This is a genomic window from Labrys sp. Lb11 (assembly GCF_057554225.1).
In genome coordinates this window covers 1-114159 of the sequence record NZ_BAAJOT010000006.1, presented here as the reverse complement: position 1 = coordinate 114159, position 114159 = coordinate 1, and the positions used below count along the sequence as shown (strand labels likewise).

The 114159-nt window shown below is 69.1% G+C and carries 99 protein-coding genes, 1 tRNA gene and 1 pseudogene (1 of these 101 only partly in view); 42 read left to right on the top strand and 59 right to left on the bottom strand.

Annotated elements, in window-relative coordinates:
* A pseudogene (locus tag AC27L4_RS22460) lies at positions 1 to 881 on the top strand (porin); its annotated part reaches 310 nt to the left of the window's first position; the annotation flags it as partial.
* Positions 882 to 945: 64 nt separating this feature from the next.
* Here the strand turns inward: AC27L4_RS22460 and AC27L4_RS22455 are convergent.
* The 7 genes from AC27L4_RS22455 to AC27L4_RS22425 form a co-directional block, all read right to left on the bottom strand.
* Entirely contained in the window at positions 946 to 2181 is a 1236-nt protein-coding gene (locus AC27L4_RS22455; protein ID WP_487144603.1) for a tyrosine-type recombinase/integrase, read from the bottom strand.
* A gap of 483 nt (positions 2182 to 2664) precedes the next feature.
* The gene (locus AC27L4_RS22450) at positions 2665 to 3618 is read right to left on the bottom strand and encodes a phosphotransferase (protein ID WP_487144602.1); all 954 of its coding nucleotides are present in this window, start codon (positions 3616 to 3618) and stop codon (positions 2665 to 2667) included.
* 323 nt (positions 3619 to 3941) lie between these two features.
* Complete coding sequence (locus AC27L4_RS22445; protein ID WP_487144601.1) at positions 3942 to 5111, bottom strand: iron-containing alcohol dehydrogenase; 1170 nt, start codon at positions 5109 to 5111, stop codon at positions 3942 to 3944.
* 110 nt (positions 5112 to 5221) lie between these two features.
* A complete protein-coding gene (locus AC27L4_RS22440) occupies positions 5222 to 6607 on the bottom strand; it encodes an aldehyde dehydrogenase family protein (protein WP_487144600.1) in 1386 nt (461 codons plus the stop codon).
* Between the two features lie 108 nt (positions 6608 to 6715).
* Positions 6716 to 8089 carry a glutamine synthetase family protein gene (locus tag AC27L4_RS22435; RefSeq protein ID WP_487144599.1) on the bottom strand — a complete coding sequence of 458 codons (1374 nt, stop codon included), beginning with the start codon at positions 8087 to 8089 and terminating at the stop codon, positions 6716 to 6718.
* 98 nt (positions 8090 to 8187) lie between these two features.
* Complete coding sequence (locus tag AC27L4_RS22430) at positions 8188 to 9708, bottom strand: amino acid permease (protein ID WP_487144598.1); 1521 nt, start codon at positions 9706 to 9708, stop codon at positions 8188 to 8190.
* A gap of 135 nt (positions 9709 to 9843) precedes the next feature.
* Positions 9844 to 10674, bottom strand: coding sequence for an N-formylglutamate amidohydrolase (locus tag AC27L4_RS22425; RefSeq protein WP_487144597.1), 831 nt, complete (start codon positions 10672 to 10674; stop codon positions 9844 to 9846).
* Positions 10675 to 10874: 200 nt separating this feature from the next.
* On the opposite strand from AC27L4_RS22425, the gene AC27L4_RS22420 reads away from it, so the two are divergent.
* Positions 10875 to 11741: a MurR/RpiR family transcriptional regulator gene (locus AC27L4_RS22420; protein WP_487144596.1), complete on the top strand. Its 867-nt coding sequence runs from the start codon at positions 10875 to 10877 to the stop codon at positions 11739 to 11741.
* A gap of 9 nt (positions 11742 to 11750) precedes the next feature.
* Here the strand turns inward: AC27L4_RS22420 and pbpC are convergent, their stop codons facing one another.
* From pbpC to rtcR, 5 genes are all read right to left on the bottom strand, one after another.
* Entirely contained in the window at positions 11751 to 13841 is a 2091-nt protein-coding gene (gene pbpC, locus AC27L4_RS22415; RefSeq protein WP_487144595.1) for a penicillin-binding protein 1C, read from the bottom strand.
* Positions 13842 to 14295: 454 nt separating this feature from the next.
* Positions 14296 to 19476 carry an alpha-2-macroglobulin family protein gene (locus tag AC27L4_RS22410; protein WP_487144594.1) on the bottom strand — a complete coding sequence of 1727 codons (5181 nt, stop codon included), beginning with the start codon at positions 19474 to 19476 and terminating at the stop codon, positions 14296 to 14298.
* Between the two features lie 353 nt (positions 19477 to 19829).
* On the bottom strand, positions 19830 to 21275 hold the full coding sequence (locus tag AC27L4_RS22405; protein ID WP_487144593.1) for a flagellin N-terminal helical domain-containing protein: 1446 nt from the start codon (positions 21273 to 21275) through the stop codon (positions 19830 to 19832).
* A 104-nt stretch (positions 21276 to 21379) separates the two neighbouring features.
* Positions 21380 to 22591 (bottom strand): trans-sulfuration enzyme family protein, encoded by a 1212-nt coding sequence (locus AC27L4_RS22400; RefSeq protein ID WP_487144592.1) that lies wholly within the window; start codon positions 22589 to 22591, stop codon positions 21380 to 21382.
* 262 nt (positions 22592 to 22853) lie between these two features.
* Entirely contained in the window at positions 22854 to 24446 is a 1593-nt protein-coding gene (gene rtcR, locus AC27L4_RS22395; protein WP_487144591.1) for an RNA repair transcriptional activator RtcR, read from the bottom strand.
* Between the two features lie 201 nt (positions 24447 to 24647).
* Here rtcR and AC27L4_RS22390 point away from each other — a divergent pair, with 201 nt between their 5' ends.
* From AC27L4_RS22390 to AC27L4_RS22360, 7 genes are all read left to right on the top strand, one after another.
* Entirely contained in the window at positions 24648 to 26204 is a 1557-nt protein-coding gene (locus tag AC27L4_RS22390) for an RNA-binding protein (protein ID WP_487144590.1), read from the top strand.
* A 358-nt stretch (positions 26205 to 26562) separates the two neighbouring features.
* Positions 26563 to 27060, top strand: a complete 498-nt coding sequence (locus AC27L4_RS22385) for a hypothetical protein (RefSeq protein WP_487144589.1) — start codon at positions 26563 to 26565, stop codon at positions 27058 to 27060.
* A gap of 1465 nt (positions 27061 to 28525) precedes the next feature.
* The gene (locus AC27L4_RS22380) at positions 28526 to 29089 is read left to right on the top strand and encodes an RNA 2'-phosphotransferase (RefSeq protein WP_487144588.1); all 564 of its coding nucleotides are present in this window, start codon (positions 28526 to 28528) and stop codon (positions 29087 to 29089) included.
* Positions 29086 to 30342: an RtcB family protein gene (locus AC27L4_RS22375; protein WP_487144587.1), complete on the top strand. Its 1257-nt coding sequence runs from the start codon at positions 29086 to 29088 to the stop codon at positions 30340 to 30342. Before AC27L4_RS22380 ends, AC27L4_RS22375 begins: the two co-directional genes overlap by 4 nt.
* A gap of 36 nt (positions 30343 to 30378) precedes the next feature.
* Positions 30379 to 31410, top strand: a complete 1032-nt coding sequence (gene rtcA, locus AC27L4_RS22370) for an RNA 3'-terminal phosphate cyclase (protein ID WP_487144586.1) — start codon at positions 30379 to 30381, stop codon at positions 31408 to 31410.
* A 93-nt stretch (positions 31411 to 31503) separates the two neighbouring features.
* Positions 31504 to 32769, top strand: coding sequence for a COG3904 family protein (locus tag AC27L4_RS22365; protein ID WP_487144585.1), 1266 nt, complete (start codon positions 31504 to 31506; stop codon positions 32767 to 32769).
* A gap of 110 nt (positions 32770 to 32879) precedes the next feature.
* Positions 32880 to 34094 (top strand): UPF0149 family protein, encoded by a 1215-nt coding sequence (locus AC27L4_RS22360; protein WP_487144584.1) that lies wholly within the window; start codon positions 32880 to 32882, stop codon positions 34092 to 34094.
* Between the two features lie 54 nt (positions 34095 to 34148).
* On the opposite strand, the gene AC27L4_RS22355 is transcribed toward AC27L4_RS22360, so the two are convergent.
* Positions 34149 to 35048 carry an NAD(P)-dependent oxidoreductase gene (locus AC27L4_RS22355; RefSeq protein WP_487144583.1) on the bottom strand — a complete coding sequence of 300 codons (900 nt, stop codon included), beginning with the start codon at positions 35046 to 35048 and terminating at the stop codon, positions 34149 to 34151.
* A gap of 29 nt (positions 35049 to 35077) precedes the next feature.
* Positions 35078 to 35791 (bottom strand): enoyl-CoA hydratase/isomerase family protein, encoded by a 714-nt coding sequence (locus AC27L4_RS22350; protein WP_487144582.1) that lies wholly within the window; start codon positions 35789 to 35791, stop codon positions 35078 to 35080.
* Between the two features lie 106 nt (positions 35792 to 35897).
* Between AC27L4_RS22350 and AC27L4_RS22345 the strand changes: the two genes are divergently transcribed.
* Genes AC27L4_RS22345 through pcaC form a run of 3 tightly spaced genes read left to right on the top strand, consistent with a single transcriptional unit; the run spans position 35898 to position 37781 of the window.
* Positions 35898 to 36680: an alpha/beta fold hydrolase gene (locus AC27L4_RS22345; protein WP_487144581.1), complete on the top strand. Its 783-nt coding sequence runs from the start codon at positions 35898 to 35900 to the stop codon at positions 36678 to 36680.
* Between the two features lie 3 nt (positions 36681 to 36683).
* On the top strand, positions 36684 to 37379 hold the full coding sequence (locus AC27L4_RS22340; RefSeq protein WP_487144580.1) for a GntR family transcriptional regulator: 696 nt from the start codon (positions 36684 to 36686) through the stop codon (positions 37377 to 37379).
* 18 nt (positions 37380 to 37397) lie between these two features.
* A complete protein-coding gene (gene pcaC / locus AC27L4_RS22335; RefSeq protein WP_487144579.1) occupies positions 37398 to 37781 on the top strand; it encodes a 4-carboxymuconolactone decarboxylase in 384 nt (127 codons plus the stop codon).
* A 136-nt stretch (positions 37782 to 37917) separates the two neighbouring features.
* Here the strand turns inward: pcaC and AC27L4_RS22330 are convergent, their stop codons facing one another.
* From AC27L4_RS22330 to AC27L4_RS22315, 4 genes are all read right to left on the bottom strand, one after another.
* Positions 37918 to 38850: a putative B6 ABC transporter permease subunit 1 gene (locus tag AC27L4_RS22330; protein ID WP_487144578.1), complete on the bottom strand. Its 933-nt coding sequence runs from the start codon at positions 38848 to 38850 to the stop codon at positions 37918 to 37920.
* 10 nt (positions 38851 to 38860) lie between these two features.
* Entirely contained in the window at positions 38861 to 39952 is a 1092-nt protein-coding gene (locus tag AC27L4_RS22325) for a putative B6 ABC transporter permease subunit 2 (RefSeq protein WP_487144577.1), read from the bottom strand.
* Positions 39949 to 41532, bottom strand: coding sequence for a putative B6 ABC transporter ATP-binding protein (locus AC27L4_RS22320; RefSeq protein WP_487144576.1), 1584 nt, complete (start codon positions 41530 to 41532; stop codon positions 39949 to 39951). Before AC27L4_RS22320 ends, AC27L4_RS22325 begins: the two co-directional genes overlap by 4 nt.
* Positions 41533 to 41871: 339 nt before the next feature.
* Positions 41872 to 42909 (bottom strand): putative B6 ABC transporter substrate-binding protein, encoded by a 1038-nt coding sequence (locus AC27L4_RS22315; RefSeq protein WP_487144575.1) that lies wholly within the window; start codon positions 42907 to 42909, stop codon positions 41872 to 41874.
* Positions 42910 to 43017: 108 nt separating this feature from the next.
* On the opposite strand from AC27L4_RS22315, the gene AC27L4_RS22310 reads away from it, so the two are divergent.
* The 6 genes from AC27L4_RS22310 (at position 43018) to AC27L4_RS22285 (ending at position 50005) form a co-directional block, all read left to right on the top strand.
* Entirely contained in the window at positions 43018 to 43455 is a 438-nt protein-coding gene (locus AC27L4_RS22310; RefSeq protein ID WP_487144574.1) for a hypothetical protein, read from the top strand.
* Between the two features lie 722 nt (positions 43456 to 44177).
* Positions 44178 to 45665 carry a 4-hydroxyphenylacetate 3-hydroxylase N-terminal domain-containing protein gene (locus AC27L4_RS22305; RefSeq protein WP_487144573.1) on the top strand — a complete coding sequence of 496 codons (1488 nt, stop codon included), beginning with the start codon at positions 44178 to 44180 and terminating at the stop codon, positions 45663 to 45665.
* A gap of 117 nt (positions 45666 to 45782) precedes the next feature.
* A complete protein-coding gene (locus AC27L4_RS22300; RefSeq protein ID WP_487144572.1) occupies positions 45783 to 46205 on the top strand; it encodes a nuclear transport factor 2 family protein in 423 nt (140 codons plus the stop codon).
* Complete coding sequence (locus tag AC27L4_RS22295) at positions 46202 to 47650, top strand: amidase (protein WP_487144571.1); 1449 nt, start codon at positions 46202 to 46204, stop codon at positions 47648 to 47650. Before AC27L4_RS22300 ends, AC27L4_RS22295 begins: the two co-directional genes overlap by 4 nt.
* On the top strand, positions 47647 to 48936 hold the full coding sequence (locus tag AC27L4_RS22290; RefSeq protein WP_487144570.1) for an amidase: 1290 nt from the start codon (positions 47647 to 47649) through the stop codon (positions 48934 to 48936). Before AC27L4_RS22295 ends, AC27L4_RS22290 begins: the two co-directional genes overlap by 4 nt.
* A gap of 25 nt (positions 48937 to 48961) precedes the next feature.
* Entirely contained in the window at positions 48962 to 50005 is a 1044-nt protein-coding gene (locus AC27L4_RS22285) for a 2,5-dihydroxypyridine 5,6-dioxygenase NicX family protein (protein WP_487144569.1), read from the top strand.
* A 229-nt stretch (positions 50006 to 50234) separates the two neighbouring features.
* On the opposite strand, the gene ppaT is transcribed toward AC27L4_RS22285, so the two are convergent.
* Positions 50235 to 51419, bottom strand: coding sequence for a pyridoxamine--pyruvate transaminase (ppaT, locus tag AC27L4_RS22280; protein WP_487144568.1), 1185 nt, complete (start codon positions 51417 to 51419; stop codon positions 50235 to 50237).
* Positions 51420 to 51974: 555 nt separating this feature from the next.
* Here ppaT and AC27L4_RS22275 point away from each other — a divergent pair.
* From AC27L4_RS22275 to AC27L4_RS22265, 3 genes are all read left to right on the top strand, one after another.
* The gene (locus AC27L4_RS22275) at positions 51975 to 52706 is read left to right on the top strand and encodes a FadR/GntR family transcriptional regulator (protein ID WP_487144567.1); all 732 of its coding nucleotides are present in this window, start codon (positions 51975 to 51977) and stop codon (positions 52704 to 52706) included.
* Between the two features lie 13 nt (positions 52707 to 52719).
* The gene (locus AC27L4_RS22270) at positions 52720 to 54264 is read left to right on the top strand and encodes a GMC family oxidoreductase (RefSeq protein WP_487144566.1); all 1545 of its coding nucleotides are present in this window, start codon (positions 52720 to 52722) and stop codon (positions 54262 to 54264) included.
* A gap of 220 nt (positions 54265 to 54484) precedes the next feature.
* On the top strand, positions 54485 to 55753 hold the full coding sequence (locus AC27L4_RS22265; RefSeq protein ID WP_487144565.1) for a calcium-binding protein: 1269 nt from the start codon (positions 54485 to 54487) through the stop codon (positions 55751 to 55753).
* A 54-nt stretch (positions 55754 to 55807) separates the two neighbouring features.
* On the opposite strand, the gene AC27L4_RS22260 is transcribed toward AC27L4_RS22265, so the two are convergent.
* The 6 genes from AC27L4_RS22260 to AC27L4_RS22235 all read right to left on the bottom strand — a co-directional run bounded on the left by AC27L4_RS22260 (position 55808) and on the right by AC27L4_RS22235 (position 65824).
* On the bottom strand, positions 55808 to 59671 hold the full coding sequence (locus AC27L4_RS22260; protein ID WP_487144564.1) for a hypothetical protein: 3864 nt from the start codon (positions 59669 to 59671) through the stop codon (positions 55808 to 55810).
* A gap of 240 nt (positions 59672 to 59911) precedes the next feature.
* Entirely contained in the window at positions 59912 to 61144 is a 1233-nt protein-coding gene (locus tag AC27L4_RS22255; protein ID WP_487144563.1) for a calcium-binding protein, read from the bottom strand.
* A gap of 195 nt (positions 61145 to 61339) precedes the next feature.
* The gene (locus tag AC27L4_RS22250; RefSeq protein ID WP_487144562.1) at positions 61340 to 62764 is read right to left on the bottom strand and encodes an aldehyde dehydrogenase family protein; all 1425 of its coding nucleotides are present in this window, start codon (positions 62762 to 62764) and stop codon (positions 61340 to 61342) included.
* A 62-nt stretch (positions 62765 to 62826) separates the two neighbouring features.
* Positions 62827 to 63018 carry a hypothetical protein gene (locus tag AC27L4_RS22245; RefSeq protein WP_487144561.1) on the bottom strand — a complete coding sequence of 64 codons (192 nt, stop codon included), beginning with the start codon at positions 63016 to 63018 and terminating at the stop codon, positions 62827 to 62829.
* Positions 63019 to 63024: 6 nt separating this feature from the next.
* A complete protein-coding gene (locus AC27L4_RS22240) occupies positions 63025 to 64353 on the bottom strand; it encodes an NAD(P)/FAD-dependent oxidoreductase (protein WP_487144560.1) in 1329 nt (442 codons plus the stop codon).
* Positions 64354 to 64459: 106 nt separating this feature from the next.
* The gene (locus AC27L4_RS22235; RefSeq protein ID WP_487144559.1) at positions 64460 to 65824 is read right to left on the bottom strand and encodes a glutamine synthetase family protein; all 1365 of its coding nucleotides are present in this window, start codon (positions 65822 to 65824) and stop codon (positions 64460 to 64462) included.
* Between the two features lie 116 nt (positions 65825 to 65940).
* Here AC27L4_RS22235 and AC27L4_RS22230 point away from each other — a divergent pair, with 116 nt between their 5' ends.
* The 8 genes from AC27L4_RS22230 to AC27L4_RS22195 all read left to right on the top strand — a co-directional run bounded on the left by AC27L4_RS22230 (position 65941) and on the right by AC27L4_RS22195 (position 72681).
* Positions 65941 to 66678 carry a GntR family transcriptional regulator gene (locus tag AC27L4_RS22230; RefSeq protein ID WP_487145232.1) on the top strand — a complete coding sequence of 246 codons (738 nt, stop codon included), beginning with the start codon at positions 65941 to 65943 and terminating at the stop codon, positions 66676 to 66678.
* Between the two features lie 610 nt (positions 66679 to 67288).
* The gene (locus AC27L4_RS22225) at positions 67289 to 68230 is read left to right on the top strand and encodes a 4-hydroxy-tetrahydrodipicolinate synthase family protein (protein ID WP_487144558.1); all 942 of its coding nucleotides are present in this window, start codon (positions 67289 to 67291) and stop codon (positions 68228 to 68230) included.
* 163 nt (positions 68231 to 68393) lie between these two features.
* Positions 68394 to 69101, top strand: a complete 708-nt coding sequence (locus tag AC27L4_RS22220) for an aspartate/glutamate racemase family protein (protein ID WP_487144557.1) — start codon at positions 68394 to 68396, stop codon at positions 69099 to 69101.
* A gap of 3 nt (positions 69102 to 69104) precedes the next feature.
* Positions 69105 to 70214, top strand: a complete 1110-nt coding sequence (locus AC27L4_RS22215; protein WP_487144556.1) for an NAD(P)/FAD-dependent oxidoreductase — start codon at positions 69105 to 69107, stop codon at positions 70212 to 70214.
* Positions 70195 to 70470 (top strand): (2Fe-2S)-binding protein, encoded by a 276-nt coding sequence (locus tag AC27L4_RS22210; RefSeq protein WP_487144555.1) that lies wholly within the window; start codon positions 70195 to 70197, stop codon positions 70468 to 70470. Before AC27L4_RS22215 ends, AC27L4_RS22210 begins: the two co-directional genes overlap by 20 nt.
* Positions 70467 to 71852: an FAD-dependent oxidoreductase gene (locus tag AC27L4_RS22205; RefSeq protein WP_487144554.1), complete on the top strand. Its 1386-nt coding sequence runs from the start codon at positions 70467 to 70469 to the stop codon at positions 71850 to 71852. The genes AC27L4_RS22210 and AC27L4_RS22205 overlap by 4 nt, the downstream gene beginning before the upstream one ends.
* Before the next feature lie 125 nt (positions 71853 to 71977).
* Positions 71978 to 72082, top strand: coding sequence for a type II toxin-antitoxin system Phd/YefM family antitoxin (locus AC27L4_RS22200; RefSeq protein ID WP_487144553.1), 105 nt, complete (start codon positions 71978 to 71980; stop codon positions 72080 to 72082).
* 131 nt (positions 72083 to 72213) lie between these two features.
* Complete coding sequence (locus AC27L4_RS22195; protein WP_487144552.1) at positions 72214 to 72681, top strand: PIN domain-containing protein; 468 nt, start codon at positions 72214 to 72216, stop codon at positions 72679 to 72681.
* 13 nt (positions 72682 to 72694) lie between these two features.
* Here AC27L4_RS22195 and AC27L4_RS22190 read toward each other — a convergent pair whose 3' ends face one another.
* The 6 genes from AC27L4_RS22190 to AC27L4_RS22165 all read right to left on the bottom strand — a co-directional run bounded on the left by AC27L4_RS22190 (position 72695) and on the right by AC27L4_RS22165 (position 80747).
* Positions 72695 to 75022, bottom strand: coding sequence for a molybdopterin-dependent oxidoreductase (locus tag AC27L4_RS22190; RefSeq protein ID WP_487144551.1), 2328 nt, complete (start codon positions 75020 to 75022; stop codon positions 72695 to 72697).
* Between the two features lie 16 nt (positions 75023 to 75038).
* Positions 75039 to 75998: an ABC transporter ATP-binding protein gene (locus tag AC27L4_RS22185; RefSeq protein WP_487144550.1), complete on the bottom strand. Its 960-nt coding sequence runs from the start codon at positions 75996 to 75998 to the stop codon at positions 75039 to 75041.
* The gene (locus tag AC27L4_RS22180) at positions 75995 to 77008 is read right to left on the bottom strand and encodes an ABC transporter ATP-binding protein (RefSeq protein WP_487144549.1); all 1014 of its coding nucleotides are present in this window, start codon (positions 77006 to 77008) and stop codon (positions 75995 to 75997) included. The genes AC27L4_RS22185 and AC27L4_RS22180 overlap by 4 nt, the downstream gene beginning before the upstream one ends.
* Positions 77009 to 77011: 3 nt before the next feature.
* Entirely contained in the window at positions 77012 to 77836 is an 825-nt protein-coding gene (locus AC27L4_RS22175) for an ABC transporter permease (RefSeq protein ID WP_487144548.1), read from the bottom strand.
* Positions 77837 to 77848: 12 nt separating this feature from the next.
* On the bottom strand, positions 77849 to 78832 hold the full coding sequence (locus AC27L4_RS22170; protein ID WP_487144547.1) for an ABC transporter permease: 984 nt from the start codon (positions 78830 to 78832) through the stop codon (positions 77849 to 77851).
* A 313-nt stretch (positions 78833 to 79145) separates the two neighbouring features.
* Entirely contained in the window at positions 79146 to 80747 is a 1602-nt protein-coding gene (locus AC27L4_RS22165) for an ABC transporter substrate-binding protein (RefSeq protein ID WP_487144546.1), read from the bottom strand.
* A gap of 448 nt (positions 80748 to 81195) precedes the next feature.
* On the opposite strand from AC27L4_RS22165, the gene AC27L4_RS22160 reads away from it, so the two are divergent.
* The 3 genes from AC27L4_RS22160 (at position 81196) to AC27L4_RS22150 (ending at position 85234) form a co-directional block, all read left to right on the top strand.
* Positions 81196 to 82620 carry an NAD-dependent succinate-semialdehyde dehydrogenase gene (locus AC27L4_RS22160; RefSeq protein ID WP_487144545.1) on the top strand — a complete coding sequence of 475 codons (1425 nt, stop codon included), beginning with the start codon at positions 81196 to 81198 and terminating at the stop codon, positions 82618 to 82620.
* 3 nt (positions 82621 to 82623) lie between these two features.
* Complete coding sequence (locus AC27L4_RS22155) at positions 82624 to 84345, top strand: GMC family oxidoreductase (RefSeq protein ID WP_487144544.1); 1722 nt, start codon at positions 82624 to 82626, stop codon at positions 84343 to 84345.
* A gap of 214 nt (positions 84346 to 84559) precedes the next feature.
* Positions 84560 to 85234, top strand: a complete 675-nt coding sequence (locus tag AC27L4_RS22150) for a TetR/AcrR family transcriptional regulator (RefSeq protein WP_487144543.1) — start codon at positions 84560 to 84562, stop codon at positions 85232 to 85234.
* A gap of 363 nt (positions 85235 to 85597) precedes the next feature.
* Here AC27L4_RS22150 and AC27L4_RS22145 read toward each other — a convergent pair whose 3' ends face one another.
* The 4 genes from AC27L4_RS22145 to AC27L4_RS22130 all read right to left on the bottom strand — a co-directional run bounded on the left by AC27L4_RS22145 (position 85598) and on the right by AC27L4_RS22130 (position 89106).
* Positions 85598 to 85744, bottom strand: coding sequence for a hypothetical protein (locus AC27L4_RS22145; protein ID WP_487144542.1), 147 nt, complete (start codon positions 85742 to 85744; stop codon positions 85598 to 85600).
* A 138-nt stretch (positions 85745 to 85882) separates the two neighbouring features.
* Positions 85883 to 86653 carry a sulfite exporter TauE/SafE family protein gene (locus tag AC27L4_RS22140; RefSeq protein WP_487144541.1) on the bottom strand — a complete coding sequence of 257 codons (771 nt, stop codon included), beginning with the start codon at positions 86651 to 86653 and terminating at the stop codon, positions 85883 to 85885.
* A gap of 80 nt (positions 86654 to 86733) precedes the next feature.
* On the bottom strand, positions 86734 to 87612 hold the full coding sequence (locus AC27L4_RS22135) for an MBL fold metallo-hydrolase (protein ID WP_487144540.1): 879 nt from the start codon (positions 87610 to 87612) through the stop codon (positions 86734 to 86736).
* Positions 87613 to 87615: 3 nt separating this feature from the next.
* A complete protein-coding gene (locus AC27L4_RS22130; protein ID WP_487144539.1) occupies positions 87616 to 89106 on the bottom strand; it encodes an aminotransferase class V-fold PLP-dependent enzyme in 1491 nt (496 codons plus the stop codon).
* Positions 89107 to 89200: 94 nt separating this feature from the next.
* On the opposite strand from AC27L4_RS22130, the gene AC27L4_RS22125 reads away from it, so the two are divergent.
* Positions 89201 to 89683: an Lrp/AsnC family transcriptional regulator gene (locus AC27L4_RS22125; RefSeq protein WP_487145231.1), complete on the top strand. Its 483-nt coding sequence runs from the start codon at positions 89201 to 89203 to the stop codon at positions 89681 to 89683.
* A gap of 260 nt (positions 89684 to 89943) precedes the next feature.
* Here the strand turns inward: AC27L4_RS22125 and AC27L4_RS22120 are convergent, their stop codons facing one another.
* From AC27L4_RS22120 to AC27L4_RS22105, 4 genes are all read right to left on the bottom strand, one after another.
* Positions 89944 to 90444 carry a hypothetical protein gene (locus AC27L4_RS22120; RefSeq protein WP_487144538.1) on the bottom strand — a complete coding sequence of 167 codons (501 nt, stop codon included), beginning with the start codon at positions 90442 to 90444 and terminating at the stop codon, positions 89944 to 89946.
* 344 nt (positions 90445 to 90788) lie between these two features.
* A complete protein-coding gene (locus AC27L4_RS22115; protein ID WP_487144537.1) occupies positions 90789 to 90950 on the bottom strand; it encodes a hypothetical protein in 162 nt (53 codons plus the stop codon).
* 629 nt (positions 90951 to 91579) lie between these two features.
* Positions 91580 to 93058, bottom strand: a complete 1479-nt coding sequence (locus AC27L4_RS22110) for a calcium-binding protein (RefSeq protein ID WP_487144536.1) — start codon at positions 93056 to 93058, stop codon at positions 91580 to 91582.
* Positions 93059 to 93230: 172 nt separating this feature from the next.
* Positions 93231 to 94439, bottom strand: coding sequence for a PAS domain-containing protein (locus AC27L4_RS22105; RefSeq protein ID WP_487144535.1), 1209 nt, complete (start codon positions 94437 to 94439; stop codon positions 93231 to 93233).
* Positions 94440 to 94838: 399 nt separating this feature from the next.
* Here AC27L4_RS22105 and AC27L4_RS22100 point away from each other — a divergent pair, with 399 nt between their 5' ends.
* On the top strand, positions 94839 to 95714 hold the full coding sequence (locus AC27L4_RS22100) for an AraC family transcriptional regulator (RefSeq protein WP_487144534.1): 876 nt from the start codon (positions 94839 to 94841) through the stop codon (positions 95712 to 95714).
* Between the two features lie 96 nt (positions 95715 to 95810).
* On the opposite strand, the gene AC27L4_RS22095 is transcribed toward AC27L4_RS22100, so the two are convergent.
* Together AC27L4_RS22095 and AC27L4_RS22090 are read right to left on the bottom strand one after the other, a co-directional pair.
* On the bottom strand, positions 95811 to 96917 hold the full coding sequence (locus AC27L4_RS22095) for a DUF1176 domain-containing protein (RefSeq protein ID WP_487144533.1): 1107 nt from the start codon (positions 96915 to 96917) through the stop codon (positions 95811 to 95813).
* Between the two features lie 1048 nt (positions 96918 to 97965).
* Positions 97966 to 98409 carry a M10 family metallopeptidase C-terminal domain-containing protein gene (locus AC27L4_RS22090; protein WP_487145229.1) on the bottom strand — a complete coding sequence of 148 codons (444 nt, stop codon included), beginning with the start codon at positions 98407 to 98409 and terminating at the stop codon, positions 97966 to 97968.
* On the opposite strand from AC27L4_RS22090, the gene AC27L4_RS22085 reads away from it, so the two are divergent.
* Positions 98299 to 98547, top strand: coding sequence for a hypothetical protein (locus tag AC27L4_RS22085; protein ID WP_487144532.1), 249 nt, complete (start codon positions 98299 to 98301; stop codon positions 98545 to 98547). The two genes, AC27L4_RS22090 and AC27L4_RS22085, sit on opposite strands and share 111 nt — an antisense overlap.
* 277 nt (positions 98548 to 98824) lie before the next feature.
* Here AC27L4_RS22085 and AC27L4_RS22080 read toward each other — a convergent pair whose 3' ends face one another.
* The 4 genes from AC27L4_RS22080 to AC27L4_RS22065 form a co-directional block, all read right to left on the bottom strand.
* On the bottom strand, positions 98825 to 99871 hold the full coding sequence (locus AC27L4_RS22080; protein ID WP_487144531.1) for an IS110 family RNA-guided transposase: 1047 nt from the start codon (positions 99869 to 99871) through the stop codon (positions 98825 to 98827).
* Positions 99872 to 99944: 73 nt separating this feature from the next.
* Complete coding sequence (locus AC27L4_RS22075; protein WP_487144530.1) at positions 99945 to 101459, bottom strand: beta strand repeat-containing protein; 1515 nt, start codon at positions 101457 to 101459, stop codon at positions 99945 to 99947.
* Positions 101460 to 101723: 264 nt separating this feature from the next.
* Complete coding sequence (locus AC27L4_RS22070) at positions 101724 to 101948, bottom strand: hypothetical protein (RefSeq protein WP_487144529.1); 225 nt, start codon at positions 101946 to 101948, stop codon at positions 101724 to 101726.
* Between the two features lie 80 nt (positions 101949 to 102028).
* Positions 102029 to 102094 (bottom strand) — tRNA-OTHER (locus tag AC27L4_RS22065).
* Between the two features lie 170 nt (positions 102095 to 102264).
* Here AC27L4_RS22065 and AC27L4_RS22060 point away from each other — a divergent pair.
* Genes AC27L4_RS22060 through AC27L4_RS22045 form a run of 4 tightly spaced genes read left to right on the top strand, consistent with a single transcriptional unit; the run spans position 102265 to position 103494 of the window.
* Positions 102265 to 102522, top strand: coding sequence for a hypothetical protein (locus AC27L4_RS22060; protein WP_487144528.1), 258 nt, complete (start codon positions 102265 to 102267; stop codon positions 102520 to 102522).
* A 9-nt stretch (positions 102523 to 102531) separates the two neighbouring features.
* Positions 102532 to 102849: a hypothetical protein gene (locus tag AC27L4_RS22055; protein ID WP_487144527.1), complete on the top strand. Its 318-nt coding sequence runs from the start codon at positions 102532 to 102534 to the stop codon at positions 102847 to 102849.
* Positions 102833 to 103252, top strand: coding sequence for a hypothetical protein (locus tag AC27L4_RS22050; protein WP_487144526.1), 420 nt, complete (start codon positions 102833 to 102835; stop codon positions 103250 to 103252). The genes AC27L4_RS22055 and AC27L4_RS22050 overlap by 17 nt, the downstream gene beginning before the upstream one ends.
* A 2-nt stretch (positions 103253 to 103254) precedes the next feature.
* Complete coding sequence (locus AC27L4_RS22045) at positions 103255 to 103494, top strand: helix-turn-helix domain-containing protein (protein ID WP_487144525.1); 240 nt, start codon at positions 103255 to 103257, stop codon at positions 103492 to 103494.
* On the opposite strand, the gene AC27L4_RS22040 is transcribed toward AC27L4_RS22045, so the two are convergent.
* The 3 genes from AC27L4_RS22040 to AC27L4_RS22030 are packed head-to-tail and all read right to left on the bottom strand — an operon-like array spanning position 103484 to position 104699.
* Positions 103484 to 103714: a hypothetical protein gene (locus AC27L4_RS22040; protein ID WP_487144524.1), complete on the bottom strand. Its 231-nt coding sequence runs from the start codon at positions 103712 to 103714 to the stop codon at positions 103484 to 103486. The genes AC27L4_RS22045 and AC27L4_RS22040 overlap by 11 nt on opposite strands.
* A gap of 12 nt (positions 103715 to 103726) precedes the next feature.
* Positions 103727 to 104377 carry an SOS response-associated peptidase gene (locus AC27L4_RS22035; RefSeq protein WP_487144523.1) on the bottom strand — a complete coding sequence of 217 codons (651 nt, stop codon included), beginning with the start codon at positions 104375 to 104377 and terminating at the stop codon, positions 103727 to 103729.
* Positions 104378 to 104435: 58 nt separating this feature from the next.
* Positions 104436 to 104699 (bottom strand): hypothetical protein, encoded by a 264-nt coding sequence (locus AC27L4_RS22030; protein ID WP_487144522.1) that lies wholly within the window; start codon positions 104697 to 104699, stop codon positions 104436 to 104438.
* A gap of 117 nt (positions 104700 to 104816) precedes the next feature.
* Between AC27L4_RS22030 and AC27L4_RS22025 the strand changes: the two genes are divergently transcribed.
* The 3 genes from AC27L4_RS22025 (at position 104817) to AC27L4_RS22015 (ending at position 105799) form a co-directional block, all read left to right on the top strand.
* Positions 104817 to 105071 (top strand): hypothetical protein, encoded by a 255-nt coding sequence (locus AC27L4_RS22025; RefSeq protein WP_487144521.1) that lies wholly within the window; start codon positions 104817 to 104819, stop codon positions 105069 to 105071.
* Positions 105068 to 105385, top strand: coding sequence for a hypothetical protein (locus AC27L4_RS22020; RefSeq protein ID WP_487144520.1), 318 nt, complete (start codon positions 105068 to 105070; stop codon positions 105383 to 105385). Before AC27L4_RS22025 ends, AC27L4_RS22020 begins: the two co-directional genes overlap by 4 nt.
* A 90-nt stretch (positions 105386 to 105475) precedes the next feature.
* A complete protein-coding gene (locus tag AC27L4_RS22015; RefSeq protein WP_487144519.1) occupies positions 105476 to 105799 on the top strand; it encodes a hypothetical protein in 324 nt (107 codons plus the stop codon).
* Positions 105800 to 105820: 21 nt separating this feature from the next.
* On the opposite strand, the gene AC27L4_RS22010 is transcribed toward AC27L4_RS22015, so the two are convergent.
* The 11 genes from AC27L4_RS22010 to AC27L4_RS21960 all read right to left on the bottom strand — a co-directional run.
* On the bottom strand, positions 105821 to 106318 hold the full coding sequence (locus AC27L4_RS22010) for a hypothetical protein (protein ID WP_487144518.1): 498 nt from the start codon (positions 106316 to 106318) through the stop codon (positions 105821 to 105823).
* 59 nt (positions 106319 to 106377) lie between these two features.
* Positions 106378 to 106560, bottom strand: coding sequence for a hypothetical protein (locus AC27L4_RS22005; RefSeq protein ID WP_487144517.1), 183 nt, complete (start codon positions 106558 to 106560; stop codon positions 106378 to 106380).
* Positions 106561 to 106634: 74 nt separating this feature from the next.
* Entirely contained in the window at positions 106635 to 107051 is a 417-nt protein-coding gene (locus AC27L4_RS22000) for a hypothetical protein (RefSeq protein ID WP_487144516.1), read from the bottom strand.
* A gap of 49 nt (positions 107052 to 107100) precedes the next feature.
* Positions 107101 to 107832, bottom strand: coding sequence for a peptidoglycan-binding protein (locus AC27L4_RS21995; protein ID WP_487144515.1), 732 nt, complete (start codon positions 107830 to 107832; stop codon positions 107101 to 107103).
* Positions 107833 to 108022: 190 nt separating this feature from the next.
* Entirely contained in the window at positions 108023 to 108565 is a 543-nt protein-coding gene (locus AC27L4_RS21990; protein ID WP_487144514.1) for a hypothetical protein, read from the bottom strand.
* Positions 108566 to 108579: 14 nt separating this feature from the next.
* On the bottom strand, positions 108580 to 109128 hold the full coding sequence (locus tag AC27L4_RS21985) for a hypothetical protein (protein WP_487144513.1): 549 nt from the start codon (positions 109126 to 109128) through the stop codon (positions 108580 to 108582).
* A 10-nt stretch (positions 109129 to 109138) separates the two neighbouring features.
* Positions 109139 to 110797 (bottom strand): FAD-dependent oxidoreductase, encoded by a 1659-nt coding sequence (locus AC27L4_RS21980; protein ID WP_487144512.1) that lies wholly within the window; start codon positions 110795 to 110797, stop codon positions 109139 to 109141.
* A gap of 2 nt (positions 110798 to 110799) precedes the next feature.
* Entirely contained in the window at positions 110800 to 112686 is a 1887-nt protein-coding gene (locus tag AC27L4_RS21975; RefSeq protein ID WP_487144511.1) for an aldose epimerase family protein, read from the bottom strand.
* A gap of 59 nt (positions 112687 to 112745) precedes the next feature.
* Positions 112746 to 113090, bottom strand: a complete 345-nt coding sequence (locus AC27L4_RS21970) for a hypothetical protein (RefSeq protein WP_487144510.1) — start codon at positions 113088 to 113090, stop codon at positions 112746 to 112748.
* A 331-nt stretch (positions 113091 to 113421) separates the two neighbouring features.
* Positions 113422 to 113670: a hypothetical protein gene (locus tag AC27L4_RS21965; RefSeq protein ID WP_487144509.1), complete on the bottom strand. Its 249-nt coding sequence runs from the start codon at positions 113668 to 113670 to the stop codon at positions 113422 to 113424.
* On the bottom strand, positions 113667 to 114159 hold a 493-nt coding region (locus AC27L4_RS21960), incomplete at its 5' end, for a glycine-rich domain-containing protein (protein WP_487144508.1). The genes AC27L4_RS21965 and AC27L4_RS21960, both read right to left, overlap by 4 nt.

Sequence of the window (114159 nt, the reverse complement as noted above, 5' to 3'; positions counted from 1 at the left end):
TCCAGTTCGGCGGTCTGACCGCCGGCTTTGCCCACTCGTTCTTCGGCTTCTACGACAACGAGTACGGCGACACGATCTTCGCCGGCTATTATGCGCCCCAGGATACGGTGAACCTGATCGCATACACCGCGACCTTCGGCGGCGGCTTCTCGGCGACGCTGTCGATCGAGGACGGCGGCGAGCACAACTACCAGTTTGCCCAGGGCGTCCCCATCATCGACCCCGTCACAGGGGCAATCATCGGTCAGGAGCCGGTCAACGGCACCTATGGCGGCAAGCGCATTCCGGACGTCGTCGCTCAGTTGCGCCTCGACCAGGAGTGGGGCAAAGTGGCGCTCTCCGGCGCGCTGCATGACACGCGCTTCTCGGAGGAGCAGACCACGAAGGATCAGAAGTTCGGCTGGGCGGTCGGCGGCTCGGTCGCAGTCAACCTGCCCTTCGCGGCCGGCGCCTATGTCGTCCTGGAAGGCGTCTACGCCGATGGCGCATCCGACTATCTCGGCCGCCCGGGAGCGGCCTATGACTACGGGGTGAATTCGTTCGGCGGCACCGACAGCGGCAAGGGCTGGTCGATCACCGGTGAAGCCGGCGTGAACGTCACCCCGGCCCTGCAGCTGATCGCCTTCGGCAGCTATGTCGACTACGAGAACGGCAACATCCCCGGCTTCACGGCCGACGGCAACAACATCTCCAGCATCATCGTGCGGGACTTCAAGGCCTGGGTCGCTGGCGCGAACGCGACCTACACCGTCGTTCCCGGCCTGACGATCGCGGGCGAAGTGTCGTACCAGTCGACCGAGTACGACAACAACGAAGGCCTGATCAACTTCAAGGACGACAACTACTGGCAGGGCGGCGTCCGCATCAAGCGGACCTTCTGATCCCGTCCAGCTTCCATCGTCGCAGGAAGGGCCCGGCTCACGCCGGGCCCTTTCGCTTGTCCGGTCAGGCGCCGGCGGTGACGCGGTCGCCTGCCCCGGTCCGGCTCGGCCGCGCGGCCACAATGCGGCTCGTCCCGTGGCTGCTCAGGCAATAGTCAGCCCAGGCGTCCATCAGCTTCCGTCGCTTTTCCAGCGCGTCACCCCGGCGATAGGCCCGCTCGGTCTGGTCGCCGACGGTATGGGCGAGGGCGGCCTCGGCGATCTCCCGCGGGAAATGCGTGGCCTCGCCGCACCAGTCGCGAAAAGTGGAGCGGAACCCATGCACGGTCACGTCGGCTTCGAGGCGCTTGGGCAGCGTGCTCAGCGTGGTGTCCGACAGCGGCCGCGCACCTCTCGAACTCACGAACACGAAGTCGGCCGTTTCGCGCAGGCTCGCCATGTGGCGCAGGATCGCGAGCGCCCGGTCCGACAGAGGCACGCGATGCTCACGCCCGGCCTTCATCCGCCGGGCCGGCACCGTCCATAGCCTGGCCTCGAAGTCGATCTCGCTCCAGCAGGCGCCGCGCACCTCGCCCGACCGGGCCGCGGTGAGGATGGCAAACTCGAGGGCCAGGGCCGGCACGCTGGACGTCTCCTGCAACCGACTGACGAAGCTGGGCAATTCCGGATAGGCCAGGGCGCGGTGGTGGCCGCGCGACAATTTTTGCGGTGCCGGCAGCAGGTTGCGCAGGTGCCCCTTCCACAGCGCCGGGTTCTCGCCGGCGCGATGGCCGAGCGCCTTGGCGGCATCGAGAACCTGCTCGATCCGGCCCCGCAGCCGAGCGGCAGTCGCCGGCTTGGTCGTCCAGATCGGCTTCAGCACCGCCAGCACATGCTGGGTGGTGATCCGGTTGACCGGTACCGGCCGCAACGCCGCAGCTTCCTCGGTCAGCGTCGTCGTCCACTGCCCGACATGCTTGCGGCTGCGCCAGCTTGCCGACATCGACTCGATGAATTCGTCCGCCACCTCGCCGAAGCTGGGCACGCTGCGCTGGTCGCGTCGCGCCTCGATCGGGTTGACGCCGCCGGCCACCAGTTCGCGAGCGCCCCTCGCCAGCTCACGGGCTCGGGCAAGGGAAACGTCACGCAGGCCGCCGAGGCCCATCTCGTTCAATTTTCCGTTCTGGCGGAACAGGAACACCCAACGCTTGGCACCCGATCTGTCAACAACCAAGTAAAGATTGCCACCGTCGGCGTGCCGCCCAGGTCTTGTCAGCGTTAAAATTCCGCGAGCGTTCAATCTATTTGTTTGAATGGCCATGTATTCACCCTAACGAATACCCTAACAGATCACAGACACCACGCAATGGTGCCGCCGATTTTCATGCAGAAAATCGGCCTATACATATCAAGACACAACGTCTCGTATTTTATTTTTTTATAATACGCAACGACTCGTATTGAAATTTTTTGCGAGCATCCGTGCAGGCGGCCGCGACCAGATCCACGCCGGACCCACACCGGCGCCAATCCGTTCGCCCGCTGCCGCAGTCAGACCTCCATACCTGTCATGTCGGGGCGCACGAACGGCGTGTTTCGGGCTGAGGCGGCGTCGCAGTCGCCTGCTCCGGCCACGCCACAGCCTCGAATAAGACCGCCCTCTTCGGGAAAAGCATCGCCGAGAACGACCGGGAGTCGCCCTTCGCCCCCGCTCGGCGCGAATTTCTCCGTGCGGAATTGGTGCGAAACTATGACAATTTCGCGTCGAAAAAGTGCAACCGCGCCCCATCGTCCCCCGGACGGCCTAGCCGGCGGCGACCTCGGACTGCATGGCGGCAGTTTCGATCCTGACTCGCCGCTCGTTGATGGCGATATAGCCTTCCGCATCCGGGAACCCACCGCCGAACGCGTCCTGCGCATAGCCCCAGAACAGATCGCGCAACGCTGCGGCGAGGCGGGCAGCAGAGAAATCGATACACAACCCTCGATTGAAGAAGCCGTCCCCGGCCAGGGTCAGCAGGTCCCGGTCGTCGGCAGGGCCGAAACCGCCGTTGACGGCCAGGCTGGCCAGGTCGGCGATGGGCAGGCCGAAGCCGGCATATTCCCAATCGATCAGCCAGAGGCGGCTGCCGTCATCGATGAAATTGCCGGCATGGACATCGTTGTGGGCGAAGCCGCCGGGCTGGCGGGCCAGCAGCGCCAGGGAGCGCCGGATCCGCCCGGCCTGGCCGCGGATCCTCGCCCGCCAGCGGTTCGGTCGTGCGGTCAGCAGGCGCCGATAGTGCGCCAGGATCGCCGCCGGCGTGCGGTCGAGGCGCGGACCGTCATAGAAGCCCGGCAGGACGGTGCGGCAGGCCGCAAGCACGAAGGCGACCCGGCGGAGCATATCCGGTCGCACGAGATCGGCGGCCTCCAGAGTGCGCCCGGCGACATGGCGCAGCACCAGCGCCCCCGCCTCGGCATGGACGAGCTCGGGGCAGAGGCCGGCGCGGGCGGCCGCTCGCGTCGCGGCGATCTCGGCCTGCCGATCGACCGGATGGGGCGACGCCGATCGGCCGATGCGGACGACGAAGCGCTCGCCGGCGCAATGCACGATAAAATTGCAATTGCTGAGGCCACCCGGCAGCGGCGCGATGTCGACCGGAGCCCGCCAGCACGGCAGGGATGCGATGCGGCTCTCCAGCAGAGCGATGTCGCCCCTTGCCGACGGCGCGGGGCCGGGCCGGGGCGGCGAGGCTTCGGAGCACTGCTTGGACATGTCGAATGATCCGTCGCCGCTTGCGGTGCAACGGGACCCGGTTCGGCGGATCCGGCTGCAGTCCCGCAGGGGGCGGGCCTTCGATATCACCAGATCGTGATGGTTGTCGCGGGCAGAAAACCCCGCCGGTTACGGCAACCGGCGGCGGGATGGGCGTTCGATTGCCGGCGAATCAGTCCCCCGACACCGGCTCCCGCCCCAGGCAGATGCCGCCGGCGCCCCGGCGGGGCAGCACCACGAATGCTCGCATCGGCCTTTCGGGGGGTGGCGGCGCCTGCGGGGAAAGCAGCACGGCCGCCTCCCCCGCTCTCGGGACGGGCCCGTCAGACCTTGCCTTCCAGCGCCTTGCGATAGAGCCTCAAAGCACCGGCCCGGGTCAGCTTCACCGGATTGCCGCCGGCCGTCGGGTCCTTCGGCGCCATCTTCGACATCAGGTCGAACTTGCCGTCGTCGACCTTGAGGCCGGCGAGGGTGTGCGGCACGCCGAGTTCCTCGCGCAGCGCCAGCGTCCAGTCCAGGAAGGCGGAGAAGCGGGGCTTGAGGCCGGCAAAGGCGGCGAGGCGCTCGATCTTCTCCTTCACCGCCCTCTTGTTGAAGGCCAGGACGTAGGGCATGAACACGGCGTTGGTCAGGCCGTGATGGGTGTCATACAGCGCGCCCACCGGATGCGACAGAGCGTGGATGGCGCCGAGCCCCTTCTGGAAGGCGGTGGCGCCGATCACCGCGGCCGACATCATCTGGGCGCGAGCCTCGATGTCGGTGCCGTCCTTGTAGGCGCGCGGCAGATATTCCCTCACCAGGCGCACGCCCTCCACCGCCATGCCCTCGGCCATCGGATGGTAGAAAGGCGAGCAATAGGCTTCCAGGCAATGGGCCAGGGCGTCGAGGCCGGTGCCGGCGGTGATGTGCCTGGGCATGCCGACGGTGAGCTCCGGATCGCAGATCGTCACCTTCGGCATCATCAGCGGATGGAAGATCACCTTCTTGGTGTGGGTCTTCTCCTGGGTGATCACCGAGGCTCGGCCGACCTCCGAGCCGGTGCCGGCGGTGGTCGGCACGGCAACGGTCGGGGCGATGCCCTTGGGGTCGGCCCTTGTCCACCAGTCGCCGATGTCCTCGAAATCCCACATCGGCCGCTTCTGGCCGGCCATGAAGGCGATGGCCTTGCCGGCATCGAGGCCGGAACCGCCGCCAAAGGCGACCACGCCGTCATGCCCGCCCTTCCGCAACACCTCGATACCGGCATAGACGTTGGACTCGACCGGGTTCGGCTTGACGTCGGAGAAGATGTCGGCCTTGAGGCCCGCCGCCTTCAGGCTGTCGAGCGCCGCCCGGGTCATGGGCTGCGTCGCCAGGAAAGGATCGGTGACCAGCAGCGGCGCCTTCATGCCCGCGGCTTCGCAGGCATTGGCGAGCTCGGAGATGCGGCCGGCGCCGAAGCGCAGGGCGGTGGGATAGCTCCAGTTGGCTCTGGGGGAGTTTGCTGAGGACATGGCCGTTTCCGATTCGCCGGCGCCGCGCCGGCCTGTTTGCCAGGGGATGCCGGCCCGACGGGCCGGCGGCACGCGGGAAGGCCGGTCCCGGGAGAGGACCGGCACAGGGATCAAAGGGTACGCAGGTGGTAGCTCTTGGGCTGAGTCAGCGCGTCGAAGCCGAGCTTCGAGAGGCCGGCCCCTCGCCCGGTATCCTTGACCCCCGTCCAGGTCAGGCCCGGATCGAGATAGTCGCAGCGGTTCATGAATACCGTGCCGGTCTCGATCTCGGCACCGATGCGCTCGGCCGCATCGATGTCCTGGGTCCAGATCGCCGCGGTGAGGCCGTAGGGCGAATCGTTCATCAGGCCGATCGCTTCCTCGTCCGACTTGACCTTCATGATGCCGACGACGGGCCCGAAGCTCTCCTCGCGCATCACCGACATGGAATGGTCGACCTCGGTGAGGACCTGGGGGGCGAGATAGGCGGTGTTGCCGACATCGGCCTTCTGGGTCGACACGTCGATATGGGCCTTGGCGCCCTTGGCCAGCGCCTCGGCGGTCTGCTTCCTCACCCAGTCGGCGAAGCGGACATTGGCCATGGGGCCGAGGGTCGTCGCCTCGTCCAGCGGGTTGCCCAGCACATAGCCGCGCGTCAGGTCGACGAAGCCGTCGACGAAACGATCGTAGAGGCTCTCGTGGACATAGACCCGCTCGATGCCGCAGCAGCATTGGCCGGAATTGTAGAAGGCACCGTCGACCAGGTTTTCGACAGCGTGCGTCAGGTTGGCGTCGGCGCGGACATAGGCCGGATCCTTGCCGCCGAGCTCGAGCCCGAGCGTGGTGAAGGTGCCGGCCGCCGCCTTCTCAATGGCGCGCCCGCCGGCGACCGAGCCGGTGAAGTTGCAATGGTCGACCCGGCCGCCCTCCAGCAGCTTCGAGGTCTGCTCATGGGTGAGGACGAGGTTCTGGAAGACGCCCTTGGGCAGGCCGGCAGCGTCCATCGCCTTCTGGAAGCGCTCGCCGACCAGGATGGTCTGAGAGGCATGCTTGAGGATCACCGCATTGCCGGCGATCAGGGCCGGGGCGACGGTGTTCACCGCGGTCATGAAGGGGTAGTTCCAGGGCGCGACCACCAGCACCAGCCCGAGCGGCTCGCGCTTGATGGCGCGGCGGAAGCCCGGCCGGTCGTCATCGGGGACCGTCGGCGCCAGGCTCGCCTCGGCGATGCGGACCATGTAGCGCACGCGTTCCTCGAAGCCGCGGAACTCGCCGCCATAGCGCACCGGCCGGCCCATCTGCTGGGCGAGCTCGGGCACGACCTCCTGGTTCATCGCCAGCATGGCGTCCAGGAACTTCAGCACGTAGTCCGAACGCTCCTGGACGGAGAGCCTGCGCCAGGCCTTCTGGGCGAACCGGGCGGCGACGAGCGCGGCCTCGATCTCGCTGTCGCTCACGGCAGGCCGGCGGACCAGCTCCTTGCCGTCGATGGGGGAGATGCAGACGATGTCGGTCATGATGCTTCTCTCATGCGCCGCCGGGGCTCCCCCGACCTGTCGCGCCGATTTCGAACCGAGGGCGCCCGCGCCGGGGCGCGCGGCGGCGAGGCGGACGCCGAAACAATCTTAGATGATCTCGAAATACCGCTCCATCTCCCAATCGGTGATGGCCTTGCGGAATTCCCGCTCTTCCCATTCGCGGGTGGCTGCATAGTGATCGACGAAGGCATCGCCGAACAGGGCCCGCGCCGGCTTCGACACTTTCAGCCTGCCGGCAGCCTCGATCAGGCTGCGCGGCAATTGCCGCTTCTTCGGGAACCTGACGTCGTAGGACGATCCCATGACCGCCGCATCCGGCTCGATCCTGTTCTCGATGCCCCACAGGCCCGAACCGATGGCGGCGGCGAGCGCGATATAGGGATTGATGTCGGCGGCGGCGACGCGGTACTCGACCCGCTGCGATTTCTCCGAGCCGGGAATGACACGCAGCGCCGTGGTGCGGTTCTCCACCCCCCAGCTGGCGTCGGTCGGCGCCCAGAACCCTGGAATCAGCCGGGTGTAGGAGTTGACGGTGCAGGCGACCATCGCCAGCAGTTCGGGCATCAGCGCCTGCTGGCCGCCGACGAACCAGCGCATCTCGTCCGACATCGCATGGGGCTTGGTCTTGTCGTGGAAGACGCCCTTGCCGGTCTTGAGGCTTTGCAGCGAGGCGTGGAGATGACCGGACTGGCCCGGCCAGTCGCGCGACCACTTGGCCATGAAGGTCGCCATCCAGCCGCGCCGCTGCGCCAGGATCTTGGTGTAGGTCTTGAACAGGGCCGCCTTGTCGGCCATCGTCAGGGCGTCGTCGACGCGCAACGCCGCCTCCAGCACGCCCGGACCGGTCTCGGTGTGCAAGCCCTCGATCTCCATGTCCATGGCGCGGCAGGTATCGAGCAGCTCCTGGTAGAAATCGGCATGGACGCCGGCCCGCAGCATGGAATAGCCGTAGAAGCCGGGCGTGATGTTCTTGAGGTTGCGATAGCGCTTCTCGCGCACCGAATGCGGCGTCTCCTCGAAGACGAAGAATTCGAATTCCGCTGCGGCCGAGACGGCGTAGCCCATGTCCCTGGCGCGGGCGAGGACGCGGCGAAGCGTGCCGCGGGGGCAGATCGCCTCCGCGTCGTCGGCGAACTCGGCGATGAACAGCGGAATGTCATCCTCGAAGGGGATGGTGCGCATCGTCTCGGGCAGGATGCGGGCATTGGCGTCACGATAGCCGTTGTGCCAGCCGGCGAAGGTGGTGTTGTCGTAGAGCTGGTCGTTGCTGTCCCAGCCGAGCACGACATTGCAGAAACCGAACCCCTTCTCCAGCGCGCTCTCGAATTTTTCGCGCGCCATGTACTTGCCGCGGAAGATGCCGTCGATGTCGAAGGCACCGACCTTCACCTCGGGAACGCCGCGCTCGCGAACATAGGCAAGGGCGTCGGCAACAGTCTTCGGCTTGGCGGGCTTCGTCATGGTCCGCTCAACTCCCAACATTCGTTTTCAGAGGAACAAGATGGCTGGCATCGGGGAGGACGAGCCGCGGGTGGGGCCCGCGGCCCTTTGGAACCGGATCAGGCCCGTTCGCCCACGGCCGCTTCCGCGGCGGCGATCTCGGCCTGGCGCCTGGCGATGTCGGCCCCGATCGGCGGCCCCTTGAAGCGGCGGGACTCGCTGGCGAACCAGCCGACGATCAGCGCGACGGCGATGAAGACCAACGGGTTGGTGAGCCAGTTCAAGGGCACGGGCAGGTCGGGGAACAGAGGCAGGATGATCGGATTGAAGGGCGGCTGCGTGCCGGCATAGGCCAGCACGACGGCGCCGATGATGGTGATGACCGCGAAGGGCTTGGACAGGGCGCCGAGACGGAACGGGCCGAACTCGGTCCAGGTCTTGCCCTCGGCCATCATGCCGGCCGCGATCGGGATGGCGTAGGAGATATAGAGGAACAGGGCGCAGCCCGCCGCCAGCGCCAGCATGAACGGCGCATAATAGGTCGCGCCCGCCGCCAGCGCCGCCGTCACCCAGATGGCGACCACGGGCGTGCGGTAGACCGGGCTGACATAGGCGACCGCCCTGGACGCCGGCAGGCCGCCGTCGCGGGCGAAGGCGAACAGCATGCGCGAGGTGGAGGTCATGCCGGCCAGGGCGCACAGATAGTTCGACAGGACGATGGCGATGGCCAGGAAGTCGCGCAGGACCTTCGGCATCGGCAGGTTGGCGAACAGGTTGAAGAAGGCGTTGGCGCCGTCCTTCGCGCCGGCCGTGATGTCGGGCATGGCGACGATGAACGAGGCGGCCATGAAGAAGCCGAACAGCAGCGACCAGAACACCGAGTGAATCATGCCGCGCGGCACGGCCCGCCGGGCATCGACGGTCTCCTCGGAGGTGTGGGCCGAGGCGTCGAAGCCGGTGATGGTGTAGATCGGATAGAGCAGGCCGATGAGCACCGCGATCAGGGCGCTGCGAGGCTCCGGAACGACGCCGCCGCCAGGATCGCCGGTGTTGTTGACAAAGGTGAACAGCTTCGACAGATCCCAGGACGGCGCATAGGAGAACATCGCCAGCATCAGGATGACCGACACCACGAAGATGAGGTAGCCGGAGAAGTCGGTCAGGATCGTGGTGACGCGGATGCCGAAATGGTTGAACAGGGCCTGGCTGGCGCAGATCAGCGTGATGACGATCGCCTGGACCCACCAGCCATGGTCGAGCGGGACGGTGCTGGTCCAGCCGGAAATGTCCATGCCGAAGACGCCGGCGAGCACGAGGTCGCGGAACAGCAGGTAGACGCCGAAGTTCACCGAGGCGACCACGAAGATCAGGCCGATCATGTTGATCCAGGCCGTGACCCAACCGAGCCCCCTCCCCCCCAGGATCGAGGCCCAGTGATAAAGGCCGCCCGCGGTCGGGTAGGCCGACGCGATCTGTGCGAGGCCGCAGGCGACGACGAGTGCGAACAGGCCGCCGATGATCCAGCCCACGGTCACCGAGAACGGGCCGCCGGAGGACAGCGCCACGTTGAAGGTCGTGATGCCGCCCGCCAGGATGCAGATGATCGAGAACGAAATGGCGAAGTTGGAGAAACCGCGCATGCGGCGCGACAACTCCTGCGCATAACCCATCGAATGGAGGACTTTCGTGTCCTCGTCCTGATGTTCAGTCACTGGACCAACCCCCGCTGTTGTGACCTCACGGTCGCGTCTAGATGATGCTCCCGTCGGCGCGCTCTATCCGGCCGGCTGACCCGGCCCTTCTTCGAGCGCGCCCGGAAGCGCTTCGGCAATCACTCCTGCTAGTCGATCGCCCCAGGCTTCCTCGGCCTCGGGCGTGGCGATGAGATCGTTGCGGATCTCGATCATGACGCTCGGCAGCCCGCGCGACTGCGCGTGCCGGTCGAGCGTGTGGTAGACCCGATCATCGGGACTGTAAGGCTGGTTTTCACCGACGACGAGCCCGTTTTCGCGACGCAGAGCCTGAAGAATGGGCTCGGACAGGCTGCGGTCCCGGTCGAAAAGGACGCCGATATGCCAGGGCCGCGAAATGCCGCGATAGACCGGCGTGAAACTGTGCACGCTGACCACCGCGACCGGGCCGTCCGCGCTCTGCCCGGCGACGGTGGCGGCCAGGGCCTGATGGAACGGCTCGTATACCTCGCGTACCCGCCAGGCACGGTCCGCCTCCGTCAACCCGAGATTGCCGGGAATGGGCGTATCCTCGCTCGATTCCGGCACCGAATCGAACACGCTCGGCTCGCGGTTGCAGTCGAGCACCAGCCGCGAGACGCAGCTTCGCACCAGCGGCGCGTCGAGGCGGCGCATGAGGCTGCGCGACACGCCCAGTGCGCCGGGGTCCCAGGCGATGTGGCGCTGAAGATCGGCCTGCGACAGACCGAGATCGGTGAAGCGGGCGGGGACATGGTTGGAGGCATGGTCGCAGGCGATGACGAGGCGCGCGCGTCCCGCCGCATTCTCGACCGCAGCCGCCTCGTGGCCCGGCCAGACGGCGGCGTTGACGTTACCGGCGCTGGGGGCGGCCGGCTTGCCCTGCGTCTTGAACATTCGTTACGCCCACCGCCGATTGAGCTGGATGCGTTATTTTGAGTACACGGCGGCATGGCTTGTCAATTGCGAATGTGACGTTCAGTCTGCTGAGATCGCCGGCCCGGCTACGCCCGGGGTAGCGAGACAAGCGGGCTTCGGAGCTCGTCCGGATCGAACGTGCCTTGAGACCCGGGCAAGGCTATCTGGGGAATCGCAGCATGACGGCGTCCACATTCGCCCCGACCATCGCCGGCGGCACCTTGGCAACCGACATCCGTGCCCGGGTCGGCGAGCTGACGCCGACGGAACGGCGTGCGGCGCATGTGCTCCTTTCGAACTATCCCTTCGCCGGGCTGGAGACGGTGGCGCAGTTTGCGGCCCGGGCCGGGGTCTCGGCCCCCTCGATCCTGCGCTTCATCTCACGGCTGGGCTTCACAGCTTATGCCGATTTCCAGCGCCGCCTGAAGGAGGAGCTGGAAGCGCAGCTGCAATCGCCGCTGATGAAGCAGTCCTCGCCGGCCAAGTCGCCTTCGCCTCTCACGGATTTCGCCAATGCGGTGATCGCCAACGTCACGCAGACCTTCGATGCGATCGCCCCGGCCGAGTTCGACGCCATCCTGTCACTGCTCTGCGACACGAAGCGGCGCATCCATGTGGTCGGCGGGAGGCTGACCGAGGCGATCGCACTTTATGCGGTGCGGCACCTGCGCGTCATCCGTCCGGACGTCGTGCTGATCGAGGGCCAGGCAGCGACCTGGCACGATCAGGTCATCGACTTCGGCAAGCGCGACGTGCTGGTCGTCTTCGACATCCGTCGCTACCAGGAGGACGTCGTGCTGCTGGCGGAGGAGGCGGCGGCCCGCGGCTCCACCATCGTGCTCCTGACCGACCAGTGGCTGTCGCCGATCGCGCGGCAGGCCAAGCACGTGATCTCGGCGCGGATCGTGGTGCCGTCGAACTGGGATTCGAACGCGGCGATCTTCGCGGTGATCGAGGCGCTCGTCGCCGGCGCGACCAAGACATTGTGGGACGTGGCGCAGGCCCGGATGGAAACGCTGGAGGAGTTGCGCAAGCGGACGCGATAGCGCCCCCGCTCAGTCCACCCGGATCAGCGACCGCGCCGTGCGCCCCTTGGCATCGATCACGGACAGGCGGGCGAACCCCTTGGCCGGTGTCTCCCACGCCGCAAGCCGGCGGATCTCGCCGGTGACGATCGGCGCGCCGTCGACCAGCCAGGTGAAGGGCGGCGCCCCGCCCATGGCCTTCAGGGCCAGCGGCGCGCCCGGCCCGTTGGCGCCCAGGTCGACCCGCGCTCCGTTGGGTGGGAAGGCGATGGTCAGCGGCGCGTCGCCAGGGCCGGCCGCTGCGGTCTCGGGCAGGCCGTCCGGGCGGAAGCGCTGCAGCGCCGCCGGCAATTGCTCCGTGCGGGCGAAGACGACGCCGGGCGGCGGCCCGGCGAGCGGCACGCGACGTTCCGCGACGCGCTGGAAGGCGTCGAACAGCACCGGCGCGGCGCTCAGGCGCCCCACCAGCCCGGGCACCGGCGCGCCATCCGGCCGTCCGACCCAGACGGCGATGGTATTGGCGCCATCGAAGCCGACGGCCCAGGCGTCGCGATAGCCATAGGAGGTGCCGGTCTTGTAGGCGATGCGGCCGCCGAGCGCGTTCTCAGGCGGCGGTGCCCCGATCAGCACGTCGGCGACCTGCCAGGCGGCGGCGGGTTCGAAGAGGCGGCGGGTGGCCCTCTCCTCCCCGACCCGGCCGGGTTGCCATGCCAGCGCGACGGCGTCGCCGCCGCGGGCCAGCGCCAGATACAGCGTGGCGAGGTCGGTGAGACGTATGCCGGCTCCACCCAGGCCGACGGCGAGGCCCGGCGCGGCATCGGGCGGCAATGCCGCCGTGACCCCGGCATTCTTCAGCCGCGCGATCAGCCTGGCCGGCCCGACCGCCTTCAGGAGCAGCACCGCCGGAACGTTGAGCGACTGCTGCAGCGCCCGGCGCATGGTCACCGTGCCCTGGAAACGGTCGTCGAAATTTTCGGGCTGATAGGCGCCGAACCGGGCCGGCCTGTCGTCGACCAGCGTCTCGGGATGGGCGAGGCCGTCCTCGAAGGCGAGGCCGTAGATGAAGGGCTTCAGGGTGGAGCCGGGCGAACGCAGGGCCTGCGCCAGATCCATCTGCCCGGCCCGGCCGCGGTCGAAATAGCCGACGCCGCCGACATGGGCGCGCACCTCGCCGCTGGCATTGTCGATGGCCAGGATGGCGACGGAGACGCCGCCGCCGAGCGAGCCCGCCCGCTCGCGCGCCAGGGCCTCGAGTTGCTCCTGCAATGGCCGCGACAGGGTGGTGCGCTCCACCGTGCCGTCGGCATCGCCCCGCGCCAGCCGCTCGGCCACATGGGCGGCGAGAATCGGAAACGCCTTGCGTCCCGTCGGCGTCGGCTCCAACCGGGCTGCCTCGGCCTGGTCGTGGCCGACGGCGCCGCTGCCGACGAGGCGCGCCAGCACCCGGGTCCTGGCGGCGTCGGCCGCCCGGGCGTCGCGATCGGGCCGGCGCACCTCCGGCGATTGCGGCAGGGCGACCAGCAGCGCCGACTCGGCCGTCGAGAGCCGCCGCGGCTCCTTGCCGAAATAGGCCAGCGATGCGGCGCGCACGCCTTCCAGATTGCCGCCATAGGGGGCAAGCGCGAGATAGAGGGCCAGGATCTGCTCCTTGCCGAGCGCCTGCTCGATCTGCACGGCGCGCACCATCTCGATCAGCTTGGCTCCGATCGTCCGCTCCGGCCGCGGCTCCATCAGGCGCGCCACCTGCATGGTCAGCGTCGAGCCGCCGGAGATCACGCGGCCGTGCCGCACCGCCTGCCAGGCGGCACGCAGCAGGGCCCGGGCGTCGACACCGGGATGCTCGTAGAAGCGCTTGTCCTCATAGGCCACCAGCATGGCGAGGAAGCGCTTGTCCACATCGGCCGGCGCCGCGGGCAGGCGCCAGAAGCCGTCGGCGGTGGTGAAGGGCCTGAGCAGGCGGCCGTCGCGGTCGACCACCAGCGGCGAATAGGTGATCGGCCGGTCGAGCGGCGGCGGACCGAGGCGACGCAGCACCTCGGACAGCCCGAAGCCGGCGGCGTTGACGAGGACGATGCCGGTCAGCAGCGTCGCGCACAGGACAGGAAAGCGCCGGCCGCTCATGGCAGCCCCCGGCGCCGGGCGGAAGGGAGGAGCAGAGGTGAGTCACCGCTCGCGCATAACAGCTTGAGGCGCGACGCCGACCGCTCCCCTCCCCCTTGCGGGGAGAGGTAAGGGGCTGGGGGCCGTTGGCGTAGGGCTCGTCCTATCCTGTACACTCCCCACCCTTTATCCCTCCCCGCAAGGGGGAGGGAAGGCCCACGCGTCGCGTTGAGGTCGGAATCGGGGTGTCTCGCACCACCGCAAGACAAGACCTCGGCCCTGCTTGCACCACCGTCATGCCATGCCGGCGAAGCCGGAGCCCTGCCCGCCGCACCCCATCCGACCCGACTTCGTCGGGCCACCTTCCCCAACTTCGTTGGAGAAGGCTTGTCTGCGCCCGCTCCTGCTCCGAACCAGCCGCCCCAGCCCCATTCCCTGCCGGAAGGGGGCACGCGCGCCCTGTTCGCCAGCCCGCTCACTTCTCGACCACCGTCACGGTGCCGGTCGCGCCGCGGGCGGAGCGGTCGGGCCGGTACATGTCCTCGACGCTGGCGCCGGGATGGACATAGCGGCCGGGCGCCACCGCCCGGACCATGTAGGCCACCTTGGCCGCATCGTCGCTGAAGGCCGCGACGAAACGGTCGTCGCGGAACTCGGCATGGCCGATATCGGTGAGGTCGGAAAGCCAGGGCAGCTTGCCGGCGTTGCCCGAGCCGACCAGGTTCGGGTTCTCGATCTCGAAGCCGGCGGGCAGCGGGTCGACCAGCAGGAAGTTGCCGGTCTTGTCCTCGCCCGTCGGCCCGGCCGTCAGCACCACGACCAGGCGGGTGTTCTGCTTCACCGTCGCCGGATCGACGGGCTGGCCGCCCTGGGTGAAGTATTGCCGGGTCAGCGTCATGCCGTTCGCGGCCGCCGGCTCCGGCACCTTGGGCGAACCGGACGCGGCGACCACGGCGCGCAGCGGCTCCTCGCCGTCATTGGCGACGGTGAAGGGCTTGGCCAGCGCGGTCTCGCGGAACACCCGATAGAAGGCGCCCTGCTGCGGCTCGCCGTCGGCGGTGACGCGGATGGCACGCGCCTGCGCCACCAGCGAGCGGGCGGCCAGCACCATCCAGGTCATCTCCTGGGTGGAGGCGTGGCGGCTCTTGGCCCGCTCGTCGGCGATCACGGTCGCGGCCGCCTTGATCACCGGCACGCCGGCCCCGCTGTCGCCGGCGAGCGCCACGATGGCGGCGGCATCCCGCAGCACCGAACCGTAGTCGGAGCGGCTGGCGCGCTCGGTCTCGCCGGCCTGGGAGGCCAGCGCCTCGCCGGCCGAGGCGAAGGCCTCCTCGGCCCGGGTCTTGTCGCCGAGCATGCCGAGCGCCGCGGCGATCTGGGCCCGGGCGAGCGCGGTGCCGAAGGCGCCGATCTTGGTGTCGGCGAAATATTTGAGGTCGCCGGCCGGGGCGCGTCCGGCCCGGGCCAGCGTGTAGAGCGCATAGGCGATGTCCTCGCCCTTGCCGTCCTCGACCTCCGGCGCGTTGCCGACCCGGTTGCGCAGATAGTCGACCGCATTGGTCAGGGCCTGCTCCGGCACGGCGAAGCTCTTCTCGCGAGCCCGGAGCAGGAAGTCCGTGACATAGGCGGAGAGCCAGAGGTCGCCGCCGTTCGCGTCCCACAGGCCGAAGGCGCCGGAGGCATCCTGACGGGCGAGCAGGCGCTGCACCGTGTCGGCGAGACGCTGGTTGACGTCACCGTCGATATCGATGCCGGCGCCGCCGAGCTCGCTGAGATAGAGCAGCGGCAGGGCGCGGCTGACCAATTGCTCGGAGCAGCCATAGGGATAGCGGTCGAGATCCTTGAGCAGGCCCGGCACGTCGAGATCGGTCAGCGGGCCGACCGAGAGCGACACGGCGCCGGTCCCGGGCACCATCTCGGCAAGGAGATCGGTGCTGAGCGCGATCGAGCCGCCCCTGGCCGCCAGTTCGCGCACCGTACGGCGCGTCACCGGCGGATTGGGCGGCAGCACGCCGAGCACATAGGTCTGGTCGATCGAGACTCCGCCGGGGCCAGCGAGCGTGGCGACGAGGCGCGCCGTGCCGATGCCGGAGGCGGTGATCGGGATGTTGACCGGCGTGCGCGCACCGGCCTCGCCGATGGTGACGGTCTGGTAGAGCGCCGCGGGCTCCGCGGCGATCGGTCCCTCGACGGTAACGGCGAGGGTGTAGTCTCCGGGCGGCGCCTCGGCATTGAGCAGGTCGAGGCGGAAGCGCGACTGGTCGCCGTCCGAGAGGAACCGCGGCAGCGTGCCGGCGATGACGACGGGATCGCGCACGATGACGTCGGCCGAGGCATGGCCGACCTTCGTCGGCGTCCAGGCCACCGCCATCACGCGCACGGTGCCATTGAAGGCGGGGATGTCGAAGGACACCTGCGCCGTGCCGTCAGGGCCGACCTCGACGATGCCGGAGAACTGCGCCAGCGGCGCCTGCGCCGGCGGCGAGCCCTGCAGCGTGTCGGCGCCGCCGTCGCCGCCCGAGCGGATGCGGCCGCGCGCGCCCTGCATGCCATCGATGAGCTGGCCGTAGAGGTCGCGCAGCTCGGCCGAGAGCCGCTTCTGGTCGAAATAATATTTTTCCGGCTCCGGCGGCTTGTACCCGGTCAGGTTGAGGATGCCGACGTCGACGGCGGCAACCGTGACATAGGCCTTGTCGCCGGCGGCGAGGCCGTCGACCTTCACCGGCACGGTCAGCGCCTGGCGAGGCTTCATCACGCCCGGCGGCGACAGGGCCACCTTGAGCGTGCGCTCGCTGCGGTCGATGCCGAACCAGGCCAGGCCGATCAAGCGCGTCGGCATGCGCTTGGCTTCGACGTCCATCGGCCGGAACTGCGTCACCACGACATAGGCGCCCGTGCCCCAGTCGCGGCCGACCGTGACCGGCACGGTGGTGCCGCCTTCGGGCACGTCGACGAGGCTGGCGGAGAACAGCCGGTCGCCGACCACCTCGACGCTGGCCTTGCCGGCGAAGCGCGCATCGATCTTGACGTTGAGCGTGTCGCCGGATCTGACGCTGGTCTTGTCCAGCGCCACCGGCAGCGTGTCGGGCGTGTCGGCCTTGGCAGCGGTATAGTAGCCCGCCGAGAAGGTCCTGCTGGCTGGTTGCTGTCCGTCGGCGACGATCTCGAGCCGATACTGGCCCCAGTCCACCGGAGAGGACAGCGCGGCCGGCTTGTCGGCGGCGATGTCGAGGGTGCCGCCGGCGATCTTGCGCGCCGAGGTCACGGCCTCGTAGGTCCAGGAGCCGTCGGTGGAGAACCATTGATAGGTCGTGGTCAGCTTCTTCAGCGACCAGGTCACGCCCTTGGCGGCGATGCGCCCGCCGGTTGGATCGATCGCGATCAGATCGAAGGTCGCCGGTTCCCCCTCGCGCACGCCCTCGCTGCCGAAGCTCGCCCTGATGCCGAGCAGCGGCTTGGCCGAAGCGACCGGCAGGGTCAGGCTGCGCTCGACGCCGCGCCCGCCGGGCTCGCGCATGCGAATGGCGAAATCCGCCTTCAGGGGCCGCGTCGTCGTCGGCAGTTCGGGCAGCGGCACGGTCAGGTCCGCATGTCCCTTCGCATCGGTCTGGGCAAGGTTGTCGATGGTGTTCTGCACCGCATCGACGCTCTCGTCGGTCAGGCCGAAGGCATAGTCCTTCCACTGGGGGAAGGGGGCGTCGTCGACCGAGACCGACACGTCGCCTTCGAGGTCGAGATTGGCGGCGGGGGCACCGAACAGATAGCGGCCGTCGACCACGAGCCGGGCGCCGGCGTCGGGCGAGACCCGCTCGACGCTCGCCTTGAGGTCGAACTCGATCCGGTCTGGCACATAGTCCTCGACCAGGAACGAGGTCTCGCCGACGGGCGAGCCCTTGGGATCGGTGAAGGCCCGCACCCGCCAGGTGCCGCCGGCGGCCGACTTGAGCAGCGGGATGTCGAGCACCCGCCCGCCGCCGCCCTGGTCGCTCAGCACGTTGCGCGAATATTCGACGCCGTCGGGGCGCTCGACCACCAGCGTCACCGGCGCATCGGCCACCGCGTTCGCCTTCTCGTCGCGCAGCAGCACGGCGGCATGCACGGTCTCGCCGCGCCGATAGACGCCGCGCTCGACATAGACGAAGGCGTCGATCGCGCCCGGCGGGTCGCGGCCCGAGACGCCGCGGTCGGTCAGGTCGAAGGCGGGCTGGGTGATGTCGATGAACCCGTAGTCACCCTTGGCGCCGGAGGCGACGACCAGCGCCGGCTCCAGGCCGTCGCTGCCCTTGGTCAGGCCGGCATCGAAGGCGGCGACGCCGTCGGCGTCGGTCTTCGCCGTGCCCAGCACCTCGTTGTTGCGGGCGAGCAGGCGTACCTCGACATCGGCCAGAGGCGCGGCCGAGGCGAGCGAGCGCACGCCGACATGCAGGCCGTCCTTGCCCTTCAGCGTCGACAGGCCGAGGTCGGACACCACGAACCATTGCGTCGCCCGCTCGGCATAGTCGTCCGCGGGCTTCTCGGCCGGCTGGGCGGTCATGACATAGAGGCCCGGCTCGATCTTGCCGAGCGCCTCGTCCACCGGGAAGGCGGTGGTGACGTCCTCGTTGAGCGGCGCGGCCGTCTCCAGCGTGCCTTCCCAGACCTTCTCGCCCTTGGTGCGGGCGATGTCGGAGGCCTGCTCGCCATAGAGCTGCTGCAGGAAATTGGCATCGATCACCGCCGCCGTCAGGCTGCGGTCGCCGATGCGGTAGAGCGCCAGCTTGGCCTGCTTCGAATTGACCGAGACCACCGGCACACCGTTCTGGCCGGTACGCGGCAGGACATAGCTCTTGCCGGCGAAATGCACGGCCGGCGAACGGTCGCGCACATAGATCTGGTACTCGGCATCCTTGGCGAGCGGCTCGTCCACGGCCGAGGGCAGGCCCTGGCGGGCGGTGATGGTGTAGCGCGCGCCGTGCTTCAGGCCCTCGACGCACAGCTTGGTGCCCTGGACGGTGACGGCCGTGACCGGGCCGGGGTCCTGGGTGAAGTAGGGCGCGAAGTCCGTCACCGTGTTGTCGGGCGGATCGGAGAGGTCGAAGCAGATGCGCGGCTGGGCCGCGTCGCTCTCCACGGTGTAGTCGCTGATGCGGAAGCCGTGCTCGTCGCGCAGGTCCTCATAGGCCTTCTGCACCGACTCGTCCGGCACCAGCGCGAGGCTGGCCTTGTAGGCGTTGAGGGCCGGGCGCCAGTCCTCCTTCTTGGCCAGGGCCTGAGCGACGAGGTCGAGGCTTGCCGCCTTGTCTGCCGGATCGCTCGACAGGCGATAGGCCAGCAGCGCTGCGCCGAGCGCCTTGTTCGGCAGTTCGTAACCGTCCTGGTCGTTCAGCGGCTCGGCCTCCAGCAACTGGCCGGCGAGCTTGGACCAGAGGCCGCGGTCCTGGGGCGAACGGGTCAGGACCTGCTCGATCACCACAGCGGTGTTGCGGGCATTGCCGGCCGCCTCGGTGGCGGCGAGATCCTTCTGCAGCTGAGGCAGCGTCTTGGTGACCGACTTGGCCAGGGTGGCGAGGCCGCGCTGATAGTCGCTCACCACCCAGTCATAGCGGTCACTCTGGAACCCCTTTGCCGCCAAAGCATTGGCGGAAGACATCAAGACGACGAGCAGCGCGGCCAGCACCGCCTGCATCCAGCCGGAGGGGGAGAACGCGAATCGGGATCTGGGATTGGCGCGCCGGGTTGCGCCGACGATTCGAGAATCGGCCCGATGAGCTTGACCGGAAAGGCGTTTCTGGCGAAGCGCGGCCCCCGCCAGCCCGGGACAAGCTTGCGCGGCGATCATGGCAGTCTCCTTGCCGAATGCATATGCGCGCGCCGTTGCGGCGCGCGGCGCGGTTCGGGGGGAGACTAAGGGGAGGCTTGGCCGGCCGCAATCGACGGCGGCAAGAATCCTGGCGCCCCGTTACCTCGGGAACAGGCGCCGGCGTGCCGGCGCCGAAGCGCGGCCGGGCCAGCGCCGAAGCGCGGCCGGGCTCAGCGCAGGAACTGCAGCACGGCCTGGTCGGCCTGCGAGGCGAAGGAGAGCGAGGTGGTCTGCAACTGCTGGCGGGTGTTGAGCGCCAGCAGGTTGGCGCCCTCCTCGTTGGTGTCGGCCAGGGTGAGCTTGTCGGCGCCGACCTGCAGGGTGTTGGTCAGCGCCTTGGTGAAATCCTCGCGGTTCTGGACGATCGACAGCTTGGAGCCGAAGGCGGCCGCCTGCGAGCGCAGCTTGGTCAGGGCGTCGGTGAGCTGGTTGAGGCGGGTATCGAGCGCGTCGTCCGAGCCGAACTCGTCGACGGTCGCCGAGGTGATGCCGAGCGTGTCTGTGCTGACGCCCTTGGGATCCTTGGACTGGATCGTCAGGCTGGAAGTCGAGCTCTCGTTGAAGTTGAGCTTCAGCGTGTCGCCGCGCAGCAGGTTGACGCCGTTGATCGAGGCGTCGTCGGCGAACTTGTTGAGCTGGTCGCGGACTTCGTTGAACTGGGCCACCAGGTTCTGACGCACCTCGTTGCCGCCGACCGTCCGGACACCGGCGGAGCCGTCCCACTGGCCGGAGCCGGCATTGAAGCCGGCGACGGTCAGATCCTTGGTGTAGTCGTTCTCGATGCGCAGCTTGCCGCTGTCGTTGGAAGCGCGGACCTGGCCCTTCAGCTTGACGTTGGAATTGATGGCGTCGACGATCTCGTCGACCGATTTCACGGCGCTGTTCACCGTCGGAACGATGGTCCCCGAGCTCAGGCCGGTGGCGGCCTGTATCGCGGCGCCGGCGGTAACGGTGAGGTTGTTGCCCGCCGCATCGGTCAGCACCAGCCTGGTACCGCCGGCATCCTTGGAGGCGACGACACCGCCGCCGGCGGCGGCGTTGATCTTGGCGATCGTGGTGTCCAGCGTATCGGCGGGGGTGATGGAGACGCTGACGTTGGCGCCGCCGTTCATGTCGTCGGCGCGGATCGTCAGGTTGCCGGCCGAGGCCGGCGCGGCGAAGGCCGTCGTGCCGGTGACCGAGGTCGAGGCGTTGAGCGCGATCTTGACGGGAGTCGTGCCGACGCCGCCGCCGGCGATGGAGAGCGACTTGACCGCGGCCGTGCCGATGCCGGCCGGATCGAGAGCGTAGGAGGCGTTCTTGTAGGACTTGTCCTGGCGGGCCTGGCGGACGGTGGCCTGCAGCGACTCGATCGAGGTGGTGATGGAGCTGATGCCGTTGTCGGCCGCCTTCAGCGTCTGGATGCCGTTGGAAATGCCGTCGAGCAGGCTCTTGAGGTCGTTGGAGCGGGCCGTCAGCGCCGCCGCGGTGAAGAAATTGGTCGGGTTGTCGAGGGCGGAGTTGACCTTCTTGCCGGTCGAGAGCCGTCCCTGCACCAGATCCTTCAGCGCGGCCGTCTGCTGCAGGTTGAGGAGGTTTGCGCGGACGCCTGCCGAAAGAGTGATGTTCGAAGCCATGATCGTCTCGCCGGGGTGACCGTCCTTCTCCGTCCAGGTCTTGATGAGGGACGACCCGTAAAGATGTAGTTAACCATGACGGCGCCGGTGTCGAAATCCCGCGATCAGCCGACGGACTCGCCGGCCGCATCGAGGGCGGCCTCGATGTCGTCGAGCAGATCCTCGGTGTTCTCCAGCCCGACGGACAGCCGCACCAGGCCGTCGGAAATGCCGTGCCGGGCTCGCTCCTCCGCCCCGTAGGTGGCATGGGTCATGCTGGCGGGATGCTGGACCAGGCTTTCGGCATCGCCGAGGCTGACGGCGCGGCTCACCAGCCGGAGCGCGTTCATGAAGGCGATGCCGGCGGGAACGCCGCCCCTCAGCTCGAGGGCGACGAGGCCGCCGCCGGCCGACATCTGGCGCCGGGCGATATCATGGCCGGGCGAGGCCGGAAGGCCGGGGTAGGCGAGCGATTCGACCGCCGGATGGGCTGCCATCATTTCGGCGATCGTCCGCGCCGAGGCCGAATGCTGGCGCATGCGCAGCTCCAGCGTCTTGAGGCCGCGCAGCACCAGGAAGGCGGTCAGCGGCGACAGGGTGGCGCCGGTGAGATAGCGCAGGCCGTGCGCCCGGATCTCCTTCACCGCGGCGGCCGGTCCGACGAGGATGCCGGCCAGCAGGTCGCCGTGGCCGCCGAGGTACTTGGTGGCGGAATGGATGACGAAATCGGCGCCGTGCTCCAGCGGCCGCTGCAGGATCGGCGTTGCGAAGGTGTTGTCGACGACGGTGAGCGCCCCTGCCCGCCGGGCGATCCGGCTGACCGCGGCGATGTCGATGATGCGCAGGTTCGGGTTGGCCGGCGTCTCGAAATAGACGGCCCGGGTGCCCGGCGTGACCGCCCTTGCCACCGCGTCGAGGTCGGTGAAGTCGACGAGCTCGACCGTGACGCCGAACTTGCCGACGCCGCGGGTCAGGAAGGCGAAGGAGTTGCCATAGAGGATCTTGTCGGCGACGACCCGGTCGCCGGCCTTGAGCAGCGTCCAGAACAGGCAGCCGATCGCGGCCATGCCCGAGGCCACGGCCAGGGCGGCCTCCCCGCCTTCGAGGTCGGCGATCCGCTCCTCCAGCAGGCCCTGCGTCGGGTTCCTGGTGCGGCCATAGACATAGCCCTCGCGCTGGCCGCCGAAGATCTCGGCCCCCTGCTCCGCCGTCTCGAAGGCATAGGTCGAGGTCATGTAGATCGGCGGCGTCAGCGCCCCCTGCGCCGTCGCCGGGTCGTAGCCCAGGTGGATCGCCCGCGTCGACGGCCCGTGCCGCCGGTTCCGCCTGGTCGCCATCACGCACTCCTTGCTTCTCGGGGATCGCAGCCGCCGCGCGGGCAGTCCGGCGTTCCGCCCCCGACGGTTCATGCCGAGCCGCCGGCCCGGCCCCCTTCGTCGATCCAGTATTCCGCGTCGTGCCGCCGACACGGCGATCGGAATCGCGTCGGAACGACGACAGTAGAGCAAAGCGTGTTTCGGAGGAAACGCGCTTTGCTCCAACTCCTTGTTTCGACGCGTCTTTGCGACTTGACACGATTCCGTCAAATCGCAAAGCGCTTCAGCCGCCGCCCACCTGCCGCCAGTCCAGCCCGAAGCGGGCGAGATATTTGCGCAGCCGGTCGGCATCGTTGGCGCTGGTCTTCTGGGCGCGGGAGGCCGCGAAGAGCGCGCGTCCGGCGGCGCTCAGCGAGCCGTGCCGGCGGCAGACGCGCACGACCTCGGCGAGCTGGACTCGGTCGAACAGGTCGAGCGCCGGGCGCCCGGGGCCGAGCAGGCCGTCGAGCAGCGCCCCGTCGTCGTCGCCCGCCGGCCTGGCCCACAGGCGGCGCAGGCGCTCGATCTCCTCGTCGACGATGGCCTCGTTGATGCGCCCTGACGGGGCGAGCGTCGCCATGCGGGTGATCGAGGCGCCGAGGTCGCGGAAATTGGCGCGCCATTCGGCCTCCGGCGCCATGGCGAAAGCGAGGTAGCGGTCGCGGGCCTCGCGGTTGAAGGCGACCTGGACGCCCTCGGCCTTGGCGTGGCGGCGCAGCTCGAACTCGATGTTCGGCTCGATGTCCTCGCGCCGCTCGCGCAGGCTCGGCAGGTCGAAGGTCCACAGGTTGAGCCGGGCGAGCAGGTCCTCGCGGAACCGCCCTGCCGCCACGTCCCCGGCGAGATCGCGGTTGGTGCCGGCGATCAGTTGGAAGTCGCTGGCGACGTCCCGGTCGGCGCCGACCGGCGGAAAGCGCTTGTCCTCGATGGCGCGCAGGATCATCGCCTGCTCGTCGGCGCCGAGCTCGCCGATCTCGTCGAGGAACAGGATGCCGCGGTCGGCCGAGCGCAGCAGGCCGGCCCGCTCCTGCAGCGCGCCGGTGAAGGCGCCCTTGACGTGGCCGAACAGGGCGGACATGGCGCCGTCGCCGCGCAGCGTGGCGCAATTGACCTCGACGAACAAACCTTCGACCTGATGCCGCGATTTCTTCAGGTCGTAGATGCGCCGCGCCAGCTGCGACTTGCCGGCGCCGGTCGGCCCGCACAGCAGCAGCGGCGCGCGCGAGCGGATCGCCACCTGCTCGATGCGCTCGATCATCCGGTTGAAGACCTCGCTGCGGGTGGCGATGCCCGACTTGAGGAAGGAGGTCGCCTCCTCCGTCTCGACCCGGAAGCGGGTGGCGATGCGGTCGTAGCGAGACAGGTCGATGTCGATGGTGCCGTAGCCGCCGACGCCGCCGTCCTGCCAGCGCTTGGGCGGCGTCAGCTGCAGGATGCGCGCCGGGATGTAGTGCGCCTCGATCAGCAGGAACCAGCAGATCTGGGCGACATGGGTGCCGGTGGTGATGTTGACGAAATAGTCCTCGCGCTCGCGCTCGAAGGGATAGGCGCGGGCGAAGTCGTGCAGGGCGCCGTAGACCTCCTCGAAATCCCAGGGATCCTTCAGGTTCATCAGGTGCAGCCGGACCTGCGTCTCCGGCGAGACCTGGGCGATGTCGCGGGCGATCCGGCCCGCCAGGGTCTCGGCATGGGCGTCGTGCAGAAGCTCCAGCCTGTCGACCAGGAAATCCTCGTGCTGGCAGAGCGCCACGGTCGGCCGCCAGCGCTGCCAGCGGCTCTCCCATTTGCCCGCATCCATGGTGGTGCCGAGAAAGCCGATGACGACGCGGCGCGGCATTCGCTCTGATCCTATTGTATACACTCCTATATCAGTATCTCGATTTTCTGGATCTGTCGATGGAGGGTAAACAGCGGCGGAAATCGCCATGAAAAAATTTATCGATAAAATTCAATGTCTTATGAAAAAATTGAAGCACGCCTGCGGCACTTGGCACGATCCTCGCTGATATCGCCTCGTACGACAGTCGAGGAGGCCGCCATGGCCAACAAGTCCATCTTCGCGTCCTTCGTGGGGCGCATGCTGCCGGGCGCGACCGCCCGCAACCATGAGCGGGCGCCGGCCTATGCGTTCACGCCGAAGCACCGGCTGGCGCAGCTGGCGATGACGGGCGCCATGAACGGCACCTTCTATGCCGACGCGCAGGCCCAGCTCGCCGACGTGCTCGCCGCGGCCGCCGAAGTCGAGCCGGCCTTCATCGCCCGGCTGGCGGTCTATGCCCGCCGGAAGGGCCACATGAAGGACATGCCGGCCGTGTTGACCGCCCTCCTGTCGACGCTGGCTTCGCCGGAGTTTCCGGCCGTCTTCGCCCGCGTGGTCGACAATGGCCGCATGCTGCGCAACTTCGTGCAGGTGATGCGGTCGGGGACCGTGGGACGCAAGTCGCTCGGGACGCGCCCGAAGAAGCTGGTGCAGGCCTGGCTGGAGACTGCCTCGGTCGCCGAGATCCTGCGCGCCTCGGTCGGGCAGGATCCCTCGCTCGCCGACGTGATCCGGATGGTGCACCCGAAGCCGGCGGACGCCGCGCGTCGGGCGCTCTACGCCTGGCTGATCGGGCGGCCCTACGACGCCGGCGCCCTGCCGGAGCCGGTGGGCGCGTTCGAGGCGTTCAAGCGCGATCCGCGCCTGGCGGTGCCGGACGTGCCGTTCCAGATGCTGACCGCGCTGCCCCTCACCGGGCAGCACTGGGCGGCGATCGGGCGGCAGGCCGGCTGGCACATGCTGCGCATGAACCTCAACACCTTCGCGCGCCACGGCGCGTTCGAGGTCGAGGGATTCGCGGAGCATGTCGCCGCGCGGCTCAAGGATCCGCAGGCGATCCGCAGGGCCCGGGTGTTCCCGTACCAGCTCATGGCGGCCTACGCCATGACGGGCGGGGTGCCCAGGCCGGTGCGCGAGGCCCTGCAGGACGCGATGGAGGTCGCGGTCGCCAACGTGCCGGCCCTGCCCGGCCGCGTGGTGGTCTGCCCGGACGTGTCTGGGTCGATGGCTTCGCCCGTCACCGGCTACCGCAAGGGTGCGACGACCTCCGTGCGCTGCATCGACGTCGCCGCCCTGGTGGCGGCCTCGGTGCTGCGGGCCAACCGGTCGGCGCGGGTCATCCCGTTCGAGCAGGCGGTGGTCGATATCGACCTCAACCCGCGCGATTCGGTGATGACCAACGCGACCCGCCTCGCGGCGGTGGGCGGCGGCGGCACCAATTGCTCGGCGCCGCTCCACAAGCTGGCGGCGGAGCGCGCCGCGGTCGACCTCGTCGTGTTCGTCTCGGACAACCAGTCCTGGGTGGATGCGACGGACCAGCCGCAGCGCGGCACCGCGATGATGCAGGCCTGGGAGGCCGTGCGGGCGAACAACCCGAAGGCCCGGCTGGTCTGCATCGACATCCAGCCCTATGGCACGACGCAGGCGCAGGAGCGCCCGGACATCCTCAACATCGGTGGTTTCTCCGATGCGGTGTTCGAGGTGATCGACGCCTTCGCCAGGGGCGAGCTCGGCGCCGACCGCTGGGTCGGCGAGATCGAGCGGATCGAGCTGTGACGACAACGGCCGGGGGGAATGCTCCCAGGACTCCATCGGGTTCGTGGACGGTCCGGCGACGGATACGCGCGAGCGCCTGCTGCGGCAGGGTTGTCCCGGGTTCCCTCGTCCCCCCGGCCCTCTCCAACGATCGTGGCGAATGCATGCGGGACTCCATTTTGCCCACCATGAGGAGCGCTGGCGGACTGGCACCGTCGCCCGGCTCACCGTTACCGGGAGCTCACTCTCGCACCCTTCGTCGCCACGGCCGGCGAACAGGATTGATGCGGCATGACGAATGCCGGCGGAACCACACCAGAGAGATTGAACCCCGGCGGGCCGCGGTCCGAAGCGGCGCCGGGACCAAGGCAAGAAAAAGATGAAACAACTTGAATTGACACCTTTCGACCCCGGCGACCTCAGCGAACTCGACGAGTACCGTCATTGGGGTGATCCGATCGAGATCAACGTCAGCTATCACCTCGTGGAGGGGGATAGCCGCGGCATCCTCGTGATCGGGTTCGATGGGGAGTACCATTTCGGCTGCAAGGGAAATCCGGATGCGGAATTCATGTACGCGGCAGCCGTCATCGGCGTGAAAGCGGCCGACCCCTCCTCCGTCATCTTCGACTTTCGCAATTTGATCTATGTCTGGGGCGACCTGCTGGACTTGGTCTACACCGCTGTTCCCTATCCAGGCGGCGATCAGCACGGGCTCGCGGTCATCGTCGGCGAGCGTTGCAAGGAGGCCGTCCTCTCCCTGGCGCTGCAGTTCACGGACGAGCCGGTTCCGTGGATTCACGAGAGCCTGGAGGCGGCCTATGACTTCCTCGCCGGCCGCCAAGGTGCCGGCGGAGCTGGACAGTTGTCGCACTAGCAGGCTGCTGAAAAAGTCCCCGATGTACCCGGTTCGATTCGGCTTCGGACTCATTCCGATTGCGGCACGTCCCGTGAACAAAGCAGTTTTTCAGCAGCCTGCTAGGCCGAAAGATTCGAAACGGCATGACGAATGCCGGCGAAACTCCACCAATGGCGGGTTCGACTCCCGCGGGCCGCGCTTGCTCGCGGCCTACCGTCTCGGTTGGGAGACTTGATGCGCCGAGCCGGCTTTCGAGCCGTCGAAGCGTTCGTTTCGCCACTCTCGTCGTCATGGCCGACAGGCGGGCGCGACCACCATGTCGGCAGGCTGCCTCGGGCAACCCGCCGATGGACACCGCAAAGGGAAAGGCCGCGACGAATGCCGGTGGAACTCCATTGGTTCAACCCCACCCGGGCCCACCTTTCACGGGCTCGTGCTCCGATCTTGGAGGAGCAGTGGTTTCGCCAACCTCGTCGTCGCGGCCGATCCCGCGACCGCAGTCATTGAACAAACTCCGCTGCCGCGCGACTGAGGCAAGGCAGCGCTACCGAAGGACGGGGACCGTGACGATGTCTCCTCGAACGACCGAAAGCCCGGCCTGAAGCGGCCGGCGCGGGAACGACATGACGAATGCTGGTGGAACTACATTCGCATTGGCCAGGTCGCGGGTTCGAATCCCGCCAGGCGCAAGCCTGTAGCTCAGCGGGTAGAGCAGGCGCGCCGAGCCGGCCTCCGGGTCGGCAAGGCGAGAGTTTCGCCGATCTCGTCGTCATGGCCGACATCGCGCCGGCCGCGAGCGGGACCAGAATCAGGATCGCGACGAATGCCAACGGAACTCCATTGTAGGTTCAACTCCAACCGGGCCGACCTCCATGCCGGCCCGCGCTCCGACGGGGAGCTGAGGTTCCGTCCACTCTCGTCGTCGCGGGCCGGTCATCGCGGAACGTCGATCCATGGGCGAGAACCGCCGCATCGACTCGTGTGGCAGGAACCGGGAACGACGGGGCGACGACGAAAATACGAACGGCGCCGCCTCGGCCTGGAATGACCGGCTGAGGGGCGACATGACGAATGCTGGTGGAACTACATCACCGATGGCTTGGTCGCGGGTTCGAGTCCCGCCGGGCGCAAGCCTGTAGCTCAGAAGGTAGAGCAGGCGTTCCTCCGATCTCGTCGTCATGGCTCCCCACCACCACATCGAACCGGTATGCCGCGCGCCGGCGGAGAGCGGGCGGCGCACCCGATACACCACGGAAAGGAACGCGGCTGCGACGAATGCCGGCGAAACTACAGAGCTGTCACCTCCAGGATGCGGGTTCGAATCCCGTCGGGTCCACCATCCGCGGGCCCGTAGCTCAATCGGATAGAGCAAGTGTTTCGCCATCTCCTCGTCGTCGCGGCCGTCATCGCCGGGACGCCCTGCTCCCGGAAGGGGCCGGGCGTCCCGGCAGCGCCAGACATGCGTGAAAGGCCAGAGAGAACCATGTCCCACCTCGGCAAATTCCTGAGCTACATCCTGCGCCACACGCCCGACAGCGTCGGCCTGTCGCTCGACCCGCAAGGCTTCGCCGCGGTCGACGAGCTGATCGCCAGGAGCGCGGCCGCCGGCACCGTGTTCGACCGGGCGATGCTGCTGGAGACGGTCGCGGCCGATGCCAAGCAGCGCTTCACCCTCTCCGCCGACGGCGCGCGGATCCGGGCGACGCAGGGCCATTCGGTCGCGGTCGATCTCGGGCTCGCCGCGCAAGCGCCGCCGGATCTGCTCTATCACGGCACGGCGTCCCGCTTCCTGGCGGCCATCCTGGCCGAGGGCCTGAAGCCTGGCTCGCGCCGGGACGTGCACCTGTCGGGCGATCCGGCGACGGCGCTCGCCGTCGGCCGCCGTCACGGCCGGCCCGTCATCCTCAAAATCGATGCCCGCGCCATGCACGGCGCGGGACACGCCTTCCGTCAGGCCGACAACGGCGTCTGGCTGACGGACGTCGTCCCACCCGCCTTCCTCGGCCAGATGCCGAGCCCGATCCCGCCCGCACAGAACGAGACATGACGATGACGGATCAGCGCAACTATGACTTCCTGAGCGAGGCCTTCGACGCGGCCCGGACGGCGCGCGCCGCGCCGGTCAAGATGTGGACCCGCGGCGTGCCGGTGGACGAGGCTTCCAAGCAGCAACTGCTCAACACCGCCGGCATGCCGTTCATCCACAAGTGGCTGGCTGTGATGCCGGACGTGCATTACGGCAAGGGCTCGACCATCGGCTCGGTCATCCCGACCGTCGGCGCGATCATTCCCGCCGCGGTGGGCGTCGACATCGGCTGCGGCATGATGGCGGTGCGCACCTCGCTCTCCGCCTCCGACCTGCCGGATACGCTGGCGCCGATCCGCACCGCGATCGAGCAGGCGGTGCCGCACGGACGCACGGCCGGCCGCGACGGACGCGACAAGGGCTCCTGGGGCGAGCTGCCGTCGGCCACAGAGACGGCCTGGTCGCGGCTTGCGGCCGGCTTCGACGCCATCGTCGCCAAGCATCCGAAGCTCGCCAAGGCCAACACCGCCATCCAGCTCGGCACGCTCGGCACCGGCAACCATTTCCTCGAGATCTGCCTCGACGAGGCGGACCGGGTCTGGTTCGTGCTGCATTCGGGCTCGCGCGGGGTCGGCAACGCCATCGGCACCTACTTCATCGAGAGGGCCAGGGAGGAGATGCGCCGCTGGCATATCGACCTGCCGGACCGGGATCTGGCCTATCTGCCGGAGGGCACCAGCCAGTTCGACGACTATGTCGAGGCGCTGGAATGGGCGCAGATCTATGCGGCGACCAACCGCCAGGTGATGATGCAGCATGCGATCGAGGCCGTCCGGCCGCTGATCGCCAAGCCGTTCGAGGCGCAGCTGGAGGCGATCAACTGCCACCACAACTACGTCGCCCGCGAGCATCATTTCGGCAAGGACGTGTTCGTGACCCGCAAGGGCGCGGTGCGGGCGGCCGAGGGCGTGATGGGCATCATCCCCGGCTCGATGGGCGCCAGGACCTTCATCGTCCGCGGCCGCGGCAACCTCGAAAGCTTCTGCTCGTGCTCGCACGGCGCCGGGCGGGTGATGTCGCGCACCGAGGCCAAGCGCCGCTTCACCCTGGCCGACCACGTCGCCGCCACGGCCGGCGTCGAGTGCCGCAAGGACGAGGCGGTGATCGACGAGACGCCCGCGGCCTACAAGGACATCGAGGCCGTGATGGCGGCGCAGGCCGATCTCGTCGAGGTCGTGCACACGCTGCGCCAGATCGTCTGCGTCAAGGGATGAGCGGGTGGGCCGCCGCAAAGAAGACAGGAAATGGGAATGATCGACATCAACGGCGCGCAGGGCGAAGGCGGCGGCCAGATCCTGCGCACGGCCCTGGCGCTGTCGATGGTGACGGGCAAGCCGTTCCGCATCGACGGCATCCGCGCCGGCCGCGCCAAGCCCGGCCTGCTGCGCCAGCACCTGGCCGCGGTGCGCGCCGCCGCGGCGGTGTGCGGGGCCGAGATCGTCGGGGACGAGCTCGGCTCGAAGCGGCTGATCTTCCATCCCGGCCCGGTGGCCGCCGGCGCCTACGAGTTCGCCGTCAACTCCGCCGGCTCGACCGCCCTGGTGCTGCAGACGGTGATGCTCCCGCTCGCCCTCGCCGGCGGCGCCTCGCGCCTCGTGCTGCGGGGCGGCACCCACAACGGCCAGGCGCCGCCCTTCGAGTTCCTCGACCGGGCGCTGCTGCCGGCGCTGCGGCGGATCGGCTACGACATCCGCGCCGAGCTGCATCGCCCGGGCTTCTATCCGGCCGGCGGCGGCGAGGTGCATGCGACGATCGCGCCCGTGGCGGGACCGCTGCAGCGGCTCGAACTGACGGAGCGCGGCGCGGCGCTGAGCCGCCTGGCCGAGGCGGTGCTGGCCAACCTGCCCGCCGCCATCGCCCGGCGCGAGCTCGACACGCTCGGCGCCGAACTCGGCTGGCCGGCGGACGAGTTGCGGCCGCGCAGCGAGGCGGCCGATGGCCAGGGCAACGTGCTCTGCGCCACCCTGGCCTTCGCCAACGTTACCGAAGTCTTCACCGGCTTCGGCGAGCGCGGCCTCTCGGCCGAAGCCGTGGCCAGGACCGTCGCCGGCGCGGTGCGGGCCTATCTGGGCACGGGGAGCGCCGTCGGGCCGTTCCTGGCGGACCAGTTGCTGCTGCCGATGGCGCTCGGCCGCGGCGGGCGCTTCACCACGGTCGAGCCGACGCCGCACACGCGCACCAACATGGCGGTGATCGGGATGTTCCTGGATGCCCGCTTCGACGCGGCCACGACCGGCGACGGCAGCTGGCGGATCGAGCTGCCCGACCTGCGCGGCACATAGACGATGCGGGATGCATTGACCACTTGCATAACGCATGGGAATGGCGTGGAATGCCGGCGGGATTGGGGAGCGCGTCGATCGGACGGTGCGTCCATGCGCAGTGCCATCGTGGTGCTTGCTCTCCTCCTGTTCAGCCTTGGTCCCGCCCCGGCAGCCACACAGCCGGCCAAACCCGAGGAACCGGCGATGCGGGTCGCGCTGGTGCGCAGCAACGAGGCCGGTTGCGAGCCACGATGCGCCACCTGGATCTCGGCCGAGGGCCGGATCACCGGCGAGACGCTCGCGCAGTTCCGCCGCGTGCTCGGCCGCAAGGACGTCGGCAGGCCGCCGGTCGTCGTCACCTCCGGCGGCGGCGACCTCGACGCCGCCATGGCGATCGGGCGGCTGATCCGGGCGCGCCGCCTCGACGTCGTCGTCGGCCATACCGACATCGCCGCCTGCGCCGCCAAGGGCGGGGACTGCGGCGGCGGCCTTGGCCTGCCGGGCTCGCCGTCGGGCCGACGCGGCTATTGCGCCTCGGCCTGTTCGGCCATCCTGGCGGCCGGCGCCGGACGCTTTGTCCCAATCGGCGCCCTGGTCGGCGTCCATCAGGGCGTGCGGATCGCCACCTTCATCCGCTACAAGCGCACCTATTCGATCCGGCGGCGCCTCGTCGGCGGCGTTCCGGTCGAGGCCAGCCGCCGCCTGGTGAGCCAGAAGGAGATTGCCAGCCAGACCCGCCGCATCCCGTTCGATCAGGCCTATCGGGACCGGATCGAACACTATTTCCGCGGCATGGGCATCGGCGATGCCGTCGAGACGCTCGCCGAGACGGCGACGCCCGCCTCGATGCACTGGATGACGCGCGAGGAGCTGAACGCGACCGGTCTGGCCACCGGTCTTCTCCCGCCGCGAGGCGTCGTCCTGCCGGCCGCGGCATCGGCGGCGGAAAGGCCGGCGCGGCTCAACGCTCTGGGCCATGTCGTTGCCGGACGGTATCGGGACATGAGCATCGATCTGTTCCTCGCCTTCTCCTGGGAGCGCGGCTCGGACCAGTTGGCCGTCGCGATGTCGACGCTTGCAGGAGCGGGCGCCGTGCCGCCCGACCAGCTCGCCGTCTCGCTCTGGCCGGTCCCCGAGGTGGGGGCATCGCTCGCTGCAGCGGACGGCGAGCGCCGCACCACGCTGACCGGCGTCCTGGCGAAGGCGGTGTTCTGCAAGCTGGTCGACGACCCGTCGCTGAAGATCGACCTGGCGCCGGCGAAGGACGCCCGCGACGTCATGGGCGCGGCCATCTCCATCAATGTTCTGTCCTTCGACGACATGCTGCCCTTGCTGAATGACGCCTGTACGGCGGGCGCCGTCCCCGCTGCACACTGACGCGGCGAGCCGTCGCATCCGTCAGGCCTGCGAGCGGAATGGCCGTGCTGCCGGCTGGCCTCGGTGCCCCGAACATCGTAGACGGGCGCGACGCATATGAAGGCACGGACATGTCACAGAACACATCCAGCTCGGGCGCTGACGCAGCCATGGCCGGCGCCCGCCTCGAAGCCGTGCTCGACCTCTCGCAGCCGCTCGCCAGGCTGGCGCAGGCGATCGACTGGCGTGCCATCGAGGCGCAGTTCGGTCCCGCCTACCAGGATGAGACCGGCGGCGCGCCGGTGCCGACGCGGCTGCTCGCCGGGCTGGCGATCCTCAAGGCGATGGACGACCGCGACGACGACGAACTGGCCGGGGACTGGGCCGAGAGGCCGTACTATCAGTATTTCTGCGGCGAGCGGGACTTCCGCCACGACACGCCGTTTGACGGCGGCTTGCTGCGGCGCTGGCGCGTCGCCGTCGGCAAGGAGCGGCTGATGGCCCTGGTGCGGGATGCCCTCGGCCTCGCCGAGACGGTCGGGGCCATCGAGCCGTCCGGCAACGGCGGAACATCGGAAGACGAGGCCGGCGACGATCTTTCCGCGCGGCTCGCCGATTTGAGGCTCGAAACCATCCTCTGGACCCGGTCCGGAGCGGGCGCGGGCGGCAGGGCCGAGAAGCTCCCCGGCCGCCTGAAGCTGCTCGGCAAGGACCTCCTCGACCTGGAGTTCGACGAGGCGATGCTGCTGACCGATCTCGACGGGTTCGTGGCGGGGCTCGTGGTCTCGCCGGTGCCGGTGCCTCCGGCCGAATGGCTGCCGATGGTCTGGGCCGGCCGGGCAGACGATGCACCGGGTTTCGAGCGCACGCGGCAGGCGGAGAAGCTGGCCCGGCACGTGATGGAGCACCATGCCGCCGTTGCCGCGGCCCTGGATCACGGCCAGGGCCGCTATGCGCCGGTGTTCGATCTCGATCCCCGGAACGGCGACGTCCTCTGGGAACCCTGGGCCGACGGCTTTGAGAAGGCCATGGAACTGCGCCCCGACGCCTGGGAGGCCTTGGCCGAGGCGGACGCGGCGACGCGCTCCGCCTTCGAGACCTTGTCGAAACTGGTGCGGATCGCCACGGTCGCAGGCGACGTCGAGGTGCCGGGGCGGGACGACCTCGTCGCCCGCGGTCCCGACCTGATACCCGCCTGCGTCGAGGCCCTGCACCGTTGGAGGGCAAGCCGACCGGCCCCCGAAACGGCGGAGACGCCGATGCCGCATTTCGGCAAGATCGGCCGCAACGATCCCTGTCCATGCGGCTCGGGCCGCAAATACAAGAAATGCTGCGGAGCCGACTGACGGATCCTCCTGCCGAGAACCGGCGCCCCTCGCGAGCCGCAGCCCGGGTGCGCTTCAGCCGCTCGGCATCGCCCCGGGCCGTTCGCGCGCCCAGGCCTCCAGGAGTTTCATCACGCCGGTGATGTCCTCGGCCTGGCCGAGGCTCGATCGTGCCTGCCGCCAGTTGGCGTCGGCGGCTTGGAGCGCCGGCGCGGTCACGCCGGCATCGGCGGCAAGAGCGACGGCGATGCCGATGTCCTTGCAGAACAGCTCCAGGCTCTGGCCGAAATCGAAGGTCCGCGGCAGCACGTGGCGCGGCAGCTTGACGTCGACCGCATGGCTGCGGCCGGAGCCGTGGCTCCACACGTCGAGCATGGCGCGCGGGTCGAGGCCGAGCCGCTCGCCGATCAGCAGCGCCTCGCAGGACGACCAGAGCGTGACGGCCGACAGATAATTGTTGAGGGCCTTGAGCGTGTGGCCGGCGCCCAGCGGCCCGACATGCCGCACCGTGGCGCACATCGGCGCCAGCAGGCCGGCATGACGCTCGGCCAGGGCCTTCTCCCCGCCGACCATCGCGGTCAGCGAGCCGTCGGCGGCGCCGGCCATGCCGCCGCTCACCGGCGCGTCCATCAGGCCGATGCCGAGGGCTTCGAGCTCGCGGCCCAGCGCCAGCGTCGCGGCCGGCGTGGCGCTGGTCATGTCGATGACGGCGTCGCGCCGGTGCGGCCCGCGGCAGGCACCGTCCTCGCCAAGCAGGGCTTCGCGCACATGCGCCGCCGTCGGCAGCATCGAGATCACCACCCCGCCGTCGAGGTCGCGTCCGGAAGCGGCCGCCGGCACGCCGAGGGCGCGGAACGGCGCCAGCGCGTCCTCCGACAGGTCGGCCACGGCGATCGACACGCCGGCCTCGTGCAGGCGCCGCGCCATCAGCCCGCCCATGCGTCCGACGCCGATGAAGAGGACTTTGTCCGTCATGGCCCCGCTCCCTTCGCCACAACGGTCCATCATGACCGGCCGGCACGGGCCGAGAGCGACAGGGCCATGGTGTTGACGCCGAACACGGCCATGTGGTCGTCGGTCATGCCCTCCATGCGGCGGCAGAAGCCGCGCAGCAACCGCACGGAATCGGCGTCCATGGCCGCGATCGAGGCCGCCAGCTCACGCGCCCGCGCCAGCGCCCCGCCGGGGGCGACGACCTCGTTGACGATCCCGAGGGCCTGCGCCTCCTCCGCGCCGAACTCGCGGCTGGTCAAAGCCAGTTCGAAGGCCTTCTTCGAGGGCACGAACCTGCCGAAATAGGACAGGACGATCAGCGGCGGCAGGCCGTGGCTCATCTCCGGCAGGGCGAAGCGGGCATCGCGCGCCGCCACGGTCAGGTCGCACTGGGTGGCGAAGCCGCAGCCGAAGCCGAAGGCGCGCCCCTCGACCGCGGCGATCACCGGCACGTCCAGGCCGTTGAGGCGGCGATTGACCTGCAGGATCAGGTCGAGGTCGTCGCGGATATCGCTCGCGGCCGTCAGGCCCTTGGCGCCGATGCGACCGCAGCAGAAGTCCGCCCCTTCGCCGGTGACGACGACGGCGCGCAGGCCGGCGCTCGCGGCGACGGAGTCGAGCACGCGCGCCAACGTCTGCAGGTCGGCGGAGCGGATGTGGTTGCCGTCCTCGGCCCGGGTGATCTCGATCACGGTGACGCCGGCCGCGTCGCTCTCAACCTTCATCATGGCTTTCCTCATGTACGACTGGCCCTTGCACGGGCGTTGCGGGGAATCTATCGTACGACATCAATATCGTCGTACTGTCATACATTATCGGAGAGATCGCGCCATGCCGACCATCGAAGTCCGCGGCGAAGCGCTGCACTACGAGCGCGCCGGCAACGGCCCGGCCGTGCTGCTGATCCACAGCCTCGGCACCGGATCCTGGCTCTGGCGCGAGCAGATCCGCCGCTGGTCGGCGGAGTTCGACGTGATCGCCGTCGATGCCCGAGGCCACGGCCGCTCCAGCGCCAACGGCGCGCCGACGGTGCCGGAGATCGCCGCCGACCTCGCCGCCGCGGTGGCGGCGCTCGGAGTGGCGCCGGTGCACGGCGTGGCCATCTCCATGGGAGGCCCGATCGCCGCGCATCTCGCGGGCCTCGCGCCCGACAGCATCGCCAGCCTGGTCATCGCCGACAGCTTCGCCAACCAGGGCGAGGCCGGCGCCAAGCGGGCCGAGGCGATCGCCGCCACCGTGCGGAGCGTCGGCATGGCCGAGTTTGCCCGGCGCTATGCGCAGGACACGCTGCTGCCCGAGACCCCCCGCCCCGCCTTCGACGCGCTGGTCGCCGGCATCGCCGGCATGGCGCCGGAGACCTACATCGCCTGTGCCACCTCGGTGTTCACCAGCGACGTGCGCGACCTGATGTCCGCCATCCGCGTGCCGGTGCGCGTCGTGGTCGGCGACCGCGACAACCGCACGCCTCCGGCCCTGTCCGAGACGATCGCCGCCCTGATCCCGCAATCGACCCTGCACACCATCGCGGGCGCGGCCCATCTCGCCAACCTCGACCAGCCCGATGGCTTCGAGGCGGCGGTGCTGCCGTTCCTGCGCACCCAGGCCGGCCGCTGAGCCATGGAGCGGGCGACCACCGCGCTCTCCGGCCTCGGCCTCGCGCCGCTGCGCAAGGAAGCGGCGCCGCTCCGCCGCAAGATCGCAGCGACGCTGCGCAGCCTGGTCGAGACCGGTGCGCTGCCGGCCGGCACGCGCCTGATCGAAAAGGAGCTCTGCGCCGAGCTCGGCGTCAGCCGCACCGCCCTGCGCGAGGCTCTGCGCCAGCTCGAGAGCGAGGGCCTGCTGATCGCCGGCGCCCGCGGCCTGACGGTCGGGAGCCTCACCGCGGCGCAGGCCCGGGACATCTATGCCGTGCGCGCCGCCCTGGAGGGCCTGGTCGCCGAACAATGCGCCGTCCGCGCCGATGCGCCCGCCCTGGCGCAGATCGAGGCGGCAGCCGAGAGCCTGCGCCGCGCCTATGCGGCCGGGCGGCTCGACCGCATCATCACCGCCAAGGCCGAGTTCTACGACTGCCTCTGCTCCGGCGCCGGCAATGCCGTGGTGCCGGAACTGCTGGCTCGGCTGAACTCGCGCATCAACCAGCTGCGCAGCCGCTCCCTCGGCAGTCCCGAGCGCACGTGCGCCTCCATGGCCGAGATCGACGCCCTCGTCGCGGCGCTGAGGGCCGGCGACGGCGCCGCGGCGCGTGCCGCAGCCGAACATCACGTCGAGATGGCGGCCCGCGCCGCCCTCGGACCCGCCGCCCCGGCGGCTTGAACCACACGGGAGAGACCGATGAGCAATGATCCGTACGAGGCCGGCCTGAAGATCAGGCGCGAGGTGGTCGGCAAGGACTATGTCGACCGGTCGCTCGCCGAGGCCGACGACTTCACCCGCCCGCTGCAGGAGCTCGTCACGCGCTACTGCTGGGGTGAGGTCTGGAGCCGGCCGGGGCTGGAGCGGCGCGAGCGTTCGATGATCAACCTGGCGATGATCGCGGCGCTCAACCGCCCGCACGAGCTGAAGCTGCATGTGCGCGGCGCCCTCAACAACGGCCTGAGCCGCGACGAGATCCGCGAGATCTTCCTGCAGGTCGCGATCTATTGCGGCGTTCCCGCCGCACTCGACAGCTTCCGCATCGCCCGCGAGGTGTTCAAGGAGGTCGACGCGGCGAAGTAGGCACCGGGACGGTTGCGCCGAGAGCGACGCGCCCGCCCTCTCCCGGTCGGGAGAGGGGGTTCGCGCATGCTTGACCGGCTGGGACGCTTCAAGGCGATGGCCCGGGTGCGCGTCCTCCCGCCGGCCGGGCACGCCGTCACCGTGCGCCGCGGACATAGGGCAGGCCCAGGGCGGCGGGCAGGCTGGCCCGGCGGCCGAACAGCACCAGCACCAGCGTCACCGCCGCGAAGGGCAGCATCTGGATGACGTCGGTGGGGATGTCGACGCCGGCCACCTGCAGCGCCGTCGTCATCGACAGGCAGGCGCCGAACAGGAGCGCGCCGCCGAGCACCCAGAGCGGGCGTCCGCGCGCCAGCATGGCCAGCACGATGCCGATGAAGCCGGCGCCGTTGGTCATGAACGGGATGAAGATGCCGGCGCCGATCTCGGCCATGAAGGCGCCGCCGAGGCCGGCCAGGGCGCCGGTCGTCAGCACGGCGACGGTCCGGGTGCGCACCACGTCGACGCCGGCCGAGTCGAGCGCAGCCGGCTTGTCGCCGGCCGCCTGCAGCGCGACGCCGAGATGGGTGAAGCGGTAGAGGAGACTCAGCACCGCCACCGCGGCCAGGGCGAGATAGACGATCGCCGGCCGGTCGAACAGCGCCGGCCCGATCACCGGGATCCGCGACAGCAGCGGGATCGGCAGGGTCTCGGCCGCCGCAAGGCGCGGATAGGTCTGGCTGAACTGCACATGGTGCAGCAGCGCGGTGATGCCCTCGACCCCGAGCGTCAGGGCGATGCCGATGACGATCTGATTGAGGCCGAGCCGGACGCAGAACAGCGCCATCAGCCCGGCCACCAGCATGCCGCCGGCCATGCCGCCGGCGAAGCCGAGCCAGAGCGAGCCGCTGTCATAGGCGATGAGGAAGCCGCAATAGGCGCCCATGAGCATCATGCCCTCGATGCCGACATTGAGCACCCCGGCCTTCTCCGACATCTGCTCGCCGAGCCCGGCCAGCAGCAGCGGCAGGCCAGCGGTGACCGCGCCGAGGACCAGGGAGGTGAGGAAGGCGTCCGTCAGCAGGCCCATGTGCCCTCCCTCACGGCTTGACCCGCTGGCGCCGGCGCTGGTCGAGATATTCGGCCAGGGCCAGCATGATCAGCAGGATGGCGACGATCGCCAGGGTGAAGAAGTTCGGCACGCCGAGGCGCCGCGCCGCGCTCTCGCCGCCGATCGAGAGCACCGAGAACAGGAAGACGAAGACGATGGCGGCGAAGCCGTTGAAGCGCGCCAGGAACACCAGCGGCACCACGGTGAGGCTGTAGGCGGGGTTCCAGTCGGCCCGGACATTGCCCTGCACGCCGAGGATCTCGACCGCCCCGGCCATGCCGGCCAGCGCCGCCGAGATGGCGAACACCGCCACCGTCAGGCGCGGCACGGCCAGGCCCGCATGCACGGCCGCGGCAGCGTTGGCGCCGACGACGCGCAGCCGCAGGCCGAAGGCGGTGCGGGTCATGACGAGGTGCACCACCACGACCGCGACCAGGCCGATCAGCACGCCGCTGGAGATGGTGGTGCCGAACAGGCGCGGCAGCCGGTCGTCCACCGGCAGGGTGCGGGTCTGCGGCACCGTCGTCGCCGGATCGCGGAAGGCGAGCTTGACCAGCACATTGGCGAAGGACACGCCGAGGAAGGTCATCATCAGCGTGGTGATGATCTCGTTGACGCCCTGGTAGGCGCGCAGCAGCGCCGGCAGCAGCGACCAGGCCGCGCCGACCGCGGCTCCGAGCGCCAGGCTCAACACCAGCACGAGCCAGGCCGGCACGACCTCGGCCAGGAGCGGCGCGGCGGCGGCGACCGTCACGGCCCCGAGCAGGAACTGGCCGTCCCCGCCGAGGTTCCAGACGCCGGAGCGGAAGGCGACGATCAGGCTGGCGGCGAGCAGCAGCAGAGGCGCCATGCGCGTCACCGTCGCCTGCAGGCCGGAGGGCGACATCAGGCCGCGCTGCACCACATAGCCGTAATAGGCGAGCGGATCGACGCCGAGCGCCAGCAGGATCGCACCGGCGAGAACCAGGGCCGCGACGATCGGGCCGACGGTCATGGCCAGCACGCGCAGGACGGCGGTGCCGCCGGACGTACGAGCCGGCGCCTGGTCGGCGCCGCGGGTCTCGGTGGTTTCCAGGCTCATGCCGCGACACCGCTCATCAGTTCGCCGACTCGCCGTCGGGCCTGCCCGTCATTGACGACGGTACCGACGATCCGGCCCCGCGACATCACCGCGATGCGGTCCGCCAGTTCCAGGAGTTCCTCCAGGTCGGTGGAGATCAGCAGGGTGGCGATGCCGCCCGCCGCCGCCTCGCGGATGCGCCGGCGCGTGGCGCGGATGTTCTGGACGTCGAGGCCGTAGGTCGGCTTGGCGAAGATCACCACCCGCGCCGCGCCCGAGAGCTCGCGGGCCAGCAGGGCCTTCTGGATGTTGCCGCCTGAGAGCTTGCCGATCGGCGTGTCGATGCCCGGCGTGCGCACGTCATAGGCGGTCACCAGCGCCCGGGCATGGGCGGCCAGAGCCGCGGGGCGTTCGATGCCGCGCGACCAGAACGGCGGCTCGCCGATCTCCTTGAGCACGAGATTGGTCGCGACCGGGAAAGCGCCGACAGTGCCCTCCCCGAGCCGGTCGTCGGTGACGTAGCGCAGCCCAGCCGCCCGGCGGCCGCCGACATCCAGCATCTCGATCGGCCGGCCGCCGAGACGGATATGGCCGGCCGCGATCCGCCGCTGGCCGGCGAGCGCCTCGGCGAGCTGCTTCTGGCCGTTGCCGTCGATGCCGGCGACGCCGAGGATCTCGCCGGCGGCCACCGCCAGGCCGATGCCGACGAGCGGTGTCGCCGGATCCTCGACCGCAAGGCCTTCGACCTCGAGCAGCGGCGGCGCCTGCGTCCGCCGGTGCGCACCGCCGGTCATGGCTTCGCCGACGACCGCGTCGACCGGCGCCCCCGCACCGAACATCAGCCGCACAACCTCGGCCGTCGCCTCGCCGGCACCCATGGCCTTCAGGCGCTGCGGCTCGATCTCGCCGACCTTGCGGCCGAGGCGGAGCACGGTGATCCGGTCGCCATAGGCCAGCGCCTCGTTGAGCTTGTGGGTGATGAAGACGACGGCAAGGCCCCGGGCGACCAGCCGGCGCATCAGTTCGCCGAGTTCCTCCGCCCCCTTCGGGGTCAGCATGGCGGTGGCCTCGTCGAGGATCAGCACGCGGCTGCCGCGCATCAGCGCCCGGGCGATCTCCACCTGCTGCTGCTCGCCGAGCGACAGATGGCCGGTGACGGCGAAGGGGTCGACCGTGATGCCGACGGTCCGGCAGACCTCGCGCATGCGCCGGGCCAGCCCGGCCCGATCGGGCCGGCGCCACCACGGGCCGCCGAGCGTCAGGTTGTCGACCACCGGCAGGGACGGCACGAGCATCGCGTGCTGGAACACGGTGCCGATGCCGAGATCGAGGGCGCGGCGCGGCGACGTGATCGCCTGCGTCCGGCCGTCGACCCGGATCTCGCCGGCATCCGGCTGCTGCAGGCCGGAAAGCATGGCCACCAACGTCGACTTGCCGGCTCCGTTCTCGCCCAGCAGCACATGCACCTCGCCGGGCATGAGGTCGAGGCTGACGTCGTCGTTGGCGACCACGCCGGGAAAGCGCTTGGTCACGCCGGCCAGGGAGACCAGCGGCGCGGCGCCGCCGGACGGGCCGGCATGGGGATCGTCGGGTCGCAGCATGTCGAGGTCGGGTCTCTGTAGTGAAACGCCGGCGCTGGCCGGCGGTATGAGAAAGAGGGCTGTTCGCAGCCGACAGCTTCAGGCGCGACGCCGGCCGATCCCCTCCCCCGAGCAAGTCGGGCATGTCCGCCTTGCCTTCCAAGGTGTCGATCTCGGGAGCAGCCGAGGTGGGCGGGGAGGGGCAAGGAGGTGGGGGCGGCGGCGTAGGGCTCGTCCTATTGCTGCACGACCCCGCCCTTTATCCCTCCCTGCCCACCTCGGGTGTTCCCGAGATGGGCGGACAAGGGAGGCAAGTCGGAACCGCGGCGTCCCGCACGGCCGCAAGCTGCCGGCGCCGCCTCACTGGGCCGTGGGCAGCTGCGTCACCAGCTTGTGCACGGCCGCCGCCTCGAATTGCGGCTCGACCTTGATCTTGCCGCCGACGATATCGTCGCGGATGGCGCCGATCTGCTTCCAGACATCGTCGGGAATATGGCTGGTCTTGAGCAGGGACACCGAGTCGTCCGACAGCTTGATGCCGTAGCTGTGCGTGCCGAACTTGTCGGCCTTCAGGTCGTCGATCATCGCGCTGAACACCGGCGTCAGGTTCCACACGACGGAGCTGAGCAGGTTGCCCTTGTCGAGGCTCGACTTGTCGCCGATGACGTCGATGAAATAGACCTTGCCGCCGTCGGTCGCCTTGGTCGTCTCCACCGCCTGCAACATGCCGAAGCTGGAGCCGTTGCCCTGGCCGAAGATGATGTCGGCACCGGCCGCGATCACCGATTCCGTCACGCGCTTGCCGCCGGCCGCGTCGCTGTAGGCCGCCGGCCCGATCACGGCGTAGCGGATGGTGACGCTCGGCTTCTCGGCCTTGACGCCCTCGGCGAAGGCGGCGGACTGGGAGTTCCAGCCCGGCGGCTCGCCCGAGACGACGATGCCGACCGTGCCGGTGCGCGTCATCTTGGCGGCGAGGCGGCCGGCGAGATAGGCGCCCTCATGGCCGCTCATGGTGTAGTCGGCGACGGCGCCGGGCTTGGCCGCGGTCGGCATGTCGGTGATGGCCACCGGCACCTTGGTCTCGGCGCCGATCTCGGGCGCCGCGGTGTTGTAGCCGCTGGCATGGGCGATGATCAGGCCGGCTCCCCCCTCGGCCAGTTCGCGCAGCGTCGGGCGCACGTCGCCATAGCCCAGGTTCTCCGCCACCACGGCCTTGATGCCGGCCTTCTCCGCCGCCGCCTTGGCCGCAGCGATGCCCTGCTGGTTCCAGCCGAAGTCCGTTCCCTGTTCCGGAGTCAGGATGGCAATGGAGTTGACATCCGCAGCATAGGACGTCGCGGAAAATACAACCGACAGCGCCAACGCGGCCAGACCTAGACGTACGCGCCCGACATTCATGCTTCGCTCTCCTCTCATCGTGATCGATCTGTTCTGCTTCTTGCTTTATGATTGCAGTTGATGGTAGTGCGTTATTTTATGCTCGCAAGGATTATATTTGGAGATCGTATGCCAACTCGCTTCACCGTCGCTCTCGCCGTCCTTGCCGGCCTCGTCCTGGGCGCCTCCCCCCTTGCCGCTGAGGAAATACCGGTGGTGGCGCGGGGCACGGACGGGCTGACGCGTGTCCCGTTCACGGCCGCCAACGCCGGCGCGGAGGCCATCGCCTGCTCGGCCGCGACGGCGCACTGGTTCTCCGTCGATCTCGGCATGGCGTCCCCCGGCGCCAGCGTGCGCGCAACGCTATGGGCCTCCGCGGCAAGCGGAGAAATCTTCGTGCTGAACGACAAGCAGGACCGCATGCCGCTGCTCAACCTGTGGTGCGGCCTGGCGGGACGGACCTGGGCCACGCGCAGCACCGTGCGCCTCGAGCGTATGGCCGGCACCGCGCCCGAGGCGATCGCCCTGTCCTGCAACGACGCCGTCGGCACGCTGGTCTGCCACTGAGGAGACGCGGACGACCCTGTCGTGCGAGGATGCAAGCCCGCAGCCGCCCGGCGGGGGAACCGGCATCCCGAGACGAGCCCGTTGCGGCACCTGTCCTGCATGACCCTCACCGTCCGGTCGCGGCGGCACCGAATTGGAAGGCCCGCCCGGCCTCTGCAACCACTCAACCATAAGCCCTTTTATTGGTCAATCGACCGGCCGGCCGCGCCGAAGCACCCCTCCGGACCGAGAAACCGACGAGTGACCGCTCGGCATGCGGACAAGTCCCCGACCGCAAACTATTTCAACCCAAAACAATCGAGCCCCCTTACATCTTTGACGTGATCCAAGAAATAAATCGCGAAATTCACCACACCATTTCCAGTCATAATTTTTGATTTATCCATTTTATACAGAAAAAATATCATATTAAATGACAATAATAAATGTCATCATCCAATATTGGCAGTTTTTCCATCCATAATCCTCGAATTTCTCTCGGAAATCGCACCGAAATCCGGAAACTTCGGAGTCACCCCCTTCGCTGCGGTCTCCGCCCCCGGCTGACCCAAATCCATCAAAAAATCCGCCCAACCGCTCTTGACCATTTTTCCGATTGAATGGTTGTATGGCGTCCAACGAGATCGGTCCGTCGACGGCCGGCCGACCAACATCCAGCAGGGCCGTCGCCTCCGCCGCATGCCGGCCGCCGGCGCCCTGGCAGAGCCGAGGGAGAGGTCATCATGGAAGCGGGAGCGCGCAAGCCGCGATCGGCGGTCGAATCCAGGCTGAAGACCGGCGCCGAATTCAAGGCTTCGCTCGACGACGGCCGCCGCATCTGGGTCAACGGCCGCAAGCTCGACAAGGTCACCGACGACCCGGCCCTCAGCGCTGGCATCGACCTGCTCGCCTCCATGTTCGACGACCAGTTCACCGAGGAATTCGCCGACGCCACCACCTATGAGGACCCGGACACCGGGGCCGTGGTCTCCCGATCCTGGCAAATACCGCGCACGATCCAGGATCTGGAAGACCGGCGCAAGATGATCGAGTATACCAGCCTGAAGACCGCCGGAACCTTCGGCCGCCCGCCGGATCTGGCACCGGCGATCGCGGTGGGCCTGCTCGCCTATCTGCCGACCTTCAAGGCCAAGAAATCGCTGATCGAGGGCTGCTCGCCCGATTTCGGCGAGAACATCGAGCGCTACATCGCCTTCGGCCGCGACAACAACCTCACCGCCTCCGAAAGCCTGACCGGCCCGCAGAACGACCGCTCCTCGCCCAAGGGCGTGGAAGCCTCGCTGCTGCGCGTCAAGAGCGCCGAGAAGGGCGGCATCCGCGTCTCCGGCGCCAAGACCGTCGGCTCGATCTCGGCGCAGGCCAACGAGATCTTCTTCACCAATCTCGGCGGCATCCGCGACACGCCGGCCGAGGCCTGCATCTGGGCCTCGGTGCCGATCAACGCCGACGGCATCACCATGATCTCGCGCGAGACGGTGTCGCATCCCGGCGCCGACCCGTTCGACCATCCGGTGGCGAGCCTGGGCGAGGAAGCCGACCAGCTCATCATCTTCGACAATGTGTTCGTGCCGACGGACCGGATCTTCAATCTCGGCGATCCGACCGCGATGCAGTATTACGGGCCGGTCTGCACCTTTGCCCATTGGCACGTGCTGACGCGCCTGGCGGTGAAGGCGGAGCTGTTCGTCGGCGCCGGCCAGCTCGTGCTCGACGTGCTCGGCACCGGCCATATCCCGGCGGTGCAGGGCATGCTCGGCGAGATCATCGAGTATGCCCAGACGCTGCGCGCGTTCGTCTACGCCGCCGAAGCCAAGGCCAGGCCGACCGAGGGCGAGGTGATGGCGCCGGACGTCGGCATGCTCACGGCCGGCCGGCTCTACTCGATCCAGCACTATCCGCGCATCATCCACACGCTGCAGGAACTGTGCGGCCAGGGCCTGGTGATGCGCTTCGGCAAGGCGGCGTTCGAGAACCCGGAGATCGGCCACTACCTCAACGACCTGCTGCCGGGCAAGGGCGTCAGCGCCATGGCCAAGGAACAGCTGATGAACTTCGTCTGGGACATGACCACCGGCTCGCTCGCCGGCCGTGTCGCCCTGTTCGAGAACGTCAACGCCAGCCCGGCGCCGCGCCTGCGCGAGCGCCTCTACAACGAGGTCAAGCGCGACGCCTATGTCGCGCAGGTCAGGAAGCTGGCCGGCATGGCATGAGGACCAGGCCGGCTCGAGCCGGGCCGGCCTGTCTGGAGTGATCGAGATCCCGCGGCCTTCCCGCCCGCTCCCCGAGGCCGGCCGGCAGGCCCGCTCCTGTTGCGACCGGAAACGATCATGGCGGACGACCCGATCGGCGCTTTCTACCGCGCCTACAACGCCCACGATGCCGCGGCTGCCGCTGAGTTGCACGCCGTCGACGGCTGGTTGGAGGAGACGGCCACCGGCCGGCGCCGCGAGGGCCGCGCCGCGCTGCGCGAGGGGCTGCAGCGCCTCTTCGCCATGCTGCCCGACGTGACCTGGGTCGAGCGCGAGCGCATCCGCTCCGGCAGCAGCGTGGCGGTGACCTACACCATGTGGGGGCACCTTGCCGTCGATCTCGGCCCCGTCCACGGCGTCGGCCAGCCGATCGTCCTGTCCGGCCTGCACGTCTTCGAGCTCGCCGACGGCACGATTGCCGGCTTGCGCGACTATTGGGACGCCGTGGAGTTCCGGCGCCAGGCCGGCCGGGCCGCGTCCGGCGCGGGGGCGGCGGCGTGAGCGGCCTCGCCGGCACGGAGCGCCTCGACGCCACCGGGCTCGCCGCCCTGGTGCGCCGCGGCGAGGTGACGGCGCTGGAACTGCTGGAAGACGCCGTGGAGCGTATCGAGGCGCTGAACCCCGGCCTCAACGCCGTGGTCCATCCCTTCTTCGACCTCGGTCGCCAGGCCATCGCCGCGGGCCTGCCGGACGGCCCGTTCCGCGGCGTGCCCTTCCTGGTCAAGAACACCGGCTTCGAGGTGGCGGGCACGCCGCTCTCCACCGGCTCGCGCCTGTTCGAGGGGACGGTCTCGACGGCCGACGGCACGCTGGCTGCGCGCTACAAGGCGGCTGGGCTGGTGCTGATCGGCAAGAGCAACACGCCGGAATTCGCCCTGAGCTTCACCACCGAACCCGAGGCCTTCGGCCCGTCCCGCAACCCCTGGGACCTCGGCCGCAGCCCCGGCGGCTCCTCCGGCGGTTCGGCCGCGGCGGTCGCCGCCGGCCTCGTGCCCCTCGCCAACGCGTCCGACGGCGCCGGCTCCACCCGCCTGCCCGCCGCCCATTGCGGCCTGTTCGGCTTCAAGCCGAGCCGGATGCGCAACCCGCTCGGCCCGGTGGTGGTGGAGGCGATCGCCGGCATGTCGACACCGCACTGCGTCAGCTGGAGCGTGCGCGACAGTGCCGCCCTGCTCGACGCCTCGGCCGGACCGGATCAGGGCGACCCCGCCGCCGCCCCGCCGCCGGAACACCCCTTCGTCTCCGAGCTCAACCGCGACCCGCCGCGGCTGTGCATCGGCCTCACCCTGCGCTCGCCGCTCGGCACGCCGGTCGATGCGCAATGCCTGGCCACGGCCCGCGCCGCGGCCAGGCTGTGCGAAGAGTTCGGCCACCATGTCGAGGAGACGGATGCCGGCTACGACGCGCAGGCGCTGAAGGAGGCCTGGCGCGTGATCGTCGGCGTCAACCTCGTGCCGGCCGTCGCGGCGCAGGGTGCGCGCCGCGGCATCGCCGACCCGCTGGCCCTGCTCGAGCCGGTCAACGCCGCCTGGATCGAGGAGGCCCGGCAAAGGACGGGCGCCGACTATCTCAAGGCCGTCAACCAGCTGCACGCCACCGCCCGGGCGCTCGGGCGCTTCTTCGCCCGCTACGACGTGCTGCTGTCGCCGACGACCGCCGAGCTGGCGCCGCCGATCGGCCGCATGGCCGGCGCCGGCCAGTCGCTCGACGCCTTCTACGACCAGTTCTGGCAGCATGGTCCCTTCACCTGCGCCTTCAACGCCGCCGGCTGCCCGGCGATGAGCGTGCCGCTCGGCGTCTCGGCCGAGGGCCTGCCGATCGGCGCGCATTTCGGCGCGGCCTTCGGCCGGGAGGGACTGCTCTTCGCCCTGGCCGGCCAGCTCGAACGGGCCGCCCCCTGGTTCGACCGCCGTCCCCCTCCCCTTGCCGCGAGAGCCGCACCATGAGCCAGTCCGCCGCCATGCCGGGCGTCCGCCGGATCGTCGCCGGCGTCCAGGCCGGCACGATGACTGCGGAAGACGCCGTGCGGGCCTGTCTCGCCCGCATCGCCGAGCGTGAGGAGGCGGTGCAGGCCTGGATTGCCCTCGATGCCGATCTCGCCCTGGCGCAGGCGCGCGAGGCCGACCGGGCCGGCCGGCGCGGGCCGCTGGCCGGCGTGCCGATCGGCGTCAAGGACGTGATCGACACCGTCGACCGGCCGACCGGCTACGGCTCGGCCGTCTATGACGGCTTCCGGCCGGCCTGGGATGCCTCCTGCGTCACCCTGTCCAGGCAGGCCGGTGCCGTGGTGCTGGGCAAGACGGTGTCGACCGAATTCGCCATGTCGAGCCCGGGCAAGACCCGCAACCCCGTCGATCCCGGCCACACGCCGGGCGGCTCGTCCAGCGGCTCCTGCGCCGCGGTGGCGGCCGGCATGGTGCCGCTGGCCTTCGGCACCCAGACCGCCGGCTCGATCGTGCGGCCGGCCGCCTATTGCGGCGTGGTCGGCTACAAGCCGAGCTTCGGCATGCTCGACCGCACCGGCGTGAAGGCGCTGTCCGGCAGCCTCGACACGCTCGGCGTGATCACCCGCGACGTGCGCGACGCCGCCTACGCCGTGGCCGTCCTGGCGCAGCGCCCGGCGCTGATGGTGCCGGACGCCTTCACGGTGCCGCGCATCGGCCTGTTCCGCACCTCGCGCTGGGCGCTGGCGGAGGAGGCGACGCGCGGGGCGCTCGACCGCGCCGTCGCCGCCCTCGCCGAGCGCGGCGTGCCCGTGCGGGACGTGGCCGTGCCCGACTGGTTCGACGAGCTCTTCGCCATGCAGGATGCGGTGATGGGCTGGGAGGTCGGGCACACGCTCGCCCACGAGCGGCTGGTGCTGCGCGAGCGCCTGACGCCGACCACCCGCGCCTTCCTCGCCGAGAAGGAGCGTGCGACCCAGGCCGGGCACGATGCCGCCCTTGCCGCCCTGCCACAGTTCCAGCTGCGCTTCCACGAGGTGTTCGGCGACCTCGACGCGGTGCTGACGCCGGCCGCGCCGGGCGAGGCGCCGGCCGGCCTCGGCTCCACCGGCAACCCGGTGTTCAACACGGCCTGGACGCTGCTGCACGGCCCTTGCGTCGCGGTGCCGGCCGGGCTCGGCCCCGGCGGCCTGCCGGTGGGCGTGCAGGTCGTGGGCCGGATCGGCGACGATGCCCGGCTGCTCGCCGCCGCCGCCTTCGTCGAGGACGCGCTGGCGGCATCGGTCTGAATGCGATTGGGGAAGGAGATGCGGGATGGCGATCAGTGACCTGGCGCTCGTCGAGGCCTGGAAGGACGTGCTGACCCTGTCGAAGCTGACGGCGGGCGAGCAGGTCTCGCTGCTGGTCAGCGACGACAGCAATCCGCAACTGGTCTCGACGGCCCGCATCGCCGTCGGCCAGCTCGGCGGCATCCTCACCATCCTGACCCTGCCGCCGCTGAACGGCGACGTGGCGCTCAGCCGCGACAAGTCGGGCTATGTCGGCCACACCGCCCTGAAGGGCAACCGCCCGGCGCTGGAGGCGATGAAGCACAGCGACCTCGTCATCGACACGATGATGCTCCTGTTCTCGCCGGAGCAGGAGGAGATCCTGAAGACCGGCGCGCGCATGCTGCTGGCGTGCGAGCCGCCGGAGGTGATGCTGCGGATGAAGCCGACGCCCGAGGACGCCCGGCGCGCCACGGCGGCGGCGGAGCGGCTCGCCCGCGCCCGCACGCTCACCGTCACCTCCAAGGCCGGCACGGAGTTCCGCTGCGCGGTCGGCCAGTATCCGGTGCTGAAGCAGCAGGGTTTCGTCGACAGGCCCGGCGGCTGGGACCATTGGCCGAGCTGCTTCGTCGCCACCTGGCCGGACGAGGGCAGCTGCGAGGGCAGGATCGTCGTCGACACCGGCGACATCCTGCTGCCGTTCAAGCGCTACGCCCGCGACCCGATCACGCTCACCATCGAGAGGGGCTTCATCCGCCGGATCGAGGGCGGCTTCGAGGCCGAATACCTCAAGAGCTACATGGACAGCTTCGACGATCCCGACGCCTTCGCCATGGCCCATGTCGGCTGGGGCCTGCACAAGCGCGCCCACTGGACCACGCTCGGCCTTTACGATCCCGAGGCGGGCCTGAGCATGGATGCGCGCTCCTTCGCCGGCAATTTCCTGTTCTCCAGCGGCCCCAACACCGAGGCCGGCGGGACGCGCAACACCCCCTGCCACATGGACATCCCGCTGCGCGCCTGCTCGCTGTCGCTCGACGGCGAGCCGATGACCGTCGAGGGCAGGCTGGCGCAACCGGATCAGATGTAGGCAAGAAAGTGCGCAGATCCCATCTCCCGATCGGGAGACGGGCGGGGGCGAGGGAATAAATGTCTCAGCGAGAGGGCGGCACCTTCGGGTATCACCCCCATCGAGACGGATTCACCCGCGAGCGACTACACCATCGCTCCTGTCCTTTCAGCAGACAGCCCCTTTTCAGCACCATCTAGACCCTCACCCCCGCCTCTCTCCCGTAAGGAGAGAAGGGTTTCGTCGCGATTCACCCCACCGCTGCGTCGATCACCGCCATCGCGGCGGCGGCGGCGGCGCCCACGTCGACCCGGTGACCTTGCGCAGCGAGCGCACCGCCGAGGGCCATCACCGCCACGGGGGCATAGATCGGCTGCGCGGTCGGCCCCATATGGCCGATGCGCGTCAGACGGCCGAGCGTCTCGCCGCGGCCGGAGGAGAACACCACGCCGTAGCGCTCGCGCGCCGCGGCCCGCACCGCGGCCTCGTCAGCCCCTTCGGGCATGCGCACGGCCGTCGCGGTCGGCGAGGCGATCGCCTCGCGCGCGGCCCAGAGCGACAGGCCCATGGCCTTGACGCCGGCTCGGCAGGCGGCGGCGGTCAGCGCGTGGCGCGCCCAGACCTGCTCCGGCCCTTCCGCGAGATAGAGGTCGAGCGCCGCCTCCAGCCCGTTGACCTCGGCCACCGACGGCGTGAACGGGAACGGCGCGTCGTGCCGCCAGGCGTTCTCCCAGTCGAGGATGCTCAGCATCGAGGCGCGCGGGGCGTCGGGGTTCGCCTTCATCCGGGCCCAGGCCCGGTCGCTGACGCCGAGGATCGACAGCGAGGGCGGGCAGCCCAGGCACTTGTTCGGGCCGGTGACGAAGAGATCGGCCCGGCAGCCCTCGGGATCGACGTCCATGCCGCCGAACGAGGAGACCGCGTCGACGATCAGCAGCGCGCCGTGCGCCGCCACGACGGCGCCGATCTCGTTGATCGGATTGAGCGTGCCGGACGGCGTGTCGTGATGGCAGACCGCCACCACCGCGATCTCCGGCCGCGCCTTCAGCGCCGCCTCGACCGCGGCCGGATCGATCGCCTCGTCATAGGGCACCTCGACCTCGACCAGTTCGGCGCAATAGCGTCTGGCCCAATAGCCGAAGCCCTTGCCGTAGACGCCTGAAACCAGGTTGAGCACCACGTCGCCGCGCCGGATCAGCGAGGCGGCGGCCGCTTCCAGCGCCAGCACCGGCTCGCCGTGCATCAGGAGCGGCACGGTGCTGGTGCGCAGGGCGCGGCGCAGCTTGTCCGCCACCACGCGCTCATAGGTCGCCTGGAATGCCGGATCATAGTCGTAGAGCACGGAGCGCGACAGCCCCCGCAGCACGGCCGGATAGGCGTCGACCGGCCCCGTCGTCAGGGTGAACACCGGATCCTGCTTGGATGAGTACGACATGGGCTCTCCCACGATGCCATGGCGGAGGTCGAAACCGGCGACCGGCCGGCCGGAAACAGACTAGACAACAAACCAATTGCAAACAATGGTTCCATCATATGGTTGAAAAATACATCCGGGCAGCGGTGGATCGACGCTCAGCGCCTCGGTTTTCCAGCCGACCCGTCCCAGCGACTTCCAGCGCGATTTTCGACGAATTCATGGAATTATCCCTCGAAACATCTCGAAAACTCGCCAAATCTCTCATTTTCCCGTCAATGCTCGCCAGGAAAAAGCCCGAACGGCCTTCGCAAAAAACTGTCGCGGACCAGTCGCAACCAATGTTGTCAGGCAGTGGATCTTTTTGTACTCTTTCCCTGGAGGCGGACGGCTGCGGCCGGGCGATCTCCCGCCCTTTCCCGGAGTGAATGGTTGCCTGCCGCCACCTCGTCCGGGCCGAGGCGGTCGGAGTGGGCGGGAAGGGCGACGACACGCGTTGTCCACATGCTTTGTGTTGTGGTTCCAACACAATGGCCGGAGGCCGGGCGCAGGAACCACGGCACATGGAGGATCGGAGTGGTTTCGATCGACGGCCCGAAGAAGAAGCGGGGAAAAGCCAGGACGTCTCAAGCAGCGCCGGCGACGGACAGGCCGGACACGCTGCAGTCGATCATCGGCGCCATCCGCGAGATCATTGCCGAGACCGGCTCGATGCCACCGGAACGGACCGTGGCCGAGCGCCTGAGCGTCAAGCGCCACATGCTGCGCCGGGCCCTGGAGACGCTGCGAGCCACCGGCGAGCTCGAACCCGCCCGAGCCGGCCGGCGCGCCGCCACGGCGGTCCAGCAGGGCGGCAACCTGGTCAAGTCCACCAACCCGCTCGAGGTCATGGAACTGCGCATGGTGCTGGAGCCGGCCCTGGCGCGGCTGGCGGCGCTGCGCGCCTCTCCCGCCGAGATCGAGCGCATCGAGCGCGCCGCCACCACCCCGCCCGGCGCCAGCCCGAGCGCCGCCGACCTCGTCTTCCACAAGGCCGTGGCCGTGGGTTCGCGCAACATCCTCGCCTCGGAACTCTATGTGCTGCTGCACCAGGTGGCGACGGACGGGCGGCTGCGCTTCACCGACAGCGACAATGACAGCGCCACCACGGCTGCGCGTATCCGCGACCGCGACAGGGAGCACCAGGCCATTGCCGAGGCCATCGCCGCCCGTGATCCGGAAGCGGCGGAACGGGCGATGTGGGAGCATCTTGCCGTGACCCAGCGCAAGATCATGAGCCGGATCGCCCCCGGCCTCGACGCGGCCTGAACGGCGGGGAGGCATGGGCATGGCCTCCTTCGACGTCCTGATCGTCGGCGCCGGCTCGGCCGGTTCGGTCCTGGCCGCGCGCCTCTCGGCCGACCCGGCGCTGCGCGTCGGCCTGATCGAGGCCGGCGGCATGCCGGACGATCCGGATATCGCCGTGCCGCAGCAATGGCCGTTCCTGCAAGGGCGCGCCTTCGACTGGGCCTATCGCACCACGCCGCAGCCCGGCACGGCCGGCCGCAGTCACGCCTGGCCGCGCGGCCGCATCGTCGGCGGTTCGAGCTGCCTGCACGCCATGGCGCATGTGCGCGGCCATCCCGACGATTTCGAGCCCTGGGCGGCGGCGACCGGCTCGCGGCTCTGGTCCTATGACGGGCTGCTGCCGGCCTTCCGCCGCAGCGAGAGCTTTTCCGGCGGCGCCGGCGACCTGCACGGCGGCGACGGACCGCTGCCGGTCCTCCTGCCGGACGCCGATCTCAGCCCGCTGGTGCGCAGCTACATGGAGGCGGGGCTGGCGCTCGGCGTGCCGCGGGTCGGCGAGCACAATGGCCGCGGGCTCAAGGGCGTCGCCGCCAACTCCCTGACCATCCGCGACGGCCGCCGGGTCAGCGCCGCCGACGCCTACCTCCTGCCGGTGCTCGGTCGGCCCAACCTGACTCTGATCACCGGCGCTCCGGTCGAGCGCCTGGACTTCCAGGGCAGCCGCGCCACCGGCGTCACGATCCGGCGCGAGGGCGGAGCCGAGACGATCGCGGCCGACGCGGTGCTGCTCTGCGCCGGCGCCGTCGCCTCCCCTCTCCTGCTGATGCGCTCGGGCATCGGCGCGCCGGCCGCGCTGGCGCGGGCCGGCGTCGCCTGCCGGCTGGCCCTGCCGCAGGTCGGCGAGAACCTGCACGACCATCTGCTGGCCGCCGGCAACCTCTACCGCGCCCGCCGGCCGGTGCCGCCCTCGCGCCTGCAGCATTCGGAATCGCTGATGTATCTCGACGCCTCGGATCCGACCCGGGCCGAAGGCGCGCCCGACATCGTGCTCGCCTGCGTCGTCGCCCCGTCCGTCTCCGAGTGCTTTTCGGCGCCGCCGCCGGGCGAGGCCTACACCATCCTGTGCGGCGTCACCCATCCGACCAGCCGCGGCCGCCTCGCCATCACCGGCCCGAACGCCGGCGACCCGCCGCTCATCGACCCGGCCTATCTGTCGACCGGGCATGACCGGCGCCTGCTCGTGCAGGCCCTGCGCCTCGCCCGCGAGGTCGGCCACGGCGCCGCGCTGGCGCCCTGGCGGGAGGCGGAGCTCCTGCCCGGCCCGGCGGCAGCGACCGAAGCCGCCTGCCGGGACTTCCTCGCCCGCGCCGTCATCACCCACCACCATCCCGTGGGCACCTGCCGGATGGGCGCCGATGCCGACGCGGTGGTCGACGCCGGCCTGAAGCTCGCCGGCCTCGACAATGTCCATGTGGTCGACGCCTCGGTCATGCCGGCCATCCCGTCCGGCCCGGTGCACGCAGCCGTGCTCGCCATTGCCGAGACCTTCGCCGCGACGGGGCCGTTCACCGCGGCCTGATTCGAATCCCACACGGGAATTATCGATAATGCCGCTAAGTAATAGTGGCAGATCGAAGGCACCTTATATCGAAAGATTCCGCTCCGGCTGCCGGCTTTGCCTTTTTTGGCATGGACACCCCCTGCGCCCCGGACGTAACCTTACGTTCTCTCCCGGATGTTTCGACATGACGGGAACGTTCAAAAGGCATAGCCCCGCTGCATGAAACAAGAGGAACGCCATGGCCACGAGCACGATGTACTTCCCGGGCAACGTCTATCCGCAGGGCTATGATCCAGCCATCGATGGATACGACTACAATCCGTCCCTCGGCGAGTTGCTCGACCTGAACGGCGCCGTGGTCACCGGCAAGACTTCGACCGTCCAGACGCTGGCCCTGCAGAACGGCCTGGTGGTCAAGTTCATCGGCACAGGTTTCACGTATGATCCCGACGGGTCCGTGACCGGCGGCACGCTCACCCAGGTCAAGCTCTATCTGCACAACGGCACCACGGCGCAGCAGACCCTGACCGGCCTCAACGTCTCGTTCGAGGACTTTCACCAGGCCGCCGGCACCTTCGGCCCGTGGGCTCTGAACCGCTGGCTGATGAACGGCAACGACATCGTCAACGGCTCGGCCGGCGACGACGACCTGTACGGGCATGCCGGGAACGACACGCTGAACGGCGGAGCCGGCGACGATTATCTGGTGGGCGGCGCCGGCAAGGACACCTATGACGGCGGCGCCGGCCTGTTCGACCAGCTCAGCTTCGACGACGCCTATAACGACCCCACGGCGCTGCACGGCATCACCCTGAATGCGACGACGAAGACGGTGACCGACCCCTGGGGCAATGCCGAGACCTTCAAGAACATCGAGGAGTTCCGCGGCACCCAGTTCGCCGACAGCTTCACCGGCTCGGCGCTCGCCGACACCTTCATGGGCCTGGGCGGGCGCGACGTGATCAACGGCGGCGCCGGCTCCGACACGGTCCGCTACGACCGCGACGACAGGCACGGCGGCACGGCCGGCGTCACCGTCGACCTCACGGCCGGCTACGCCATCGACGGCTTCGGCAAGCGCGACACCCTGACCAGCATCGAGAACGTCCGCGCCACCAAGGCTGCCGACACCATCATCGGCAACGCCGCGGCCAACCAGATCATCGGCGGCGGCGGCGCCGACACGCTCACCGGCAAGGCCGGCGCCGATACGTTCGTGTTCCGCAACAACGGCGAGTTCGGCGCCACCATCACCGACTTCGTCTCCGGCACCGACCACATCGACCTGTGGGGCGGGGTGTCGTTCTCCGGGGCGACGCTCCAGCTCTACAACGGCACGACGATCGGCTCCCAGACCACCTCGACCGCAGCGGCCCTGTTCTTCAACACCGCCAACGACACGCTCTACTACGACAGCAACGGCAAGAATGCCGGCGGCCAGACGGTGATCGCCCACCTCACCGGCGTCGCGGCGCTGACCCATGATGACATCTGGGGCATCGGCTGATGCCCCAGCGAGCCCCTCGACCCCGGGGCGGTTCGCCGTCCCGGTCCGCCCGGGTCAGGCAACCAGCACGAAGTCCGCCGCCGTCAGCGCGGGATGGCCGGTGAGGCGGGCGAACAGATGCGCCACGCCTGCCCCCGCCCCGTCCGCGTCGTAGGACAGGTCGCCGGTCGTGGTGTCGTAGAGGAACACGCCGCCGGCATGGCCGGCCGCCGAGGGGTTGGCGCCGGCGACGAGGTCGACCGTGCCGCCGGCCGCGAGACCGCCGCCGAAGGCCGAGGCGTCGATCCGCAGCCTGTCGGTGCCGGAGACGAAATCGGCGATGGTGTCGAGCCCACCGGTCGGCGGCGCGTGATCGAAGACGAAGCTGTCGCTGCCGGAGCCGCCGGTCAGCACGTCGTCGCCGGCGCCGCCGTTGAGGAGGTCGTTGCCGGCGCCGCCGTTGAGCGCATCCGCCCCCGCCCGGCCGAACAGCTGGTCGTCGCCGGCGTCGCCGCTCAGCCGGTTGTCGCCGCCATTGCCCTTGAGCACGTCGGCATGGCCCCCGCCATAGAGGTTCTCGATACCGACGAGCGTGTCGAGGCCGCCGCCGCCGGTCTGCTGCTGGCCGGAGAGCGACAGGTCGACGGTGACGCCGGTAGCGAGGCCGGTATAGGCCGCGGTGTCGGTCCCGGCGCCGCCGACGAGCGTGTCGGAGCCGGCGCCGCCCAGCAGGGTGTCGTCGCCGGCGCCGCCGTCGAGCCTGTCGTTGCCGTCGCCGCCGTTCAGCCGGTCATCGCCGGCGGCGCCGACCAGGCTGTCGTCACCGTCGAGACCGGACACCGTGTCCGCCCCCCTGCCGCCGAACAGCACGTCCATGCCGGAGGTTCCCCTCACGGTCCGCGCCGCCGTCGAGGTGCTGAACACGAAATCGGCTGACGTCAGCGAGGCGAGCTGCGTCGCCTCGAGCGTGATGCTCTCGATCCCCGCGCCAAAGCGGCCGGGCGCATTGTAGCCCAGGCTGATCACCACGTCGGCCCCGACCTGGCTCATGAACGGCGCCAGGCTGGCCAGATCCGACACGCCGATCTTCGACAGGTCGACGCGGTCGCCGGCCGAGAAATCGGTGACCACATCCTGGCCGAACCCCACGGTACGCCCGCGCGCGCCGAAGACGAAGACGTCGCGCCCCTCCCCGCCGGTCAGCGTGTCATCGCCGTAGCCGCCGTTCAGCCGATCGGCGCCCGCGCCGCCCACGAGGACATCGTCGCCGGACAAACCCGTCATCGAATTGGCGCCGCGGCCGCCGAACAAGACATCCGAGTGGCCGGTGCCGCTCACCGAGCGCTTCGTCGTTGCGGTGTCGAAGATGAAGCTCGCCTCGGTCAGCGAGGCGAGCGTCACGCCCCGCAGCTTGACGCTCTCGACGGCATCGCCGTACCGGAACGTGATCGAGACCACGCTCGAGCTCGCCTGCTGCATGAAGGGCAGCAACGTCGCCAGGTCGCCGATGCCGAGCGCCGAGACATCGATGCGGTCGCCTTGGCCGAAGCCGATGATGGAATCCTCGCCGAAACCGCGCGCATCATAGACGAACACGTCGTCGTCGCCGCCGCCGATCAGGGTGTCGTCGCCGCCATTGCCGGTGAGACGGTCATCGCCGGCGGCCCCGAACAGCACCTCGGAACTCGCGGCGCCGGTCGTCGCCCGCGGCGAGGCCGAGGTGTCGAAGATGAAGTCCGACGCCGTCAGCGAGGCGAGCGTCGTCGCCTTCAGCGTGATGCTCCTGGCGGCGGCGCCGACGCCGAGAGCGATCACGACATCCGCTCCGACCTGCTTCATGTAGGGCGTGAGGGCCGACAGGTCGGGCACGCCGAGCGCCGAGAGGTCGATGCGGTCGCCGGCGGAGAAGTCGAGGATGGTATCGGCGCCCGAGGCGGCCGCGCCGTAGACGAAGCGATCCGCGCCGTCGCCGCCGATCAGCGTGTCGTCGCCGCGGCCGCCGGTGAGGGTATCCCCGCCGATGCCGCCGAACAGGACGTCCGCCCCCGGCGTGCCGGTCACCGTCCGCGCGCCCGGCGTGGTGTCGAACACGAAGGCGGCGGCGTCCAGCGACGCCAGCGTCGTGCCCTTGAGCGTGATGCTCTCCCGGGCGCTGCCCTCGCCGATGCTGATCACCACATCCGAGCCGACCTGGCTCATGAACGGCGCCAGGGACGACAGGCCGGAGATGCCGAGGGCCGAAAGATCGATGCGGTCCCCGGCGGAGAAATCCAGGATCGTATCGTTGCCGAACTGCGGCGCGAAGACGAAGCTGTCCTGGCCGGCGCCGCCCGAGAAGGTGTCGCTCCCCGCCCCGCCGATCAGCCGGTCGTTGCCGGCATCCCCGGACAGGCTGCCGCCGAGTCCCGCGAGCAGCCGGTCATCGCCGTCACCGCCGTGCAGCTCGCCGAAGGCGCCGTTGCGGGCGTCCAGCACGTCGTTGCCGGCGCCGCCGAACAGCCTGTCGCTGCCCTGGCGGCCGATCAGATGATCGTCGCCGCCGCCGCCCACCAGGACATCGTCGCTGAACCAGCCGGTCAGCGTGTCTGCGCCCGCCCCGCCGAACAGGACGTTGTTGTACAGATGACCGGTCAGCGTCCGCGGCAGGGTCGACGGATCGAACATGAAGTCGGCGGCCGTCAGGGAGGCGAGGTCGGTGCCCTCGACCGTGATCCGATAGAAATTGCCGAACTCGATCACCACATCCGCGCCGACCTGGCTCATGAACGGCGCCAGGGCGGCGAGATCCGGAACGCCGAGGGCTGAGACGTCGATGCGATCCCCGGCGGCGAAGTCGGTGATCGTGGCGTGGGTAGCGGGGCCGAAGAGGAACACGTCATTGCCGGCGCCGCCGGCAAGCGTGTCGGTCCCGCCGCCGCCATCGAGCACGTCGTCGCCCGCGCCGCCGAACAGGCGGTAGCCGCCGGTCAACCGGTCGTTGCCCGCGCCGCCGACCAGGCTGTCCCCGTTGTCCCCGACCAGGACATCGTCGCCGCCGCCGCCGAACAGCACGTCGTCATAGCCGGTGCGGCCCGGGCTTCGGGGCGCCAGGGAGGTGTCGAACACGAAGTCGGCTGCTGTCAGCGAGGCCAGGCTCCGCCCGTTGATCGTGATGCTTTCGCCGCGCCAGTCATAGCCGAGGCGGATGACGACGTCGGCCCCGACCTGGCTCATGAACGGAACCAGGGATTCGAAGTCGGAGACGCCGATACCCGCGAGGTCGATGCGATCGCCCGCGGCGAAGTCGGTGATCGTGTCGTCGCCGAAACCGCGCTGGTCATAGACGAACACGTCATTGCCGGCGCCGCCGCTGAGCGTGTCCTCCCCGTAGCCACCGATCAGCCGATCCTCGCCGGCGCCGCCAAGCAGCTTGTCCCAGCCCCCGCCTCCGATCAGCACGTCGTTGCCGGCGGCGCCGATCAGCGTATCGGACCAGTCGCCGCCGCCCCGCAGCGTGTCGTCGCCCTTGCCGCCGAACAGCACGTCCGTCTGATCCGTTCCGTCCACGGTCAGGGGCGCCGTCGAGCTGCGGAAGACGAAGTCCGAGGTCGTCAGGGAGGCCAGGGTCGTCGCCTTCAGCGTAATGCGCTCGGTCGCGCCGCCGAAGCTGAAGGCGATGACCACGTCGGCCCCGACCTGGTGCATGAACGGCTTCAGGGACCAGATGTCGGAGATGCCGAGGGCGGAAACATCGATGCGGTCGCCGTCGGAGAAATCGGTGATCACGTCCGTGCCGAAGCCGCGCGCGTCATAGACGAAGACGTCGCTGCCGCCGCCACCGGTCAAGGTATCGTTGCCGCCGCGCCCGATCAGCCGATCGTCTGCGGCCGTGCCGGTCAAGTTGTCCGCGCCATCCGTCCCCGTGTAGGTCGTCACATCAGCCTCCCAGCGTGTCGCCATCGGGCGATCTCGTGCCGCCGCCCCTGGCCGAAAAGGCCAGCCTGTGGGGTCCCGGCGATGCGGCGGAGCACCAGCCTCCCCGCCTGTTCGCCCCTGCCTGGCGGCATGACCTTAGGGCACATGGACCCATGCCTGTAGTGAAATCATGGCGATCCGCGGCGACAACACGGGGTTGTGACCAGGGCCTGCAGTCAGGCCGCCACGAGCCGCATCCGGAGGACCGCGGAGGCGGTGCCTTCATCAGGCAATCACGACCCAACCGTTATATTGCTCCAGCGTCCACTGCGACCCGTTCAGGATCACCACGGTGCCGTCGGACCAGGTGAGTTCGACGTCGTCAGCCCGACCATCGCCATCTGCGTCCAGCGGCGACGACCGGGTGGAGAAAGCCTTGTCCCTGGGCAGGGAGAAACGATCTCCCGCGAGCGGATTGAAGTCGGTGACGACGTCCCGGCCGCCGAAGCCCGTGTCCCAGTAACGATACAGCACGGAAAAGATGAACACGTCGGCGCCCGATCCGCCCGTCAGCCTGTCATTCCCGAAATCGCCCGACAGGCTGTCGTTGTCCGCGCCGCCGTCGAGGATGTCGTTGCCCTCATAGCCGGTCAGGATGTCGTCGCCATCGTCACCGAAGAACTTGGAGCGGCCAAAGGAGCCCGGGCCGTCGAGCCTGGCCGAGATGTGGTCGTCGCCCGCGCCGCCATGGACCGCGGCCCCGCCATAGCCCGCGTCGACGCTGTCATTGCCGTCGCCGGCCAGGACGATGTCGCCGCCGTAGCCGTCGACGACGATCGTGTCATTGCCGGCACCCGCCTTTATGATATCCGCGCCGGCCTCGTCGCTGATGTAGTCGTCGCCGTCGCCACCCATCAGTTCGTCGTTGCCGTCGCCGCCATCCAGCTGGTCGTTGCCCTCGCCGCCGAGCAGCAGGTCGTTGCCGCTGCCGCCCATCAGGACGTCCTGTCCAGCGCCGCCGCTGAGCCGGTCTTCACCGCCGCCGCCGTCCAGCACATCGTCGCCGGCATTGCCGCGCAGGACATTGGCAAGGTCATTGCCGGTCAGGGTGTCGGCGAACGCCGATCCGGTCAGGTTCTCAATGTCGATCAGCGTGTCGATCCCCGCCCCGCCCGTATCCTGCGCGGTGGTGATCGCAAGGCTGACGGTGACGCCGGAGGCGAGCATGGTATAGGCGGCCACGTCGATGCCGCTGCCGCCGCGCAGCACATCGTCGCCGAGGCCGCCGTTCAGCGTGTCATTGCCCTCGCCGCCGCGCAGCACGTCGTTGCCGAGGCCGCCGAGCAGCGCATCGTCTCCCTCGCCGCCGTCCAGCGCGTCGTCGCCGCTGCCGCCGTCGAGCCGGTCCCTCCCCTCCAGGCCGAACAGGATGTCGTCTCCCGCCAGGCCCGGCATGTCGTCGGCGCCGATGTCGCCGATCAGGACGTCATTGCCCGCCGTACCCCGAAACGTCGCCATTCCCGTTCGTCCCCGTGCCGTCGAGCAGCATAACTCAAGGGCAGATCGCGACAGGCTACGATGTCGAGGCGGCATACGGAAGACGGCCCGCAGCCGCGATGTGCGCGGGGAGGCACACAATCGCCCGGCTCTCCGCTCGGAGGCCGTTCGGCAGCCCGGGATGCGGCCGGACGATGGATCCGGCCGCGCCGGCTCTCAGGGACGGTGCAGGGTCTTGATCTCCAGGAAGTCCTCGAGCCCGAAGACGCCGCCCTCGCGACCGTTGCCGGATTGCTTGTAGCCGCCGAACGGGCTGCCGTAGCGGTGCGGCCCGCCGTTGATGTGCACCATGCCGGCGCGCAGGCGGCCGGCGACGCGCTCGGCCCGCCGCTCGTCGCCGGTCTGCACGTAGGCCGCGAGGCCGTAGCTGGTGTCGTTGGCGAGCGCGATCGCCTCCTCCTCGGTATCGAAGGGGATGATCGACAGCACCGGGCCGAAAATCTCCTCGCGGGCGATGCGCATCGTCGGATCGACATCGGCGAAGATGGTCGGCTTGACGTAATAGCCGGTCTCGTAGCCCTCCGGCTTGCCGGGGCCGCCGACCAGGAGCCGTGCGCCCTCGGCGACGCCGGCCTCGAGCAGCGCCTGCACCCGGCCGAACTGCACGTCGCTGACCAGCGGGCCGATATGCTCGCCCTCCTGCTTGGGGTCGCCGACAGCGGCCGCCTTGCCGACCCGCTCGGCGATGTCCAGAACCTTGTCGTAGACGGAACGCTGTACCAGGAGGCGCGTCGGCGCGTCGCAGGACTGGCCGGAATTGTTGAAGCATTCCAGCACACTGCCGGTGACGCGGTCCTCCAGGTCGGCGTCCTCGAAGACCAGGTTCGGCGACTTGCCGCCGAGTTCCAGCGCCACGCGCTTGACCGTGTCGGCGGCATCCTTGCTGACGGCGATGCCGGCGCGGGTCGAGCCGGTGAAGGACATCATGTCGACGTCCTTGTGCCGGGACAGCGCGGCGCCGACATGAATGCCGTCGCCGTTCACCAGGTTGAAGACGCCGGCGGGAAAGCCCGCCTCCTCGACCATCTCGGCATAGAGCATGGCGTTGAGCGGCGTGAACTCGCTCGGCTTCAGCACGCAGGTGCAGCCCGCCGCCAGCGCCGGCACGACCTTGAGCGCGATCTGGTTGATCGGCCAGTTCCACGGCGTGATCAGTCCGCAAACGCCAATCGGCTCGCGCAGCACCGTGTCGCCGTTCGGCAGGGTCTCGCGCTCCTTCAGGTGCCGCAGGGCGTCGATGAAGCCCTGGAGATGGCCGACGCCGACATCCGCCTGCTGGGCGCGGCTCATGCTGATCGGCGCGCCGAGCTCGAGCGTGATGGTCTGGGCCATTTCCTCGTAGCGGCGCTTGTAGATGTCCAGGAGCCTTTCGAGCAACGCCAGCCGCTCCTCCCGGCTGGTCCTGGAATAGGTGGCGAAGGCCTTCTTGGCGGCGGCCACGGCCTTGTCGATATCGGCCTGCGAGCCCATCGAGATGACCGCGATCGGCTTCTCCGTCGCGGGGTCGAGCACCTCCAGGTCGTTCGGCACCACCGGATCGACCCATTCGCCGCCGATGAAGAACTTGCGCTTCTGCAACATCGTGCTCCTCCTTGATTGTCCGGACGGCGCCGCCCGGCGGCGGGCTGCCTCCGCTCTCCGCCTCAGTTCCGGCGGACGGGATCGGAGAAGTCCGAGAAGACCGCCGCCGAAGCCTCATCCTCGATATCGCATTCGGGGAGCCCCTGCACTGCAAAGAACAGGAGGCGCGGCGAAGAAACCGCCTCGACCGTGCCGTGCGCGACCTCGGCCTCGACGCGCGGGTCACCGCCCGTGGCGACGTCGAACTCCCGCATGCGGCGTCAGAGGCCGAGCCGGTCGCGCAGGCCGTACCACCAGGAGCCGAGCACGGTCATGGGCACGCGCAGCGTCTTGCCGCCCAGGAACGGGTGGTAGGGCAAGGCGCTCCAGACGTCGAAGCGGCCGGCCTGGCCGGCCACCGCCTCGCCCAGGACCTTGCCGAGCAGGTGGGTCGTGGTGACGCCGTGGCCGCTGTCGCCATGCGAGAAGTAGACCGTCGGCGACAGCCGGCCGACATGCGGAATGCGGGTGAGGGTCAGGGCGAAGTTGCCGCTCCAGGCATAGTCGAAGCGGACCTTGGCGAGACGCGGGAAGGTCCCCGCCAGATGCGGCCGGATCTTGGCCTCGATGCTGGCCGGGTCGCGGCCGCCATAGACGACGCCGCCGCCGAAGAGCAGCCGGTTGTCGGCGGTGCGCCGGTAATAATCGAGGATGTAGTTCATATCCTCGACGCAATAGTTCTTCGGCAGGATCTCCTCGATCAAGGCTGCGTCGAGCGGCTCGGTGGCGATCACCTGGCTGGAGACCGGCATCATCTTGCCGCCGATTTCGGGCAGGAGATCGCCGAGATAGGCGTTGCCGCAGACCAGGACATAGCTGCACGAGACCGAGCCCTCGCGGGTCCGCACCACCGGCGCCGCCCCCGGCTCCACGGCGACCACGGGCGAGTTCTCGTGGATGCGCCCGCCGAGCCGCTCGACGGCGGCCGCCTCGCCGAGGACCAGGTTGAGCGGGTGGATGTGGCCGCCCTTGAGGTCGACCATGCCGCCGGCGTAGCGATCCGAGGCGACGATGCCGGGCAGGTCGGCGCGGTCGACCCGCACCAGGCCGCCATGGCCGTAGCGCTCCCAGGTGCGCTTCTGGTGGTCGAGCTCGCGCAGCTGCTTGTCGGTGAAGGCGGCGAAGAAGCCGCCCGGCACTAGGTCGCAGGCGATGCCGTAGGACGCGACGCGGCGGCGGATGATGTCGCCGCCCTCCAGCGCCATGGCGCCGAGGGCCTTGGCGGCCTCGGCGCCGTAGCGGCCCTCGATGACGTCGAGGTCGCGGCTGTAGCCGTTGACGATCTGGCCGCCGTTGCGGCCGGAGGCGCCGAAGCCGATGCGCACGGCCTCGAGCACGACGACCGACAGGCCGCGCTCGGCGAGCTCGAGCGCCGCCGAAATGCCGGTGAAGCCGGCGCCGATGACGCAGACATCGGCGCTGACCGCCCCGCGCAGCGCCGGGCGGGGCCAGGCGCCGATCGCGGTGGCGGCATAGTAGGACGGCGCATGGCCGCTGGCCGAAGACACGGCGGCGGCGGGCGCCCGGATGGTCGCGGTCTGGAAAGACATGGGTTCGTTGTCCTGACGGGGCGCCGGCCCGCCGATGGGCCGGGGGCGCCGCTCGATCGAAGGCGGGCGGAGCGGCGCACCGATCCGCCGCGCCGGAGGGAGGGGCTCAGACGATCTCGAGATACGCTGCGAACTCGTAGTCGGTGACCTGCTCGGCGAAGCCGGCGATCTCCTGGCGCTTGCAGGCCACGAGCATGGAGCGCAGGGCCGGGTCGAAGATCTCGGCGGCGATCTCGCCGGTCTCGAAGGCGGTGACCGCCTGTCCCCATTCCGCCGGGATCTTCGGCGCGTGCGCGGCATGGGCCCGCCCGGTGATGTCCGGCGGCGGCGTCCACTGGTTGCGGATGCCGATCAGCGCGGCGCCGAGGATGGCGGCGACGACGAGGTAGGGATTGGCGTCCGCCCCGGCGACGCGATGCTCGATGCGCCGCGCGGCCGGGTTGCCGCCGGGAATGCGCACCGCCGCAGTCCGGTTCTCGTAGCCCCAGGCGACGGTGGTCGGCGCGTGGGTGTCCGGGCGCAGCCGCCGGTAGGAGTTGAAGTGCGGCGCGAACAGCAGCGTCGTCTCGGCCATGCCGCGCAGCAGCCCGGCCACCGCATGCCGCAGCACCGGAGAGCCCTCCCTGGAACCGTCGTCGAAGATATTGCGGCCGTCGGTGTCGATCAGGCTGAAATGCACATGCATGCCGTTGCCCGAGCGCGTGCCGTAGGGCTTGGCCATGAAGGTCGCGGCCAGGCCGTGCTTGCGGGCGACGCCCTTGACGATGCGCTTGAACAGGATCGCGTCGTCCGCCGCCTTGAGCGGATCGTCGCTGTGCATCAGGTTGATCTCGAACTGGCCGATGCCGTTCTCGGCGATCGCCGCGTCGGCCGAGACGTTCTGCCGGGCGCATTCGGCGTAGACGTCGGACAGGAACTCGCCGAAGTCGTTGAGCTCGTCGATCGACAGGATGGCGTCGGAATCGAGCCGCTTGCCGGTGTAGGGCGAGATCGGCGGCACGGCGCTGTCGGGCTCGGGATCGATCAGGTAGAATTCCATCTCGGTGGCGACCACCGGCCGCCAGCCGAGCTTGGCATATTCGCGCACCACCGCGGCGAGGGCCTGGCGCGGGTCGGCGAGGAAGGGCTCGCCGCTCTCCAGGAACAGCCAGAGCGGCACCAGCGCGCTCGGCCGCGACGTCCAGTTCACCGGCAGCACCCCGCGCCCGGTCGCGCCGCAGATGCCGTCCGTGTCGCCGCTGGCGAAGACGTGCTCGCTGCCGACGATGTCTTCGCCCCAGACGTCCACGCCGACGATCGACAGCGGCATGCGGATGCCGCCGCCGAGCACCTTGGCCGCCTGGCTCACCGGCACGCGCTTGCCGCGCATGATGCCGTTGAGATCGCAGACCACGGCCTGGATGCTCTCGATCGGCCCGTTCTCGTTGAACCAGGTCTCGAGCGCGCTGGGGTCGCGGCCATCGGTCGGCATTGTCCGGGTCTCTTTTTTGTGATCACATTTATATCTCTTGTGACATCATTTTCCGATGGAAGCAAGCCTGGAGGCGGACTAGACAGGGCGAACGACACATGGAGAGGCGGGACGCGTTGCGGACGGTGACATTGCCGCCCCTGGCCAAGGCCGAGGGCATGACCACCCATGACTATGCCTTCCTGCGGCTGCGTCAGGCCATCATGGTCGGGGCGTTCCGGCCCGGCACGTCCCTCACCATCCGGGGCCTTGCCCAGGCGCTCGACAGCAGCTCCACCCCGGTCCGCGAGGCGCTGCGCCAGCTCATTTCCATCGGCGCGCTGCAGCTCCTGGAAAACCGCCGCGTCCAGGTGCCGATGGTGACGGCGACGCTGTTCGAGGAGCTGATCGCCCTGCGCATCACGCTCGAGCAGCACGCGGCCGAGCGGGCCGTGGCCCATATCACCGAACGCCAGATCGACGGCCTGGTCGAGATGGACCACGCGATCGACCATGCCATCCTGCGACGCGACAAGGTCGGCGCCCTGCTGGCCAACCAGGCGTTCCACCGCGCCATCTACACCGCCAGTCCCGAACGCGTCGCACTGCCGATGATCGAAAGCCTGTGGCTGCGGCTCGGCCCGATCCTGGGCATTGCGATGGAACACGTCGCCGAGCTCTACGTCGTCGACCGGCACCAGGAAATCATCCTGGCCCTGCGCAAGCGCGACCGGGCGGCGGCCGCCGCCGCGATCGGCGCCGACATCCGCGAAGGCATCGGCGGCTTCGATCCGTCCACCATCACCGCCCTGCTCGACACGGCCCGGCGCCAAGGCAGCGGTTCCGGCACGACAGCCGAACCTCTTCCCGCGTGATCAGACAGAGAAAGATGTGATCATATCGACAGCTCCAGCCGGAGACCTGTCATCGGCCGGGCGTGACGCCGTCCGCCGCCTTCCCGCTCCGGGCCCGACGCGATCCGGCGCGGCCGGTCAACGCACCCGTCCAGCCGCCGCGCCGCGGAATTGTCGCTGTTTCATGACGCCCGGTCTGGACAGGGCGCCGGCGCGGATCATTTTCGCCGGGCCGGCCGCAACCTTTCGCCCGAGAGGATCGAGCGACACGGCGACCCGTCCTCGACCCGGCTCGTGCGGCTTCCGGGCGATTGACGCGGGCGGGGGGAACGGCCCCGCCCGGCGGCACGGTTTCCGCGCCGCCGGGGGCCGCAGCCTCCGCGGCGCGCCTCAGGGATGGCAGAGCAGCGCGTCGCTGCGGCGAGCGCGAGGTGAGCGCGTCCGGCCCGGCCGCCCCTCGAAACTCCGTCATTTTCATCTTCTCCCGATATCGCGGCCTTCACCCAGCGCCCTCTCCGGCGCGCATACGGCCATCCGGATTGACGAACGAGCATTTCAAATATACGTTTCAATCGAAGGATCGATACCGTCGGACCCGGCGCTCCGGGTTCCATGAAGGGGGCCATCTCAGATGACGAAAATGCGGATCGAAGGTTCGTTCGTCGCCCTGATCACGCCGTTCAATCAGGACGGCACCGTGGACTTCGCGGCGTTCGAGGCCCTGCTCAAGTTCCAGCGGGACAACGGCACCTCCGCCGTGCTCATTCTCGGCTCGACCGGCGAAATCTCCATGCTCAGCCGCGACGAGCGGCGCGAGATCATCGCGCGCACCGCGAAGATGAAGAGCGGCGCCATGAAGCTGTTCTACGGCTGCACGGGCGGCGACACGGCGAGCACCATCGACATGCTGCGCTTCGCCAAGGCCGAAGGCGCCGACGGCGCGATCCTGGCGGCGCCGGCCTATATCTGCGCGCCCGAGGCCGACATCGAAGGCTATTTCCTGGAGGCGGCGGACTCGGTCGAGCTGCCCATGGGCATCTACAACAATCCGCCGCGGGTGAAGACCGACCTCGGACACGAGGCCCTGCTGCGCCTGTTCAAGCACCCGAACTACGTCGTCCACAAGGAGTCGACCGGCCGGGTCGGCCAGGTGGCGCAGGTGCTGGCCGGCAATCCCGACGTCTCGGTGATGTGCTGCGACTCGCCCAATCTCGGCCTCGTCGTGCCGACCATGACGCTCGGCGGCCACGGCACCGCCAACATGACCGGCAACATCGCGCCCGCCGAGATCGCGGCCCTGTCCCGGCCCTGGCGGAACGACGGCGACGCCATGGCCTTCCGCGAGGCCTATCTCAGGCTGCTGCCGCTGCTCCACTACACCTATTCGGCCATCAACCCCGTCGCCGTGAAGTCGCTGATGCGGGCGATCGGCCTGCCGGCCGGCGACCTGCGCCGTCCGCTGACCGCGCTGCAGGGTCCGGCGCTGGAGCGCGGCATCGAGATCGTCGACCGCCTCGGCCTGACGGCCCGCTACGGCCTGCCCAAGGCTTCGCTCGGCATCGCGGCGGAGTAGCGGCAGGCGCCGTCCGTCGAGGCCGCAGCCGGGAGCCAGGGAGTCCGGTTCTCGATGGGCGAGACCTTTCAGCCCGTCATGGCCGGACTTGATCCAGCCAAGCCGGCCTACCTGATTTCCGGGCATCGTCTCCGCCGGACGCCGTCTCCCGAGGGAAGAGACCATGGATAGGACCGTGTCGGAACACCATATCGGCGTTCTGGTGCTGGACACCGCCTTCGAGCGCATTCCCGGCGATGCCGGCAACGCCAGGACATGGCCCTTCCCCGTGCGCTACCGGACCGTGCGCGAGGCGAGCGCCCTGCGCGTCATCGACGGGCAGGCGGAGGGCCTGCTCGACGCCTTCGTCGCGGCGGGCCACGAGCTGGCCGACGAGGGCTGCGCCGCGATCGCGACGACCTGCGGCTTCCTCGCCCTCTACCAGCCTGATCTGGCCGATCGCCTGCCCGTTCCCGTCGCCACATCGAGCCTGCTGCAGGTCCCGCTCGTCCGCCGGCTGCTCGGCCGCGGCCGCCGCGTCGGCGTGCTGACCATGGACGCCGCGCGCCTCACGCCCCGCCACCTCGCCGCGGTCGGCATCGACGACGCCCCGCCCATGGAAGGGCTGCCGCGCGACGGCGTGTTCTGGAAGATGATCGCCGAGAACGCGCCCGCCGATCCCGCGATGCTGCAGGACGAGGTGATCGAAGCCGCCGACCGCCTCCTGGCGCGCGAGCCGGACGTCGCGGCGCTGGTGCTGGAATGCGCGAACATGCCGCCCTGCTCCTCCGCCCTGGCGGCCCGCTTCCGGATCCCGGTCTTCGACATCGTCACCATGGTCGACTGGCTCGCCGGCGCGATCGTGCCCCGCAGGCATCCCCGGGAGGCCTAGGCCGTGTCCGGTCGCGGCATCGTCATCGGCGGCGGCATCGTCGGCCTGTCCATCGCGCTCGGCCTGGCTTCGTCCGGCCTGGAGGTGACCGTCCTCGACGGCGGCGACGCCGACAACCGCGCGTCCCACGGCAATGCCGGGCTGATCTGGGTGCAGAGCAAGGGCGCGGACCATCCGCCCTACGCCCGATGGTCGCGACGCTCGGCGTCCATGTGGCCGGAATTCGCCGCGATGCTCGCGGCGACGACGGGCATCGACGTCGAATATGAGCGCCGCGGCGGGCTGAGCCTCTGCCTGGACGAAGCCGAGGTCGAAGCGCGGCGCGCCATGGTGACGCGGATCGCCCGCCAGCTCGGACCGGACAACGACGTGGAGCTGGTCGACGCGGCGTTCGTGCGCGAGAAGATGCCCTGCGTCGGCCCGGCGGTGCTGGGCGCGAGCTGGTGCCCGTCCGACGGCCATGTGAATCCACTCCTGCTCATGGGCGCGCTGCGGACGCGCTGCGCCGCGCTGGGCGTGGTCATCCGGCGCGACACCCGCGCCGAGGCCGTGGGGATGGACGGCTCGCACCTGACCGTGCACGGGCGCGACTTCAGGCTGAGAGCCGACAGGGTGGTGGTTGCGGCCGGGCTCGCCACCCAGGCCCTGGCGGCCACGGCGGGCATGAGCGTGCCGCTGCGCCCCGTCCGGGGGCAGATCGTCGTGACGGAGCGCCTCGATCGCAGCATCCTCTATCCGACGCCGACCACACGCCAGGCGCGCTGCGGCAGCGTGATCTTCGGCAACAGCCACGAGGAGGGCCTCGTGACGCCTGCCACCACCCTGCCGGTCATGGCCTCCCACGCCCGGCGGGCCGTCGCGGAGTTTCCCTTCCTGGCCTCGTCCCGGGTGCTGCGCAGCTGGGGCGCCATCCGGGTCATGCCGGCGGACGGACGGCCGGTCTACGCCCGGTCCTCGACCTGCCCCGGCGCCTATGCGGTGGCCTGCCACAGCGGCATCACCCTGACAGCGGTCCATGCCGCCGTGATCGGCCCGGCCATCGCCGCCGACAGCCTGCCGGACGCCGTCTCCTCCCTCTCCGCCGAGCGCTTCGATGCTGTTTCGCCCGCTTGACCAGACCCGCGGCCGGGTGATGCTGACGGTCGACGGCGTCACCCTGACGGCGCTCGAGGGAGAGACCGTCGCCGCCTGCCTGCTGCGCCACGGCCTGACCGCCACCCGCCGCTCGCCCTCGGGCCGGCCGCGCGGCCCCTATTGCCTGATGGGCGCCTGCTTCGAGTGCACGGTGGACATCGACGGGCGCAGCAATGTGCAGGCCTGCCTGACGCCGGTCAGCGACGGCATGACGATCCGCCGGAGCCTCGCATGAGCGGGGACCGGTTCGATCTCGCCATCGTCGGCGCCGGCCCGGCCGGCATGGCGGCAGCCGTCGAGGCGAGGGCGCATGGCCTGACGGTAGCGGTCCTCGACGACCAGCCGGCCGTCGGCGGACAGATCCTGCGCGGCATCACCGGTTCGGACCATCGCTTCCACGAAAACTGGGGCGCCCCGCTCGCCGCGCGGTTCCGCGCCAGCGGCGCGGTGCACCTGGCCGGGGCGGCGGCCTGGGGCCGCGACGGCAAGTTCCTGTGCTTCAGCCATCGCGGACGGACCGGAAAGCTGCACGCCAAGGCCGTCATCCTCGCCACAGGCTCGATGGAACGCCCGGCGATGGTTCCCGGCAACACCCTGCCTGGCGTCCTGACCGCAGGAGCCCTGCAATCGCTGCTGAAGGGCAGCAACTGCGTCCCGGCCGGCCGCTACGTGCTGGCGGGCAACGGTCCGCTGCTGCTGCTGTGCGCCCTGCAATTGGCCCAGGCCGGAGCCCGGCCCGCGGCGATCGTCCAGACCACGCCGGCGGCGCGGCTGCTGCGGGCCCTGCCCGCCGCCGCGGGCCTGGCGCTCGATCCCTCTCTGCTCCTCAAGGGGCTGAAGCTCGTCGCCGGGGTTCGCCGACTGGGCGTGCCCGTCCACACCGGCGCCAGCGCCCTCCGGATCCTCGGAACGGACCGGGCCGAGGCCCTCGCCTTCCGCGCCGGCGGCCGGACCCACGAGGTCGCCGCGGACCTCGTCGCCCTGCATGACGGCGTCGTGCCGAACGACAATCTCGCGGTCGCCTTCGGCGGCAGCACCGCCTGGAACGAGGCGCTGCACTGCTACGAGACGCAGACCATCGGCGCGACGAAGCTCATCGGCGCGGAGGATGTCTGGGTGGCCGGCGACGCCGTCGCCATCGCCGGCGGATATCAGGCCACCATCAGCGGCAGGCTCGCGGCCCTGGAAGCCGCCCTCGCCCTCGGCGTCTGCGCGGAGCAGCGCTATCGCAGCGCCGCGGCGCCGCTCCTGGCCCGGCGCCGGCGCCTCGGCGCGGCCCGCCGCTTCGTCGATGCCTATTACGCGCCGACGCTGCTGCCCGCCGGGGCCCCGGACGACACGCTCCTGTGCCGCTGCGAGGAGGTGACACTCGGCATGGTGCGGGCGGCGATCGCGGCCGGCGCCGACGGCTCGCGCTCCGTCAAGGCGGCGACGCGGTGCGGCATGGGGCCGTGCCAGGGGCGGCAATGCACCCTGTCCCTGGCCAGCGAACTCGCCGGCCGCCTGCCCCCGATCTTGAACGAACGGCCGAGCCTGCGCTTTCCCGCCCGGCCGATCACCGTGGCGGAGCTGGCGGACAGCCATGACGGCCTGCGGCACAGCGGCTCGGATGCGTGAGGGATGGGTCGGTCCGACCGGAGGCACCTCCGTCAATATCGTGAAATCACTGCATCTCTCTTGACAGAACTGAACGGGGATCTGTTGTAGTGACATAACTACCTGAAGGAAATGATGCCTCGTTTGTGTCGGCAGCCGACGCCAACCGCCAGTTCTCGGAAATCCTCCGACAGGCAGCGGGAGGCGAGACCGTGATCATCACGCGCCAGGCAATGCCGTCGCGCAGCTGACTCCCGTCAATCTGCATTCAACCGATGAAGCCCGATCCCTGGCCTGGGAGCGCCTGTTGTCGACGCTTGAGGAGGGCCTGCCTCTTGGAGGCCAGCCATTTGACCGTGACAGCCTCCATGAGCGGTGATCGATGCGCTTCACCCTCGACACCCATCTGCTCGTCTATGCCATTGACCGCGATGCCGGCGACAAACATCGTATCGCGGTCGACATCGCTCGACGGGCACGGGGACGTGACTGCATCCTGACTCTTCAGTCTCTCGCTGACCTGTTCCGCACCCTTTCCGAGCCGAAGCTCAAGATTCCGGTGTCCAAAGCGGCCGAAATCGTCCGGCAATGGCAAGATGCCTTGCCTGTCGTTGCTGCGGACGAAACTTGCCTGACAGATGCCATGGATGCGGTGATCCACCATGGATGGTCATTCGGGGATGCCATGATCTGGGCAACGGCCAAGAAACACGACTGCCGAATTCTCCTTTCGGAGGACGGACAGGCTGGTCGAACTCTCGAGGGCGTCACCATCGTCAATCCCTTTGCGGTCAACGCCGGCGAATACGTCGACGCGGTGCTTGGGAAACCGGGATCTCTCGGCCAATAGAGCGGCCGAGCCCTCACGCTGCCTCAAAGCGCGGCTGGCCGAGGACCCGGATCGGCTGCACGGCGCCCTGGTGCCGTTCGACCTCGACGAGGCAGGTCTGGGCGCTCGAGCCCTGCCCCAGCCGGGAGGTGCCGACATCCTTGGTCAGGGCATTGGGGTTGCCGTGGTTTTCCAGCGTTCCGCCGGCCCCGTCCGGGATCGGCTCGAACGTCGCGCCGGTCGGCAGGCAGACCACGCCGGGCATGATCGCATCCGAGATCCTGAGGCCGGCGAGGCAGGCGCCGCGATCGTTGAAGACGCGCACGAGGCATCCCTCGTCAAGCCCGCGCGCCGCCGCGTCCGCGGGGTTCATGAACAGGCCGGCCCGGTCCCTCACCTTGTTGGCCCGGCTCAGGCGGCTGGCGTCCATCTGGCCGTGCAGCTTGTCCGGCGGCTGGTTCGAGATCATGTGCAGCGGGAAGCGCCCTGCCAGCGGACTGCCGAGCCATTCGGAGGGCTCGCGCCACACCGCCATGCCGGGGCACTCCCCGTAGCCGAAATCGGCGACGGTCTGCGAGAACAGCTCGATCCGGCCGGAGGGCGTCGCCAGCCGATGGGCGCCGGGATCCCGGCGGAATTCCTCGAACAGGGTGAAGGGCCGCTGCGGATCGGGGATGCGGACATGGCCGGCCTCCCAGAAGGCGTCGAAGTCGGGCGGGTTGAAGCCCCGCGCCGCCATGCGCTCGCAGAACCTGGCATAGATGTCGCGCAGCCATTCCTGCTCGCTGCGGTTCCGGTGGAAGGCCTCGCCGTCGCCCAGCCGATCCGCCAGGTCGCTGAAGATGCGATAGTCATCGCGCGCCTCCCCGACCGGCTCGATCGCCTTGTGCATGGCGAAGAGATAGGGATCGCGCGAGGAGCCGCCGATGTCGTTGCGCTCGAGCGCCGTGGTGGCGGGCAGGACGATGTCGGCATGGCGCGCGGTCGCCGTCCACCAGGGCTCGTGCACCACCACGGTCTCCGGCCGCTGGAAGGCCGCCTGCAGGCGGAACAGGTCCTGGTGGTGATGGAACGGATTGCCGCCGGCCCAATAGACCAGCTTGATGTCGGGATAGACGAACCGGGTTCCGTCGAAGTCGACGGCCTGGCCGGGCGAGAGCAGCAGGTCGGCGACCCGCGCCACGGGGATCTTGAGGTCCCCCTCCCGCCGGATCGCCGGCAGGCCGGAGATCGGCAGGTCGTAGACCGGATTGCCCATGCCGTTCATCGAGCCGTAGCCGAAGGCGACGCCGGCGCCGGGCAGGCCGATCTGGCCGAGCATGGCGGCGAGCGTCGCCAGGCCCCAATAGCACTGCTCGCCATGTTCGGCGCGCTGCAGCGACCAGGCCGCGCTCAGCATCACCCGGCGGCCGATCAGTCCCTCGGCGAAGGCCGCGATCGCCGCCGCCGGGATGCCGGTGATCGGCGCCGCCCATTCGGGCGTCTTGGGCGTGCCGTCGACCTCGCCGGTGAGATAGGCCTCGAAGCGCTCGAAGCCGGTGCAATAGCGCCCGACGAAGTCACGGTCGGTCGCGCCGCCGGCGTGCACGACATGGGCGGCCGCCAGGATCAGCGCCATGTCGGTCCCCGGCCGGATCGGCAGCCACTCGGCGCCGATCTCCGCCTCCGTGTCGCCGCGCAGGGGCGAGACGTTGGTGAAGCGGATGCCGCGCGCCGCGGCCTGCCGCATGAAGTCCGCGAAGGGATGCAGCCCGGCGCCGCCGGACTGGATCTGCCAGTTCTTCGCCGCGATGCCGCCGAACGCCACGAACGCCTCGCAATGATCGAGGATCGAGGCCCAGTCGGTGACCGGGCCGGCGACCGTGGCGTCGTCGCCGAAGATATGCGGCAGCAGCCGCATGGCCGCGCCGTAGCTGTAGTTCGTGACCTGCCCGGTGCAGCCGCCGACGGCTCCCATGAAGCGATGGATCAGCGTGCGGGCATGGTGCAGCCGGCCGGCGCTGGACCAGCCGTAGGAGCCGCCGAAGATCGCCGGATTGCCATAGGTCTTGCGCACCCGGTCCACTTCGGAGGCGACCATGTCCAGAGCCTCGTCCCAGGGAACCTCGACGAAGGGCTCGGCCCCGCGGCCATGGCCCGGATGCGGCAGGCCGCGCGCGACGGTGCGCAGCCAGCCGCGACGGATGGACGGGCGGGCGACGCGATTGTCCGCGTAGACCATCTCCGGCCAGGCTTCGATGAGCCCGCTGGGATGAGGGTCCCCGGCGAACGGCGTCACGCCGACCAGACGGCCCTGCGCGACATGCGCCTCGAAGGCGCCCCAGTGCGACAGCGAGGGAGATGTGCTGCGGTCGGCGGACATTTCGGCGCTCCTTCGACTATGCGGCGGACACCAGGGCGGACCACTCGCCGGCGCGATGGCAGGCGACGCGGTGGCCCGCCTCCGCCTCGAGCAGGTCCGGCGCCTGCCGCGTGCAGATTTCGACGGCGAGCGGGCAGCGTGTCCGGAACCGGCAGCCGCCGGGCGGCGAGAGCGGGTTCGGCAGCTCGCTGTTCAGCCTGACGTCGGGCCCGCCATCCATCCGCGCATTGTCCGTGGTCCGCATCAGCGCCCTTGTATAGGGATGCATCGGCGCCGACCATACCCGTTCCACCGGTCCGATTTCCACGATGACGCCGAGATACATCACCGCGATCCAGTGGGAGACGTAACGGATGACGTCGAGGTCGTGCGAGATGAAGAGGTAGGACAGTCCCTGCTCGCGCTGCAGCTCGACCAGGAGGTTGAGCACCTGCGCCTGGACCGACACGTCGAGGGCTGAGACGGGTTCGTCGCAGATCAGGATCTTCGGCTCCAGGGCGAGCGCCCGCGCGATGCCGACGCGCTGGCGCTGGCCGCCGGAAAGCTGGTGCGGCAGCCGGTCATGCATGGTCCGCGGGATGCCGACGCGTTCGAGCAGCGCCCCGACCCATTCCCGCCGCTCCGCCCCGGTGCGCAGGCGGTGCACCTTCAGCGGCTCCTCGACCAGCTCCCGAACGGTCAGGCGTGGGTTGAGCGAGCCGTAGGGGTCCTGGAAGACCATCTGGATGTCGCGCGCCAGCCCGGCGCGGCGGCGCACGTCCACCACCTCGCCGTTGACGGACAGCGAGCCGGAGGCAGGCGTGTTGAGCCCGACGATCGCACGGGCGAGGCTGGACTTGCCGCAGCCGGACTCGCCGACCAGGCCGAGCGTTTCGCCGGCCGCGACATCCAGGCTGACGCCGGCCACGGCATGGACCGTGCCGCGGCGCGAGCGGTGGCGGACGACCAGGTCCGAAATCCGAAGACGCGTGGTCACGCCGGCACCTCCTCGAGCGGGTGATGGCAGGCAAAGCCCAAGCGTCCCCGCTCCTGCAGCAGCGGCCGGCGCGTCTCGCATTCGGCTGACCTGCGGGGGCAGCGCGGACCGAAGGCGCAACCGGGCGGCCGGTCCGCCGGAGCCGGCACCGTGCCCGGGATTTCCCGCAGGCGGTGGCCGTCGCGCGAGAAGCTGCCATGCGGTCGCGCCGACAAGAGGCCGTCGGTGTAGGGATGGCGCGGGCCGGCGAACACCGTCCCGATGTCGCCGGTCTCGACGATCCGGCCCGAATACATCACCGCGACCCGATGCCCGACGGCGCGCACCGCGTGCAGGTCGTGGGTGATGAACAGCATGCCGACGCCGAGCTCGCGCTGCAGTTCCTTCAGGAGATCGAGGATCTGGGCGGAGATGGTGACGTCGAGCGCCGTGGTCGGCTCGTCCGCCAGGATCAGCTTCGGGTTGCCGGCGAGCGCCATGGCGATCATGACGCGCTGGCGCATGCCGCCGGAGAGGCGGTGCGAATATTCGCCGAGCCGGGAGGCCGCAGCCGGGATGCGCACCATGTCGAGCAGTTCCAGCGCGCGCCGCCGCGCCTGCGCCCGCGACATGGCGTTGTGCAGGAGGATCGCCTCGGTGAGCTGCCTCTCGACGGTCAGGACGGGGTTGAGGGCCGACAGGGGGTCCTGGAAGATCATGGCCATGGTCGAGCCGCGCACCTTGCGGATCTCGCCGTCCGTCATGCGGCTCAGCTCGCGTCCGTCGAGCCTGATGCTCTCGGCCTCGACGCCCATGGACCGGGCATCGTGCAGGCGCATCAGCGCGATCGCCGTCAGCGACTTTCCCGCCCCGGACTCCCCGACGAGCGCCAGGGTTTCGCCGACGCCGATCGAGAAGCTGACCTCGTCGACGGCGCGGACCTGGCGGCGCCCGGATTGCCGGAGCAGGATCGACAGCTTCCTGACCTCGAGCAGGGGCTCGGCCTTCGGGGCATGCTCAAGCGCCGTCATCGCTCAGCGCTTTCGCAGATGCGGGTTGAGGGCATCGTTGACGGCGTCGCCGAGAAGGTTCAGCGCCAGCACCGTCAGCACGACGAAGAGGCCGGGAATGATGCAGATGAACCAGGTCGTGCGGATCGACGGCCGGCCGATGTTGATCAGCGTGCCCCAGCTCATCACGTTGGGATCCCCGAGGCCGAGGAAGGAGAGGCCCGCCTCGGTGATGATCGCGGTGGCGACCAGGACGGCCGCCGCCACCACGACCGACGAGAGCGAATTGGGCAGGACCTGGGTCAGGATGATGCGCGGCGCCGACATGCCGATCACCTTGCAGGACTGGACATATTCGCTTTCGCGCACCCGCAGCACCTCGGCGCGGGTCAGGCGCGCCACGGGCGGCCACGACACCATGGCGATGGCGAAGATGATGGTCGAGATCGACGGCGACAGGATCGACACCAGCACCACCGCGAACAGGAAGCCGGGAATGGTCTGGAACGCGTCGGTGACGCGCATCAGCACCGCATCCGCCACGCCGCCGAAATAGCCGGCCACCGCGCCGACGGCGATGCCGACCACGAGGGCGCAGAGCGTGGCGACGATGCCGACCAGCAGCGAGACCCGCGAGCCGTAGAAGATGCCGGCGAGGATGTCGCGCCCGAGCGCATCGGTGCCGAACGGCAGGCCGGCCCGCTGGCCCGGCCAGAGATAGGGACGGGCGACCAGCGTCCACGGTCCCTTCGGGAAGAGATAGGGCGCCGCGACCGCCATGCCGACGATCAGGACGAGGACGGCGAGGCCGATCAGGCCGGCGGGGGAGACGAGGACGCGGCGCAGCATCGGTCCGCCCCGCTACCGGCTGATTTCCACGCGCGGGTCGAGCAGCGTGTAGATGATGTCGATGACCAGGTTGACCGCGATGATGATGAAGGAGCAGACGAGCAATACGCCGAGGATGAGAGGGTAGTCGCGCTCGAACACCGCGTCATAGGCGAGGCGCCCGACGCCCGGCAGGCTGAAGATGGTCTCAGTCAGCACCGCGCCGCCGAACAGCTCGGCGATCTGCAGGCCGACCATGGTCACCACCGGCAGGAGGGCGTTGCGCAGGGCGTGCCCGATGATCACGTTGGCGGTGCTCAGGCCCTTGGCGTAGGCGGTGCGGATATAGTCCTGGTCCAGCACCTGCAGCATCGAGGCGCGCGCCAGCCGGGCATAGATCGCGATGTAGAACAGCGACAGCGACAGCACCGGCAGGACGAGGTGGGCCGCCACGTCGCCGACCGTCTCCATCCAGCCCAGATCGGCTCCGGGCGTGACGAGGCCGCCGATCGGCAGCAGCTTGAGCTTGACGGAGAAGACGATCATCAGGCCGAGGCCGGTCAGGAAGATCGGCGTGGCGTAGAAGACCAGCACGATCATCGAGATGACGACGTCGACCAGGCGATGGGCGTGGCGCGCGGCCAGGACGCCGGCCATCGTGCCGAAGAAGACGGCGGTCATGACCGAGCAGACGACCAGGAGCACCGTCGCCGGCAGGCGCTGCAGGACCAGCGCGAGCACGTCGTTGGCATTGCGGTAGGAGTAGCCGAGGTCGCCGCGCAGGACGTTGCCGACATAGTGCAGGAGCTGGACGGCGACCGGCTGGTCCAGGCCGTAGCGCGCGCGCAGGGCGGCCATCAGCTCGGCGTCCATGTCGCCGCGCTGGCCGCCGAGGACGTCCACCATGTCGCCGGGGACCATGTGCAGGAGCAGGAAGCAGCCGACGACGACGATGGCGACGATCACCAGCGACTGGATCAGGCGCCACCCCAGATAGGTCCAGAACTGCCGGTCCAATGTCGGCCCTCGCTCGCGTTCGACGTGAGGCTGCCTCAGCCTTCGTTCGCAGGTCATCGTTTCAGGCGTGGCGCCTGCCGGCCCCTCCCCCCGAGCAGGTCGGATATATCCGACTTGCCATCCAGGATGCCGATCTCGGGACCACCCGAGATCGACGGGGAGGGACAGGGAGGTGGGGCCCATAGGCGAAGGGCTCGTCTTATCCTTTAGGACCCCCACCCTTTATCCCTCCCCGCAAGGGGAAGGGAAGACCCGGGTGTCGCGGTGAGGCCGGAGCCGCCGTGCCTCGCGCGGCTGCGGCCGGCCATGTCGCCTACTTTGCCGGCTCCAGATAGACGGTGGCGAAGTTGCTGTAGGTGCCGTTCGCGTCGATCGTGTGGTTCTTCAGGCGCTTGCTGGCGATCGTGGTGCTCTCCACGGCGGTCAGCGGGAACACCGGCAGGTCCTCCATCGCCAGCTTCTGGAAGTCGTGATAGAGCGCCTTGCGCTTGTCCGCCTGCATTTCGCTGGCCGCGGCTACCAGGATCTCGTCCATCTTCGGATTGGAATAGTGCGAGCCGTTGGAGAAGCCGACGCCCGGCTTGAAGCTCGGCGTCCAGAAGGTGCGCTGGGTGCCGATCGTCGGGTCGGAGCCGCCGGTCAAGAGGTTGACGGTGAACTGGAAGTCGCGGTCGGTGTAGACGCGCTTGACGAAGCCGGCGAAGTCCTGGGCGCGGACCTCCAGGTCGATGCCGACATTGCGCAGGGCCTCGCGCATATAGGCGGCAATGCTCTGCTGGTGCTCGCCATACGGCAGGGGATCGACGACCAGCTTCAGGCGGATGCCCTTGGCGTCCGGCTTGTAGCCGGCCTCGTCGAGCAAGGCCTTGGCCTTCTCCGGATCGAAGTCGTATTGCGGGACGTCCGCCGGGTCATAGAGCGCGGAAAGCTGGGGATGGAGCGGCGTCTTGGCGGACTTGCCGTAGCCGAAGAAGATGTTCTCGACGATCCAGTCGCGATCGATCGCATGGGCGATCGCCTTGCGGACGCGGATGTCCTTCATCACGGGATCATCGAGGTTGAACTCGATCATCTCCATCTCGTTCTGGAACTCGTAGCCCTTGGTCGTGACCTCGAAGTCTCCGCTGGCCTGGAGGCGTTCTAGATCGGCCATCGGCACCAGGTTCTGCGGGGCGACCTGCGCCTCGCCGGCCTCGAGCGCGGCGGCGCGGGTGGCGGCATCCGGGATGAAGCGGAAGACGAGCTTGTCGATGTAGGGCTTGCCCTGGTCCCAGTAGTCGGGGTTGCGCTCGAGCACGAGATTGTCGCCGGGCGTGAAGGACACGAAACGGAACGGGCCGGTGCCGATCGGCTTCAGGTTGGCCGGATTGGTCAGCACGTCCTTGCCCTTGTAGAGATGGGCCGGCAGGATCTGGGCCTGCTGGGCCGCCAGGCTCTTGAGCATGCCCGGCGAGGGGCGGCTCAGGACGAACACCGCCGTGTATTTGTCGGGCGTCTCGACCGCGGTGACGTTGCCGAAGATGGTGCGCCCGCGCCCGTGCAGGACCTTCCAGACCTCCATGGCGGTATAGGCGACGTCTTCGGAGGTGAATTCGACGCCGTCGTGCCACTTCACGCCCTTGCGCAGGCGGAACGTGACCTTGAGACCGTCATCGCTGACGTCGTAGCTTTCGGCCAGCAGGGGCTTCGGATTGAGATCGAAGTCATAGGTGAAGAGGCTGTCGGAGATCTTCGACGACACGACCTGCTCGGCGCCGGCGGTGGTGATGGCCGACGTCAGGATCTGCGGCGGGGGCGACATCAGGAACGTGACGGTGCCACCCTTGACCGGCTCCTCGGCCCACGCGCCGGCAAGGGGAGCCGTGGCGGCGCACAGCATGGCGCCGATGCCCGCGATGACGTTGATAGGACGCATTCATCGACTCCTCTGGAAGGAAGGCTTCAAGCTCTGCGGCTTGCAATCCCTGGCTCCTGTCACCGCATCGGCGGCGCCGGTTCGGCATGATCGGCTGTCGGCATGTCCCGCCTGCCGTCGAAACCCGCTTGCGCGAACCGCCGCGCGAGACGCACGACAGATTGTTTCATACCATTATTTCAAACAAATGTTTTTCTGACCGTCAAGCCCTTCCCGGGCCAGGAAACAGCGCTTGAAACGCTCCCCTCGCCCGGGCCGCTGGACCTGCCCTTCGCCAGGCGGCGAACGGTGCCCTCGCCCGGCATATGCAGCCGGACCCAGCGCGGGAATCATCGGGCAGCGGCAGGCATGTCGACCTCGGGCGCCTCCGGCAACGGCGCAATTGCTGCTTGAGCAGAAAGTGAAATATGTGTTTTAAATAATCAATTGAAACCGACTGAAGCCTTCCATGTACCAGCAGCCAGACCTTCTCGTCGCGGGAGCCTCCCGCCAGGCCGGCGCGTTCGCCGACGACGTCGTCGTCAATCCGGCCACCGGCGCGCAGCTCGCCCGCCTGCCCGTCGCTTCCGACCAGGACGTGGATGCCGCCGTCGCCGCCGCGGACGGCGCCTTCGCCGCCTGGAGCGAAGCGGCGCCGGCGCAGCGCTCGCGCATCCTGCGCGACGCCGCAGCGCTGATGCGCCAGCGCATCGAGGCGACGGCGCGGACGCTGACGCTGGAAAACGGCAAGACCCTGGCGGAAGCCAGGGGCGAGCTCGCCTTTTCAGCCGACGTGTTCGACTGGTTCGCGGACGAGGCCCGGCGCGCCTATGGCCGGGTGATTCCCAGCCCGGCGAACACGCGGATGATCGCGCTCAAGGAGCCGGTCGGCCCGATCGCCGCCATGTCGCCCTGGAACTTTCCGGCGGTGACAGCGGCCAAGAAGGTGGCGGCCGCCCTGGCCGCCGGCTGCACGGTCGTGCTGAAGCCTGCGGAGGAAACGCCGGCCACGCCGCTGGCGATGGCGCAATGCCTCGTCGAAGCCGGCCTGCCGGCCGGCGCGATCAACGTCCTCTATGGCAGGCCCGCCCACATCTCGGAACGGCTGATGGCGGCCCGCGCGATCGCCAAGGTCTCCTTCACCGGCTCGACCCAGGTGGGCCGCGAGCTGGCGCGCCTGGCCGCCGGCGGGCTGAAGCGCCTGACGATGGAGCTCGGCGGCCACGCCCCGGTCATCGTCATGGACGACGTCGAGCTCGACCGGGCGCTGGATCTGGCCGTGCCGGCGAAGTTCCGCAACGCCGGCCAGGTCTGTACCTCCGCCACCCGGTTCTTCGTCCACCATCGGATCTACGACGCCTTCGTCTCCGGCTTTTCGGAGCGCGCCCGCGCGATCAGGGTCGGCGACGGCCTCGATCCGACGAGCCAGATGGGGCCGCTGTCCAACCGGCGCCGGCCGCCGGCGCTGGAGCGCCTGATCGAGGATGCGGTGGCCTCGGGCGCGAAGCTCGAAGCGGGCGGCTCCCGGCTCGAGGGCCAGGGCTTCTTCTTCCAGCCGACCGTGCTGGCGGACGTGCCGGCCCGGGCCCGCGTGATGCAGGAAGAGCCCTTCGGACCCCTGGCGGCGCTGGTTCCGTTCCGCGATCTCGACGAGGCGATCGCGGCCGCCAACGACATCCCCTACGGGCTGGCGGCCTATGCGCTGACGGAATCCTCGAGGACGGCCCGGCGCATCGTCCGCGGCCTGAAGGTCGGGATCGTCGGCGTCAACACCTTCGCGGCAAGCGCCGCCGAGACCCCCTTCGGCGGCGTCAAGCAGAGCGGCTACGGGCTCGAGGGCGGCACGGAGGGCCTGGAGTCCTATCTGGTCACCAAGTTCGTGCACGAGAACTGATCCATGTCCAGGGTTGTGAACTGTGATTTCGTGGTCGTCGGCGGCGGCTCCGCCGGCTGCGTGCTGGCGAGCCGGCTGTCGGAGAACGGCCGGCACAGGGTGATCCTGGTCGAAGCCGGCCGCGACACGCCGCCGGATCGCGTGGACCCCGACATCCTCGACAGCTATCCGCGCATCGCCTACTTCAACGCCAGGAACATCTGGGCCGATCTGCGCGTCTCCCTGCAGCCGGTGCCGCACAACGACCCGGGCCAGCGCTCGCTGCGCCGCTACGAGCAGGCCCGCCTGATGGGCGGCGGCTCCAGCCTCAACGACATGCAGGCCAATCGCGGCACGCCCGACGACTATGACGACTGGGCCCGCAACGGCGCCGCCGGCTGGAGCTGGGCCGACGTGCTGCCATTCTTCAAGAAGGCCGAGCGGGATCTCGATTTCGACGGCCCCATGCACGGCAGGAGCGGGCCTCTGCCGATCCGCCGCATCTATCCGGAGGTGTGGCCGGAGTTCGCCCATGCCGCCGCGCGGGCCTTCGACGAGACGGGCTTCAAGGCCCTGCGCGACCAGAATGCCGAGTTCGAGGACGGGTACTTCCCCGTCGCCATCTCCAACGTCTACGACCGCCGGGTATCGACCGCCATCGCCTACCTCGACAATGCGGCGCGGCGGCGGGACAATCTGGAAATCTGGTCGAACACCACGGCCAAGCGCCTCGTCGTCGAGGGAACCCGCATCACGGGCGTCGAAGTGGCGACGCCCGACGGCCCGGCGCGCATCCTCGCCGGGGAGACCATCGTGTCCTCGGGCGCCCTCCACTCCCCCGCCATGCTGCTGCGGGCCGGCATCGGGCCGGGGGAAGCCCTGCGCAAGCTCGGCATCACGGTGGTGGCGGCGCGGGCCGGCGTCGGCCGCAACCTCCAGGAACATCCGACCATCTCCATCTCATCGCACATCGCCCCCCATGCCCGGCTGGCGAGGACCAACCAGCGTCGCCACATCCACGTGGCGCTGCGCTATTCCTCCGGCGTTCCCGAAGGCCTGCCCAACGACATGTACATGGTGGCCATGGCCAAGACCGGCTGGCACCCGGTCGGCGAGCGGATCGGCTCGCTGATGACGTGGATCAACAAGGCGCATTCGCGCGGCTTCGTCTCGCTGGACAGCCCCTCCCCCGACGTCGAGCCGCATGTGGAGTTCGGGCTCCTGTCGGACTATCGGGACATCGCGCGGCTGAAGGCCGGCATCCGCCTGATCGCGCGCCTCTACGAGACGCCGAGCATGAAGGCGGCGACGAACGACCCCTTCCCGACGAGCTACACCGAGCGCATCCGCGACCTCGGCATCGTCAGCACCAAGAACTACGTGCTGACCCGCATCCTCGCCACGGCCCTGGACGGCCCGGCCTGGATGCGGCGCATGCTGCTCAAGCACGTGGTGACCGAGGACGCGCCGGTGGAGAAACTCCTTGCCGACGACGAACTCCTGGAAGCCTTCGTGCGCGAGAAGGCGCACGGTGTCTGGCACGCGTCCGGCACCTGCCGCATCGGCGATCCCGCAGACCCGGACACGGTCGTCGATCCCTCGGGCCGTGTCGTCGGCGTCGAGGGGCTGCGCGTCTGCGACGCATCGGTCATGCCGTTCACCCCCCGGGCGAACACCAACCTGCCGACGATCATGATCGCCGAGCGCATGAGCGCGCTGATCCTCGAGGAGGCCGGGAAACGATAACGGGACGGAGCGAAAGGTGCTCGCAAATCCCGGTTGCTCGATAGATCAACTTCGATGACGCATGTCTTCGTCGTTGTGAAGATCGGATGCCGCGAGCGCTCTTCTTGTTCCGCCCAGCGTTGAAATCCGAATAGGTTGTGATATCGCGCCCCGCCAAAGGCGGGGTCTGCGACGATACCAGAACCGGCAGCGACCGCACTCTAGGAGGGGAGCCTTGGATCAGACAATTGCCAAGCGATCGGACAGGGATGCCGACACGCGCGACCGCCTGCTGGCGGCCGCCCTGCGCATCTTCGCCAATCGCGGCATCGCCTCGGCGACACTGCGGGAGATCACCGAGGAGGCCGGCGCCAATGTTGCCGCCGTGAACTATTACTTCCGCTCCAAGGAGGAATTGACGCGCACGGTCCTGGAAGCCTGCCTCAGGCCGATCAACGATGCGCGCCTGAAGGCGCTCCAGGCCTGCGTGGCGGCGGGCGGCGGCGCCCCCCCGCCGCTCGAGAGCATCGTCGAGGCGCTGGTCCGCCCGATGGTGGAGCTGTCGGTCGACGCCTATGGCGGACGCTCGGCGGTGCGCCTGCTGCTGCAGGTCCGGGCCCTGCCGCATCCGCTTACCAACACCATCCTGGCCGAACAGTTCGACCTGATCCATCGCCGCTTCCTCGACGAGCTGGCAGCGGCCCTGCCCGACCTGTCGCGCGAGGAGGTGGGCCTGCGCTACGATTTCGCCCGCGGGGCCATCATGCAGATCCTTGCCGACCTCGACCCGGCTGCGCGCGACCTGCCCGACCTCCGGCTGAAGCAGGGAACGAAGGACAGCGAGCACCTCGTCCACCAGCTCGTCGGCTTCATCGCCGCCGGCTTCCGCGCCGGCCACGCGGCTGGGTAGGGCATCGGCATTCCTCCGGCTTGCGCGCAGAGTGGCGGACAGCGAAAATCTGAATTTCAACCTCGACCACCCTGTCGAAGATCAGATAGGGGGTAGCGGGGCAGGACGAAGCGCCGAACACCAGCCTCAAGCGCATGAGCAATGTGCGAATGTTCGCTGATGATACGGAAAGCATCGACAAGAGCGTTGCGGACTCGTGTGGCGACCGCCGGGTTCCGCTACGCGATATAAGCCCGGATCGCCTCCATGTCGTCGTAGGCGCGCGGGGTGACCGAGAGCTTCATGCGTCGAAGTTGCGGAACAGAGCGGCAATCTTCTCATCGGCAATGAATTCGCCGCGCTCCGCCTGCGCCAGACCTTCCATCACGGCGTCGCGGTGTCCGGGTCAATGGGCTCCGGCTCGCCGTCCTGCTCGGCAAGGCCGAGCATGGCGCGAGCGATTTCATCCTGCGTTTCCGGCGGAAGGCGGCGCACGGCTTCAACAGCCCTATCGAACAGGATCGTCCTCATTGGGGGCCTCCTGTCACCGCAGCCGCTAACCACGCTGAGGAAGGTGCAGCTACGACCAATGCGGCACTCCAGACCAGCCGAAACGCCGCGGATCGCCAGCATCAATCCGATGCGGTGCGACGACAGGCCCGGCCGCTCTCACCCGCGCCAGGCCAATCCAAGGGCCAACAGCAGGATGGCGGCGGCGAACAGGGTGTTCAGCCGGGACTGATGCTTCCCCAGCGCGTGGACGACGCGGCACCCGGCCAGGGCGCCCGCGGTCCCGCCCAGGACGAAGGACAGGGCCAGCGGCCAGTCGACCAGCCCGGAGGCCGAATAGCTTGCCGCCGTGGTCGCCCCGAACGCGGTGACGGCGACCAGCGAGGAGGCGACCGCATTGACGGCCGGCATGCCGGTGGCCGCCATCAGGCCCGGCACGATCAGGAAGCCGCCGCCGATGCCGAAGAAGCCGGAGACCACGCCGGTGCCGGCGCCGAAGGTCAGCACCTTCGGGGCGTTGGCGAGCGTACAATCCGCGGCGGGGTCGCCGGCCGCATTGCGGCGCCGCAGCATGCCGAGGCTCACCACCACCATCAGCCCGGCGAACCACAGCATCAGCTGCCGTCCGTCCAGCGCCTTGCCGAACCCGGTGCCGATCCAGGCGCCGAACACCCCGGTCAGGCAATAGAGGGCTGCGCAGCGCCACCGCACGGCGCCGTGGCGCGCATGCAGGGCGAGCCCGACCAGCGCATTGACCGCGACGGCGACCGCGCTGGTGGCGATGGCGACATGGATGCTGGCGACCCCCACGAGCTTGACGAGCAGAGGCACCGCGACGATGGAGCCGCCGCCGCCGAACAGCCCCAGGCTGAGGCCGACCAGGCCTCCGGCAACGGCTCCGAGGCCATATTGCAGCAGATCCGGCGACATGGGTCCTGCCTCCGCGGTGCCCACCGCCGCTCCGCGGGCGATCGAGACACGCTGGGTGAAACGGTGCGGTCCGGCGCGGCTCAGTCCCAGGCCGGATCGCCGAGGGCGTTCAGGGGAAACTTGAGGTAGCGCCGGCCGTCGGCTTCCGGTTCCGGCAGCCGCCCGGCGTTGATGTTGACCTGCAGGGCGTGCAGGATCAGCTTCGGCATCGGCAGGCTGCGGTCGCGCTCTTGGCGGAAGGCCACGAACGCCGCCTCGCCGGCGCAACGCGCCAGATGAATGTTCCCCGCCTTCTGCAGGGCGACCGTGCTCTCCCAGCACGGCTCGCGGCCGCCCGGCTGGTAGTCATGGCCGACAAAGAGGCGGGTCTCGTCCGGCAGGGCCAGGATGACCTGGATGCTGCGCCACAGCGCCTGCGCATTGCCGCCGGGAAAGTCGGCCCGCGCCGTGCCGCTGTCCGGCATGAACAGGGTGTCGTGCACGAAGGCGGCATCGCCGACGCGGTAGGTCACCGATGCCGGCGTGTGGCCGGGCGAGTCCATCACCCCGGCCGTCATGCCGCCGATCGCAAAGGTGTCCCCGTCGTCGAACAGCCTGTCCCACTGCGAGCCGTCGGTGCGCAGGTCCGGCCAGTTGTAGATCCCGGCCCACATCCGCTGCATCTCGACGACACGGGCGCCGATGGCGGTCGGCGCTCCCGTGCAGGCCTTCAGGTAAGCCGCGGCCGACAGGTGGTCGGCGTGGGGATGGGTGTCGAGGATCCAGCGGAGCGTCAGGCCCTCGGCCCGGATGAAATCGAGCAGCCTGTCGGCATTCACGGTCGCCGTCGCCCCCGACTTCTCGTCGAAATCGAGAACGGGATCGATGACGGCGCATTGCCGGGTCGGGGCATCGACGACCACGTACTGGATCGACCAGGTGCGCGGATCGAAGAAGGCGGCGACGTCGGGTCCCGGCATGCCCTACGCCTCCGCCCACCGGCCCTGCGCGCGCGGAAAGAAGATCGCGCGGCCGGCATCGAAGTCGTAGTGATGCTCGAAGGCGGTCGCATCGGCGGCGAGCTGCCGGACGGCGTCGAGAATGAAGGCCACCTTCTCGTCCGGCAGGAGGACGCTGAGGTTGAGCCTGACGAAGCCGGGCTTGCGGATCTCCTCGCCGTCGAGGATGGCCCGGCGCAGGCGCTCCGATTCCGCCGGTCCGATCGACAGGAGCCTGTGCACATAGGGCCCGGCGCAGGCGCAGCCGCCGCGCGCCTGGATGCCGAAGCGGTCGCTGAGCATGCGGGTGACCAGTTGGTGATGGACATGGCCGCCGCGTCCGTCCCGGATGCGGAAGGAGAAGATCGGCAGCCGGTCCGGCGAGGGCGGGCCGAGCAGCTCCAGTCCCGCCGCGCCCTGCCACGCCGAGAGGGCGCGGCGGGTCAGCTCCGCGTTGCGGCGCGCCATCGCCTCGGCGCCGACGGCGTCCTTGACGAGGAAGGCGAGCGCGGCCCGGACGTCGCCGATCCCGTTCGGAGTGCCCGCCTCCTCCCGCGCCTCCAGGCTGTCGGCGTAGTCGTGCGCGGTCGGCGAGACGAACTTGACGGTTCCCCCGCCCGGCCATGACGGCTTCGTCGCCACGACCGCATCCCGGCGCACGATCAGCACGCCCGAAGCTCCCGGGCCGCCGATGAACTTGTGCGGCGACACCACCACCGCGTCGATCTCCGCCCCTTCAGCCGGCGACATCGCAATCGGCAGGTAGGGGCCGGCGCCGGCATAGTCCCAGATCACCTTCGCGCCCGCGGCCCTGGCCCGGCGCGTCACGGCCGCGACATCGGTGACGATGCCGGTGACGTTGGAGGCGGCCGAGACGGCGCAGACCGTGAGATCGGCCGCGCCGCCCGCCCGCAGCGCCTCGTCGAGAAGCGCGAGATCCGGCCCGCCGGCCGGGCCTTCGGCCACTTCGACGACCTCCGCGCCGCTCTCGCGCCAGGGCAGGATGTTCGAATGGTGCTCGTAGGGGCCGATGACGACGCGCACGCGCCGGCCGGAGGCGGCCGCGCCGGCGACACCGAACAGGTTCACGAGCCGGTTGATGCCGGCGGTCGCGCCTGCCCCCGTGAAGATGACAGCGTGGTGCTCGCTCGCGCCGCAGCATTGGGCTATCGCGGCTCGCGCGGCCCGGCGCAGGCGGGTCATGAACCCGCCGCAGTAGGAGGCCTCGGTGTGACTGTTGGCATAGTAAGGCAGCACCTCCTCCAGGACGAACCGCTCGACCTGCCGAAGCGCGCGCCCGGAGGCGACATAGTCGGCGTAGACGAGATCCCTCGTCCCGAACGGCCCGCTGATCGTGGCGTCCGCGCCGATCAGGCCCTCGCGCAGCCCGGCGATCGTGTCGCCGGCCGCGAGGCCGTGCCTGAAACGCCCGATCGGGCCGACGGGAGATGGCGGATGTGCTCCGTCCGCTGGCATGGGTGCCTCCAGAGATGGGTTGACACCGATTTTATTCCGCGCGACCGATGAAACCTTATCGATTTTTGGTGATTTTCGCCCACTTGTGGGTCATATGATCGAAAAGATGGAAAAAATAGACGGGATTGATCTGAAGATTCTGACCTGCCTGCAGAAGGACGGTGGGCTGTCGCAACGCGACCTGGCCGAACAGGTCGGCCTGTCCCAGAACGCCTGCTGGCGCCGCCTGCAGCGGCTCACCGCCAGCGGCGTGATCCGCGGCTCGCACGCGGAGATCGACCTGGCGGCTCTGGGCTTCGACCTGACGGTGTTCGTCATGATCCGGACCCGCCATCATTCGAAGGAATGGGCCGACGGCTTCCGCCAGCATGTCGGGCGGCTGCCAGAGGTGATCGATTTCTACCGGATCGGCGGCGACTGGGACTACCTCATCAAGGTCGTCACCAAGGGGATGTCCGGCTACGACGCCTTCTACCAGAAGCTCATCACCAATTTCGACCTGGCGACGGTGACCGGCTTCTTCTCCATGGAAGTCATCATCGACAACCGCGCCGCCGACCTGACCCGGCTGCGATAGCTTCGCGGCGGTCGGCTCCACGCGGACGCCGCCGCCCCGGCGGAGCGACCGGAAGGACGGGCACCGGGAACGTCCGTTCCCCAACCGGAACATGCCGTCCCGGCCGCAGATTCTGTGCGCCGGGCCGTCGTACCGATGGTGGCGCCCCAGAAGAAGGCCCGCTCGAAACGGCAGGCCCTGCCGTAGCCTCCGGCAGCCCGCGCGCCGCCCGGAGCCAACCGGATGCCGCTCTTCAGCGGTCGCCCGCCGGGGGTCGTCGGTCAGTGTCCGGTCGTCTTGAGGCGCGTGTTGCAAGCACTCCAATATTTCGGCCAGGAGCTGTACTGGCCCTGCAGCGAGGCTTTGTTGGCCTTCCATTCCGCACCGCACTCCTTGATACGCGCGTGCTCGCCGTTCGCGCCAGGAGCCTGCAGGGCCGTCGTATTGATCGGAGCTGTCGGGGCAGCAGGAGCCGGGGCAGCTTTGGTCGTCTTCGTCGCCAGCGCGGGCGCCGGAGCGGGCGCCGCCGTCGGTGCGGGGGCCGGCGCTGGTGCAGGGGCTGCCGTGGGCGACGGCGCAGGCGCAGCGGCGGCCGTGCCGCATTTGGCCTTGCGGAAATCGTTCCAGCTCATGTTGCCGAGCGTGCCAGCCGTCTTCGCCTGCTCATACAACCCACCGCAATCCTTCATCGACATGGCTTGCGCGCCTGCGGTCGGCACGGTAGCGAGCAGCGTGGCCAGTCCAAGCCCGCCCAGTAGCGGCTTCATCCCATACGCGTTCATCGCACCCTCCATGGCCGGCGCGCGAGACGAATGCCGTTCCCGGCTCGGCTTGTGACTGACGGTTCGCCTGAATTCAGGCGCCATCGTGGCTGGGCCAGCCGCTTGCCGGCGCCAGCCTCAACGGTCACCTCTCGCAGGAGCCGGGAAGGCACGGGAGACGCCCCCCCGGCTCCTGCGCCACCTCGTGCGTCCGTTCGACGGGCGGCAGGCCACAATGCAGCGCCATGGATTAGAAGCGAATTAGCTCGGCCCGCCCCGGATCCCGAGCGCGGCCTATGTCCGCCGGGAGCGCGTGTGGCCGTCTCAGGAAACTGGGACGGCCCGCTTCGTGACGGCGCTCGCGCTCACGGGGCGTGGCTCGTCATGGGCGCCAAATAGATCGCCTTGATCTCCACTTCGATCGTCGCGGCAAGCTTGCGGAACGCGTCCGCCTGGGTCGCCGCCTTCGGTTCCGCGACCTGCGCACACTGCTCGGCAGCCGAAAGCGTGGAGTGGCAGGAGGCCACACAGCAGCATGAATCCTTGTCGCCCGCGCAACTGGCAAAGCTCCGGATGTCGCTCCGGCCAACGTGCCATCAGGCGCGCGAGGCCGCTCTCCTGATAGTCCCTCGGCCAGGGGTAGACGTCCGGCATTCCCGCAACTCACTCGTCCTTCCTTGCCGGAGGCTGCATGCCCGTGACGGGTTGTGCAAGCACGCCGTGCTGCCCATGCTCGGTCAAAGACCTCAGGACGCTCCGGATGGCGGCCGGCGCGGGGCGACAGTGCCCCGACGATGTCCTCCCGTGTGGCCGGCGACGACGAAGGGCCTCCAGCGCGGCCGATCTGGTCTCTGGAGGGAGCGCGTGTCCTTCCGCACGTGCGACGGGGCAGATCGTGACCCGACCCGATCGATGTTGAGAGAGACCGGAGTGGCGGCGGAGCTTTCGCCCTTCGTCCACCTCCTCCGGAGGCCTTACGCGGCAGCTCGGCAGCGATGCTGAGGATACGAAGCCGTCAGGGATTGGGCGGGCAGCCGCGAACCAGCGCGGAGCCGTCCAGTCCGGTGGCCGAAGACGCAGGCCGATGCGCTTGTCCGCGAACCGGGACACCTGTTCCCGCCAAGGATCCGCAGGATGCGGCGCTGCGTCCGCGTCCCTATAAGATGAAGTCGGCGGCAGTGATCGCGGCGAGGCCATTGACCTGGATGGAGAAGTCGGCGGTGCCGTCGCCGTTGGTGTCGCCATAGACGTAGACGTTGCCGCTCTGCGTCGTGAAGCGCAGCTCGCCGGCATGGTGCGAGAAGGCGGCCGTGCCGATGAAGCTGAAGGCCTGATTGCCCGCCGCACCGGCGTTGGCATCGATGGCGGCGAGCGAAATCTTGTCGCCCTCGGCATGGCTGAAGTCGTAGATGACGTCGCGGCTGGCGGCGACCGGCGTGCTCTCGCTGACCAGGTTGAAGAGGAAGGTGTCGGCCCCGGCACCGCCGGTCAGCTTGTCGGCGCCGAGACCGCCGGTGAGCTTGTCCTGGCCGTCGCCGCCCTTGAGCGTGTCATTACCCTCGTTGCCGCTCAGGCTGTTGTTGCCGGCGTTGCCGGTGATGACGTTGGCCAGCGCGTTGCCGGTGCCGTTGATGCTGGCCGAGCCGGTCAGGGTCAGGTTCTCGACGTTGCCGATGCTGCGCGTCGCGTTCGACAGGTCGAAGCTGATCGAGGACGAGACCTTGTCGACGCCGTCCGAGCCATCCTCGTTCACGACGTCGCCGGCATTGTCGACGACGTAGGAGTCGTTGCCGTCGCCGCCGAGCATCCAGTCGGCGCCCGTGCCGCCGTTGAGCTTGTCGGCCCCCGCATCGCCCTGGAGGCGATCATTGCCGGCATCGCCCGAAAGCGTGTCGTTGCCGTCGCCTCCCGAGATGTAGTCGGCGCCGTTCCCGCCACGGATCGCGTCGTTTCCGACACCGCCGTAGAGCAGGTCGCCGCCGTCACCGCCGAAGATCCGGTCGTCCCCGTCTCCGCCGCTGGCATAGTCGTCGCCGACGCCGCCGAACAGAGTGTCGTTCCCGCCATTCCCGAAGATCGTGTCGTTGCCCGTGCCGCCGGAGATGAAGTTGGCGCCGTCATTGCCCTCGATGATGTCGTTGCCCTGCTCGCCCAGCGCGTCCAGGCCGGCGCCGACGGTGATGATGTCGTCGCCGCGGCCGCCAAGAATGCGTTCGCCGATGGCGCCGGTGTAGATGTCGGCGCTGTCCGTCAATTGATGGTCGGTGGCCACCGTGCTGGTCACGTCGATGCTGTATTGCCCGGGATTGGCATCGTAGTCGTGGATCGCAACGAAATAGGTCCCGGTCGAGGACGCGGTGAAGGTCAGGTTGCTGTTGGCCCCGACGCCGCCGTCATCGTCGGTCGCGACCAGCACGCTCGCTGCGTTGAAGAGCTGCAGCACGGAGTCGCCGGTGTTCGCGCCCGGCAGCATGTCGCTGCCGTAGAAATGGTAGGTGGTACCCGCGACCAGGGAAATCTTGATCCAGTCGGCATCGTAGAAGTCCTCGTAGTAGCCCGAGAAGGAGACGCCGCCTTCGGAGAGACTTCCTTCGAAGACCGCCGTCGTCGTGGCGCCGCGGGGAATATCGGTCATGGATGCTTGCCTTGTCTAAGTTCGGTGGAGCGAGACCGAGGGCGCCATGCAGCGTCGCGACGGGCCTGCCGATGGCGCGCACGGTAGGGACTGAGTCCTCGCCGGTCTTGGACGGAGCCGCACTATCCTAGGACCGGAGTGCAATCGGACTGATTTTGGCCGGCAATCCTGCCTAATGGACAGGGCCGTCATGGGCGACGCGGCTGAGGGACGCCTTATTGGGGAGATCGGCGGCATCCAGCGCGCTCACGACCAGCGGGGCGCCGATATCGGCGATGAGCTTCACGAGATCGGGCTGACGGCTCGTGCCGGTTTTGGCATAGATGCGGTTGAGATGGGTCTTCAAGGTGTTCTCGCCGATCCCCAGCGAACGCGCCGTCGCCGCCGCTCCGGCGCCGCTGCCGATCCTGAGGAGAACGCGCGCTTCGGCCGGCGTCAGGTCGAACAGCGTCGTCAACACCGCCTCCGGTATCGGCGTCGTCGAAATCGTCGTCGACACGAAGATGGCCGCCCGCGCCGGCCGGAAGGCGGCCCGGGCCGTGCCGGCGGTCAGCGGCAGGACATAGGCGACGGCCGCCGCTTCTCCCGTGCACGAGATCGGCAGGCCGATGCCGCGCGCGCCGAGCGTGATATCGGCATTCGCCGCCGCCGCGATGGCGGTCAGCAGCGCGCCGCCCATCGCGGGGTTCCGCGGTTGCAGCACGCCGCTCCGTAACTGGATCGGCGCCCCTGCGGTCAGCATCCGCTCCGCGCTGGCATTCGCATAGAGAAGCCCGCCCTCGGCGTCGGTGAGGACGATGGGCGTGGACAGCGCCTGAAGGGTTTCGCGGTAGAACTGCGCCATCACGCGCGCCTGGTCGAGCAAGTCGCCGATCAGGGCCGCGCGACGCAGATGCGGCGAGAGCAAGGCCAGGAAGCGTTGCTCCTCGCCGGAGATCACGTCCCGGTCGGCGTAGATGGAGGTGCCGAGAAGCCCGATGCGATCCGACGTGTCGACGAACTTGACCATGCAACCTTCGCGCAATCCCTGCGGCCCCGCCCAATTGCGATAGAATTTCGTGGCGCGCAGCTCCGGTTCGCCGAGGCAGGACAGAGTTGTCAGCGGCGTGTCGATATCACCGATAACAGCCGGCTTGAGACCGGGGATGTCGTCAAATCCGTATTCGACCTGAAGCACCCGCATCTGCTCGGCGTCCCAGGTCGAATGGGCGGCAAAGCGACCATGACTATCCTGAGCGCCTGCCAGCGCCACGGTCGTATAGGCCGCGTCAGTCGCCTCCGTTATTCGGTTCAATACGCTGACCCAACCATCAGGAGCCAGAACACAATCATAGATGTCGCCAATGATAGATGAAAGTCGTTCGGCATCAAGCCTCGTCACGCCACGCTCCATCATCATCCGCAAAATCAATCGATTGTTCTTGCGACACTATAATCCAACACCCAGCCTTCCGTCTTCGGCAAAATATGAGAACAAGAAACCATGCCCGAAATCCTACGACGTCATACTTTGCGGTGACGACATGGACGGATGCGCACGATTACAGATCCGGGGCGTTCGGTTCGAGCCTTGCGACGAACCGATGGTGAGTGCCCGTCTTAGCCTGCGCGAAACCGCCGCTCCTCGCCGGCCGGTCACGCCGATCGGTTCAGCGGCTCCCAAGAATAGCAAGGCGGGCCGTTGGGGAAGGGACTCGCCGTGCCGCCGAGACAGGAATTTTCGTCCGCGAGACTGCCCGAGCATCTGAGCCATCGGGAGCGCTTCCACCTTTGGCGCGACATGCACTACGCCGAGGTGGCGCCGGTCGAGGTCGGCATTTCCGAAAAGCCGTTCGAGGCGACCTTGCGGGCGGCGGCCATCGGCGAGCTGACCTATGCGAAGATGTCGGGGACGATCAATCGCGTAGCCCGCACGCCGCATGGCATCCGCATCACCCCGCTCGACGTCTATGTGCTGGTGATGAATTTCGGGCCGTCCGTCATCGGCGGAACCTACGGCGCCAACAAGGTCGTCATGAACGCGGGCAGCGCCTTCCTGGACGCTTCCCAACCCCAGCATTTCACGGGGGGCGATCACAACGTCTGGGCGAACCTCGTCATGCCGCGCAAGCTGCTGGACGACAAGTTCGCTGGGATCGCGGACAAGCAAGGCTTGCTGATCGCCTCCGACAACGAAGCGCTGGGATTGCTGCGCAACTATCTGACGATGGTGGACGGCCTGACCCTGGCGCCGGGATCGGCGCTGCTCGACCACATCAGCGATACGATCGTCGACCTGGTGGGGCTGGCGACCGGGGCCAAGGGCCTGGACGCCGAACTCGCCGGCACGCGCGGCTTGCGCGCCGGGCGGTTGCAGGCGGTCCTGAAGCAGATCAGGAGCAATTACCGCAAGCCGGCGCTCTCCGCGCCGCTGGTCGGCTTGCAGCTCGGGCTTTCGGCCCGCTACGTTCAAGACCTGCTCGCCTCGACGGGAGCCAGTTTCTCGGAACGCATTCTGGAACTGCGCCTGCAAGACGCCAAGGCAATGCTGGTCGATACGCGCCATCAGCACAAGCGGATCGGCGATATCGCGCTGGAGGTCGGGTTCAGCGACATCTCCTACTTCAATCGCAGCTTCAAGCGCCGGTTCGGATGCAACCCCAGCGCGGCCCGGTGAGCTCCCACGCAGCGGCGATGACGGGCGTCAGCGTGGAGGCGGTCCTTCCGGTTCCATGCATTGAGGGAATTCGGCAGACCGGCATTTCGGGGTGGACTATCGCCCCCTGTCGCGGCTGGAATAGATTTGCGGCCAGTCGCCGGCGCGGATGCCGCGACAGCTATCCATCAGTGTGACGGAGACGGCCTCGAACCGCTGGCCGCCCCAGCGCCAGACGCCGGTTTCGCCGCAATCCCCAAAGCCGCGTCCCCTGGAGAATTGACTGATCTCGGTCGAGTTTGCCGCGAAGTCGGCGTTCCAAAGCACGTTGTCGGGTATCGGGTCCCGATCCGGCTCGTCTTTCTGCTCGACGGGACGCGGAAACAGCGCCGGCCGCACCCGTGGCGTCGGATTCCCGTCGACCAGAAAGTAGGCTCGCGCGAAATTATAGGCGCCGCTGAAACAGGCGACGGACGCGAGAACCAGCCCGGGACCGAGGCGAACCATGTTCCGGCCATCGGAGCCGGGACGGCTGCGATCGTCGTCGCAATAACCCGCCGACTGGCGGACCATCTCGGCGCGCGCCGTGTCAGGCAGCGCGTCGGGCGGCGGCCCTCCGGCGGTCTTGCGCTCGGGAACGACGAGCGGCAGGGCCGGAGGCGTCGGCACGGCGTCGGCCGACTTGCGGCCACGGCGGACAAGCGCCGTCACCGTATCGAGCCGGCGTTGAAGGTCGTCCATGCGCAGGAGCGCGGCCCTGGCGCCGACAAGCGAGATGCTGACCCGCACGTCGCCGCCCGCCGGCTGTTGCTCGAAGATCAATTCCAGTGCCGCTGCGTCTTTCATCGCGGCGATCACGGCCGCCACGGTGGCGCGGTCCTGAATGACCAGTCCGTCGTCCTGCGGGCTGACGCCCCGGCCGATCGTCAGATTTGCGATCTCCGCGCCCGCAGCGCGCATGCGCAGATTTCCCGAATGCGGATAGCTGTCGGATTGCGGCATCAGCGCCAGGTTCACCGGGGCGGTCGCTGCGGCGTCCCGATCGAGGCGCAGGAACCAATCTTCCATGACATCGGCCGGCAGCAGGCTGACGGCGTGGCACGCCCGGCCATTGTCGCAGCCGATCGCCCAATCGCCGAAGGTGCGCAGGCTTCCGCGCTCCCCGGCGGTGGCGGCGACGGGCAGGACGATGAAGACGGCGGCAAGGCTCGCGACGCGGATCATGGCAGGGCTCCTCATCGCTCGGCCATCTGCTGCTGAAGGTGCGGCACCGTATCGCGTATCGGTCATGCCGGCATGGCCGAGAGTTCGGCGGGAGCGACGCGCGGCGGCGGATCTCGCGCGAGAATCGCTGCCGGTCGGGCCAAAACAGCGGCGACGGAGGCCGCAAACAATTGCATTCTCACGCCGTCCCTTGCTTCGATCGCGCCTCACCGTCGCTGTCGCGAGGATGCGCGGCGCCATGCCCGGCACTCCCCGCCGGACCCGTCACGACGCACACGCGACCCACACGCAGGCTTGTGGTCGAGCGCTCCGTGGGAGCCGTATGCAAGGAGATAGCGCATCTGCCGGCCCCGGGCTTGGACCAAGCCGCGGCCGGCTTGTCGCCGAGCGCAGGGAAGCGATTTTCCTGGCGGGACGACACGCGGCGCGCTCGCCCCCCATGACGATGGGCGCACCGAAATCAGGCCACCATGCTCTTTCGAAGCGAAAACGCATGGTCTTTTCAGCCGTGCGGTTGAGGCCGAATTCCGTTCGGCCCGATCCAAGACACGCTGTTTCGCCCATGCGATAGCGGCCCTGAAGGTCGAGCTGCGGGGCAAGTCCGGCGCGACCGCCTTCACCAAAAAAGAACATGAAGCGCACGGATCGGGGTCGGACACACCATATCGCCAAGACCGACGTGATGCGTCCGCTCGCCCCCGCGCACGGTCTGCCGCGCCGCGCGCGGTAGTGTTGCTTCGAGCGCGCAAAGCTGCGGCCGACTGCGTGCGCTCCATGTCCGGTCGATCTTTTCATCCCATGAGGATCTGTCCGATCCGATGATGTCGCAGAAGACCGGCGACCATCCGCTCGATCTTGTCGTGCTCGGCCTGCAGCCCAGCCGCGAGGCCGCCGGCTGACGGAAGGCCAAGCGGTAGGAGCCGGGGCGCGGTCGCAGCGATCGCCGCGCCTCGGGGCTGCTCATTGGCTGCACTCCGGCCTTGCTCCTGGAGCGCCTTGCGATTTGACGGAATCGCGTCAAGTCGCAAAGACGCGCTGAAACAAGGAGTTAGAGCAGGAAGGCCCCGGCGACGAGCGTGGAGACATGCGCAAGCTCGATGGAGAAATCCGCCTTGCCGTCGCCGTTGATGTCGCCGGAGACGATGATGCTGGTGCCGGCGGCCTCGTAGCGCAGCTCGCCCGCATGGCTGGTGAACGCGCCGGTGCCGATGAAGTGGAAGGCCTGGTTGCCGGCGACCGTGGTGTCGGCGTCGATGCCGCGGATGTCGATCCTGTCGCCCTGGGCAGAGCTGAAGTCCTCGATCACGTCGCGCTTGGCCGAGGCCGGGCTCTCGATCGTCGACTTGAAGATGAAGGTGTCGGCACCCGTGCCGCCCCACAGATGGTCGAGGCCGGTGCCGCCCACAAGCTGGTCATCGCCACCGCCGCCGATGAGAGTGTCGGCGCCGGCGCCGCCTGTCAGAATATTGGCTCCGGCATTGCCGGTGAGGATGTCCTGATCCGAGCCGCCGGTGAGGTTTTCGAAGCCGGTGATGATGAAAATACCGGCTCCCGTATCAGCCTCGGCCGAACTCGCGAGGGAAAGGGTCAGCCTGGTCGTGAAGGCCGCGAAGCTGAGAGTCCTCTCTGATTGGGGTCGTTGAGGTCAAGCTGCTCGTTCTGATTTCTCCGGCTTGTGTCGCTCCCGTGGGTCACACGCTTCTCTTCGCGGTCGACGCTTGGCCGCCGCATGATGGGGTCAGAAGGGCGAGGCGTCTCAATCTGTTTCACGACCTTGCAGGTTTGCCCCTGCAGGCTCTGGACTCTCAACGAGATCGCCTTGCCCATCGTCCCCACGGGACGATCCGGTTCACCCTTGATGCGGGTTCATGCGTGGTGTTGTGTCCTCCTGTTTCAGCACTGCGGCGTCATGCTGCGACCGGGGCGCCATTGGCAGGGTCTTTGCCGAAACGGAACTCCACACCGTCGCTCCACATGCGGTGGAGGATGACGGCGAGCTTGCGGGCGACCGCGACGCGGGCGCGGGCCATGCCGCGATGCCTGGCGATCTTCGTCCCCCAGGCGCGCAGGCTCGACCATTTCCGGCTGCGCACCAGCAGCGTGTGCGCCGCCTCATAGAGTGCCGTGCGGGCGAGTTCGTCGCCGCAACGGCTGATCTTGCCCTGGATGTCGGTTTCGCCGGACTGGTAGCGCGCCGGGGTCAGGCCGAGATGGGCGCCGACGTCGCGCGAGCGCCTGAACCGGTCGGGCCGGTCGATCGTCGCCCGAAAGGCGAGCGCGGTGATCGGGCCGACGCCCGGAACGCTCATCAGCCGCCGGCAGACCTCCTCCTTCCTGACGAGATCCAGGACCTGCCTGGTCAGACCGGCGAGCGCGGTCAGCATGCCGGACAGCACAGCCAGAAGCGGCTCGACGAGTGGCATCACCAGCGGGTCGCCCTCGGCCAACTCGCGCACGCGGCCAGCGAAGGCTGGACGCGAAGGGGTGCCGAGCTTGAGGCCGGCCTCGCGCAGGATCGCCCGCACCACATTCTCGATCGAGCGCATCTCGCCCAGGACCGTGCGGCGCGCCACCAAAAGCGAACGCCACAGTCGACACTGGCGGCTCTTGACGTGAACCTGCCGGAACCAGCCCGTCCGCATGATCTGCGCCAAAGCGCGGGCGTCGTTGCGGTCGGTCTTGTTGGGCATCGTCTTCATCGCCGCATTGGCCTGGCGCGTCTCGATGCAGATCGCCGGCAAGCCCGCCGCGCGCAGACCGTCGTGAAGCCAGGCCGTCAGCGAGCAGGCTTCCAGGCCGATGCGCTCCAGCGGCAGGCCGATCTGGTTCAGCGCCGCGGCCAGCGCGTCAGGCTCGCTCGCCGCGCGCGCCTCCTTCACGATCCGGCCCGTTCCATCCACAACGCAGATCGCGGTCTCTTCCAGCGAAACGTCCAGTCCGGCATAGTATTCCATGGCTGCTCCTTCCCGATGCTTGTGGCCGATCAACACGGACCACGTTCCAACATCCCGAACGGAGCAGCCACCCTCAGGCCGAGACCCCAATCACCCCATCTGTGTCGCTGCCGCCGTCCAGCAGGACCTTGCTGGTGGCATCATCGAGCATATTGACGGTAACGGTGTCGTCGCCGGCATTGCCCGTGACCGATCCGGCGCCGCCACTGCCGAGATTGACGCTGTCGTTACCACGGTCGCCCGAGATCGACTGCACCCAGCCGGTACCGGTCGACACGGTATCGTCCTCCGAGCCGAGCGAGACGGATTGAGCGCCGTTTGCGCCGATGGTGATCGAATCCCTGCCCGCGCCGCCCATGATAAACCCGACCCATCCGAGCGCGGTCAGGGTATCGGCGCCTTGCCCCAGATCGATGGTGCCGGCCCCATCGCCGAATGCGTCGGCATTGATCTTCACGACATCGTTGCCCCAGTGGGTGTTGATGAACTCCACCCAGCCGCTGGTCTCGACGGTGTCGATTCCCTTCCCGAGCCCGATGGTCCCACCACCCTCCTTGCCCACGATGATCGTGTTTCCGCCGGTTCCGTCATCGAAAGCGGAGATCGACTGGAAACCGCCGTTGATGGTCACGGAATTCACGCCGGCGCGGACATCCACCGAACCGGCGCCGCCGTTCAGGATCAGCGTGTCATTGCCGTCACCGCCCGTATAGGTTTCGACGTAGCCGGTCGCGGTCACTTTGTTCGCGCCGCCTGCCAGCCGCACGGATGCAACGCCGCCGCTGCCGATCGTGACGGTATCGGCGCCGTCGCCCGCTTCGATGAAGCCGACGAACTGTGCTCCGGTTTTGACGATATTGTTGCCGCCGTTGACCGCGATCGTGCCGGCGCCGCCGTTCAGCGTCAGGTTATCGGCGCCATCGAAGCCGATATAGTTGTCGACAAATCCGGTCGCCGTCACCTTGTTCGTTCCGCCGCCCAGCCGCAGCGCCCCCACCCCGCCGCTGCCGACCGTGACCGTATCGTTCCCGTCGTAGGCCAGGACAAAGTCGACGAACCCGGCTCCGGTCGTGAGGCTGTTCGTGCCGGCGCCGAGGCTGACCGTCGTGACGCCGCCAACGAACTTGACGGTATCATTGCCATCACCCGTGGAAAGCGTTTCCACAAAGCCTGTCCCGGACGTGAACTTGTTGTTCCCGTTGCCCAGATCCACATATCTCGCGCCCGCTGCGCCGAGCGTGACCGTGTCGGCTCCTTCGCCGGCGACAAGGGTTCCCACTTGGGTGCCATTCAGGGTAACCTGGCTGCCGCTCAGGTTGAACAGGGTTATATGCTCGATGCTTCGGCCGGTTCCGCTGGCGGAATCGTTGATGACGACCTTGAGGTTCGACTCCGAGGCGAATCGGAGGTTGCCGATGATCCAGTTCGAACCGCCCAGCGCGACCGTGGCGGTATAAGTCAGCCCGACACCTTGCCCCCAGGTGTCGATTGAATCGAGAAACGTTCCGGACCAGGAATAGTGCCGGTCACCGACGACGAAGGGGTTCACTCCGTCCAGCGTGAAGCTCGTGCTTTTGGTGATCGTCATTTGCCTTTCCCCACTCCCGCCCTGTCGGAGGGGAGTTCCTGCACGGTTGCCGATGCACAAGTCTGCGACGGCCGGTGACGAGGCGGCAACTCTCAAAATGGAGCGGTCGCATGGACACCTCGGCCGAAGGATGGCGGCGAGGGAGCCTGCCGCCTCGCGAGCTCGAAGCCGGCCGCGCCGGTGCTCTCCTGCCACAGCTCCCGAGCGCCCGCGTCCATCACGGCGTCGGTGCAGCCCTCGGGCGCGATCTTCCGGCTCGCCGGCTCAACCATGGCCGCTTCCTCTGGCCTGGACATAGGCCGAGCCGCCGAGGCAGCCAGCATCGCGGCGGCGCTCGGTCATGAGCACCGGCTTCCGTCCATGCAGATCGAGGAGCCGACGTCCCCCAGCACCCTGTCGTCGCACACTCTCAGGTGCGCTCTGCCGGGCCGTGAGGTCGATCTCGTAGAAGTCGACGACGTCCCGGGCGTCGAGTTCGATCCTGGCCATCTCCTCCCGGGTGAAGCAAGGTGGACAGCAGCGGTCAACGCACGCCGCACCGCTTCAAGCCACTGGAGAATAAGGAAAGATGGTGCCTAGGGGCGGAATCGAACCACCGACACTGCGATTTTCAGTCGAAGGTAACCACTTGATATCTCGGGATGCGGTTACCATCGACCGCCGAACTACGCCAAAAATGGCTCGCAGCAAAATACGCCGTCAGCGTATTTTTCGCTTGCCAATAATACGCTGACAGCGTACATTGCGATTGTCGGCAGCAGCCGATAGCGGCGCCTCCCGCCAATGAGGGGCCAGGGCCAGTCCCATGAGGACCATCACCGTCACCCGTCATTTCTCCGGCTTCCGCAATGTCGCCGATCGTTTTCAGCTCGGCGACCACGAAGCTGACGGCGACGCCGCCGTGAGCACCTATCTCCTCCCCGCCGGCTATGCCATCGTCGACGGCGATATTGTCGACCCGGTTGGCTATGTCTGCACCATCGTCCCTGGCGATGACGGCGCGCCGATTGTGATGAGCCTCGCCGGCCGTGCGGCCGACCAGCGCCTGCAGCTGGCCGCTTGAGGGGCGACGATGTCCCCATCTCCCAACCGCGCTCGCATCGTCTGCACCCCGCTCGCCGGGGCGCAGGCTCCCGGCCTACTCATGGGCCTACCTGCGACCCTGGAGCCGCTGGCGCTGCTCCGACGCGATAGCTTTTATGTCGCCGATGGCGTGCTGGTCCGGGTGCGCGCATCGGGCCTGCTGGCCCACTACGTCACTGGCTCTCTCCGCTCTATCGACCAGCGCAAGGCACAAGCATCGCTGGATGCGATGCTGAGGCGTCTGGCGCACGGTGACATCGCGGCTCCAGACGCGGATAAGGAAGACGTTGATGAAAAAGCGGACTGATGGCAGCAGGATCGCCATTCCTGCCACCCATTACGGCGCTCGTGGCATATCGCCTGCACTTCTGTCCGGCCTTATTCGGGCGGTCGGCGCGGTAAATGTCTCATCGGCCGAACTCCCCGTCGAAGGCGAAAGGCTCGCCGAGGCGCAGGTGCACGAGCTGACGGCAGCACTGCTCGCCGCGGAGGACGGCGAACGGTTCTCAGTTGGTCCGAACGAACTCATCGCGCTGCGCTTTGTGCTCGATGGCTCCGGCCGCGCACTGACCCTCCTTGCTGTCGAGGACTACGAGCGAGCCTTTCCATGCCTGGTCGATGGTCATGTGACGGATCGTGACCGGGCGATAGCGGCGTGGCTGGGAGATGCTGATGCAACAGACCATCCGACCCTCTATCTCAGGAGCTAGCGATGCCTCAAACTGACGAGGACAAGGCCGAACTCGCCGGCATCGTCCGGGATTTTCTTGACGCTGTCGACCTGACCGTCCAGCGCGGGGCCGACGTGCTTGGGGTCCCGAAGCGGACCCTTGAAGGTGTTGTGCAGGGACGCGGATTCCCGTACCCGCGCCTCCTGATCATGGCGATCGAACGGTTCTCCTTTCCGCCGTCCACCTCGGCCGAGCCGACACTGGATCACGTTACCCGATAGTGCGCCCGGGGCCGGCGATGGCGATTGCCGCGTCGGTCGCCTCATTGGCGGCGAGCATCTGCCGCCGGGCCCGGGCGAGGCCGACCAGCGCCCCGGCGACAATATGAGCCGGCCAACCGGCCGCCTCCGCCCGCTCGGCCAGCGCGGCAAACTCCGCCTCGAGCATCATCTCGCAGTCGATGACCAGATCGGGGTGACAGTCGTGGCGCGGCGGCTCCATGCAGGCACCCTATCACAGGAGCAGCGCGGGCTCCTCATCGCCGTCGCTGCGGCGGCCGGTGGCGACGATCTTGAGCGCGTCGTTCGGCAGCGGCCGCTGGAGCTGCAGTGCATCCTCCTCCGGCGCCGTCATCCAGATGTCCCGCTCCTCCGGCGTGGTGAGGATCACGGGCATCGCTTTTTCGTGCACCGGCCGCACGATGTCGTTGGCCTTCGTTGTGAGGAAGCTGAAGAGCAGATGCTCGCCCTCGGCGGGCTTGGCCTTCGTCCCGCGAGTTCCGGCCCACGGTCTCCAAATACCGGCGAAGCAGAAGGTCGGGCGCGTGTCGTCCAAGGCGAACCATGTCGGCCGCTTGGCATTTTGCTCGTCGTACTCGCAGAACGACGTTGCCGGAACGAGGCAGCGGTAAGCCGGCTTGAGCCAGGGCTTCCAGAATTTCGAGTCGACATTTCGAACGTTGGTGACGAGAGCGGTCTGGACCGGCGGAAACCCCCACCGCATCCGGATCAACTCCTCGCCATCGGCGCCGTGCCGGATCACCGGCGCCAAGCCGTCCGGGAAGATCGCCGTCTGCCGATCCTGGTTGCCGAGATGGTCCTTCAGGGCCTTGCGCAGGGCGCGCATGGCCTCCTGCGTCGTCGTGTTGCTGTACAGATTGCACATGGGTCAGTCTCGTCGCGGTCCGAACCCATCAAACAGGATCCTGCAGCCGCGCGCCATCTCAGCGAACGGCACCGCGCACGCCGCTGACCTGCCTGTATTGATCCTGCATGGCCCGTCGCAGCTGCGGCGTCATCCGGTCCGACCGGTAGAGCTCGACCTCGGCCAGCAGCAGGCTGGTCACCTTGGCCATCTTCAGCAGGGCAATGTCGTAATCTCCGCCGGCCGCTTCCAGATAAGCTTCCGCCAGCGTCCGGCCATTGTCGTCGACCTCGCCACGGACCTTGGCACGACGACGCTCTTCCACAGGGCTGAGTGTCCACATGGGTTACCTCGGCAGCTTGACGCTCCCGAAGCTATGCGTCGTTCTGGGCCATGTCGAGTCTTTTTGTTCTCATTTCGTTCTTGACGGGACTGCCCTGCCGGAGCGAGGATCCATGCCATGGACCCTATCGACATGATCGACCCGCGCACCGTCTGGCAGGCCCGCGAGGCCGGCTGGGAGCACCTGGTGGTGCAATGCCCGGCCTGTCCGCACAGCGTCACGATCCCGTGGGAGCGTCTCTCCGTCGGTGACCGGGTCGCCGATGTCGGCCTGCGCATGCGCTGCACCGCCTGCGGCCATCGCGGCGCGCAGACCTGGGCTTACATGGACCCGCGCCGGTTTGAGAGGCTCAAGCGCCTGGTGCGATCGTGAGGGACCGGTGGGACGCACCAAAGGCTCGGCTGGGCGAGCTGCGCGAGGCCGGCGTCGGCGTCTGGATGTCCTGTCCGAGCTGCCACGCCACATGGACGATCGAACCGGCCGAGATCGCCGGCGACGACATGATGCCGCTCCCGGCCCTGGCGGCGTCGCAGCGCTGCGGCACATGCGGCCGGCACGGCGGTATCGATGCGTCGCCCGATCCGCAGCCGTGGGTGCGATGGCTGCGGCGCACCAAGCAGCATCATCGGCTGCCGTTCTACGCGCCGATGATCCGCGACGACGACGAGCCGCCGGCGCCCGGGTGACGCGATGGCCGCCATGTCCCGCGGCCCGGCCGGGCTCTATGGTCCACCTCCGCCGCGATCGATTCGGCTTCAACCAACTGCGCCCGCCCCATGCAGCACTATGTCGACGCCCTCGCGCTCCTGCGCAAATCCGATCCGGTCGATATGCCGAGCCGCTGGCGACAGGCCGTCGACGATGCGACGGAATTCCTGGCAGACTGGGGCGAAAGGGCCGCGGCAGGCGGATGGACCGTCGAGGAGCTGTTCGGGCTCGACGCGGTCGCGCCGCTCGCGCGCTACGACCGCATGGGCCTCATCTGGCTGCTGCGCGGCAAGCCGGTGAAGGCGCTGGATGAGCGGCACGCCAGGATCGGCACGAGTACGACCTATTGGCGCAAGCATGCCTGCCCGGGCGTGACGATCGCCGCCCTTTGATTGTGGACGTGTCGTCGCGCCCTACGGATCGGCCGGAGGGAAGTCCCGCTCGGCCCGCTGCATCAGCGTCCGCTTGCCCGGCGCATAGGGCGCGCTCGCGGGCGGCGGCGGCGCGAGGCGCTTGAGCGTCTCATTAAGCACCTCGATCCGGGTCGTCATCGCCGCCATGCCGCCCGACAGCCGGTCGAAGCCGTCCTTCATCGTGTCCGCCACCCGGTCGACCCTGGCATTGAGCGCGGCGATCGAGCCCTCGACGGCTCCGACGCGAAAGCCGAGATTTTCGATCGGGGCTGCCTTGGTTTCCACCGCCGCGAAGCGGGCCGCGACCGCCGTGGCGGCGCCATCCATGCGCTTGTCCAGGTCGCGCCAGCGGGCCTCCTGCCGCGCCTCGTCAACGTCGAAGCGCACCCGCATCGCTTCGTCTGTCGACTGAAAGCGGGTCCAGCCGGCGACCACGACGACACCGATCGTCCCGACGGCGATAATGTTCTGCAGCGTAAACAAGGATGAGAGGTTCATGGCGGGGTCTCCGCTCGACATGATGTATTCCCAGTCCAGAGAGGCAATGCCGTCGAAGTTCAGGCCTTCGGCTTGTTGGGCACCATCCAGGTGATGCCGGCAGTCACGAGCGGCATGATGAGAGTGATGACCGTGGTCAGCGTCGTATCGTCCGGCAGCGTCACCTTGACGCCGTAGAGCGCGGCGACGCCGGCGGCAGCCGTGATCAGCGCCGCCCAGGCCTTGGCGGAAGTGGTGTTCATGGCGATGTCCTGTAGTAGAGGATGCCAGGCAACCGGCCGGGCGCGGAGGTGTCAAGGATCGCTTGACGGCTCGATCACTTCTCGATCAGAGCCCGGACGGCACAGTCCTTCGCCTCGAGGAGCTTGCGGAGGGCGACTGTCCGCTCCGCGTTCTGCGGCAAGGTGTCCACGATCTCCTGGGCGAGCTCCCCGAACGGGCGGGACACCTTCTGGAGGTGGCCGGGCAAGTGCTGATAGGCGAACCACTGAAGCATGCGATCAGAGCCGGACGGCGGCACGGCAGGAGACACGCCATCGACGAAGTCGGCGACCTTGTTCTGCGCCTGCGCCAACAGATTGACGGCATCGGTCAGCAGCGGATGGGCGCCGGCCTTCTCGACAGCGAGCACCGCCTCGCGGATCGCCAGCTCGGCCGCCGTGAACTCGTGGATGTTGCAGCGGCGCGGGATGTCTGTGTTTCTGATCTCTTCCATTGCCCGTTCGTCACGCATGTCGCTCTTCCTCTATGGGGGGGTGCCCGGCGGCCGGCCGGGCGCGGGATCAGAGAGCAGCGATGACCGCGGCGCGCAGCCGGTCGCCACAGGCGCGGGCGCCCTGCGTGCCGGCGTCGAACGGCAGGCGGCTGATGTCCCACTTGCCGCGCTGCTTGATGCCGAGCGTTTCCTGCACTTCGGCATGGGACAGCACCGTCCGCGGCAGCACCGGAATGAGATAGCGCCGGCAGAGGTCGGCGACGACCAGCGGCAGCTGGTCCCATTGCATGCGCGTCATCGGCGCCGGGCCGGCAGAGAATGGGTTCTCGACGGCGCCGGCCATGCAGCAGAGCGAGACGCCGATCGAGCCGCCGTTGCAGCCGAGCGTGTGGGCGGCATAGCCCTGGCGCAGCGGCGCCTCATTGAGGTCGATCGACGGCGTGCCGCGCACCAGCGTGCCGTCGCCCTCGACCAGGATGTGATAGTGCGACCGATCGAGGCCGGACGCCTTGTGAGCCCCGGCCGTCCAGTGGACGATGATCCGCTGCATCAGGGCGGCCGGCATCCAGGCGCCCGGCACGACGCCGGTCGCGGCAGCAGGCTTCGGCCCGGGTGCGCCCATCGCCGGGAACAGCGCCGCCAGCGTCTTCGGCCCGGCGATCCCGTCGACCGTCAGCGCCCTCGCGGCCTGGAACATGCGGATGGCCGCTTCCGTCTTGGGGCCGGGCTTACCGTCGAGCAGGCCGGAGTTGAAACCGAGCGCCTTCAATCTCGTCTGAATGTCGAGCGTAGTTGTCATACATATCCCCCAAATGGGTGATGGACGAAGGGTGATGGGTTGCGATGATCCCGCTCGGCAGCGGATCGGCTCGATCTGCGGCGCGGAGCCGGGGTGTGAGCGCCCACAAGCATCCCGGCTCCGCCACGTGGGCGTCCCATAAAGAAAGCCGCCCGAAGGCGGCTCGTGATCGAACGGTCTGCCGGGCGCGCTACTGCAGCAGTGCCTGCTGCTCGCGGTGCCAGGCCAGCCGGGCCGCCTCCTCCTCATCCGTGGGCGTTTCCGGCTCCGGCGTTTCCTGCTGCGGCGGCGCCGCGATCACGTCGCGCGTCTCCTCGACGACGATGCGCGCGACACCGGCCCGGGCCGTGACGGTGCAGCGGTCCCCGGCCCACCACTCGGCGGAGCCGGCCGGCGGCGCGTCCGGCAGCCAGGCGCCATCCGGCCCCGGATAGGCCTGCTCATAGGCGACGATGGTGCTGTGGCTGCCGACTGGCAGGATGACGTCGATCGAGACATCGGTGCCGGCCGCGGCCTCGTCGCCGATCGCCGGGCCGGCCATGACGACGATCCGGCTGGCGCCGGCCGCCATCGGCAGGCTGTAGCCGTCGTCGGGCTCGAGAAGCGCCGCCTCGGCCGGCGGCATGGGAGGCCCCCAGACCGGCGCGCCGTCGGTCATGGCTGCAACCTGGACCCAGGCGATGGCGCGGCGACGGCTCTCGGCCGACAGGATGATCTGGACAGATGTGGCCATGAGGCCCTCCCTGGTCAGGCGAGTTCCTGTTCGAGGACGTCGCCATGGATGTAGACGTCGAACGTGATCGGCGTCGTGTTGACGGTCGCCATCTGGAGGTAGAAGTACGGCACCGCCGAAACGTCGCCGAGGGCGACCGGCACGCGCACTTCCTTCCAGATGTCCGTCAAGCCGTCGAACTTCTGCGTCGCCGCCACCACGACGAGACCGTTGCCGGCCGGCAGGGTCCTGATGCCGGCGGCCATGTCGTCATCCGGCGCGCCGCGCGCATTCGCGAACCGCACCATCGTGATCGAGAACCGCGTGACGCCGCCGAAGATCGGGATGACCTGCTCGGCCGAGCTGGCGCCGTCGAGCCCGACGCCCTTGCCGAGCAGGCGGCCGCCCGGCGTCGCATGGATGGCGATATCCCCGTCGATGCCGTCGCCGCGATCGATACGCTGGCCGCCGATGCCGTAGATGCTGCGGCCGAAGAGCTGGCCGTCGGCATGCACGACGATGCCGTTGCCGATGACGCGCGGCAGGCTGGACGCGCCGCCGCGGCGGCTGAATGACATGCCCATGGAGGCCTCCTCACTTGATCGGGATGCCGGCGGCGAGCAGGCGCTTGACCAGCTCGTCGTAGGGCACGTCGCAGGGATCGATGCCGCGGTCGGCGGCGATCTTCATCGCCTTGGCGGCCGCCTCCGCCGCCATCATCATGTTCCAGGCGATGCGCTGGCTCATCTGCGAGGCATGCGTGATCGCGGGCGCGATCGGGCAATACATGTTCGCGGCAATGCGGCGGTTCGGCTTGATCGAGCGGAAGGACTGCGACCAGGGGGTCGAATACTCGAATTCCTCGGCCGGCCTGCCCTCCCGGACGGAGGTCAGGTCGGGCAGCGGGTATTCTTCCGACGAGTGGCTGTCGTGGTAGTAGTAGTTGCGGACGATCGGATCGTCGCAGGGCGCGTTGTTGAGCGAATAGTTCGCGTCGATCATCGTGTCGGTGATCAGCCGCGGCCACTCGCGCACATAGAGCCAGGGCGACCAGCCCGGCACGCCGATATAGTCGGTCTGGAACTGGTTGGGGCACAGGCCGTAGAGGGCCATGTTGTCCTTGAGAGCCTGCGGGACGCTCGCGTCCGTCGCCGCGATGATCAGACGGCACAGCATCGAGACCATGACGTCCCAGGCGATCTGCTCCCGGCGCTGATAGCTGGCGATCATGTATTCCCACGCGCTGCCGTCGATCACGTCCATGCCGTTGGTGGACAGCAGCGGCAGGCCGGGATCCGGCGATCCCTGCGCCGAGGGCACGCTGCGGCGCGCGGTGATGCCGGTGCCGCCGAGGTCGATGTTGCCGTAGCCCTCACGGTTGATCTCCTCGATCCAGGCGCCCCAGTCCTCGCGCCGGAAGATGCCGGCCGCGATGGCCTGGGTCTTGACGGTGTCCCACGGGACCCGGTCGGGCGCCGTCGACAGCATCAGCCGGTAGCCCATCGCCATGGGCCGGAGGTCGCCGCGCCCCTGCATCCGCTCGTCGATGACGCCGTCCGGGGAGTAAGGCGGCATGCTGCGATAGGGCGCGATGTTGCCCCGGCTGTCGACCGATCGATAGGTCTTGGCGACCCGCGAGGCGAAATTGAACCCGGCGAGGCCGATCGGCTCGTTGTGGCGCCTGGCCGGCTCGCGGCCGAAGCCGCGCGGCACGCCGGCGAGGCGCATCGCGTCACCGAGCCATTCGCACTCGATGATGCCCTTGCGCGCCACAAGCGTCTGCGCGTTGCGCGTCGTGCCGATCCATTTCTTGGTCAGCGGGTCGCGCTGCACCGACTGCAGCACCACGCCGGTGATGCGGCGCCGATCCGACAGCTGCTGCGCCGAAACCGATTGGATGTAGCTGTTGAAATAGTACGTCACCTTGGGATTGGACGTCGGGCACACGGTGTCCAGCGCGCGCTGGGCGGCGGCGGCCTCGAAATTGCGCGGCCAGGTCCAGCCGGATCCGGGCGGCACCCAGCCGGAGGCCAGGCTCTCGTTGCTGATCGCCAGCGCCAGCTCCTTGGCGATGCCGCCGACGCCGCTCGGGCTGCCCGGCCAGTCGCCGATGCCGAGACCGCCCGTGGTCTCGCCGCCGCGATGCGGCGACGGCTCGATGACGCCGACGTCGAGTCCGTCGCGGGCCAGGCTCTCGGCGGCGATCGCACCCTGCGAGGTGCCGCCGGTAACGATCACATCATGGGTCGGCATGATCAGAGGCTCGCAATCGCAGCAAGGAACTTGGCCCGGGCGACGCGGATGGCCGTGAAGCCGGCATCGCCGAAGACGTCGGCCGGACCGACGAAGAAGAGGTCGCGGTAGCCGTTGATATAGGTGCCGGCGACCGGCGCCCCCGTCAGCGCCGCGGCGTCGCAACCGAACAGGAAGGGGTAAGCCGTGGTCGTGGTGCCGTTGCGGGTCAGCGGATAGGCCTGCGTCCCGGCATGGGCGCGATAGGCCGTGTTCGACGCGCGAGCCCAGCCCATGACGCCGCCGCGGCCCGGCAGGGTGTTGTCGGCCACCGTGTCGGAGCCGGTCGTCGCCGCCCGGCAGACCATGCCGGCATTGCGGAGGGTGTCGATGGCATTGACCTGGTTGGACAGGTCCCATTGCGGCGCCGCGCCCTTGGCGGCCGTCTCGGTCGAGCAGACGCCGATGGCGATGTTGTTGGCCGGCAGGTCGCCCTGGCTCACATGGGTGTCGACATATTGCGACGACGCCGACACGAACAGCAGGCCCCGCTTGGCGTCCCGCGCCGGGCTGTTGTAGGGCGTGAAGGCCGGCGTCGCCGCCGCCCAGTTTTCGAAGGCGAGGGCGTTGTCCGGCCCGATGAGCATGCCCCACACCTTGCAGAGCTGCCAGAGAGGCATCGTCTCGGAGAAGAAGGTCCGGTAAGGGTCGAGCCACGGTGTCGGAAGCACGGTGCCGTTGCGCGCCAGCAGCGCGTCGAAGGCCTTGTCGGCGATCGGGTTGCGGCCGTTCGTGGTCCAGATGTTGGCGGTGTACTTCGACCCTTCGGCGTCGGCGACGAGGTTGATCGCCAGGCCGGGCGTGATGTCCGAGGCCCAGCTGTCGCCGGGGCCGAGCGGGTAGCCATAGCCGCTGACCTCCGGCGCAAAACCGATGCCGAACCGCATGTTGGCGTCCGAGGAATTGGCGATCTGGACGGCCTTGACCGTGTCGCTCGCCGGCAGGATCTCGGCGCCGGCCGGGCCGACGGTGCCCTTGATCGGGAACGGGGTGAGTTTGACCGCCATGGCGCCGTCGTCTCCAGTGTGCACGCGCAGCTTGTTGCCCCAGACCTGGGCGAGGTAGACGCGGTCGGCGAGGCAGGCGCCGTCGCCGAGGTCCTCGCCGGCCGCATTGGCCAGGACGAGGGGCGGCAGCGACAAAGCCACGCGTTCCGGCGTCGTGAGGGTGGCGCCCGCCGCGCTCTGCAGATGCGCGACGAAGGCGATGGTCATGCCGTTGGTGAGCACCGGCATGCCGGCGACCGTGAAGGCGTACGCCGAAGCGGTGCCGGTGGTCGCCGCGGGGCCGTAGACCAGGCCAGGGTCGACCCGCGCCGTCAGGGCGGCAATGCTGGCCTTGACCGCCACCTGGTCGGACATCAGGGTCCACGTCAGCGGCGTGGTGCCGACGACGATCGGCCCGGGCGTCGAGCAGATATATTGCTTGCCGCCATTGACCGTGCCCTCGCGAACATAGAAGGCGGCGGCCAGCAGGTCGGCGCCGGTCGCGGCGTCCGGGGCGCGGGTCGCCGCGCCTGCGGCCTGGACGACATAGAGGCCGTTGAGCGCCCCCGACGGATTGGAGACGAGGCCGGCCCGGTCGCCGGCCGCCAGCACCACGCCGTCGAAGGTGGCGCCCGGCACCAGGGCGGCCGGGGCGACGGCGCCGGCGACGGCGACCCGCACCTCGGTCTTCCATTTGGCGCCGGTCGCGCCGAGCGCCTTCAGCGCGTCGATCTCGTCCTGGACCGCGTCGACGAACGGGACACCGTCCTCCTTCCTCGGATCGTTGAGGCCGCTCGCGGCGACCCCGTCGAGGAAGTATTTGCGCAGCCAGTAGCGCCCTTGTCGGAAATGATGCCCATGCACGGCTCGCTTCGTTGCAGCAGGAAATCGCCGCCACGGCGGGCGGCGGTCGGGGCGGAGGCTCAGCCGCCGGAAAGGATCGACTCGACCAGGCGCAGCGACGGCGAGACGCCATGGCTGGCGGCCTCGAGCGCCAGCGCGCCCTCCTCGTCGGTCTCCAGGCGCATCAGGCAACGCGGATCGTCCATCTCGACATGGTCGCCCGCGACCGCCGGCGCCCGCAGCGGCGGCCAGAGGGTCATGCGCGCCGAGCCATCGCCCAGAGGCGCGGCCGCGCTGATGATGTGGAAGCCGAGGCCGATCTGGCAGTATTGCCCCGCCTCGGGCGCCGGGCCGGTCCAGGCCATGTCGACGGTGACCGAGCGGTGCGGCGCGTCGGCGGCGACGACCACGTCGGTGGCGCCCATGTCCCAGAGCTCGCCCCGCGCCCCAGGTCTCGCCGCCGCCCCAGGGGCGGCGCCGGCGACCGCCGGCGGGCTGGTGCGGATCGTCCCAGGTCGGCATGGCCAGCACCCCGGCCATGCCGCTGAGGCCGGCGATGATGGCGCGGAACGCCAGCACCTGCGGCCGGGTGTAGATGCCGATATCCTCGATCGACAGGCCCCAATAGGGCGACGGGCTGACGACGATCTGCTCGGATGCGTTCTCCGCCCGCCCGCCGGCCATGGAGCCGTTCTTCATGATGAAGCGCGCCCGCTCCGGCTCGAGCAGGTCCTTCGCCAGGTGATCGGGGTCATGTCAGTATTCGATGATCCAGCAACCGGGCGAGCCGTTGCCGCCGGCGAAGTTGTTCGCGCTGGTCGAGCCCGCGCCGCCGCCGCCCGCGCCGTAGCCGTCTGCGTTGCCGCCGGCGCCGTTGGTGCCGCCGACACCCGGGGTGCCGTAGACCGCGGCGCGGGCCCTGCCGCCGACGCCGGCCGAACCGACCCCGACGCTGCCGGTCGTGTAGTCCTCGACGAAGAAGCCGGCGGTCGGGATGTTGATCATGGCGAGCGCCTGCGCGTCGAGCACGGCCGTCGAGTTGGCGAGGTCGCGTTGCCGCTGGCGCTGGCATTGCCGCCCTTGCCGCCCGGCACCGTGGCGGCGCCGAAGGTGCTGTCGCCGCCGTCGGTGCCGGGGTTGTTGCCGGCGGCGCCGCCGGAGCCCGCGGCGCCGCAGGTGTAGTTGATCGCGACGCCCGGGGTGACCGCCATGACGAAGGTCGAGCGTACGCCGCCGGCGCCGGACGAGGCCGTGGCCGCCGCCGTGTTGCCGACGCCGCCACCGCCGCCGCCCGCGCCGATGCCGATGGCGCGGATGCGGGTGACGTTGGCCGGCGGCGTCCAGGTGCCGGACGAGGCCGTCAGCAGCGCGACGTTCTTGAACGGAGCGTTGGCTTGCACGGCCGCCATGGTGGCGATCAGCGTCGAGCTGTTGCCGAGCGCCGGCGTCGGCGCAGCGGCGTGCCGGTGAAGGTCGGACTGGCGATCGGAGCGG

What these genes read in the sequence shown, in the direction of transcription:
- AC27L4_RS22455 (WP_487144603.1), bottom strand. Translation starts at nt 2,181, where the DNA reads ATGGCCATTCAAACAAATAGATTGAACGCTCGCGGAATTTTAACGCTG.
- AC27L4_RS22450 (WP_487144602.1), bottom strand. Translation starts at nt 3,618, where the DNA reads ATGTCCAAGCAGTGCTCCGAAGCCTCGCCGCCCCGGCCCGGCCCCGCG.
- AC27L4_RS22445 (WP_487144601.1), bottom strand. Translation starts at nt 5,111, where the DNA reads ATGTCCTCAGCAAACTCCCCCAGAGCCAACTGGAGCTATCCCACCGCC.
- AC27L4_RS22440 (WP_487144600.1), bottom strand. Translation starts at nt 6,607, where the DNA reads ATGACCGACATCGTCTGCATCTCCCCCATCGACGGCAAGGAGCTGGTC.
- AC27L4_RS22435 (WP_487144599.1), bottom strand. Translation starts at nt 8,089, where the DNA reads ATGACGAAGCCCGCCAAGCCGAAGACTGTTGCCGACGCCCTTGCCTAT.
- AC27L4_RS22430 (WP_487144598.1), bottom strand. Translation starts at nt 9,708, where the DNA reads ATGCGCGGTTTCTCCAACTTCGCCATTTCGTTCTCGATCATCTGCATC.
- AC27L4_RS22425 (WP_487144597.1), bottom strand. Translation starts at nt 10,674, where the DNA reads ATGTTCAAGACGCAGGGCAAGCCGGCCGCCCCCAGCGCCGGTAACGTC.
- AC27L4_RS22420 (WP_487144596.1), top strand. Translation starts at nt 10,875, where the DNA reads ATGACGGCGTCCACATTCGCCCCGACCATCGCCGGCGGCACCTTGGCA.
- pbpC (WP_487144595.1), bottom strand. Translation starts at nt 13,841, where the DNA reads ATGAGCGGCCGGCGCTTTCCTGTCCTGTGCGCGACGCTGCTGACCGGC.
- AC27L4_RS22405 (WP_487144593.1), bottom strand. Translation starts at nt 21,275, where the DNA reads ATGGCTTCGAACATCACTCTTTCGGCAGGCGTCCGCGCAAACCTCCTC.
- AC27L4_RS22400 (WP_487144592.1), bottom strand. Translation starts at nt 22,591, where the DNA reads ATGGCGACCAGGCGGAACCGGCGGCACGGGCCGTCGACGCGGGCGATC.
- rtcR (WP_487144591.1), bottom strand. Translation starts at nt 24,446, where the DNA reads ATGCCGCGCCGCGTCGTCATCGGCTTTCTCGGCACCACCATGGATGCG.
- AC27L4_RS22390 (WP_487144590.1), top strand. Translation starts at nt 24,648, where the DNA reads ATGGCCAACAAGTCCATCTTCGCGTCCTTCGTGGGGCGCATGCTGCCG.
- AC27L4_RS22385 (WP_487144589.1), top strand. Translation starts at nt 26,563, where the DNA reads ATGAAACAACTTGAATTGACACCTTTCGACCCCGGCGACCTCAGCGAA.
- AC27L4_RS22380 (WP_487144588.1), top strand. Translation starts at nt 28,526, where the DNA reads ATGTCCCACCTCGGCAAATTCCTGAGCTACATCCTGCGCCACACGCCC.
- AC27L4_RS22375 (WP_487144587.1), top strand. Translation starts at nt 29,086, where the DNA reads ATGACGATGACGGATCAGCGCAACTATGACTTCCTGAGCGAGGCCTTC.
- rtcA (WP_487144586.1), top strand. Translation starts at nt 30,379, where the DNA reads ATGATCGACATCAACGGCGCGCAGGGCGAAGGCGGCGGCCAGATCCTG.
- AC27L4_RS22365 (WP_487144585.1), top strand. Translation starts at nt 31,504, where the DNA reads ATGCGCAGTGCCATCGTGGTGCTTGCTCTCCTCCTGTTCAGCCTTGGT.
- AC27L4_RS22360 (WP_487144584.1), top strand. Translation starts at nt 32,880, where the DNA reads ATGTCACAGAACACATCCAGCTCGGGCGCTGACGCAGCCATGGCCGGC.
- AC27L4_RS22355 (WP_487144583.1), bottom strand. Translation starts at nt 35,048, where the DNA reads ATGACGGACAAAGTCCTCTTCATCGGCGTCGGACGCATGGGCGGGCTG.
- AC27L4_RS22350 (WP_487144582.1), bottom strand. Translation starts at nt 35,791, where the DNA reads ATGAAGGTTGAGAGCGACGCGGCCGGCGTCACCGTGATCGAGATCACC.
- AC27L4_RS22345 (WP_487144581.1), top strand. Translation starts at nt 35,898, where the DNA reads ATGCCGACCATCGAAGTCCGCGGCGAAGCGCTGCACTACGAGCGCGCC.
- AC27L4_RS22340 (WP_487144580.1), top strand. Translation starts at nt 36,684, where the DNA reads ATGGAGCGGGCGACCACCGCGCTCTCCGGCCTCGGCCTCGCGCCGCTG.
- pcaC (WP_487144579.1), top strand. Translation starts at nt 37,398, where the DNA reads ATGAGCAATGATCCGTACGAGGCCGGCCTGAAGATCAGGCGCGAGGTG.
- AC27L4_RS22330 (WP_487144578.1), bottom strand. Translation starts at nt 38,850, where the DNA reads ATGGGCCTGCTGACGGACGCCTTCCTCACCTCCCTGGTCCTCGGCGCG.
- AC27L4_RS22325 (WP_487144577.1), bottom strand. Translation starts at nt 39,952, where the DNA reads ATGAGCCTGGAAACCACCGAGACCCGCGGCGCCGACCAGGCGCCGGCT.
- AC27L4_RS22320 (WP_487144576.1), bottom strand. Translation starts at nt 41,532, where the DNA reads ATGCTGCGACCCGACGATCCCCATGCCGGCCCGTCCGGCGGCGCCGCG.
- AC27L4_RS22315 (WP_487144575.1), bottom strand. Translation starts at nt 42,909, where the DNA reads ATGAATGTCGGGCGCGTACGTCTAGGTCTGGCCGCGTTGGCGCTGTCG.
- AC27L4_RS22310 (WP_487144574.1), top strand. Translation starts at nt 43,018, where the DNA reads ATGCCAACTCGCTTCACCGTCGCTCTCGCCGTCCTTGCCGGCCTCGTC.
- AC27L4_RS22305 (WP_487144573.1), top strand. Translation starts at nt 44,178, where the DNA reads ATGGAAGCGGGAGCGCGCAAGCCGCGATCGGCGGTCGAATCCAGGCTG.
- AC27L4_RS22300 (WP_487144572.1), top strand. Translation starts at nt 45,783, where the DNA reads ATGGCGGACGACCCGATCGGCGCTTTCTACCGCGCCTACAACGCCCAC.
- AC27L4_RS22290 (WP_487144570.1), top strand. Translation starts at nt 47,647, where the DNA reads ATGAGCCAGTCCGCCGCCATGCCGGGCGTCCGCCGGATCGTCGCCGGC.
- AC27L4_RS22285 (WP_487144569.1), top strand. Translation starts at nt 48,962, where the DNA reads ATGGCGATCAGTGACCTGGCGCTCGTCGAGGCCTGGAAGGACGTGCTG.
- ppaT (WP_487144568.1), bottom strand. Translation starts at nt 51,419, where the DNA reads ATGTCGTACTCATCCAAGCAGGATCCGGTGTTCACCCTGACGACGGGG.
- AC27L4_RS22270 (WP_487144566.1), top strand. Translation starts at nt 52,720, where the DNA reads ATGGGCATGGCCTCCTTCGACGTCCTGATCGTCGGCGCCGGCTCGGCC.
- AC27L4_RS22265 (WP_487144565.1), top strand. Translation starts at nt 54,485, where the DNA reads ATGGCCACGAGCACGATGTACTTCCCGGGCAACGTCTATCCGCAGGGC.
- AC27L4_RS22260 (WP_487144564.1), bottom strand. Translation starts at nt 59,671, where the DNA reads ATGGCGACACGCTGGGAGGCTGATGTGACGACCTACACGGGGACGGAT.
- AC27L4_RS22255 (WP_487144563.1), bottom strand. Translation starts at nt 61,144, where the DNA reads ATGGCGACGTTTCGGGGTACGGCGGGCAATGACGTCCTGATCGGCGAC.
- AC27L4_RS22250 (WP_487144562.1), bottom strand. Translation starts at nt 62,764, where the DNA reads ATGTTGCAGAAGCGCAAGTTCTTCATCGGCGGCGAATGGGTCGATCCG.
- AC27L4_RS22245 (WP_487144561.1), bottom strand. Translation starts at nt 63,018, where the DNA reads ATGCGGGAGTTCGACGTCGCCACGGGCGGTGACCCGCGCGTCGAGGCC.
- AC27L4_RS22240 (WP_487144560.1), bottom strand. Translation starts at nt 64,353, where the DNA reads ATGTCTTTCCAGACCGCGACCATCCGGGCGCCCGCCGCCGCCGTGTCT.
- AC27L4_RS22235 (WP_487144559.1), bottom strand. Translation starts at nt 65,824, where the DNA reads ATGCCGACCGATGGCCGCGACCCCAGCGCGCTCGAGACCTGGTTCAAC.
- AC27L4_RS22225 (WP_487144558.1), top strand. Translation starts at nt 67,289, where the DNA reads ATGACGAAAATGCGGATCGAAGGTTCGTTCGTCGCCCTGATCACGCCG.
- AC27L4_RS22220 (WP_487144557.1), top strand. Translation starts at nt 68,394, where the DNA reads ATGGATAGGACCGTGTCGGAACACCATATCGGCGTTCTGGTGCTGGAC.
- AC27L4_RS22210 (WP_487144555.1), top strand. Translation starts at nt 70,195, where the DNA reads ATGCTGTTTCGCCCGCTTGACCAGACCCGCGGCCGGGTGATGCTGACG.
- AC27L4_RS22205 (WP_487144554.1), top strand. Translation starts at nt 70,467, where the DNA reads ATGAGCGGGGACCGGTTCGATCTCGCCATCGTCGGCGCCGGCCCGGCC.
- AC27L4_RS22195 (WP_487144552.1), top strand. Translation starts at nt 72,214, where the DNA reads ATGCGCTTCACCCTCGACACCCATCTGCTCGTCTATGCCATTGACCGC.
- AC27L4_RS22190 (WP_487144551.1), bottom strand. Translation starts at nt 75,022, where the DNA reads ATGTCCGCCGACCGCAGCACATCTCCCTCGCTGTCGCACTGGGGCGCC.
- AC27L4_RS22180 (WP_487144549.1), bottom strand. Translation starts at nt 77,008, where the DNA reads ATGACGGCGCTTGAGCATGCCCCGAAGGCCGAGCCCCTGCTCGAGGTC.
- AC27L4_RS22175 (WP_487144548.1), bottom strand. Translation starts at nt 77,836, where the DNA reads ATGCTGCGCCGCGTCCTCGTCTCCCCCGCCGGCCTGATCGGCCTCGCC.
- AC27L4_RS22165 (WP_487144546.1), bottom strand. Translation starts at nt 80,747, where the DNA reads ATGCGTCCTATCAACGTCATCGCGGGCATCGGCGCCATGCTGTGCGCC.
- AC27L4_RS22160 (WP_487144545.1), top strand. Translation starts at nt 81,196, where the DNA reads ATGTACCAGCAGCCAGACCTTCTCGTCGCGGGAGCCTCCCGCCAGGCC.
- AC27L4_RS22155 (WP_487144544.1), top strand. Translation starts at nt 82,624, where the DNA reads ATGTCCAGGGTTGTGAACTGTGATTTCGTGGTCGTCGGCGGCGGCTCC.
- AC27L4_RS22145 (WP_487144542.1), bottom strand. Translation starts at nt 85,744, where the DNA reads ATGAGGACGATCCTGTTCGATAGGGCTGTTGAAGCCGTGCGCCGCCTT.
- AC27L4_RS22140 (WP_487144541.1), bottom strand. Translation starts at nt 86,653, where the DNA reads ATGTCGCCGGATCTGCTGCAATATGGCCTCGGAGCCGTTGCCGGAGGC.
- AC27L4_RS22135 (WP_487144540.1), bottom strand. Translation starts at nt 87,612, where the DNA reads ATGCCGGGACCCGACGTCGCCGCCTTCTTCGATCCGCGCACCTGGTCG.
- AC27L4_RS22130 (WP_487144539.1), bottom strand. Translation starts at nt 89,106, where the DNA reads ATGCCAGCGGACGGAGCACATCCGCCATCTCCCGTCGGCCCGATCGGG.
- AC27L4_RS22125 (WP_487145231.1), top strand. Translation starts at nt 89,201, where the DNA reads ATGATCGAAAAGATGGAAAAAATAGACGGGATTGATCTGAAGATTCTG.
- AC27L4_RS22120 (WP_487144538.1), bottom strand. Translation starts at nt 90,444, where the DNA reads ATGAACGCGTATGGGATGAAGCCGCTACTGGGCGGGCTTGGACTGGCC.
- AC27L4_RS22110 (WP_487144536.1), bottom strand. Translation starts at nt 93,058, where the DNA reads ATGACCGATATTCCCCGCGGCGCCACGACGACGGCGGTCTTCGAAGGA.
- AC27L4_RS22100 (WP_487144534.1), top strand. Translation starts at nt 94,839, where the DNA reads ATGCACTACGCCGAGGTGGCGCCGGTCGAGGTCGGCATTTCCGAAAAG.
- AC27L4_RS22095 (WP_487144533.1), bottom strand. Translation starts at nt 96,917, where the DNA reads ATGATCCGCGTCGCGAGCCTTGCCGCCGTCTTCATCGTCCTGCCCGTC.
- AC27L4_RS22085 (WP_487144532.1), top strand. Translation starts at nt 98,299, where the DNA reads ATGGTCGAGGCCGGTGCCGCCCACAAGCTGGTCATCGCCACCGCCGCC.
- AC27L4_RS22080 (WP_487144531.1), bottom strand. Translation starts at nt 99,871, where the DNA reads ATGGAATACTATGCCGGACTGGACGTTTCGCTGGAAGAGACCGCGATC.
- AC27L4_RS22075 (WP_487144530.1), bottom strand. Translation starts at nt 101,459, where the DNA reads ATGACGATCACCAAAAGCACGAGCTTCACGCTGGACGGAGTGAACCCC.
- AC27L4_RS22070 (WP_487144529.1), bottom strand. Translation starts at nt 101,948, where the DNA reads ATGGCCAGGATCGAACTCGACGCCCGGGACGTCGTCGACTTCTACGAG.
- AC27L4_RS22060 (WP_487144528.1), top strand. Translation starts at nt 102,265, where the DNA reads ATGAGGACCATCACCGTCACCCGTCATTTCTCCGGCTTCCGCAATGTC.
- AC27L4_RS22055 (WP_487144527.1), top strand. Translation starts at nt 102,532, where the DNA reads ATGTCCCCATCTCCCAACCGCGCTCGCATCGTCTGCACCCCGCTCGCC.
- AC27L4_RS22050 (WP_487144526.1), top strand. Translation starts at nt 102,833, where the DNA reads ATGAAAAAGCGGACTGATGGCAGCAGGATCGCCATTCCTGCCACCCAT.
- AC27L4_RS22045 (WP_487144525.1), top strand. Translation starts at nt 103,255, where the DNA reads ATGCCTCAAACTGACGAGGACAAGGCCGAACTCGCCGGCATCGTCCGG.
- AC27L4_RS22040 (WP_487144524.1), bottom strand. Translation starts at nt 103,714, where the DNA reads ATGGAGCCGCCGCGCCACGACTGTCACCCCGATCTGGTCATCGACTGC.
- AC27L4_RS22035 (WP_487144523.1), bottom strand. Translation starts at nt 104,377, where the DNA reads ATGTGCAATCTGTACAGCAACACGACGACGCAGGAGGCCATGCGCGCC.
- AC27L4_RS22030 (WP_487144522.1), bottom strand. Translation starts at nt 104,699, where the DNA reads ATGTGGACACTCAGCCCTGTGGAAGAGCGTCGTCGTGCCAAGGTCCGT.
- AC27L4_RS22025 (WP_487144521.1), top strand. Translation starts at nt 104,817, where the DNA reads ATGGACCCTATCGACATGATCGACCCGCGCACCGTCTGGCAGGCCCGC.
- AC27L4_RS22015 (WP_487144519.1), top strand. Translation starts at nt 105,476, where the DNA reads ATGCAGCACTATGTCGACGCCCTCGCGCTCCTGCGCAAATCCGATCCG.
- AC27L4_RS22010 (WP_487144518.1), bottom strand. Translation starts at nt 106,318, where the DNA reads ATGAACCTCTCATCCTTGTTTACGCTGCAGAACATTATCGCCGTCGGG.
- AC27L4_RS22005 (WP_487144517.1), bottom strand. Translation starts at nt 106,560, where the DNA reads ATGAACACCACTTCCGCCAAGGCCTGGGCGGCGCTGATCACGGCTGCC.
- AC27L4_RS22000 (WP_487144516.1), bottom strand. Translation starts at nt 107,051, where the DNA reads ATGCGTGACGAACGGGCAATGGAAGAGATCAGAAACACAGACATCCCG.
- AC27L4_RS21995 (WP_487144515.1), bottom strand. Translation starts at nt 107,832, where the DNA reads ATGACAACTACGCTCGACATTCAGACGAGATTGAAGGCGCTCGGTTTC.
- AC27L4_RS21990 (WP_487144514.1), bottom strand. Translation starts at nt 108,565, where the DNA reads ATGGCCACATCTGTCCAGATCATCCTGTCGGCCGAGAGCCGTCGCCGC.
- AC27L4_RS21985 (WP_487144513.1), bottom strand. Translation starts at nt 109,128, where the DNA reads ATGGGCATGTCATTCAGCCGCCGCGGCGGCGCGTCCAGCCTGCCGCGC.
- AC27L4_RS21980 (WP_487144512.1), bottom strand. Translation starts at nt 110,797, where the DNA reads ATGCCGACCCATGATGTGATCGTTACCGGCGGCACCTCGCAGGGTGCG.
- AC27L4_RS21970 (WP_487144510.1), bottom strand. Translation starts at nt 113,090, where the DNA reads ATGGGCGCCACCGACGTGGTCGTCGCCGCCGACGCGCCGCACCGCTCG.
- AC27L4_RS21965 (WP_487144509.1), bottom strand. Translation starts at nt 113,670, where the DNA reads ATGATCAACATCCCGACCGCCGGCTTCTTCGTCGAGGACTACACGACC.